The organism is Ruegeria sp. G2 (genome assembly GCF_056533505.1).
On record NZ_JBQFON010000004.1, the window covers coordinates 1 to 114036 of the forward strand.

The 114036-nt window shown below is 54.2% G+C and carries 106 protein-coding genes and 2 riboswitches (1 of these 108 only partly in view); of the genes, 52 read left to right on the plus strand and 54 right to left on the minus strand.

Annotated features, from left to right (window positions below):
• Positions 1-122: 122 nt before the first annotated feature.
• The 5 genes from ACR0DU_RS08970 to glyA form a co-directional block, all read right to left on the minus strand.
• On the minus strand, positions 123-545 hold the full coding sequence (locus ACR0DU_RS08970; protein ID WP_010441645.1) for a universal stress protein: 423 nt from the start codon (positions 543-545) through the stop codon (positions 123-125).
• 78 nt (positions 546-623) lie between these two features.
• Positions 624-1997, minus strand: coding sequence for an alanine/glycine:cation symporter family protein (locus tag ACR0DU_RS08975; protein ID WP_029621957.1), 1374 nt, complete (start codon positions 1995-1997; stop codon positions 624-626).
• Between the two features lie 25 nt (positions 1998-2022).
• On the minus strand, positions 2023-2967 hold the full coding sequence (gene lipA / locus ACR0DU_RS08980; RefSeq protein WP_480873788.1) for a lipoyl synthase: 945 nt from the start codon (positions 2965-2967) through the stop codon (positions 2023-2025).
• Between the two features lie 14 nt (positions 2968-2981).
• Complete coding sequence (lpdA, locus tag ACR0DU_RS08985) at positions 2982-4361, minus strand: dihydrolipoyl dehydrogenase (RefSeq protein WP_480873791.1); 1380 nt, start codon at positions 4359-4361, stop codon at positions 2982-2984.
• Positions 4362-4372: 11 nt separating this feature from the next.
• The gene (glyA, locus tag ACR0DU_RS08990; RefSeq protein ID WP_480873794.1) at positions 4373-5626 is read right to left on the minus strand and encodes a serine hydroxymethyltransferase; all 1254 of its coding nucleotides are present in this window, start codon (positions 5624-5626) and stop codon (positions 4373-4375) included.
• A gap of 146 nt (positions 5627-5772) precedes the next feature.
• Here glyA and ACR0DU_RS08995 point away from each other — a divergent pair, with 146 nt between their 5' ends.
• The 4 genes from ACR0DU_RS08995 to ACR0DU_RS09010 all read left to right on the plus strand — a co-directional run bounded on the left by ACR0DU_RS08995 (position 5773) and on the right by ACR0DU_RS09010 (position 8855).
• Positions 5773-6375 (plus strand): helix-turn-helix domain-containing protein, encoded by a 603-nt coding sequence (locus ACR0DU_RS08995; protein ID WP_170774483.1) that lies wholly within the window; start codon positions 5773-5775, stop codon positions 6373-6375.
• 91 nt (positions 6376-6466) lie between these two features.
• Positions 6467-7426 carry a dihydrodipicolinate synthase family protein gene (locus ACR0DU_RS09000; RefSeq protein WP_319544477.1) on the plus strand — a complete coding sequence of 320 codons (960 nt, stop codon included), beginning with the start codon at positions 6467-6469 and terminating at the stop codon, positions 7424-7426.
• Positions 7417-8358 carry a 4-hydroxyproline epimerase gene (locus ACR0DU_RS09005; RefSeq protein WP_480873797.1) on the plus strand — a complete coding sequence of 314 codons (942 nt, stop codon included), beginning with the start codon at positions 7417-7419 and terminating at the stop codon, positions 8356-8358. Before ACR0DU_RS09000 ends, ACR0DU_RS09005 begins: the two co-directional genes overlap by 10 nt.
• A gap of 17 nt (positions 8359-8375) precedes the next feature.
• The gene (locus ACR0DU_RS09010) at positions 8376-8855 is read left to right on the plus strand and encodes a putative molybdenum carrier protein (RefSeq protein ID WP_480873800.1); all 480 of its coding nucleotides are present in this window, start codon (positions 8376-8378) and stop codon (positions 8853-8855) included.
• On the opposite strand, the gene ACR0DU_RS09015 is transcribed toward ACR0DU_RS09010, so the two are convergent.
• Genes ACR0DU_RS09015 through thiB form a run of 3 tightly spaced genes read right to left on the minus strand, consistent with a single transcriptional unit; the run spans position 8843 to position 12025 of the window.
• Positions 8843-9535: an ATP-binding cassette domain-containing protein gene (locus ACR0DU_RS09015; RefSeq protein WP_170780539.1), complete on the minus strand. Its 693-nt coding sequence runs from the start codon at positions 9533-9535 to the stop codon at positions 8843-8845. The two genes, ACR0DU_RS09010 and ACR0DU_RS09015, sit on opposite strands and share 13 nt — an antisense overlap.
• Positions 9522-11069 (minus strand): ABC transporter permease family protein, encoded by a 1548-nt coding sequence (locus ACR0DU_RS09020; RefSeq protein ID WP_480873803.1) that lies wholly within the window; start codon positions 11067-11069, stop codon positions 9522-9524. The genes ACR0DU_RS09015 and ACR0DU_RS09020 overlap by 14 nt, the downstream gene beginning before the upstream one ends.
• Positions 11045-12025, minus strand: a complete 981-nt coding sequence (gene thiB, locus ACR0DU_RS09025; protein ID WP_480873806.1) for a thiamine ABC transporter substrate binding subunit — start codon at positions 12023-12025, stop codon at positions 11045-11047. Before thiB ends, ACR0DU_RS09020 begins: the two co-directional genes overlap by 25 nt.
• Before the next feature lie 32 nt (positions 12026-12057).
• A riboswitch (TPP riboswitch) is annotated at positions 12058-12163 on the minus strand.
• A 176-nt stretch (positions 12164-12339) separates the two neighbouring features.
• On the opposite strand from thiB, the gene ACR0DU_RS09030 reads away from it, so the two are divergent.
• Positions 12340-12570, plus strand: coding sequence for a type II toxin-antitoxin system CcdA family antitoxin (locus tag ACR0DU_RS09030; protein WP_170543922.1), 231 nt, complete (start codon positions 12340-12342; stop codon positions 12568-12570).
• Positions 12570-12869 (plus strand): CcdB family protein, encoded by a 300-nt coding sequence (locus tag ACR0DU_RS09035; protein ID WP_480873809.1) that lies wholly within the window; start codon positions 12570-12572, stop codon positions 12867-12869. Before ACR0DU_RS09030 ends, ACR0DU_RS09035 begins: the two co-directional genes overlap by 1 nt.
• A gap of 70 nt (positions 12870-12939) precedes the next feature.
• Here ACR0DU_RS09035 and ACR0DU_RS09040 read toward each other — a convergent pair whose 3' ends face one another.
• The 4 genes from ACR0DU_RS09040 to ACR0DU_RS09055 form a co-directional block, all read right to left on the minus strand.
• Positions 12940-13350 carry a universal stress protein gene (locus tag ACR0DU_RS09040; protein ID WP_480873812.1) on the minus strand — a complete coding sequence of 137 codons (411 nt, stop codon included), beginning with the start codon at positions 13348-13350 and terminating at the stop codon, positions 12940-12942.
• A gap of 13 nt (positions 13351-13363) precedes the next feature.
• Positions 13364-14671 (minus strand): TRAP transporter large permease, encoded by a 1308-nt coding sequence (locus ACR0DU_RS09045; protein WP_010441630.1) that lies wholly within the window; start codon positions 14669-14671, stop codon positions 13364-13366.
• 161 nt (positions 14672-14832) lie between these two features.
• Complete coding sequence (locus ACR0DU_RS09050; protein ID WP_010441629.1) at positions 14833-15882, minus strand: TRAP transporter substrate-binding protein; 1050 nt, start codon at positions 15880-15882, stop codon at positions 14833-14835.
• A 66-nt stretch (positions 15883-15948) separates the two neighbouring features.
• Positions 15949-16449, minus strand: coding sequence for a TRAP transporter small permease subunit (locus tag ACR0DU_RS09055; RefSeq protein WP_170543928.1), 501 nt, complete (start codon positions 16447-16449; stop codon positions 15949-15951).
• Positions 16450-17080: 631 nt separating this feature from the next.
• On the opposite strand from ACR0DU_RS09055, the gene ACR0DU_RS09060 reads away from it, so the two are divergent.
• Entirely contained in the window at positions 17081-18556 is a 1476-nt protein-coding gene (locus ACR0DU_RS09060; RefSeq protein WP_480873817.1) for an aminotransferase-like domain-containing protein, read from the plus strand.
• Between the two features lie 314 nt (positions 18557-18870).
• On the opposite strand, the gene ACR0DU_RS09065 is transcribed toward ACR0DU_RS09060, so the two are convergent.
• From ACR0DU_RS09065 to ACR0DU_RS09075, 3 genes are all read right to left on the minus strand, one after another.
• Positions 18871-20148: a hypothetical protein gene (locus ACR0DU_RS09065; protein WP_480873819.1), complete on the minus strand. Its 1278-nt coding sequence runs from the start codon at positions 20146-20148 to the stop codon at positions 18871-18873.
• Between the two features lie 32 nt (positions 20149-20180).
• Entirely contained in the window at positions 20181-20423 is a 243-nt protein-coding gene (locus ACR0DU_RS09070) for a hypothetical protein (RefSeq protein ID WP_170780535.1), read from the minus strand.
• 143 nt (positions 20424-20566) lie between these two features.
• Positions 20567-21796 carry an AGE family epimerase/isomerase gene (locus ACR0DU_RS09075; protein ID WP_480873822.1) on the minus strand — a complete coding sequence of 410 codons (1230 nt, stop codon included), beginning with the start codon at positions 21794-21796 and terminating at the stop codon, positions 20567-20569.
• 430 nt (positions 21797-22226) lie between these two features.
• Between ACR0DU_RS09075 and ACR0DU_RS09080 the strand changes: the two genes are divergently transcribed.
• Entirely contained in the window at positions 22227-25229 is a 3003-nt protein-coding gene (locus ACR0DU_RS09080; RefSeq protein ID WP_480873825.1) for an ATP-binding protein, read from the plus strand.
• On the opposite strand, the gene ACR0DU_RS09085 is transcribed toward ACR0DU_RS09080, so the two are convergent.
• Positions 25226-26878, minus strand: a complete 1653-nt coding sequence (locus ACR0DU_RS09085; protein ID WP_480873828.1) for a peroxidase family protein — start codon at positions 26876-26878, stop codon at positions 25226-25228. The genes ACR0DU_RS09080 and ACR0DU_RS09085 overlap by 4 nt on opposite strands.
• An 18-nt stretch (positions 26879-26896) precedes the next feature.
• Positions 26897-27928 (minus strand): catalase family protein, encoded by a 1032-nt coding sequence (locus ACR0DU_RS09090; RefSeq protein ID WP_480873830.1) that lies wholly within the window; start codon positions 27926-27928, stop codon positions 26897-26899.
• A gap of 367 nt (positions 27929-28295) precedes the next feature.
• A riboswitch (cobalamin riboswitch) is annotated at positions 28296-28503 on the plus strand.
• Positions 28504-28535: 32 nt separating this feature from the next.
• Here ACR0DU_RS09090 and ACR0DU_RS09095 point away from each other — a divergent pair.
• Genes ACR0DU_RS09095 through ACR0DU_RS09115 form a run of 5 tightly spaced genes read left to right on the plus strand, consistent with a single transcriptional unit; the run spans position 28536 to position 31859 of the window.
• Positions 28536-28745 carry a hypothetical protein gene (locus ACR0DU_RS09095; protein WP_170780530.1) on the plus strand — a complete coding sequence of 70 codons (210 nt, stop codon included), beginning with the start codon at positions 28536-28538 and terminating at the stop codon, positions 28743-28745.
• The gene (locus ACR0DU_RS09100) at positions 28742-29098 is read left to right on the plus strand and encodes a DUF1636 domain-containing protein (protein WP_170780529.1); all 357 of its coding nucleotides are present in this window, start codon (positions 28742-28744) and stop codon (positions 29096-29098) included. Before ACR0DU_RS09095 ends, ACR0DU_RS09100 begins: the two co-directional genes overlap by 4 nt.
• Positions 29095-29880, plus strand: coding sequence for an ABC transporter ATP-binding protein (locus ACR0DU_RS09105; RefSeq protein WP_170780528.1), 786 nt, complete (start codon positions 29095-29097; stop codon positions 29878-29880). Before ACR0DU_RS09100 ends, ACR0DU_RS09105 begins: the two co-directional genes overlap by 4 nt.
• A gap of 16 nt (positions 29881-29896) precedes the next feature.
• A complete protein-coding gene (locus tag ACR0DU_RS09110) occupies positions 29897-30844 on the plus strand; it encodes an ABC transporter substrate-binding protein (RefSeq protein WP_480873834.1) in 948 nt (315 codons plus the stop codon).
• 1 nt (position 30845) lies between these two features.
• Positions 30846-31859, plus strand: a complete 1014-nt coding sequence (locus ACR0DU_RS09115; protein WP_010441617.1) for a FecCD family ABC transporter permease — start codon at positions 30846-30848, stop codon at positions 31857-31859.
• A gap of 151 nt (positions 31860-32010) precedes the next feature.
• On the opposite strand, the gene ACR0DU_RS09120 is transcribed toward ACR0DU_RS09115, so the two are convergent.
• Positions 32011-32934 (minus strand): hypothetical protein, encoded by a 924-nt coding sequence (locus ACR0DU_RS09120; protein WP_480873837.1) that lies wholly within the window; start codon positions 32932-32934, stop codon positions 32011-32013.
• Positions 32931-33083 carry a hypothetical protein gene (locus ACR0DU_RS09125; protein WP_480873840.1) on the minus strand — a complete coding sequence of 51 codons (153 nt, stop codon included), beginning with the start codon at positions 33081-33083 and terminating at the stop codon, positions 32931-32933. Before ACR0DU_RS09125 ends, ACR0DU_RS09120 begins: the two co-directional genes overlap by 4 nt.
• Before the next feature lie 237 nt (positions 33084-33320).
• On the opposite strand from ACR0DU_RS09125, the gene ACR0DU_RS09130 reads away from it, so the two are divergent.
• From ACR0DU_RS09130 to ACR0DU_RS09170, 9 genes are all read left to right on the plus strand, one after another.
• Positions 33321-33476 carry a hypothetical protein gene (locus ACR0DU_RS09130; RefSeq protein WP_480873842.1) on the plus strand — a complete coding sequence of 52 codons (156 nt, stop codon included), beginning with the start codon at positions 33321-33323 and terminating at the stop codon, positions 33474-33476.
• A gap of 124 nt (positions 33477-33600) precedes the next feature.
• A complete protein-coding gene (locus tag ACR0DU_RS09135) occupies positions 33601-34053 on the plus strand; it encodes an Lrp/AsnC family transcriptional regulator (protein WP_480873845.1) in 453 nt (150 codons plus the stop codon).
• A gap of 227 nt (positions 34054-34280) precedes the next feature.
• The gene (gene dctP / locus ACR0DU_RS09140; protein WP_480873848.1) at positions 34281-35291 is read left to right on the plus strand and encodes a TRAP transporter substrate-binding protein DctP; all 1011 of its coding nucleotides are present in this window, start codon (positions 34281-34283) and stop codon (positions 35289-35291) included.
• Between the two features lie 7 nt (positions 35292-35298).
• Positions 35299-35841 (plus strand): TRAP transporter small permease, encoded by a 543-nt coding sequence (locus ACR0DU_RS09145; protein WP_480455466.1) that lies wholly within the window; start codon positions 35299-35301, stop codon positions 35839-35841.
• On the plus strand, positions 35841-37133 hold the full coding sequence (locus ACR0DU_RS09150) for a TRAP transporter large permease (RefSeq protein WP_480873850.1): 1293 nt from the start codon (positions 35841-35843) through the stop codon (positions 37131-37133). The genes ACR0DU_RS09145 and ACR0DU_RS09150 overlap by 1 nt, the downstream gene beginning before the upstream one ends.
• A gap of 17 nt (positions 37134-37150) precedes the next feature.
• Complete coding sequence (locus tag ACR0DU_RS09155) at positions 37151-37555, plus strand: OsmC family protein (RefSeq protein ID WP_010441609.1); 405 nt, start codon at positions 37151-37153, stop codon at positions 37553-37555.
• A gap of 49 nt (positions 37556-37604) precedes the next feature.
• A complete protein-coding gene (locus ACR0DU_RS09160) occupies positions 37605-38801 on the plus strand; it encodes a cytochrome P450 (RefSeq protein ID WP_480873853.1) in 1197 nt (398 codons plus the stop codon).
• 190 nt (positions 38802-38991) lie between these two features.
• Entirely contained in the window at positions 38992-40428 is a 1437-nt protein-coding gene (locus ACR0DU_RS09165; RefSeq protein WP_480874342.1) for an aminotransferase class V-fold PLP-dependent enzyme, read from the plus strand.
• A gap of 447 nt (positions 40429-40875) precedes the next feature.
• A complete protein-coding gene (locus ACR0DU_RS09170) occupies positions 40876-42933 on the plus strand; it encodes an adenylate/guanylate cyclase domain-containing protein (protein ID WP_480873856.1) in 2058 nt (685 codons plus the stop codon).
• 266 nt (positions 42934-43199) lie between these two features.
• Here the strand turns inward: ACR0DU_RS09170 and pta are convergent, their stop codons facing one another.
• The 9 genes from pta to ACR0DU_RS09215 all read right to left on the minus strand — a co-directional run bounded on the left by pta (position 43200) and on the right by ACR0DU_RS09215 (position 51599).
• Positions 43200-44207, minus strand: a complete 1008-nt coding sequence (gene pta, locus ACR0DU_RS09175; RefSeq protein ID WP_010441605.1) for a phosphate acetyltransferase — start codon at positions 44205-44207, stop codon at positions 43200-43202.
• Between the two features lie 207 nt (positions 44208-44414).
• Positions 44415-45479 (minus strand): aldolase/citrate lyase family protein, encoded by a 1065-nt coding sequence (locus tag ACR0DU_RS09180; RefSeq protein ID WP_480873859.1) that lies wholly within the window; start codon positions 45477-45479, stop codon positions 44415-44417.
• Between the two features lie 13 nt (positions 45480-45492).
• Positions 45493-46293: a 2-oxo-hept-4-ene-1,7-dioate hydratase gene (hpaH, locus tag ACR0DU_RS09185; protein WP_010441603.1), complete on the minus strand. Its 801-nt coding sequence runs from the start codon at positions 46291-46293 to the stop codon at positions 45493-45495.
• Entirely contained in the window at positions 46290-47144 is an 855-nt protein-coding gene (locus ACR0DU_RS09190) for a fumarylacetoacetate hydrolase family protein (RefSeq protein ID WP_480873862.1), read from the minus strand. Before ACR0DU_RS09190 ends, hpaH begins: the two co-directional genes overlap by 4 nt.
• Positions 47145-47235: 91 nt before the next feature.
• Complete coding sequence (hpaD, locus tag ACR0DU_RS09195) at positions 47236-48087, minus strand: 3,4-dihydroxyphenylacetate 2,3-dioxygenase (protein ID WP_480873864.1); 852 nt, start codon at positions 48085-48087, stop codon at positions 47236-47238.
• Positions 48088-48129: 42 nt separating this feature from the next.
• Entirely contained in the window at positions 48130-49641 is a 1512-nt protein-coding gene (hpaE, locus tag ACR0DU_RS09200) for a 5-carboxymethyl-2-hydroxymuconate semialdehyde dehydrogenase (protein ID WP_480873866.1), read from the minus strand.
• 3 nt (positions 49642-49644) lie between these two features.
• On the minus strand, positions 49645-50043 hold the full coding sequence (locus tag ACR0DU_RS09205) for a 5-carboxymethyl-2-hydroxymuconate Delta-isomerase (protein WP_480873869.1): 399 nt from the start codon (positions 50041-50043) through the stop codon (positions 49645-49647).
• Positions 50044-50184: 141 nt separating this feature from the next.
• Positions 50185-50898 (minus strand): aspartate/glutamate racemase family protein, encoded by a 714-nt coding sequence (locus ACR0DU_RS09210; RefSeq protein WP_480873872.1) that lies wholly within the window; start codon positions 50896-50898, stop codon positions 50185-50187.
• Complete coding sequence (locus ACR0DU_RS09215) at positions 50895-51599, minus strand: GntR family transcriptional regulator (RefSeq protein WP_480873875.1); 705 nt, start codon at positions 51597-51599, stop codon at positions 50895-50897. The genes ACR0DU_RS09210 and ACR0DU_RS09215 overlap by 4 nt, the downstream gene beginning before the upstream one ends.
• A 103-nt stretch (positions 51600-51702) precedes the next feature.
• Here ACR0DU_RS09215 and ACR0DU_RS09220 point away from each other — a divergent pair, with 103 nt between their 5' ends.
• Positions 51703-53397 (plus strand): thiamine pyrophosphate-binding protein, encoded by a 1695-nt coding sequence (locus tag ACR0DU_RS09220; protein ID WP_480873878.1) that lies wholly within the window; start codon positions 51703-51705, stop codon positions 53395-53397.
• Here ACR0DU_RS09220 and ACR0DU_RS09225 read toward each other — a convergent pair.
• Positions 53358-54278 (minus strand): LysR family transcriptional regulator, encoded by a 921-nt coding sequence (locus ACR0DU_RS09225; protein ID WP_480873881.1) that lies wholly within the window; start codon positions 54276-54278, stop codon positions 53358-53360. The genes ACR0DU_RS09220 and ACR0DU_RS09225 overlap by 40 nt on opposite strands.
• Before the next feature lie 97 nt (positions 54279-54375).
• Between ACR0DU_RS09225 and ACR0DU_RS09230 the strand changes: the two genes are divergently transcribed.
• From ACR0DU_RS09230 to ACR0DU_RS09255, 6 genes are all read left to right on the plus strand, one after another.
• Positions 54376-55509: an enolase C-terminal domain-like protein gene (locus ACR0DU_RS09230; protein ID WP_480873882.1), complete on the plus strand. Its 1134-nt coding sequence runs from the start codon at positions 54376-54378 to the stop codon at positions 55507-55509.
• Positions 55506-56756 (plus strand): NAD(P)/FAD-dependent oxidoreductase, encoded by a 1251-nt coding sequence (locus tag ACR0DU_RS09235; RefSeq protein ID WP_480873884.1) that lies wholly within the window; start codon positions 55506-55508, stop codon positions 56754-56756. The genes ACR0DU_RS09230 and ACR0DU_RS09235 overlap by 4 nt, the downstream gene beginning before the upstream one ends.
• Before the next feature lie 52 nt (positions 56757-56808).
• Complete coding sequence (locus ACR0DU_RS09240; protein ID WP_170543997.1) at positions 56809-57783, plus strand: TRAP transporter substrate-binding protein; 975 nt, start codon at positions 56809-56811, stop codon at positions 57781-57783.
• Between the two features lie 68 nt (positions 57784-57851).
• Positions 57852-58385, plus strand: a complete 534-nt coding sequence (locus tag ACR0DU_RS09245) for a TRAP transporter small permease (protein ID WP_170406962.1) — start codon at positions 57852-57854, stop codon at positions 58383-58385.
• 4 nt (positions 58386-58389) lie between these two features.
• Positions 58390-59703, plus strand: coding sequence for a TRAP transporter large permease (locus ACR0DU_RS09250; RefSeq protein WP_010441588.1), 1314 nt, complete (start codon positions 58390-58392; stop codon positions 59701-59703).
• A gap of 6 nt (positions 59704-59709) precedes the next feature.
• Positions 59710-60642, plus strand: a complete 933-nt coding sequence (locus tag ACR0DU_RS09255; protein WP_480873888.1) for a hypothetical protein — start codon at positions 59710-59712, stop codon at positions 60640-60642.
• Between the two features lie 612 nt (positions 60643-61254).
• On the opposite strand, the gene ACR0DU_RS09260 is transcribed toward ACR0DU_RS09255, so the two are convergent.
• Together ACR0DU_RS09260 and ACR0DU_RS09265 are read right to left on the minus strand one after the other, a co-directional pair.
• Positions 61255-62577 carry a UDP-glucose dehydrogenase family protein gene (locus ACR0DU_RS09260; protein ID WP_480873891.1) on the minus strand — a complete coding sequence of 441 codons (1323 nt, stop codon included), beginning with the start codon at positions 62575-62577 and terminating at the stop codon, positions 61255-61257.
• A 348-nt stretch (positions 62578-62925) separates the two neighbouring features.
• Complete coding sequence (locus ACR0DU_RS09265) at positions 62926-63807, minus strand: LysR substrate-binding domain-containing protein (RefSeq protein WP_170774403.1); 882 nt, start codon at positions 63805-63807, stop codon at positions 62926-62928.
• Between the two features lie 189 nt (positions 63808-63996).
• Here ACR0DU_RS09265 and ACR0DU_RS09270 point away from each other — a divergent pair, with 189 nt between their 5' ends.
• The 4 genes from ACR0DU_RS09270 to ACR0DU_RS09285 are packed head-to-tail and all read left to right on the plus strand — an operon-like array spanning position 63997 to position 70310.
• The gene (locus ACR0DU_RS09270) at positions 63997-66450 is read left to right on the plus strand and encodes a GcvT family protein (RefSeq protein WP_480873893.1); all 2454 of its coding nucleotides are present in this window, start codon (positions 63997-63999) and stop codon (positions 66448-66450) included.
• A 15-nt stretch (positions 66451-66465) separates the two neighbouring features.
• Positions 66466-67986 (plus strand): trimethylamine methyltransferase family protein, encoded by a 1521-nt coding sequence (locus ACR0DU_RS09275; protein WP_480873895.1) that lies wholly within the window; start codon positions 66466-66468, stop codon positions 67984-67986.
• A 60-nt stretch (positions 67987-68046) separates the two neighbouring features.
• Positions 68047-69060: an Ldh family oxidoreductase gene (locus ACR0DU_RS09280; protein WP_480873898.1), complete on the plus strand. Its 1014-nt coding sequence runs from the start codon at positions 68047-68049 to the stop codon at positions 69058-69060.
• Positions 69061-69071: 11 nt separating this feature from the next.
• Positions 69072-70310 (plus strand): NAD(P)/FAD-dependent oxidoreductase, encoded by a 1239-nt coding sequence (locus tag ACR0DU_RS09285; protein WP_480873900.1) that lies wholly within the window; start codon positions 69072-69074, stop codon positions 70308-70310.
• Here ACR0DU_RS09285 and ACR0DU_RS09290 read toward each other — a convergent pair.
• From ACR0DU_RS09290 to ACR0DU_RS09300, 3 genes are read right to left on the minus strand one after another with little or no spacing between them, the layout of a single operon-like run.
• A complete protein-coding gene (locus ACR0DU_RS09290) occupies positions 70291-71679 on the minus strand; it encodes an MATE family efflux transporter (protein WP_480873903.1) in 1389 nt (462 codons plus the stop codon). The genes ACR0DU_RS09285 and ACR0DU_RS09290 overlap by 20 nt on opposite strands.
• A 12-nt stretch (positions 71680-71691) precedes the next feature.
• The gene (locus ACR0DU_RS09295) at positions 71692-72279 is read right to left on the minus strand and encodes a helix-turn-helix domain-containing protein (protein ID WP_010441577.1); all 588 of its coding nucleotides are present in this window, start codon (positions 72277-72279) and stop codon (positions 71692-71694) included.
• Positions 72280-72290: 11 nt separating this feature from the next.
• Entirely contained in the window at positions 72291-72869 is a 579-nt protein-coding gene (locus tag ACR0DU_RS09300; protein ID WP_170774393.1) for a peroxidase-related enzyme, read from the minus strand.
• Between the two features lie 317 nt (positions 72870-73186).
• On the opposite strand from ACR0DU_RS09300, the gene ACR0DU_RS09305 reads away from it, so the two are divergent.
• The 4 genes from ACR0DU_RS09305 to ACR0DU_RS09320 are packed head-to-tail and all read left to right on the plus strand — an operon-like array spanning position 73187 to position 76583.
• Entirely contained in the window at positions 73187-73933 is a 747-nt protein-coding gene (locus tag ACR0DU_RS09305; RefSeq protein ID WP_319544528.1) for an amino acid ABC transporter ATP-binding protein, read from the plus strand.
• Between the two features lies 1 nt (position 73934).
• Entirely contained in the window at positions 73935-74777 is an 843-nt protein-coding gene (locus tag ACR0DU_RS09310) for an amino acid ABC transporter permease (protein ID WP_480873906.1), read from the plus strand.
• Positions 74778-74813: 36 nt separating this feature from the next.
• Positions 74814-75647, plus strand: a complete 834-nt coding sequence (locus tag ACR0DU_RS09315) for a transporter substrate-binding domain-containing protein (RefSeq protein WP_480873909.1) — start codon at positions 74814-74816, stop codon at positions 75645-75647.
• Positions 75648-75701: 54 nt separating this feature from the next.
• Positions 75702-76583: an amino acid ABC transporter permease gene (locus ACR0DU_RS09320; protein ID WP_170475251.1), complete on the plus strand. Its 882-nt coding sequence runs from the start codon at positions 75702-75704 to the stop codon at positions 76581-76583.
• Positions 76584-76590: 7 nt separating this feature from the next.
• On the opposite strand, the gene ACR0DU_RS09325 is transcribed toward ACR0DU_RS09320, so the two are convergent.
• The 3 genes from ACR0DU_RS09325 to ACR0DU_RS09335 all read right to left on the minus strand — a co-directional run bounded on the left by ACR0DU_RS09325 (position 76591) and on the right by ACR0DU_RS09335 (position 79095).
• Entirely contained in the window at positions 76591-76908 is a 318-nt protein-coding gene (locus ACR0DU_RS09325) for a non-heme iron oxygenase ferredoxin subunit (protein WP_010441571.1), read from the minus strand.
• A gap of 3 nt (positions 76909-76911) precedes the next feature.
• The gene (locus tag ACR0DU_RS09330; RefSeq protein ID WP_010441570.1) at positions 76912-77856 is read right to left on the minus strand and encodes a fatty acid desaturase family protein; all 945 of its coding nucleotides are present in this window, start codon (positions 77854-77856) and stop codon (positions 76912-76914) included.
• A 153-nt stretch (positions 77857-78009) separates the two neighbouring features.
• Positions 78010-79095 (minus strand): hypothetical protein, encoded by a 1086-nt coding sequence (locus tag ACR0DU_RS09335; RefSeq protein ID WP_480873913.1) that lies wholly within the window; start codon positions 79093-79095, stop codon positions 78010-78012.
• Between the two features lie 95 nt (positions 79096-79190).
• Here ACR0DU_RS09335 and ACR0DU_RS09340 point away from each other — a divergent pair, with 95 nt between their 5' ends.
• Entirely contained in the window at positions 79191-80120 is a 930-nt protein-coding gene (locus ACR0DU_RS09340) for a LysR substrate-binding domain-containing protein (RefSeq protein ID WP_480608038.1), read from the plus strand.
• Positions 80121-80215: 95 nt separating this feature from the next.
• Positions 80216-81265 carry an aromatic ring-hydroxylating dioxygenase subunit alpha gene (locus ACR0DU_RS09345; RefSeq protein ID WP_480455431.1) on the plus strand — a complete coding sequence of 350 codons (1050 nt, stop codon included), beginning with the start codon at positions 80216-80218 and terminating at the stop codon, positions 81263-81265.
• A 35-nt stretch (positions 81266-81300) separates the two neighbouring features.
• On the opposite strand, the gene ACR0DU_RS09350 is transcribed toward ACR0DU_RS09345, so the two are convergent.
• Positions 81301-82089 carry a phytanoyl-CoA dioxygenase family protein gene (locus ACR0DU_RS09350; protein WP_480455430.1) on the minus strand — a complete coding sequence of 263 codons (789 nt, stop codon included), beginning with the start codon at positions 82087-82089 and terminating at the stop codon, positions 81301-81303.
• 285 nt (positions 82090-82374) lie between these two features.
• Here ACR0DU_RS09350 and ACR0DU_RS09355 point away from each other — a divergent pair, with 285 nt between their 5' ends.
• The 6 genes from ACR0DU_RS09355 to ACR0DU_RS09380 all read left to right on the plus strand — a co-directional run bounded on the left by ACR0DU_RS09355 (position 82375) and on the right by ACR0DU_RS09380 (position 88690).
• On the plus strand, positions 82375-83625 hold the full coding sequence (locus ACR0DU_RS09355) for an FAD-dependent oxidoreductase (RefSeq protein ID WP_480715809.1): 1251 nt from the start codon (positions 82375-82377) through the stop codon (positions 83623-83625).
• 13 nt (positions 83626-83638) lie between these two features.
• Entirely contained in the window at positions 83639-83896 is a 258-nt protein-coding gene (locus ACR0DU_RS09360) for a sarcosine oxidase subunit delta (protein ID WP_480873918.1), read from the plus strand.
• On the plus strand, positions 83883-86750 hold the full coding sequence (locus ACR0DU_RS09365; protein WP_480873921.1) for a 2Fe-2S iron-sulfur cluster-binding protein: 2868 nt from the start codon (positions 83883-83885) through the stop codon (positions 86748-86750). The genes ACR0DU_RS09360 and ACR0DU_RS09365 overlap by 14 nt, the downstream gene beginning before the upstream one ends.
• Before the next feature lies 1 nt (position 86751).
• Entirely contained in the window at positions 86752-87249 is a 498-nt protein-coding gene (locus ACR0DU_RS09370) for a sarcosine oxidase subunit gamma (RefSeq protein WP_480873924.1), read from the plus strand.
• 14 nt (positions 87250-87263) lie between these two features.
• Positions 87264-87677, plus strand: coding sequence for a RidA family protein (locus ACR0DU_RS09375; RefSeq protein WP_480873926.1), 414 nt, complete (start codon positions 87264-87266; stop codon positions 87675-87677).
• Between the two features lie 80 nt (positions 87678-87757).
• Positions 87758-88690 (plus strand): AEC family transporter, encoded by a 933-nt coding sequence (locus ACR0DU_RS09380; protein WP_480873928.1) that lies wholly within the window; start codon positions 87758-87760, stop codon positions 88688-88690.
• A gap of 14 nt (positions 88691-88704) precedes the next feature.
• On the opposite strand, the gene ACR0DU_RS09385 is transcribed toward ACR0DU_RS09380, so the two are convergent.
• The 7 genes from ACR0DU_RS09385 to ACR0DU_RS09415 all read right to left on the minus strand — a co-directional run bounded on the left by ACR0DU_RS09385 (position 88705) and on the right by ACR0DU_RS09415 (position 96545).
• Complete coding sequence (locus ACR0DU_RS09385; protein ID WP_480873930.1) at positions 88705-89994, minus strand: amidase; 1290 nt, start codon at positions 89992-89994, stop codon at positions 88705-88707.
• Positions 89991-91184: a YlbE family protein gene (locus ACR0DU_RS09390; RefSeq protein WP_480873931.1), complete on the minus strand. Its 1194-nt coding sequence runs from the start codon at positions 91182-91184 to the stop codon at positions 89991-89993. The genes ACR0DU_RS09385 and ACR0DU_RS09390 overlap by 4 nt, the downstream gene beginning before the upstream one ends.
• Complete coding sequence (locus ACR0DU_RS09395; RefSeq protein ID WP_480873934.1) at positions 91181-91807, minus strand: hypothetical protein; 627 nt, start codon at positions 91805-91807, stop codon at positions 91181-91183. Before ACR0DU_RS09395 ends, ACR0DU_RS09390 begins: the two co-directional genes overlap by 4 nt.
• Positions 91807-92439: a hypothetical protein gene (locus ACR0DU_RS09400; protein WP_480873937.1), complete on the minus strand. Its 633-nt coding sequence runs from the start codon at positions 92437-92439 to the stop codon at positions 91807-91809. The genes ACR0DU_RS09395 and ACR0DU_RS09400 overlap by 1 nt, the downstream gene beginning before the upstream one ends.
• A complete protein-coding gene (locus tag ACR0DU_RS09405) occupies positions 92436-93818 on the minus strand; it encodes a Rieske 2Fe-2S domain-containing protein (RefSeq protein WP_480873939.1) in 1383 nt (460 codons plus the stop codon). The genes ACR0DU_RS09400 and ACR0DU_RS09405 overlap by 4 nt, the downstream gene beginning before the upstream one ends.
• A gap of 243 nt (positions 93819-94061) precedes the next feature.
• A complete protein-coding gene (locus ACR0DU_RS09410) occupies positions 94062-95522 on the minus strand; it encodes an aldehyde dehydrogenase family protein (RefSeq protein ID WP_480873941.1) in 1461 nt (486 codons plus the stop codon).
• The gene (locus ACR0DU_RS09415) at positions 95523-96545 is read right to left on the minus strand and encodes a succinylglutamate desuccinylase/aspartoacylase family protein (protein ID WP_480873944.1); all 1023 of its coding nucleotides are present in this window, start codon (positions 96543-96545) and stop codon (positions 95523-95525) included. It abuts the gene before it with no gap.
• A gap of 124 nt (positions 96546-96669) precedes the next feature.
• Between ACR0DU_RS09415 and ACR0DU_RS09420 the strand changes: the two genes are divergently transcribed.
• Genes ACR0DU_RS09420 through ACR0DU_RS09430 form a run of 3 tightly spaced genes read left to right on the plus strand, consistent with a single transcriptional unit; the run spans position 96670 to position 98881 of the window.
• Positions 96670-97764 (plus strand): aminotransferase class I/II-fold pyridoxal phosphate-dependent enzyme, encoded by a 1095-nt coding sequence (locus ACR0DU_RS09420; RefSeq protein ID WP_170780474.1) that lies wholly within the window; start codon positions 96670-96672, stop codon positions 97762-97764.
• Entirely contained in the window at positions 97764-98312 is a 549-nt protein-coding gene (locus tag ACR0DU_RS09425; protein WP_480873946.1) for a decarboxylase, read from the plus strand. Before ACR0DU_RS09420 ends, ACR0DU_RS09425 begins: the two co-directional genes overlap by 1 nt.
• Positions 98309-98881, plus strand: a complete 573-nt coding sequence (locus ACR0DU_RS09430) for a thiamine pyrophosphate-dependent enzyme (protein WP_480873949.1) — start codon at positions 98309-98311, stop codon at positions 98879-98881. Before ACR0DU_RS09425 ends, ACR0DU_RS09430 begins: the two co-directional genes overlap by 4 nt.
• On the opposite strand, the gene ACR0DU_RS09435 is transcribed toward ACR0DU_RS09430, so the two are convergent.
• From ACR0DU_RS09435 to ACR0DU_RS09455, 5 genes are all read right to left on the minus strand, one after another.
• Positions 98868-99758 carry a LysR substrate-binding domain-containing protein gene (locus ACR0DU_RS09435; RefSeq protein WP_170780471.1) on the minus strand — a complete coding sequence of 297 codons (891 nt, stop codon included), beginning with the start codon at positions 99756-99758 and terminating at the stop codon, positions 98868-98870. The two genes, ACR0DU_RS09430 and ACR0DU_RS09435, sit on opposite strands and share 14 nt — an antisense overlap.
• Before the next feature lie 70 nt (positions 99759-99828).
• On the minus strand, positions 99829-100410 hold the full coding sequence (locus ACR0DU_RS09440; RefSeq protein WP_170780470.1) for an XRE family transcriptional regulator: 582 nt from the start codon (positions 100408-100410) through the stop codon (positions 99829-99831).
• 173 nt (positions 100411-100583) lie between these two features.
• Positions 100584-101363, minus strand: a complete 780-nt coding sequence (locus ACR0DU_RS09445; RefSeq protein WP_170780469.1) for a carnitinyl-CoA dehydratase — start codon at positions 101361-101363, stop codon at positions 100584-100586.
• 3 nt (positions 101364-101366) lie between these two features.
• Positions 101367-103382 (minus strand): acetate--CoA ligase family protein, encoded by a 2016-nt coding sequence (locus tag ACR0DU_RS09450; protein WP_480873952.1) that lies wholly within the window; start codon positions 103380-103382, stop codon positions 101367-101369.
• Positions 103383-103389: 7 nt separating this feature from the next.
• Positions 103390-104550 carry an acyl-CoA dehydrogenase family protein gene (locus ACR0DU_RS09455; protein WP_480715796.1) on the minus strand — a complete coding sequence of 387 codons (1161 nt, stop codon included), beginning with the start codon at positions 104548-104550 and terminating at the stop codon, positions 103390-103392.
• Positions 104551-104646: 96 nt separating this feature from the next.
• Here ACR0DU_RS09455 and ACR0DU_RS09460 point away from each other — a divergent pair, with 96 nt between their 5' ends.
• On the plus strand, positions 104647-105564 hold the full coding sequence (locus ACR0DU_RS09460; RefSeq protein ID WP_319544554.1) for a GlxA family transcriptional regulator: 918 nt from the start codon (positions 104647-104649) through the stop codon (positions 105562-105564).
• A gap of 8 nt (positions 105565-105572) precedes the next feature.
• Here the strand turns inward: ACR0DU_RS09460 and ACR0DU_RS09465 are convergent, their stop codons facing one another.
• The 3 genes from ACR0DU_RS09465 to ACR0DU_RS09475 form a co-directional block, all read right to left on the minus strand.
• Positions 105573-108008 (minus strand): GcvT family protein, encoded by a 2436-nt coding sequence (locus tag ACR0DU_RS09465; protein ID WP_480873957.1) that lies wholly within the window; start codon positions 108006-108008, stop codon positions 105573-105575.
• Positions 108005-108301, minus strand: coding sequence for a hypothetical protein (locus ACR0DU_RS09470; protein ID WP_480873960.1), 297 nt, complete (start codon positions 108299-108301; stop codon positions 108005-108007). Before ACR0DU_RS09470 ends, ACR0DU_RS09465 begins: the two co-directional genes overlap by 4 nt.
• 144 nt (positions 108302-108445) lie before the next feature.
• Positions 108446-109420 carry a LysR family transcriptional regulator gene (locus tag ACR0DU_RS09475; RefSeq protein ID WP_480873963.1) on the minus strand — a complete coding sequence of 325 codons (975 nt, stop codon included), beginning with the start codon at positions 109418-109420 and terminating at the stop codon, positions 108446-108448.
• A gap of 277 nt (positions 109421-109697) precedes the next feature.
• Between ACR0DU_RS09475 and ACR0DU_RS09480 the strand changes: the two genes are divergently transcribed.
• A complete protein-coding gene (locus ACR0DU_RS09480; RefSeq protein WP_260026933.1) occupies positions 109698-111386 on the plus strand; it encodes a Na/Pi cotransporter family protein in 1689 nt (562 codons plus the stop codon).
• Between the two features lie 72 nt (positions 111387-111458).
• On the opposite strand, the gene ACR0DU_RS09485 is transcribed toward ACR0DU_RS09480, so the two are convergent.
• Positions 111459-112433 (minus strand): LysR family transcriptional regulator, encoded by a 975-nt coding sequence (locus ACR0DU_RS09485; protein ID WP_319544559.1) that lies wholly within the window; start codon positions 112431-112433, stop codon positions 111459-111461.
• Between the two features lie 175 nt (positions 112434-112608).
• Here ACR0DU_RS09485 and ACR0DU_RS09490 point away from each other — a divergent pair, with 175 nt between their 5' ends.
• Positions 112609-113604, plus strand: a complete 996-nt coding sequence (locus ACR0DU_RS09490) for a taurine ABC transporter substrate-binding protein (protein WP_010441535.1) — start codon at positions 112609-112611, stop codon at positions 113602-113604.
• 98 nt (positions 113605-113702) lie between these two features.
• On the plus strand, positions 113703-114036 hold the start of the coding sequence (locus ACR0DU_RS09495; protein ID WP_010441534.1) for a taurine ABC transporter ATP-binding protein. The gene runs 473 nt beyond the window's last position; the window shows 334 of its 807 coding nt (coding positions 1-334); its start codon is at positions 113703-113705; its stop codon lies off the right edge, out of view.

A 114036-nucleotide genomic window follows, 5' to 3' on the forward strand; every position in this document is an offset into this window, starting at 1 on the left:
CCCCAATGGATACTGAACAGGCATCTCCCACCCAGCAAAATCAACCAACTTACCACCCAACTCAACATGCAAAGCGTGAAGAGGCGTGCGTTTAATCTCGCCCATAGCCAGAGCCTTTCTAATCAGCGGGATTGGTCACGAACGACTGTTACAGTGCAATGCGCGTTACGCACGACACGTGACAGATTCGGGCCAATCTCATAGTTTGGGAAATCGCCTTTGGTCGATGCCATGACGATCAGATCGAAGCCTTCCTTGTACGCAAGCTTCAGGATTTCGCGGTAGACGCTGCCTTCTTCGACATGTACCGGAACGTCACCGGCATTGCCGTGATCCAGAATGGCCTGAATCGCGTTGCGTACATGCTCTTTGGCACCCGCACCATAGTTGGCAGGCAGGTTAGGGAGTTGGATGATCTCGGGGATAACGGCCACTGCGTGCAATTCAGCACCATAGAATTTTGCCTGTTCCAGCGCGAGCGGCAAGGCGTTCTTCCATGAGCGGTCGTCGGTGTGATCAATTGGCAGCAGGATTTTCGTGGCCATCACGTCTCTCCTCGAGATATAGAAATCTGTTTCAAAGCCCGGGGGCCACTCTGGCCCCCGGGGTATGTTTATCCAGGTTTATTCGGCTGGTGTGCCACCTGGCTCTTCAGACTTGCCACCCGAAGCGAAGAACTCTTTCGTCAGCTTGATGACGATCGGGCTCAGCAGCGCCAGGGCGATCAGGTTTGGAATAGCCATCATGGCGTTCAGCGTATCGGCAAGCAGCCAGATGAAGCCTAGATCCGCGGTCGCTCCAAAATAGATCATGACGATCCACAGGACGCGGTAAGGCATCAGCGATTTGACGCCGAGCAGGAACTCGACACATTTTTCGCCGTAGAACGACCAGCCCAAGATGGTGGTGAAGGCAAAGATCGACAGAGCGATGGCGATCAGATATCCACCGATCCCCGGCAATGATAGCTCGAACGCGTGGCTGGTCAGAGCGGCACCGGATTCACCAGACGTCCATGCACCCGACGAGATGATCGCCAGACCGGTGATAGAGCAAACGATGATAGTGTCGATGAACGTCCCCAGCATCGCGATCAGGCCCTGGTTGACCGGACCTTTGGTCTCGGCTGCGGCGTGCGCGATCGGAGCGGAACCCAGACCCGCTTCGTTCGAGAAGACACCACGTGCCACACCAAAGCGGATCGCAGCCCAAACAGCGGCACCCGCGAAACCACCTTCGGCGGCCGAGGGGGTGAAGGCGTAGGTGAAGACCAGTGACAGCGCATGTCCGATGTTGCCGATGTTGATCAGCAGTACCAGCAAGCCCGCGATGATGTAAGCGATTGCCATGAACGGAACCAACTTACCGGCAACTGCACCGATCCGGGTGATGCCGCCCAAGATTACGGCTGCTGTCAGAACCATCAGAACAACACCGGTGACCGAGGTGTTGAAACCGAAATTCGCTTCCAGAACCTGGGCGACACCGTTGGCCTGTACACCGTTACCGATGCCAAAGGCTGCGACAGCTCCGAACAGAGCGAACGCAACGCCCAGCCAGGCCCATTTCGCACCCAGACCGTTTTTGATGTAGTACATCGGACCGCCGACATAGTTGCCCAGCTCGTCTTTCTCGCGGTATTTCACGGCGCAGACAGCTTCGGCATATTTGGTGGCCATGCCCACCAGGGCGGTCATCCACATCCAGAACAAGGCGCCCGGACCGCCCAGGAAGACAGCAGTGGCCACACCGGCGATGTTACCCGTACCGATTGTCGCCGACAGCGAGGTCATCAGCGCGTTGAACGGGCTGATCTGCCCTTCGCCCTGACCTTCACGGCCTTTGAACAGCAGGCTGAAGCCTGTGCCGATGCGCAGGATCGGCATGAACTTCAGTCCCACCTGCAGGAAGAAGCCAACGCCGAGGATGAGGACCAGCATCAGCGGCCCCCACACGACGCTATTAATAGCCCCTACGATTGAATTTAACGCTTCCATGGTTTCCCTCCCATTTGCGTCAGGTTTATGCCCTGTTTGCGATGGCCCGCTGGCGGGCTTGCTTAAGGGCGGCAAAGTCTTCGTCCGCGTGGAACGACGAACGGGTCAGCGGGGTTGCTGACACGTGCAAAAAGCCCTTGGAACGCGCGATTTGTTCCAGTTGGCCGAATTCTTCCGGAGTCCAGAATCGGTCGATCGGGTGATGTTTCGGCGTCGGCTGCAGGTATTGACCGACTGTCAAGAAATCGACGTTTGCGGCACGCAGATCATCCATGACTTGTCGGACATCATTCAGCGTTTCACCTAGTCCAACCATCAAACCGGATTTGGTGAAAACTTCGGCATTTGCGCGTTTGGCATCGTCCAGCAACCGTAGCGAAGTATAGTAACGCGCACCCGGGCGTACAGTTGGGTAGAGGTGCGGTACAGTCTCAAGATTGTGGTTGAACACATCCGGAGCAGCCTCGAACACCACTTCTGACGCTTCGCCCTTACCCAGAAAATCGGGGGTCAGAACCTCGATCGTCGTGGTAGGGTTCTGATGGCGGACCGCACGGATTGTCTGTGCAATATGCTCAGCCCCGCCATCGGTTAAGTCATCGCGATCAACAGATGTGATGACGACATGACGCAAGCCCAGTTTCTTCACTGCTGCGGCCACCCGGCCAGGTTCGAAAACATCCAGGGCATCGGGACGCCCGGTTGAGACATTGCAGAATGAACAGCCGCGCGTGCAGACTTCGCCCATAATCATCATGGTAGCGTGCCGCTTAGACCAGCATTCACCGATATTTGGGCAGGCTGCCTCTTCGCAGACCGTCACGAGATCGTGGTCCCGCATCAGGCGGCGGGTTTCATAAAACTCGGGGCCTTGTACCTTTTTCTTGCGAATCCACTTGGGTTTGCGTGGGATAACGCTATCTGCCTTTTTGGCTTTTTCCGGGTGACGGGGACGAAGCTGGATGGTCATCTGGCGGCTCCGGTTTAGGCGTGAATCGCGCGGCCTAGGGCGTCGAGGCAGGCTTCTTTGACAGCCTCACCCATCGCAGGGTGCGCATGGCAGGTTGCAGCAACTTCGGACACGGTTGCCTCCTTGGTCATCGCCAACACCAATTCTGCGATCAGATCGCCACCATGAGCGCCACAGATATGCGCGCCCAGAATCTTGCCGTTAGTGTCTGCCAGTACTTTCACCGCACCGTCTGTTTCTCCGGTCGAGCGCGCGCGCGAGTTCGCCATGAAGGCGAATTTGCCGACGGAATACTCGGCCCCGGCGTCTTTCAGCGCTTCTTCGGTCAATCCTACCGAGGCGACTTCGGGATCTGTGTACACAACGCCCGGCACGGTGTTGTAATCGACATGCCCGGCTTCGCCTGCCAGCATTTCAACGCAGGCAACACCGTCTTCTTCGGCTTTATGTGCCAACATTGGGCCGGGAATGCAGTCACCGATGGCGTAAATGCCTGGCACTGATGTCTGGAATGTACTGTCAACCTCTATGACGCCACGTTGGTTCACAACCACGCCCAGCCCCTCTAGGCCAAGCCCTCGGGTGACGGGGCGGCGACCGACAGCGATCAACACCTTGTCGGCCTCAATTACTTCTTCCTTGTCCTTGCCAACGCGATCCACGGTCAGGGTCAGACCTGCATCCGTTTTGTCGACCGATTTCAACGCCCGACCCAATTGGAACTTCAATCCACGTTTGGACAGGGCGCGCTGCGCCAGTTTGGCAATCTCACCGTCAATTCCGGGCAACACCCGATCCAGATATTCAACCACCGTGACCTTGGCGCCCAGACGTGCCCAGACCTGCCCCAGCTCCAGACCGATAACGCCTGCACCGATCACCACCAGATGTTCGGGAACCGTCTCCAATGCGATCGCACCTGTTGAGCTGAGGATGTCCTGCTCGTCTATCTCGATTCCCGGCAATGGTGTGGGTTCCGAGCCCGTGGCAATCAGGATGTTCTTGGCTGTGTGGACATCTTCTCCAACTTTAACTTGCCCGGCGGTGGGAATGCTGGCCCACCCCTCGATCAGATCGACGCCGTTTTTCTTGAACAGGAACGCGATGCCTTTGGTCAGGTCGCCTACGATCTTGTCCTTGCGGCCCATCATCGCTGGTACATCGATGCTGGCCCCCTCGACCGCAATACCGTGGGAGGAGAGATGTGCAAGTTCGGCATATTTGGCCGAGGAGGTCAGCAACGCTTTGGAGGGTATGCACCCCACATTCAAACAAGTCCCGCCAAGCGCACCACGGCCCTCAACGCACGCTACTTTCATGCCCAATTGAGCTGCGCGGATCGCGGCGACATAGCCGCCTGGTCCGCCCCCGATGACAATAAGATCGTAAGTCATTTGGTCTTCTCTCAGTAGATCGGGTGGCTTGCGCAAAGGGCGCGGACTTTTTCGCGGGTTTCCTTTTCGACGGCCTTATCCCCGTCCGGCGATTGGGCCAATGCGTCCAATACATTGCCGATCAGGTGACCGATCTGCTTGAACTCTTCCGGACCAAAACCCCGGCTGCAGCCAGCTGCGGTGCCCAAACGAATGCCGCTGGTGATCGTCGGTTTCTGGGGGTCACCCGGAACGCTGTTTTTGTTGCAAGTGAAGCCTGCACGCTCCAGCGCAGCTTCAGCGTCTTTTCCGGTTACGCCGATTGGGCGCAGGTCGACCAGCATCAGGTGGTTTTCGGTTCCACCAGAAACGATATCGCAGCCGCGCGCTATCATTACATTCGCCAATGCTGACGCGCTATCCACGACACGCTTCATATACTCTTTGAATTCGGGTTTCAGTGCTTCTCCAAATGCAACGGCTTTTCCTGCAATCACATGCATCAGAGGGCCGCCCTGCAAGCCGGGGAAAACGGCTGAGTTCATCTTTTTTGCTAACGCTTCGTCGTTGGTCAGAATAACCCCGCCACGCGGTCCACGCAGGGTTTTGTGTGTGGTTGATGTTATAACGTGGGCGTGGCCAACTGGCGAAGGATGCAGACCTGTCGCGACAAGCCCTGCTATGTGGGCCATGTCGGCCAGCAACCAAGCACCAACTTCATCCGCGATGGCGCGGAAGCGTGCAAAGTCAATTTTTTTCGAATAGGCCGATGCGCCTGCAATGATCAGTTGGGGTTTTTCGGCTTTGGCAAGTGCCTCAACCTGATCATAATCAATCAGCCCGGCTTCGGTCAGTCCGTACTGGACCGGACGGAACCACTTGCCGGATTGGGCAGGTTTTGCGCCGTGAGTCAGGTGGCCACCAGCATCCAGCGACATACCCAGGATGGTATCGCCAGGGCTAAGTAGCGCCAGTTTGACGGCCCCGTTGGCCTGTGCACCCGAATGGGGTTGGACGTTTGCATACTCGCAACCGAACAATTGTTTCAACCGTTCGATCGCTTCGGCCTCGACTTCATCCACATATTCGCATCCACCATAATAGCGGCGGCCAGGATAGCCTTCGGCATATTTGTTGGTCAGCACAGAACCCTGTGCATCGATCACAGCCTGAGAGACAATATTTTCAGAAGCGATCAGTTCGATCTGTTCAGCCTGACGTTTGCCTTCGCGCGCAATCGATGACGCGATGACCGGATCGGCTTCAATGAGCGACTTTTTGAACATTATCTCCTCCATCGACCATGATCCCCAAACAGGAAATTAAGTTTCCTATAGTGGAGAATGTACCTATAAGGCAACAAATATTTAGCAACAGGAAAGTTGTAGGATGTTGTGGAAACCTTTAACCTTCAGAAAAAGGGGAGAATTATATGGTTGAGGACCACCCAAATGATACTTCTGGACCGGATGAATTGGGCGATGGAGCTGTACTAGGACGCTCGATCCGTGATGCGCGTCGTGAAAAAGGCTGGACTTTGGAAGAGGCTGGTCGGGCAGCGGGAATCGGTCGATCCACGCTTTCGAAAATTGAAAACAATCAAACGCGACCTAGTTTTGACATCGTGCGAAGGCTGACACAGGCACTGGGTATGAGCACGCCTCAACTGTTCCTGCAGTCAGGACAGACCGGCATATCAGGGCGACGCGATTTCACCGCCAAGGGTGAGGGTGAAATCAAGAACACACCTACCTATTTACATGAGCTTCTGTGCACAGAGCTCACAAGCAAGCGGATGCTTCCCTATATCGCGACGATCAAAGCCAGAGATATTTCAGAGTATGATACTTGGATCAGACACAGTGGCGAAGAGTTCATGTATGTAATCAGCGGCGAGTTGACGTTTGTATCCGAACACTATCGACCATTGCCCATGAAAGCTGGGGATTCACTATATTACGACAGCAGTATGGGGCACGGATGCATCTCAACCAGCAAAGAAGATGCCCAGGTGTTGTGGGTATCGCTCGAGTGAAACCGATGTGACGGTTTGTTTTGATAACCGTGTTGTTGTTGGGACGGAATTAGAATTTGAGCACTCTCAATCCGAACAAAAGAAGAAGCACATGACACAGAATATCTTTGCCGGCACGATGCCTGCATTAATGACACCCTGCCTGCCTAATCGGGCTCCGGATTTCGATGCTTTGGTCAAAAAGGGCAAAGAGATGATCGACGCCGGCATGTCTGCCGTGGTGTATTGTGGATCGATGGGCGATTGGCCTTTGCTAACGGATGCGCAAAGGATGGAAGGCGTTGAAAGGCTGGTTGATGCTGGATTGCCTGTGGTTGTTGGCACAGGTGCCATTAACTCGAAATCAGCGGTCGCGCATGCAGCTCATGCGCAGAAAGTGGGCGCATCAGGTCTGATGGTTATTCCACGTGTTCTTTCGCGTGGCTCGTCGATCGCGGCACAAAAGAACCATTTCAAAGCCATCTTATCAGCAGCACCCGACGTTCCAGCGATTATCTATAACAGCCCAGTATACGGTTTTGCGACCCGCGCTGACTTGTTTTTCGCACTCCGGGCCGAACATCCAAATCTGGTCGGTTTCAAAGAATTCGGAGGCAAAGACGATCTGAGATATGCTGCCGAATTCATTACGTCTAAGGACGATCAGGTTACGTTAATGGTCGGTGTAGACACCGAGGTCTATCACGGTTTCGTAAATTGTGGAGCCACGGGGTCAATTACTGGGATCGGCACGGCGCTGCCGAAAGAGGCGCTGCTGCTGGCGGCACTGGCCAAGAAAGCCGCGACTGGTCACGCCGAAGCCCGCCTGCGCGCACGCGAATTGGATGAGGCGTTTGGCGTATTGGCAAGTTTTGACGAAGGTACGGACCTCGTTCTGTACTATAAACATCTTCTGGTCCTGAATGGTGAAGATGAATACCGTCTGCATTTCAACGAAACAGACGAGTTGTCTGACGCGCAGCGAAACTATTGCGAACAGCAGTATGAACTTTTCCGCGACTGGTTCAACGACTGGGTCCAACAGGGTGGGGTCATCGCTGAATGCATGTGATCGACAGCCATACCGGGGGAATGCCCACGCGTGTCATTCTGGATGGCGGTCCCGATCTGGGGTCGGGGTCGGGGTCGGTGGCAGAGCGGGCGGAACGATTGGCGATGCAGCACGAGCAGTTCTACAAATCCATTCTGCTAGAGCCGCGTGGCCAGCCCGGAATGGTTGGTGCACTTCTTGTGGAGCCCGTAAACCCGGCCTGTGCCGCGGGCGTTATCTATTTTGACGCTGATGCGGTGCTGGGGATGTGCGGGCATGGCACGATCGGTCTGGGTGTAACACTGGCTCATTTGGGTCGGATCGGAGTCGGTGTGCACCGGATCGAAACCCCTGCAGGAGAAGTGGTGATTGACCTGAAGGACCCAAACACCGTTGAGGTTACGAATATCGAAAGCCGCCGGGTGCGTCAGGCGGTTACTATTGATGTCGACGGCTACGGGTCAGTGACCGGAGACGTAGCTTATGGCGGCAATTGGTTTTTTATTGTCGACCCGAGCCCAATGTCTGTTGAACCTGCAAACATCCGTTCATTGACTGACTTTACCATTGCTATCCGCGAAGCCTGTATCTCCCATGGTGTTGGCGGTGAGAATGGCGAGCCTGTCGACCATGTTATTTTGCAAGGCAAGTCTCCGAATAAAGGGGTCCACAGCCGAAACTTTGTTCTATGCCCTGATAACGATTATGACCGCTCACCCTGCGGCACCGGCAGTTCGGCGCGTTTGGCTTGTCTGGCGGCCAGTGGGCAGCTGCGAGCCGGAGAAGAGATTGTGCAGGAGAGTGTTATCGGAAGCAGCTACCGGTTGTTCTATAAACCCGGGCAGGGTGGGGGTGTTGTTCCAAGTTTAACCGGGCAAGCATACGTGATGGCTGAAAGCACATTGATCTTTGCTGAGGGCGATCCGTTCCGAACCGGAATAATCAGACCGTAACCAGAGGGCAGAAATGAATGTCTGTTTCCAAAATCGTGGCGGGTGGGCAAACGGGCGTTGATTTGGCTGCATTGGATTTCGCACGAAAGCACCAAATCCTTTATGGTGGTTGGGTTCCAAAAGGCAGAACAAACGAGGCCGGTCTGATCCCTCATGATTATACCGGATTGGTCGAAACCCATTCAACGAAAGTGATCGAACGGACAAAGCTGAACGTTCAGTCCAGTGATGCAACGCTGATAATTGTGAATGGTTCAGACAGTCCTGGCACGCAACAAACAGTTGTTTTTGCAAGGGAGGCCGGAAAGCCTTACTTGGTGCTCGATGTCAGGCAGGGAACGGAGTTTTGTCAACAAAAACTGCGGGATTGGTTGCGCACAAATCCGGTTGAAGTCTTGAACATTGCCGGTCCGCGCGGGTCAGAGGCGCCCGGTCTGGATGTGCAGGTGCGAGATCTGCTTGAGGGTAGTCTCGATGAATTTGCCTACCCCAGATAATCACGCAGCGCAGGAGGTGGATTTTCAAATAGCTGCTTGGTTGCAACAGGTGCGTGTGCAACCTGATCCGTAATAAATACCGTTTGCTCGGTTATCCGAAGCGCATCCTGAGGATCATGACTGACCATAAGCAGCGTTGTTCCGGTCTCAGCCACCAGATCCGCCACCAGATCTAACATCTCGGCCTTTAGCGCAGGACCAAGGGCCGCAAAGGGTTCGTCCAGCAACAAGACATCTCGCTTTTGAACTAATATTCTAGCCAGCGCGACCCGGCTCTGTTGTCCTCCGGACAATTCGGCAGGTTTTCTGGTTCCCATTTCCGGTAGGCCAACGCGATGCAAGGCCGTCCTTACCATTTCCTTTTCTTCATCTGACAAGCGCCCATTCGGGCGGATGCCCAAGCCAACATTTTGGGCCGCGGTCAGATGCGGGAACAAATTTCCGTCCTGAAACAGCATCGCAAACGGTCTTTTTCCCGGAGACAGTGTGGTCAGACTTTGGTCATTCCAGTGCATCTGCCCGGCCTTCAAATCCCGAAATCCGGCAATGGTTTCCAGCAACGTAGATTTCCCTGCGCCAGATGGGCCAATGACCGCGACCTTGGCTCCGGTTTCGATTTCAAAATCGGCATTCAGCAGAAAGCTGCCGTTCGAGATGATGCATTCATCAAGCTTCAGCATGCCAACGCCCTCCACGATCCAGTATCCAAAACACGCCCATCGAAAGTAGAAGCAGCAACAACGCTCCGCCCGCAGCCGCTTGCATTTGGTAGGCCCCCATAAGGCGATAAATCTGCAATGGAAGGGTTGCGATCTGCGCATCAGCGAACAATGCGATTACGCCAAGGTCACCCATCGACAGGGCAGCAGCCAAGCCTGCAGCAAAACCGATTTGAGGGCGAAGACGCATCACTATGATGCGGGTGAAAAATGTGCGCTTGTTCATATCCAGAGACAGGGCCAAACGTCTGTGCCGCTTTATCGTGTCGCGCGCAGCGGGCACGAGTATTCGAAGCGCGAAAGGCAAGGCCATCACGGCGTTAACCAGTGCAGTGACGGGAAGGGCCAGCATAGCTGGATTGGCGACAGGGCGGATCAGAATAAATAGACCGGTGCCGATAACCAGTGGTGATGCAGCGAGGCCGAGAATGCCGCACAGTTCAACGATGCCATACCTTCCGGTCGCCGCAGAAACAGCCATAGGCACCGCGAGCAGCAACAACAGCATGGTGCTGATGGTGGCCACGAGGATCGAAGTGGCGGCTGCGCGAAACACTAGGGTGGGTAGTTCGAACAATCCCAACACGCCTGAAATCACCACAGATGCCAATGGCAAAAGTAAGAATGTTGCTGCGGCGATAATCCAAAACGCGTCCAACAGAGGCGTTCCACCATCCCAACGGCGGATTGCACGGTTGAGGCCCGCCCCAAAGCCGTCCCCTCTCGAAAACTTCAGGGCCGCCAGTGCGGCAGCCGCAGTCAGGGCCAGTTGCAACGCGGATAGCAGCGCTGCACGACCAAGGTCGAAATCATATGTAAACGCCTGATAAATCGCGAGTTCGATCGTGGTCGCGCGCGGGCCGCCGCCTAACGTTAGAGCAACGGCAAAGCTAGTCAGGCAGATGGCAAAGATAACGGCCAGAACGCCGGGCAAAACGCGCCGCAGCATAGGCAATTCGATCAATCGAAACATTGCCATCCCATCACATCCAAGCTGTGCGGCTAGACGAAATCGTTCTGCTGGAACCTCCTGCCATCCTTGCAAAATCAGCCGCGTTGCAAGAGGGAGATTGAAAAACACATGGGCCAGAACGACTCCGTGCAGCCCGTAAATCTGGATTGGTGGAAGGCCAAAAACGCCCAATACATCCGAGATCCATCCAGAGCGGCCAAAAACCTGCAGCAATCCCAATATCGCGACGATCACCGGTAGGATGAATGGCGCCCCCAAGAGCGCTATCAATACCCGTCGTCCACGAAACCGCCGCCGCGCCAATGCGCGTGCCACTGGGATGGCCAAAATAGAACTGAACGCTGCAGAGAGCGTTGCTTGCAAAAGCGTAAAGCGCAGCGCCGCCCAATCAGAGGGATTGAATCCGCCGCTGGTTTCGGCACGTAAACCAACTGTGGCCAAAGTTCCCAATATCAGCGCGGCGACAAGGACCGCTGCGCTGATACCTGGCCATGAGCTTACTGGCTGAGTGCGCCCAGCCATTCCGTCAATGCCTCATCTCTTTTGGTTGCAGCTTCGCTGGGATCAATAATCAGAGATTTCTGAGGAACGACCAGAGTGTCAAAACCTTCGGGCAGCCCCGAGGACGGGGTGACGGCTGGATACATCCAGTTGGTTGTCGGGATGATCTGCTGGAACGCGTCGGAAACCATGAAATTCAAAAACTGGTCGGCCAAATCTGAATGATCCGAGCCAGCCAATTTTGCCGCAACTTCGATCTGCATATAATGGCCTTCGTCAAAGGCTGCAGCTGCTTTGCTGGCATCTTCCTCGGCGATCAGATGATAGGCAGGAGATGTTGTGTAGCTCAACACCATGTCAGCCTCGCCATCGAGAAACAGCCCATAAGCTTCGGACCAGCCTTTGGTCACAGTCACGATGTTGTCGGAAAGATCAGCCCAGATTGCCGGGGCTTCATCACCATAAGCCGCCTTGACCCACAATAGCAGGCCCAGACCCGGCGTAGATGAGCGTGGGTCTTGAATGATGATTTTAGCCTCGCTGTCCGCCAGTTCCCGAAAATTGGCGGGCGCTGACGCATCAGCGTTGTGAACAAAGGCAAAGTAACCCCAATCAAAAGGAACGAAAGTATCGTCTGTCCATTGGATTGGCAGCGCGTAATCAGCGGTTACCGAATGAGGGGCAAACAAGCCGGTTTCCTTGGCGGCGGCAATCAGATTGGTATCTAGCCCCAGCACAACATCTGCATCGGTGTTCTCACCCTCAAGACGGATGCGTGACAACAGGGCGGCACCGTCTTCGACGCCCACAAGATTAAGGTCGCAGTCACATACTGCCTCAAATGCTTCTTCGACTATAGGGCCAGGGCCCCAGTCCGAGACGAAGCTGTCATATGTATAAACGGTCAACTGTGGTTTGTCGGCTGCAACAGCCGATGTCGCAGTCAGTATTCCCGCAGCAATTGCCAGATGTTTCATATCATCCTCCAATGCGGCGAGAGGGCAAGGATGGACAAAACCTGTACCTTTCCCTCCGCCGGTTCTAGCCGGTTCAGGTTCAACGGGTTTGCCAGTGGACATCTCAGCGCAGTATCGCGCGCACCCCGAGGTAGGGCTGTGATTAGGGTGACACGAGCGCAAATACAACCAAAATCCTGAGCTTCAAGCCTGCAGCAGGTCGATTTTTGCCGACTAATCGCTCAGTTTGATGTTGAAATTGATGCGCGCTTTTATACGCAAATTTGACGCGCATAATATATGGTGTTAAATTTGCTTATGAGGAGGTTGGTTATATGAATGTCCAAGCACGGAAACCGACCAATCTGTCGCTCGATCCCGCTTTGCTTACCGAGGCTCGAAAACTGAAAGTGAACCTTTCGCGGGCCGCGGAGGAGGGGGTTCGTGCAGCCGTGGCGGCAGCCAAGGCAGAGCAATGGCAAGCGGAGAACGCCGAAGCTCTGCAAAGCTCCAACTCTTATGTTGAAAAACATGGATTACCTCTGGAGCGGTTTCGTCAGTTCTGATGCCAAAATACGATGTGTTTCCGAACCCCTCTGGCGATGGCTTCTTGTTGGATGTCCAATCAGATCTTCTGAGCGATCTGAACACACGTGTGGTCGTACCCCTATTGCCGAAACCGCACGCGCCGAAACCTGCAACTCGTCTTAACCCAGAGTTCATGATCATGGATGAGCCGGTTGTCATGGTGACCCAGTTTATGGCGGCTGTTCCGACAGGGGTACTCAAATCGCCAGTAGGGAATCTCGTTGACGAGTTTGAAAAAATTACCGTTGCTGTCGATATGCTGATGCAAGGCTTCTGAAAAGGAATGGCTGGCCAAATAGGCCAGCCATCGTTAATCTGCAGAAGCGGCAGGTTATTGGTCTTCAGTTCTATTTTCCACGAAGCACAACAACACTGCATTGGGCATGCCGGACAACACGTGCAGCCGTTGAGCCGATCAGATAGTCCGAAAGACCCGGTTGATGCGACGCCACGATGATGCAATCCGCTTTGTGCTTTTCAGCCCAATCGAGGATCGAATTTGTGGGATGCCCAGTCACGACATGCGTACTGGTGTTCGAAGCCTCCACGGCTGTGCCCAGTCTTTCTTCAAACTCTGAAACGCTTTTCTGAACCTGTTCCGCAGGAAAGTACGAGCCGATATACGAAGGAAGTTCTTCGAGAACCGATAGCACCGATACGGTTCCTCCGTCTGCCAGCAGACGGCTTGCAGCATCCAGAGACAAGGAGCAGTCGTTGATGTGATCGGGTGCGACTGGAACGAGGATATGGTTATACATCGGAACCTCCGGGTTATTTCAGGATGCTTGGCAGCCAGGTTGCGATCTGCGGGAAGATGAAGATTAGTGTCAGACCAACAAACTGCAGCACAACAAACGGGCCAACCGAGTTGTAGACGTCGCCCATGCTGACATCTTTGGGTAGCACCCCTTTGATCCAGAACAGCACGAAACCAAACGGAGGTGTCAGATAGGCGATCTGGATGTTCACGATGAACAGTGCGCCAAACCACAGCTTGTCGATCCCCAACTCGTCAATGATTGGAATGAACAGCGGGGTACACAGCATGATGATAGCCCAATCGTCCATCACCATACCCAGAACGAGGATGATCAGCATCATCATCAGCAGGATGCCTGTGCTGCCGCCCGGCATGGAAAGTACCAGGTTGGTCAACAAATCCTGGCTGCCCAGAGTATTGAACACATTCAGATAGACAGTTGCACCGATCAGGATCCACAGACCCATGCCGCTGAGTTTTAAAGTGGAAACCAGCGATTCCTTCAAAACTTCCCAGGTCAGCTTTCCGTAGATCAGGTTGATGACAAATGCACCCGCCGCACCAAATGCCGCTGCTTCGGCAGGGGTTGCGATACCGCCCCAGATGACACCCAGAACGATGATGATCAGTAGTGCAAATGGCCAGATGCTGAGAACTGCGGTCAGTTTTTCGGCGCGGGTGAATTTCTGATCTGCAGGCAGCGCGGGGCCCAGTTCAGGCTGAATTTTGCAGCGTACGCCGATATAGATCGTATAGAATGTCGCCAGCATCAGGCCCGGCAAGAGGCCTGCCATGAACAGATCACCGATCGAAACCTTGGCCAGCAAACCATAAAAGATGAAGGGAACGCTGGGAGGGATCAGTGCGCCCAACGCACCGCCAGCCGCGATACAGCCAATCGCGATACGGCGATCATATTTATAGCGCATCATTGACGGGTAAGCGATTTGACCCATTGTGGTCGTTGCCGGAGGTGTGATGCCGGTGATGGCAGCAAACACCGTACAAACCTGTACCGTACCCATGGCGAGACCGCCGTGAATATGGCCAATCAGTTTGTACACGGCATCATAGGCCGTCTCGGCTATCCCAGAAAATCTTATTAGTGAACCCATAAACAGGAATAGGGGAACTGTGACCAAAACCGAGTTCCAAGGTGTTGAATAGAAGGCACTTGGTACCGAAAGCAGCGCGCGGGGTTCAAAAACCAAGGCAAACAGCACTGCCGTTCCACCCAAACCGAACGCAACCGGCAGGCCCATAAAAAGGATCCCAAACAGTATTAAGAAATACAGCGCTGTAATTAGTTCGAGGCTCATGATCCTTAGTTTCCTTACCTAGTGGCCGTTCGCGCGGTCTATGTCAGGTTGCTTGCCGGCAGTCTTTCGAACGCTGACATGCGCCTATCTAATCTGCTGGCCCAACAGTCGGGCCAGCAGAAGCGTTTTAAGCAATGCGTGAGCTTTCACGCGGCGCGGGATTATTGCGCGTTTGCCTTGTCTTCCAAGAACTTCTTGAAGATTTCGACGCCTTTGGCGTTGCCATCCGAAGCAGCTGCAACCTGCGGCCACACCTCGGCAATTGACTTTTCGCGCATACGAGCAACTTCTTCGTCGCTCAGCTCGATCACTTCACCACCGGCATCACGCAGGATCTGCAGCGCTTCTTCCACGCCTTCCGCATGCATGCGGCTGGTTTCGAAGTAGGTTTCTTCAAAGACGCCATCGATCTTTTCGCGCTGCCAGTCGGTCAGGGCATTCCAGCTTTGCAGGTTGATAAAGATTTCCTGATGCTGGGCAGGGTTCCAGCCGGGCATGATCGCATAATCGATCACTTCGTGGAACGACATGTCGTCGATGCCGCCAGTGTCCCAGTATGTGCCTTCGATCGTGCCCAGTTTGATGGCCGTATAGATTTCGCCACCATTCATCGAGACTGGCGCACCGCCCATGGTCGAGTGGAAGATGGCCTGAGGGCCACCGGCACGCATTTTGTGCCCTTCCAGATCTTCCATCTTTTCGACGCGGAACTTGGTGAACATCGCGTTCGGGCCCTGGTTGGTCCAACCAGCCCAATGCAGGTTACGGGCATGCGCCGCTTCCTGAACGATGTCGCCTACGCGATAATCAGGGTTGCCCCACATCACTTCCCAGGCTTCTTCGGTGTTGTTGGCGCCCATAGCCATACCAAACGCCAGCATGCCTTCGGGCATATCGCCACCATAGACAGAGCCCCATCCGGCATAGCCGTCGGTCAAACCAGCTGCGGCGGCGCCAAAGGCCTCTGCACCACTGACCAGTGCTCCGGCGGGCTCAACGCGGATTTTAACAGTGCCTTCGGTCGCTTTTTCAACAGCTTCAACCCAAGGGATCAGGCCGTTGTCCCAGCCAGCATCGGTCTGGTCAAATGCAGGCTGGAAAGTCCATTCAGTGACTTCATCCGGCGGCCCGTCCTGAGCGACGGCTATGCTTGCGGTCACCGCAAAGGCGCCCGCCCACATCGTGGTGTGCATAAACCTGTTTGGTTTCATGTTAGTTCCTCCTCGTTAGTGGATCAGTTTGTTTTCGTGAAATTATGTGTATCCGGGCAAACGGCCTTAGCCCCGCCCGAAGATCGTTTGCAGATCGCGGAGCAAGTGTTTCAAGACCACCAAAAGTACCATTACACCGCTAAGCGGAATGGCAAACTTGATTGGATAGATCGGGATCGGGATAGATGTCGGAGTTTTCTGGTTGAGCATCAATGACAATGACGCGGCCTCGTATCCCTTCCAGATCAAGGCGACCAGAAACAGAATAGCGATCGGCGCCGTCAGGACGTCCAAGATCGCTTTTGATCGCTTGCTTGCATTTGCGTAGAACAGGTCAAGTTTGACAAAGCTGTCATGCTGCAGCGCGTAAACACCTCCGGTACAGGCCAACAATACCATTGCTGCCTGCAAAGTGGTTCCAATCCACTGTGACGGTGCGTTGAGTACGTAGCGCATGAACACGTCCGACACACCAAATGCCATGCAATACAGGATCAGGAACCAACCGATACGGCCCATGACCTCTGAGATTGCGCTTGTCAGTTTTTCCAATCCGCGCATCAGCATTCCGACCTCACTGTGTTTTTCATGGATATGGTTCTCCCTCAAAAATTCCGAGTGTAACTTCGATGTTCTCTGTCTCTGGCGGCAAAGTTCAAAGGTAACTAACTCAGACGTATACCATACAGTCGTTGGCTGAAGCTCATCTCAGAGTGTTGACGCGTATTCCACTCATGCAAAACCATGCGAACGGTCTCCCTCCCTTATCGCATCGAACGATCCGAACTACTCCCAGTTTCAGTGTGGAGCCTTCCGGATCGCTACAGCAAACGCGATGGAGTACCGCTGAGAAAGATACAGTTGCTTGTAATAATGGGTACAGATTGTATCGCGCGAGGCGTTCGATGATCGCCATAATTTGTATCTGACCGCATACTGATGGCGGGTGAACATACCCACCTACCGGACACTTATTGAAGTTACGTTTTGGTAGAAGCGCTTTTATTACATGAAGTTGGTGGAAGTTTCTTTTTGAGTTATCATCAATCGACTCGTAATCAGATCACCTGTTTCCGACTGCAATTCCGGAGAGACGAATGGGCATAACTTGCCTTTTGCCTTTCGCAAGGAACACTTGAAAACAAGGATACAGTTTGCAAGTCGCGCGGCGGAAACGTTGACTGGGGCCCTGTAGGATATGACACAACGATTGAGTATTGATAAATCTCAGTCCAGCGGATTGCGCGACCAGATCGTCTCGCAGATATCGCGACTCATATTTGAAGGATTGATGCCTTCCGGGCTGAAACTTGCCTCGTGCCGCGTGCTGGCGCGGGATTTAGATGTTTCTATTAATACGGTTGTCGCAGCCTATCGTAAGCTTGAGGAAGAACAACTGATCGAGGCACGGCCTCGGTCTGGCTATTTTGTGTGTTCTGACCGCGGGATACGAACGGACAGTGATGCGATTGGCCGGTCGAATACCAGGCCCGCTACATCAATAAGCCACAAACTGAACAAACTGCGCCGTACTGAAGAGATTGAGACAATCCCGCGCCCAATAGACTGGTATAAATATGCCTATCCTTTTGTGTGTAATCAGATCGATGATGGTGTGTTTCCAGTTGCGGATTGGCGTGAGTGCACCCGGCTGGCAATGAACCGAAAAGACCTCAAGATCTGGTCTGCAGATGGACTTTATGATGACAGCCTAGAGCTTGTCGAACAGGTCAGGCAACGCATTTTGCCACGGCGGGGAATTTTCGAGCCCAGTGAATCGATACTGATTACATTGGGTTCACAGAATGGGCTTTTTATTACCAGCCTGCTCTTTGGCGGGCGTGAACGTACTGCGGTAATGGAAGATCCGGGTTATCCGGATGCTCGCAAGATTCTTCAGGCCAATTTCGGTAAGGTAAGCTTTCAACCCGTGGATGAGGAAGGTCTCATTGTTGACGAGCGCCTGCGCGGTGCGGATCTGGTGTTCATCACGCCGAACCGTCAACACCCAACCACAGTCACGTTGTCTGAACGTCGTCGGCGCGCACTGTTGCAAGCTGCTGAAGATTATGACTTTTACATCGTCGAAGATGACTACGAATGCGACGTGGACTATCGTCATTCACCGCTTCTGCCGCTGCGGAGCCTGGATGATACCGACCGCCTAATCTATCTGGGCAGCTTGTCCAAGGGGCTCTCGCCAGGTTTGCGACTGGGGTATCTGGCAGCCGCGCCTGAGTTTATCGATGCAGCGCGAGATTGCCGGGGCATGATGATGCGCCACCCACCCATGATACTGCAACATACTGCCGCCGCGTTCATCAGGTTAGGATATTACGACGGTTTGCTACGCCGGGTGCGGCAGAACTATGAACAACGCTGGCATTTGGCAGACTCGATGATTCGTGAGCGGTTACCCAGCTTTCTGAGAGCAGGTGAATTCGGTGGTACTGTTTTCGTTCTAGCCGATCCCGATGAAAAACTCGAGGCTAAGACAATTTGTGATGCAGCACTCAGACGGGGTGTTATCGTAGAGCCGATTGGACCGTGTTTCTCGAAGGCAGCGGAAGGGAAGCATCATTTCCGAGTTGGTGTCTCATCAATCCAACCGGGGTTGATCCCGCAAGGAATTGAACTGTTATCCAACGTCGTGACCGAGTTGCAGGGTACGTGATGGCTTGTTTGATATGAAGCCCAAGCTGATCCCGTGAAGTCTGTGTGTAGAAGTTCGGTAAGTTCAATCTCCGAGTGCGGAGTTTTCACCCGTGAAGACCCGCACAAGCAGGCTCGAGATCCAGCTTAGGGCGTACCATGTCAGTAAGAAACCAACACATTCCAAGGCAAATGAGCCCCATTTATAAAATAAGTCGGCTATGACGAATGCACTCAACAACCACGGTCCTTCCTGGCGCAAAAAAGACTTTAATCCTTGTGATTTCATCGCTGTATGCATGGTATGATCCAATCTTTTGAAACTAATCTAGTTGGTTAAACTATTGCAGGAGGATGACGTCGAGGCGCATCATAGCGCTGCTGTGAGAACCAAGTCATTGTTGGTTCGATGTCGCTTTGCGTGCTCCCACCTTGCAGCGTGTAGCCAGCGGCAAGCCAGGTAAACCCGTCATCTGCAATCTCGGCACAGTTCGTGTAGTCACCCCATTTGCCCAAGGACGGCGTATGCGTTCCTTGCCGCGCGAGGGACAATCGCCAAGCTCCATCTATATCGTCATAGGTACCAATGACATGACTTGGATGCAGATTGCCCCCACCGGCGAATATCGACAGCCCGACGTCGCCGAACCGATTTACGGCTGTCGAGGGATAGGAAAACGCGATCTGATCATTCCAGATGTCAGGCTCGTCGATCAGGGACATTGTGGCTTCGTCGATGCGCACGGTCCGGACAAATGGGTTTGGCCTGTTTGCTTGTTGGTTGGCTGTCCACATGAACCCCAGCGCGCCTCGCCCTAACCAACCGGCCATTATGCGTGGATCGGTCCTGGACATCCAGTCGCCGCCTCCAACTGTAGGCGCGGAATAGCTGCCCGCAAACCACGGGGTGACATCGATGTCGAATTCATCAACGTCCGGTGAGTTCTCTGGCCACCTGAATACACGGATTTGCGAGTTCGAATTGTGGCTGGCGAAGTACATCGAACCGCGCGCGCCCTGAACACAACGTAGTGAGAAATTATGCTGCGTTTCGAATATGTCAAAAGATAATCCAGCGGCAGCTGCAAGTTCGTCCAGCGATATACGCAATATGACGCACCTCCTAAAAAGGTTGCTGCTGGCCGAGAACACGTTGGTTCCCGCATACAGGTAGTTTTCTGAAAGAGAGACATGGTTGTAGTCAAACCATTCGCCGTTCCACGATGGGTCAATTCCCGCCGGTGTGAAATCCCAGAGGTTCCAGTTGTCATTTCCAAGTGTGCGGCCTTGCTTGACCGCAACACGTAATGTGTTGGTCCCGTTCTGTTCGATATATTGAAGCAGCCAGATCAATAAATCCCGGCTTGGGTCATATATGGTGGTCTGATCGCAGCAGAAACCTCCATCTGCTGGCGGAAACAAGGTGAAAGGGCTCATATGCGACCAGCTTTGGCCACCATCCAAAGACCGGCTGGCGTACCAGTTTCCAGTGGCCAGTATCTGATTTCCGTTGTTTGAGACCGTGGGCTCGCCGACTGTCGACGTTTGCCCGTTTGTATCAAAATCTGTTAGATTTACTGTGTTGAATATCCTTGGCTGATGGGTCGAGGGCATGGCAGCCTCCGTAATAGTAATGTCAAAATGTGTCAGTAATCCAATTCGGTTGGGTCCGCCTCGCTTGCAGAACTGTCAGAGTTGTCTTCCTCCAATGGCGGACCACCTTTTCGGCGAACCTTTGAAACCTTCTCGTCGCGTTCACTAAGAGTTTGGGGTGTCATCAGGCCCGATGCTTCTGCCCTTTCACCTAAAGCGGAATGGGCAGACGGTTGCGGTCGAACCTCGACACTTCCTTTGCGGGTACTGTGCTTTTTGCTAGCTTGATTTGCCATTCATCTCTCCTATCCGTTCGTTTGTAAACGTATCCGAATTGGCAGGTCGTCAGATGATGTTGAATATGGCTACACTACCAGATTTCCCCCGATTCTTCAATTAAAGGGCTTCTGCACGCTTTTGAATGACAGGGATTGGCAGGTCAAAACGGCAGCATTCTCGATAGGCGACCTGAACGCGGAAACAGGCAGGCCTGCAGGGAATGATAGATGTCTGGTTTCCCGTTAAAGATGGATGTTACGGCCTTGCCGTTTTCGTCCACCGCCGGAAACCAGCCGCCATTTTGATGGTCCACAAATCGTTCATTCGCATAACCCCAGAGAGTTCTGTACCAGTGCTCATCTTCTGCTTTTTTATCAATTCTGATCAATGCAGCAACGGCACTGATCGCTTCGGTTACAGGCCACCAGAACCGGTTCTCGTTTGAGACTTGTCCATCAAAGTCCAACGTATAAGCGATGCCTCCGCCGGGAAGCCAGGCATCACGCAGGGCCTGTTCAATCAACTGACGCGCAGAATGCGGTGCGTCGGTGTTCGGGCGACCCGACAGATCCCAATATTGCAGTTGCAACCGTCCCAATTCAAACGAATGTCCCGGAGTTGTACCGGCTGGCCTAAACATCGGATTGCCCACATATGCGCGATCAATCTGCCAGTCGCTCGTGTAATGTTCTGGCAATCGCCAGTTTTCTTTGGGTGCGACTCTGCCGACAAAGAAATCCAGAATGCGGCCTGCACGGGATAAATACACCTTGTCCCCTGTTGCTTCAAACGCGGTAAGCAGGGCTTCGACACCATGCATATTTGCATTCATCCCGCGATAGTCGGAGAACGGCGTCCAATCTCTGTTCCATTCGTCGCAAAACAGTCCCGCTTCTTCGTCCCAAAAATGTGTATCCAGAACCTTTCGAGCGTAAGTCATGAGCCTGTCCGCGCCCGGATGACCTGCCTGCTTTGCGCTCGCCGCCGCAAGAAGAACAAAGACGTGCCCGTAAGCCAGTTTGCGATCATCAACGACGCGGTCACCTTCCAGCGCCCAGAAAAATCCACCAAATTCCGCGTCTCGGTGAGAGCTCTCAAGAAATGCCATACCGTGGTCAACTATCTTTTCGGCACCCTTAAATCCGAAGAGATGACCCATTGCATAAGAATGGATCATTCTGGTGGTCGTGTGCAGTTCCTGCACCTCGCCAGGCAGGGGGGTGCCGTCATGATCAAGCAGAGAGAAACCAGGCCCATTTCGGCAGCTTGCACTGAAAAATTCAAGCTGATGACGAGCCTGTTCCATCAACCAGTTCTGGTGCTCTGGCGTGTCCAGCCAAAAACCTGTTTCAGAATCCAGCCCGACCGGAAGTAGCTTATCAGTTGTCATTCTTATCGTCCCACCTGCGTTAAACGACGGTGCACGCCGCGTCTCACAATACCGCCTTTGAGGTTTTCAATGCTGCAATCGCATCAATTCTTCCAGAATGGTAGATGCCTAATTTTGAGGAAACACTACCACCCCCGATTTGTTTGACCAGACCACGGGAGTTAAGGGCAATTTTTGTGTAGTGATTGGTGAAATTGGACCAATGAAGTTTCGCACGGGAAGGCAGTCTCCACCTGAGTAACGCTGGACATAGCCAGATAGCCTTGCATCATATAGGCTGTGTTCGCAGCTTACATGTCGCCACACTGCGATGGCGAGTGCAGGTTTATATGAGGCTTTGCGAGGGGGGCATGTTCTCATTGTTCAGTGTTAGTTCAATTGTGAGCAAACAATCGCATAGTCATGCGATGTCTGAAAACGGTGTGAGCTGATGGTACTACACCCGGCTGGTCCTAATACTGATCTTGGCGCGATGGAGCATCGCCATCTCACAGTCATGATGGTGGATCTTGTCGGATCAACTGTTCTCGCCCAGACCCTTGATCCCGAGGATTTGCTATCGACCACGCTGCGCTATCAGAAATTGGTCGAACATGCCACCAATGCCTTTGGAGGCAGCGTGCTGCAGATCGTCGGTGACGGAGTTTTGGTGGTCTTTGGGTGGCCTTCTTCCTGTGAAAACAATGCCGAAAGGGCCATGCGCTCGGCTTTGCGCATACATTCTGATCTGGCCGAATTGTCTGGCCCGACCGAATTGCAGTGCCGCATCGGAATCGCTTCTGGCGTCGTGCTGGTCGGGGATATTGCACTCGGGAGCAACATCCAGCCGGATGCGATCTTTGGCTCTACGCTAAATCTTGCTGCGCGGTTACAGGCCCTTGCTGAACCCGGTGGGACGCTGATATCCGCTGCGACCCGCGCACTGGGGGGCGAGCAGCTTGAGTTCGATGGCCTGGGTGCAAAGAGCCTTGCAGGATTTGATCGGCCCGTTCCAGTGTATCGCTTGGCAGGTGAGACCCGAATTCAGGTATTGGATAAAGACCGGATACCTTTGATCGGGCGGGACGCTGAGAGAGCACAACTTCATGCGGCTTGGTCTGACGTGGAAACTGGCAAAGGAAGGGTGGTTTATCTGCAGGGTGAAGCAGGAATCGGAAAGTCCCACTTGATCCGGGATCTGCGTTCGTCGGTGGGCCCCCAGGCCTGGGTGACGTATCATTGCAGTCCTTTTCATGTGAGCTCACCCTTTTTTCCATTCATTTCACAAATTGAACGCTGGTGCGGAATTCTCGACAGCGACGACATCGCGATCCGACGAAACCGAATGACGGAACATCTGGGTAATATTCTGGATGACAACCAGTTGGGCACCTTGTTTTTTGTTCTCGCGCCAGGACCCGGCGATCACGGACCCGCCAGCGAAGAGGCGCTGCGCACCGAAATCGTTACGATATTCCGTCGTGTCTTTGAGGGGTTAAGCCGCGAAGGGCCGGTGCTTGTTGTGGTCGAGGATATGCAATGGGCAGATCCGTCGACCCTTTCGGTTCTTCAAACTGTGGCAGAGCATCTTAGCAAATTACCTGTTCTGCTATTGTTGGCCGGGCGAAATCCTGTCACGCGGGCTATGGAAGAAAGCATCCCTTCGCTGCAGATAACTGCACTATCACCGCTGGATGATGACACCGCTGCGGTTTTGGCCGGTGCCGCATCAAATGCGCAGCTTAGTGATGAAACCATGGCGCAGATCGTGACCCGTGGGAACGGCATTCCTCTTTTCATCAAAGAATGCGCGACTGCTATGGCAGCTTCACCCGAACGTGGGCTGGGGGCCATTCCCGCGACACTTCACGACCTATTGGCGCAGCAAATAGACGAAGTGGGTGAATTGCGCCGTACAGCTGTCGAGGCGGCAGTCATAGGTAGTACATTTGGCGTACCTATGATGGCGCATATCAGCGGCATCTCAGAAGCCGAAGCTCATGAGGCAATACACCAGCTTGCCTCAACAGGTTTACTGCAACACCTGCCGGGTACAGGGAAAAATGCGAGCGGGGCCTGGCGGTTCAGGCACGAACTTGTCCGCGAAGCTGCCTATCAAAGCCTTGTACGGGACCGGCGTGCGCATTTACATCGACGCGCAGCCGAAGCCCTGAACGCACAGCCGGAGGCGGCCCGCAAACCGGAACAGATTGCACGTCACTGGGAGTTGGCAGGCGCGCCCGACAAAGCCGTAGCTGCCTGGATCGAAGCCGCTCGCATAAACTTGCGTCGTCATGCCAATCAAGAAGGTGCGCAGCACGTTAGAAACGGACTGCGGTTGCTGCAGAAACTACCTGCCGAACATCGTGAAGAGGCAGAACTTTCCTTGCAGTTTCTACTTGCAGCCGCCGAACGCGTCCGGATCGGATATGGCGCGGTTTCTGCAATTTCAGCCTTCGACCGTAGCTTTGAACTTTCCAAGAAACTCGGAGATCGCCGCACTTTGGTGCGCGCCGGCAGGGGTCTCTTTACCGCCGCGATGGTCAAAGGGGATTATCGCAAGGCCGAGCATTGGGGACAGGCGATGATCGATGCCCATGATGATCACCATACGTGCATGGTCGGCAATTACATACGTGGATCAGCGCTTGCACCGCGTGGACAGTTCATAGCTGCGGCGACTGCGCTGGAAAAAGCAGCTTTGCACGCCGAAGCACACGCTGCTGAGGCAGGAAACGATCCGGATGTCGCGGCGATGTTACAGATCGAGAGCATGGCTGCCTTGGTCGACAGTTTCCTGGGGAATACTGAACGTGCTTTGGCTCGCGCCAAAAGTGCGGTTGATGCTGCAGGGGCATTGGGGCAGTCGCTGACAGTGGCAAATGCGATGCATTGGCAGACCGAGATCTACATGCAGACCGATCATCCGGATTATCCGCATATGGCAAAGACTTTTGCAAAGATCGTGCGAGACAGTGTTGGCCCATATTACAACGCGGTTGCAACCGCGCATCTCGCGGGTTCGTCGATACGTTCGGGCGAACCGGCAAAGGGCGTCGCCTTGCTGCAATCGGCCTGGGAAAAAATGCATGCAACTGGAGCCAAGGCGGCAGGTGTTCTTGTCCATACTGAACTTGCGCGTGGCTTTCTCGCGCTTGGTCAAATCCCACAAGGTCTGGAAGCAGTTGATGCTGGTTTAAGATTTGCGGATCGAACCGGAGAGCGGAATTACGAAGCCGAGCTCAACCGGATCAGAGCTGCGCTGCTGGCAAAGCAGGAAGACGCTTCTGATGAGGCCGAGGCCGCGTGCCGAAGGGCGATACAGGTGGCCCGTGATCAGGGAGCTGCTCTTTATGAGAAACGAGCATTAGAAGATCTGGCCCGTCTGCGACCAGTTGACCCTGAGATTGCTGCACGTCTTGCCAAGCTGAATGATGCCGGGGTTTCGGCCTAGCGCCTTCGGCCCAATGCACAGTCATCCGGGGCAAGATTCAGACCAACAAATTCAGCGACCTGCGCAAATGAAGAGGTTTTTAGCAGCAGCCGATGACCCGTTTGCGAAAAGGTCTTGGCCGAGTACAGGTTCTTTGAGACCATTGGGTTGTTCATGAGTTGCGTGATCGCGTCATACCCCACCATTGACGTCATCAAGTCACCCATAATGACGGTCCCCTTGTGCTGCTCGGCGAACAAGCCCGGAAACAACTCGATCCGGTCAACATTGCAATACATTCTGCTCAGGTCGGCGATTAGCTCGTCGGCGAAGGGCTGATCCCCCACAAGATCCGCGATGCTCGAGTGTACTCGACGTTTAAAATGATGACGATAGGCGTTCAGCGAGGGAAGTCGTGCTTTGCGTGTAAGGGCAATCGTTGCTTCGACCGGTGAGGGCACACCTTTTGCAGGCCTTTCGAACAGAAAATCAGGTGTATTGCGCAGCGATATCCTGGCTGCGGGTTGGCGCGAGAGAGAGCGGATCATTTCCTCAAGTCCCGTTTGTTCGACGAGGCGAGGGTTGAACCGGAATCCAGTCGGCTCGACCTGAGCGCCGTCGATGATGAAACGCTCGGGGATCATTGAATGCCAACGGTACAGCAAATTGAATTCAATCGCGATTTGGTTTGAATGATGCCAACGCTGCCAGCGGTTGACGCCGACCGGCAGATGAAAAGGCATGTTTGCCACGTGGCTGATATAGTCCTCAATCACCAGCTTGATCAGCAGCGCGATCAGAGTGCATCGCGTGGTTTGGAACACGCGCTCTTTATCCCAACCGTCGGTGCCGCGTTTCTCGCGCCAGAGAAGATCGGCAAATGTATTGTGCGCGCGCATCATCAATGTGTTGATGGCACTATAGCCGATCGTGCCGTTGCCGTTGTCCAGGCCGGTTGCGTGAAAATCAAGCAGCCTTTGATCGACTTGTTGGCACGTCAGCTCGGGATGTGCGCGTTTCAAGGAGTTGCGCAGCTTGCACGGATCATGCAGGGGCCGCGCCGCATTATCACCCTCGGCGAGACTGCCATCAAATGGCGGGGCCAGCTTAACTCCACCGGATTGATCTTTCTGGAACAGCTTCGGCGGCCACATCTCGCCATTGTCGTCCATCCGAAACGCCAGTCGGTGGGTCATTTCGCCTGATTCAGGGTCTCTTTCGCGCAGCATATCAGTTTGAAAATCGTTCAATCCGTAGATCTGGCATAAATCGACTTCGTGGTTTGAATCAGTCTGATCAAACGGTCCGGTTGGCCCGAAGGTCCGCAGAAAGCTGTCGGTGAACCATTGCGCGACCGAGATGAAAAGAACGGTCGTGCCTTGCGGGCACAACAAGGTAAGCGGGCTGCCATCTATCTGAGTTCTGCGGCGAAACAAGTCGGCCACTTCACTTTCCGATGGCAGGATCGGTGAAGGATCTTCGGGCGGTGTGTGACGACCAATCCAGCGGTTGGAATAGACGCCCGGCCAGCTGGTATAGTCCGCACCCAATGTATAGGGCCGCGGCCGGTGCACCCGCGCTGCATTCGCAAGCCTCATGGCTGAGATATAGCTTGTCGTGCGTGGTGCGATCTTGAACCCAAGATTGATAAGATCATCAATATTCAGCATCTAAATGGCTCCAATTGATCATCGGTTTGGAAAACGGGCGCGGGCGAGGCTGAGATAAGTCTTAAGCCGGATTTCGTTGATCGGGCCCAGAGGTTTGTGCTCGGCGGTCACACGCCATGGCGAAAATGAAAAGGTATCACCATCGAGCGGATCAAATTCTGCATCTCTTTCGATGGTAATATCTGCGATGGGTGTAACCGTGCGATGAAACGGGTCAAGTGGTGCGTCCGGCTGTGGATCGCAGGCCCATCTGACGCGGTTATCGAGCGGATCGAAGTCGCTATCGTTTCGCGGTGGTTCGATTATACAGAACTCAAATCGATTGCCGTCACTGGCGACGTCCTGACGGAGTTTCAGGCTGATGCCGTCATGCTCGTCCACCGGTTTGGTTGCTACCTTATGTCGAACGCTGCGGGCGAGGTATCGTACTGTCAGGTCAACCCCCAGCCGATAGGGCGTCGTTGACCAGAAATGCGACTCGAATGGCGACTGCATGTAGTTCGAGGCAAAATCGCTCGCAGTCTGAAGATGTCGCCTGCCTTTTTGCGTGGCAAATGCGCGAAACAGGGCCACGAACCCTCGAGCAATCAGCTTCAATGACCAGCTGCGACGCTTATTTGCCGCGTGCTGGAGGGCTTGCAGCGTGGCGATCAGGCTGCTTAGCCGTTCATAATCGTCGGAAAGGTAGCTGGGAAAAGTGTCCCGATCGACAAGAACAAAGTCGAACTCATCGCTGATTTGCGAGATGTTGAGTTGTGAAAGTGCCTCGGCGTCGATCAGTTTGGTGCCCGGCACATCAAATAGTTTGACCGCCATTCCATGGGCATCGGTTTTACGATCGTCCAGATGCGCACCGTTGGAAAAGCGAACTGCTGCAGAATAACTTGCTGCCTTTTCGAAAAGGCCATGGCGCAACCTTTCCGGCAGATCGTCCCGGATTGTGAAAGTGGCTTTGACACATCCATGGCTGCGCCCATGTTGCGCTCTTAACCTTCGACCTTTCCACTTCGCGATCGCTTCAAAATTCTGATCGATGATATCGTCAACCACGTCTTCAGGTGAAGTGTTTGGCAAAGAATGTGTCAACGAACCCCCTTTCCCGAGCAAGCCCAGGCAATAATTAACCTCTACAAATATATCCGACAGCCAGCCCCTTCTAAATGCCCGCAGATTAACCCTTTTTGGTTTTTCTTTCAAACGAAGTGACTTATGGCAGCCTTATTGCCTCATTCCCTTCGATCTCAAACAGCCGTTTTCGCGTCAGAATGAAGTATACCGGTCAATAGTTGGTAGGGTGGGATCCATCGATTTACGACTTCAAAACGGACACGGTTGGCGCCGTATTCGCTAGTGTTGCGTTGGCTTACCTTCGAAGACTTAAGCTTGGAGAAAGTTATTGACGCATTTCTTGATCTCGGGCACTCAGGCAGCAGATGGTTCCCAACGATACGTCAGAGGGATGAAAAGGGAATACGGTGAGGAATGCCAAGCGGCGCCAATTCCGTAACTGCCCCCGCAACTGTAAGCGGTGAGCTATGCCAAATAGCCACTGACCCCAAGGGTCGGGAAGGTTGGCCAAGCGCAGACCCGCAAGTCAGGAGACCTGCCATCAATTGTTCAACCAACCCGGGGCGGGGCGTCCTGGAAGGAGGTATTGATGACACGTTTCACACGTGTGCACACGACTGGCAGCTTCCGTCTGCGCTTGGAAACAAGCGGAGTGAGAAATGTGAAAATCGCTGATCAATACATTGTCGACAACGTGAACCGCCGACGCGGGGTGCCTAAAGCGGTGTTCAGAATATTCAAAGCGTTACGATATAACATTGCAAGAACCTTAATTGCGCAATATACGGTGGCGAGATGACGAACAGTGTTGATCATATCCTTCTTGTCTGCGTGAGCTGCAGAAGTGGCGAAAGTGCAGACAAAGTACCCCAGGCGTTGAAGCATAGATTGCCGAGGGAATTTGTGATCCGCTCTGTGAATTGTATGGCGGGTTGTGAAAGGCCAATCACCATCGGCTTTCAGGCCCGTGGCAAAGCACAATATCTATTTGGTGACATTTCTACAGATGAAGATTTGGACGCGATCGTTGAATTTGCCCATCAGTATCTGCGCACTGGCGATGGTTGGACAAATGCCACTGATCGGCCAAGGGCATTGTTCACAAAAACTCTCTCACGCCTGCCGCGTATTGAGTTTGAGGAAGCGCTATGACCAAGCAAAGCTTTCTGATTGCCGAAAATCTGGAATATTACGCGCTTAACGGAGATATCTTGTTGCAAGGCGTGTCGTTCGCCTTGGGCGAGGGCGCTATTCTTGCGATCGCTGGTCCGAACGGGGCAGGTAAAACAACGCTTTTGAATCTACTCTGTGGTGCCGAGGCACTGGCATTGGGGGATGTGCGTATGAATGGACAAAGCCTCAAGCACCTATCCGCAAAAGAACGCGCCCGCATGATAGCCGTTGTCAGCCAGCAGGAATTTCCTGACGGGCGCCTGTCACTGCGTGATTATGTGGCATTGGGTCAGATCCCCATACGCGCAGATCGCTCGGCCGAAGATCATGCGCGCGAACTGAACCGGATATTAGACCTCACCCATTTAGGCATGTTGGCGGACAAGCGGATGGCTCAGCTTTCTGGGGGTGAGCGTCAGCGGGCTCATATTGCGCGCGCCTTGGCACAAAACCCCTCATTGCTGTTTCTCGATGAACCCACCAATCATCTGGACCCAGACGCAAAGGGGCGGATGCTATCGCTGGTCGCCGATCTTGGGGTCACAGTGGTAATGATCGTGCACGATCTGGTCATGATCCCTGAATTCGCCACACATGTTGCTTTGATGAAATCCACGCGCCTGACCGGATTTGGCACGGTCGCCGAAGTTCTGACGCCCGAACGGGTCCGTGAAACCTTTGGCGTGGATTATCTGTGCTTTCACCATGAGGGTCGCGTGATACCGGCTCTTGATATCCGAAGAACCACTGTTTCTACATAAACTCAGGAGAATATTGATGAAACACATCTGGTCCGTGGCTTTGGTCACTGCCATTGCAAGCAGCGCTGCAGCGCAGGAAGTCACCGTGGACAATTGCGGCGAACCTCTTGTGTTTGAGACGTTGCCGGAACGGTTGGTCGTGCATGACATGAACATGACGGATATGGCTTTTGCTTTGGGGCTACAGGATAAGATCGTCGGCCTCACCGGGATCACCGGCTGGTACAAGACCAGCCCGGAATTCGATACCTTGCGGGGTGACATTCCGGAGCTCGCGCCGAAATACCCCACTATTGAGAACCTAGTCGCAGCGGACCCAGATTTGTTTTTCGCGGGCTGGTATTATGGAATGAAACCGGGTGGGGATGTGACACCAGACACATTGGAACCCTTCGGGATCAAAACCATGATCCTGACCGAAAGCTGTGTGCATTTGGACAAGGATCGCCCCGAGTCCAGCATGGACCTGCTGTTTGACGATGTTCTGCGTCTTGGCAAGGTTATGCAGGTCGAGGACAAGGCCGAGGCGCTCGTGAGTGAATGGAAAGACGATTTGGCCGCGATCGAAGCGCAAACGACCGAGCTGCCGAAGCCTCGAGTTTTCTTGTTGGATGGTCCGGCGGATGCACCGTTCACTGCTGGGAAGTTTGCCATTCCCGATGCTATGATCGCTGCGGCGGGTGGTGAGAATGTCACCCATGACATGGATACAAGCTGGGGGCGTAGTTCCTGGGAAGCCGTGGCCGCATCTAACCCCGAGTTCCTGGTGCTGCTGGATTATCAGACCGGCAACGGCGCAGCAGATACCTTCAAATTCCTGCAAGAGCATCCGGTGATGTCGCAGACAGATGCCGTCAAGAATGAGCGTTGGATCGGCTTGCGGTACGAAGAATTGACACCTGGCCCCGCAAATATTGAGGCGATCTCGAAAATGGCTCAAGCGATGCATCCGGGCCTCAACTGATATGGGCCGATTTGGCTTAACACTTCTGCTGGGGGCGGCTATTTTGGCCGCCCTTGTGCTGGTTTCCACGATTTACGGAACTACCTCGATCCCGGTGTCTGAGACATTTACTGCTATTATGCGTGGCACGGGTATCGACGACGGCGAAATGTCTCCGATGCACCGGATCGTGTTTGATCTCAGGTTGCCCCGTGCATTGTTCGCCGCTGTGATAGGCGCCGGACTTGGTATCGTTGGCGTCGTCCTACAAACCACGACTCGCAACGATCTTGCCGACCCTTTTCTTTTTGGCTTGTCTTCGGGGGCCGCCGCAGGTGCGGTGTTTGTCATCACCGTAACCGGAGATGTGCTGGGTTTTTGGACACTGCCGCTCGCCGCCTTCTGCGGAGGGCTCGTCGCGTCGGGCGTTGTATTGGCGCTGGTTCACGGTTTGCGCACAAGTGCACCAGAGAAACTAATCCTGGCAGGATTGGCGGTTTCATTCCTGTTTTCAGCCATCACCAACTACTTGATATTTGCGGGTGACAACCGCGCTGCCCACTCGGTGATCTTCTGGATGTTAGGTGGATTGGGCCTGGCCCGCTGGGAGACGTTTCCGCTTGTTTGTGTTGGGCTGATCCTGATCCTAACGTATTCTCTGTATCGCAGTCGTTGGTTGGACGCGCTGCTTACGGGGGATTTAACCGCAGCAACTCTTGGGGTCCCTGTTCAGGGATTGAGATTCAGCATGTTTTTCACGGCAGCTTTGGCAACTGCAGTTTTTGTCTCGGTGGCGGGTGTGATCGGATTTGTTGGCCTAATGGTGCCACACATAGCCCGCGGAATTGCGGGACCTTTGCACAGCCACCTTGTACCGACTGCCGCGATTGTTGGCGCTGCGTTATTGACCGGCTCGGATATTCTCAGCAGGCTTTTGCTGGCGCCACAGGAGTTGCCAGTAGGGATTGTCACGACTTCCATAGGTTCTGTTTTTGTATTTTTGCTTTTGTTCAGAACAGCAAGAAACCAGCGGTGAATTTAAGTGACGAACAGCCGCAGCTATCGCTTTCCGGATTTAATCGCATCTCCGCTTCTTGATGGTCGCAATGAGCCTAATATTGCCAACTTCTCAATAGTTTACTCTATTTGAAAGGTGCAGTCGGGCTACAAGTTTGGCAATCAAATGATCATTCTACTCTTGGCGAGATACACCACAGAAAAGCGCCGCCGATAAAGAATGCCAGATCACCCAGTGATGTGACCACGCGAAACAACCCGATTGCAATCAGCGCTTCTGCCTCAGGTATGTAGGCCTGTAAGAAGATGAGCAGAACAAACTCACGGATTCCGATCCCTCCAGGCGCGCCAGGAGTGACATAGCCTAACAGCCATGACGTTACGGCAATGACTATGATGGCAGGGTCATAGTCACCGGAAACCAACCCTACCAATACCAACAGAGTAAAGCCCATGGCCAAGAAGAAGAAGGAAGCAAGCAACAATCCGTAGATAAGCCTTTGTCGCGACGGCGCGTTGGGGAGTGTTCGAAGTTTTCTTGTAATCAGTATGATCAGCAAAATGGCAATAACCATCGCTGTCGGTACAAGCCAATGAATAGGTATGACCTCAGATATTTCGAGTGAATGGGGAGCTGCACCAAATGTAAATCCAATTAGAGCGAAAAGCCCCGCGACCAGAATAAGAGTGCAAATTTCAAGAATATTTGCGAGCGCCAACCCACCCTGACTTGCTCCATGGTCAGCCATAACGATATGTCGGCCCAAATATTGAAACACGTTTCCCGGTAGATATTTCGCGATCTGCGTTTTGGAGTAGGTTGAAAACGTCAGTGCACGTGAAAATGTTTGGTCTTGCGTTCCCTGGACCAGCCCATGCCAAAGCTCGGCCAATAGCAGCAAAGCGGTTGCATAAAAAAATATTGCCGCAAATACGATTGCCCACGCCTGCCAGCCAGGAGACCAAGCCGCAATTTGGGACCAGTGCTGTGCAACCGCGACGGTAAAATAGTACAAAGTCACGGCAACAATGGCCCAGCCTATCACGCGTAGCGCGCGCCGCTGTCCACGCCCTAACTTATTTGGAAGTGTCATTTCTCTGCTACAGGGGTGGGTTGGATCAGTGTCGTTTGATCGGGGTAGGGCAGTGATGGAACGCGCCCCCGGTAGGTCTTGATCTGTGCCTCCACCGCTTCAATCGGGCTGCGATACTCCCGTCTGCCAGAGTTATCAAATACGATCATGCCACCAGGTGCAACGTGTGCTATCGCGTGCCTCAAACAAGCCACCCGTGCGCGTCCGTCTATGATGATGACGTCGAATGGACCTTCTGCGCCTTCGATTGCAGTGACATAATTTTCGAAGCTGTGCGAAGTATTGCCAGGTTTTTTTTATCCGTATTCTGGATTGTAGTTGGCATCGGGCTCAATCAGCCTCAATTCATCGTTGGAAAACGCGCTCAGCCGGTTAGATATTACAGGATGCCAATCGACATCATGTTCGACGCTGGTGACATGATGAGCGCGCCGCGCGGCCCAGATTGTGCTGGTACCGCTACCGTATTCAAAAACGCGTGGGGTGTCTCACTGGGCGAGAAAAGCGTCGATCTTGTCGATGGACGTCAGTCTGGCGGTTGATGGGGCTCGATTCATTTCGTGGGGTCAGAGAAATCGTGGTAGAATCAATACTATTGCGTTGTGTGTAAGAGTTTCCTGTGTTTTTTGTTGTTTTGTGGGTCAATTGAATGAATTGCGTGCGTAGATGGATGACAAAGACTTAAAAATCATTGAGGCATTGCAAAAGAACAGTTCTCTTTCGCAGCGAGAGCTTGCCGAAAAGGTCAACTTGTCTCAGAACGCCTGTTGGCGACGCTTGCAGCGGTTGAACGAGACCGGTGTAATCGTTGGTTCGACGGTGCGCGTTAACCGCGAGAAACTTGGCCTCGGCTTGGTAGTCTTCATGATGGTGAAAACGCGCCATCATTCGGCGGAATGGCTTGATGCATTCCGCCGCGCCGTATTGAAAATTCCCGATGTCGTAGATTTTTTCCGGATCGGGGGCGATTACGACTACATGATAAAGGTCATCACTGAGGATATGAACTCGTATGATCTGGTATATCAGCGCTTGATTTCAGAAGTAGAGCTTGACTCAGTTACCTCCTATTTCTCGATGGAAGCAATCGCTGAGCAGCGGCCATTAAAAATCTCTTGAACTTTGATCTTCACGTGAACAGCCCGATTTGGTTGGTCCAAACCAATTGTAAGTGCATGATTGGATTGTTTTCGATTGGGAAGAATCGCACTAGGGGCGATCGTAAACTTTAGGCGAAGTTTTCCCCATTCTTGTGGTCACATACACAGGATAATCTGAAATCGGTTGATATTTTGGTGATAATATTCACCAGGTCGCAGATATCATTTCCATCAGGAGGACACGATATGAATAAACTTATCCAAGCTGCCGCACTCGGTATTTCGGGTATAGGAGCAGCCATTTCGCCAGCGATGGCCGATGAGTGGCGCTTTAACAACTTTCTTCCGGAAACACGCCCGGAAACGGCTGAGCTGGAGCAATTCGTTGAAGATGTGAACGGCGCGCTCGCGGAAGGCTCTGAGATTACTCTCTACAGCGGCGGTTCGCTGGGTTTGCCCAACACGGATACCTTGCGTTTTTTGCCCAAAGGCGCAGTGGAAATGAGCCTGATGTGGGCCAACTATTTAGGGCGTGACGCTCCTGCGTTAAGCTCCGTAGTTGTTCAGGGCACCATCGGCTCGATCGAGGAGTTCGAAAAAGCAATCCCGACAGTCCGCGATATCTATGAAGAAGAGTTTGCTGACTGGGGGGTGTCCTCAGTGGGTTATGTCGCAATCCCGATGCTGTCGGTTTCAGTTTTTTGCCGGGATGAGCCCGTGCGCACCCTTGAGGATCTGAAATCAAAGAAGCTGCGTGTCTGGGCGCGTGATCAGGTCGAAACCTTCACCCGTCTGGGTGTAGCCGCGCAGATCATCCCGCAAGAAGAAATGTATGTGGCGCTCAAGACCGGGGTCGTTGACTGTGCCCTTTACCCGGCGCTCTATGCGCATACGGTCTCGTTGCAGGAAGTGGCCAAGTATGCGTCATTCCTTTATCCGATGGCATCCGGCCCATACGTAATCGGTGTGGCCACCGACAAGTGGGACGCGACGGATGAGGCGACCAAAGCGGCGATCACTGCAGCAGCAGATGATTTGTGGGACCGTACCAACCAGTATGAAGATGACTTCGAGCGTGAGCTTGCTGCCCGTGAAAAACTTGGTGAAGAGGGTGTGACCTGGGGTGAAGACTTCTCTGACGAAGACCGGGCCCTCTTTGTGTCCTCGGTAACCGAAACATGGAAAATGCTGGCGGAAGAAGCTGGTGGAAACGCACCGGCCTACCGCGAACGTGTTCTGACCGCTTTGGGCCGCTAATTCAAAGATGGCAACAAGTTTAAAACACTTTATCGCGCGGGGGCTGGATCGTCTGGCCCTTGCGTGTGCGGCGGCATCAGCACTGGGAATGATAGCCATTGTTGGCATTATCGTAACCAGTGTCCTGATGCGTAAGTTTGCCAACTCGCCTCTTCACATCACCGAGGAAGTGGTTGGACTGTTATTGAGTGTCTCGTTATTTTTGGGTTTGCCGATGGTCACCTTGCGGGCCAAACATGTGCGCGTTTCGCTGTTGGCCGACAGGCTAAAAGGCAAGATGCATGTCGTTGTGCAGATAGCCGCGCTGCTGGTTGGTATAGTCTTCTTTCTCTGGTTGATCGTCGAGACGATTCCTTGGTTCGAGTTTGCTTTCAAGCGCAATCTCAAGACGGAAACCACCCGGATTCTGCTCTATCCCTGGATGGCGTTAATGCCGATCTCTCTGACGCTAACCCTATCCATTTTTGTGGCCCGTCTGGTCGGTGTTCTAGACCGAGTGGATGACTCAGAAGCAGATATGGAACAAAGCTTTACCGACGAGGCCCGCTAATGTCATTTTGGCTTACTCTGATTGGGGTGCTGGTTGCCACCGCCGGTACTGGCGTCGCTTTGGGTGCCGCATTGGGCCTGACTGGGCTTATTATCCTTTACTTTTTCTCAAACGGCGCGACCTCGCTTGCAATCGACGCAATCTGGAGCGTTTTCAACTCGTTCACACTCAGCGCGGTGCCAATGTTCATCTTGCTTGGTGAGGTGTTACTGCGGAGCGGAATCAGCGAGAAAGCCTATTCCGCATTCTCGCCTCTATTTCGGCGAATTCCAGGTGGGTTGCTGCACACTAACATTGCGGTTTGCACATTGTTTGGAGCCGTCAGCGGTTCGAGCCTTTCGACAGCAGCCGCGGTCGGATCGGTTGCTTATCCTGAAATGTCCAAGCGCGGCTATGACAAAGACACCGTGGTTGGAAGTCTGGCTGGCGGAGGCACGCTGGGGCTGCTGATACCGCCGAGCCTATCTTTCCTGATTTACGGCGCATTGACGGAAACCTCGATCGGCCGCCTGTTTGCCGCAGGCATTATTCCGGGTTTCCTAGTGGGTCTGATGTTCATGGCCTATCTCTTCGTAAAATGCTCTCGCAACCCGTCGATCGCTCCACGTGACCAGGAACCGGTATCGTTGTGGCAAGCCTTAGCAGGCTTCAAACAGATTTGGCCACTTCTGGCCCTGATTTTCGCCGTGATCGGCAGCATTGTGGGTGGTTTGGCAACGCCAACCGAAGCCGCAGGTGTGGGCGTTGTGCTGGCAGTCATTATCTCTTCGATTTGGGGGGATTTGACCTGGAAGAAATTGGTTGAGGCGGTGTATCAGTCCGTTCTGTTGTTCGCTGCAGTTGGTTTTCTGGTGCTGGGCGCAACCATATTGGCAAAATCCACAAGTATCCTGGGTGTCCCTCAGCAAATTCTCGAGGTGGTCGCAGAAAGCGGCATGGGAACCTACATTGTGCTGTTAATCGTCGTTCTGATCTATCTGATTCTGGGATGTTTCTTCGACGGATTGTCCCTGATGATCATGACGTTGCCGGTCGTATTTCCGCTTTTGACGGGCTTGGGATTTGATCCGATCTGGATCGGAGTAATCATCACCATCGTGATCGAGATTGGACAGGTCACACCCCCGGTGGGACTTAATCTTTCTGTCCTGACGGCGCTGACCAATAATGAAGTCAGTTTGGGACGCGTCGCGGTGGCAACAGTGCCTTACTGGTTGATCCATCTGTGCGCCATTCTGGTACTGACGATGTTCCCTGCATTGGCGCTTTTCCTGCCAAATCTGCTATTCTGATAAAGGAGCTCAGCCCTGTGGTTCTGAAAGTGAGGCCCAAAAGTTTCGGACCGGTCTTTGTGTTCTTCGATGGAAGTGCACAACTCAGCTATGCCTATGGGGATACTGACGACATTATTTCTCATCCGCCGCATGAAACTCCGGTGGACACAATGATTGCGTCGCTTGGTTCATGTATCATACGTTCAGTCGAGTGGGCGGCTGCGCAACGTAAATCGCAGTTGAATCCTTTCACGGTCAAAATTGTAGGCACCAAGTCTCCTGAATTGCCCGGTCGGTTGGAGAAGGCCGAGATCACGATCATCGGCGATGTGGTGGATGATGGGGTGATGGCCACCCGCATCTTGAAGCAGGCTAAAGCTATTTGCACTGTCAGCAACTCATTGAACACCGAAGTCGAGATCAACATTCAGGCGGCCTGATCGCCTGAATGCCGCTGCCAGCCAATTTCTCGGTACAAGGAGCAGAGCCATGACCGAACCCTCTGCTGCGAGGCACGAAGTTCCCGTAGATTCCGACACGACCCTTGAAATGCTCGACAGAGATCCAGCCTCTGTCTATCGGCGTTTGCGGCGCGAAGCGCCTGTGGTCCGGATAGAGGCGATCGGCCGGATTGTTTTGACTAAGGCAGACGACACCTATCTGGCCAAAACGGATACACAGCATTTTCATTCCTCCGATTCCAGGACGGCAATGGAACGAGCGTTTGGTGGCAACACGTTGATGCGTAAAGATGGTCCGGCGCATCTGGACGAGCGAAATGCAATGGTGGAAACCTTTCATGCTCGCCACTTTTGCGATACTTGGAGTGCTAGGTTCCAAACAGTCGCTGAAGCGGCTGTATCCGCTTTGCGCGATCAGACCAGAACGGACCTTCGCCAGACCTTGGCAGCTCCGTTATCGGCGCTCTACCTGCAACACGTTTTAGGCATCCAGCCTGACGATCAGGATCAACTTTTCAGTTGGGCGAATGCCTTGATCACCGGGGCTATGAACTCGGGTTTTGACCCGGCCGTATTTGCGCTCAGCGATCGTGCCAACGATGAAATGAACTGGTGTTTTGACAGGATGGTCGATTTTCATCGCGAAAACCCCAATCCTTCCGTTTTGTCAGTAATGGTCAATGCGCCTAATCCACTTTCACTAAGTCAAATACGCACAAATCTAAAAATCTGTATCGGGGGCGCTGTGGTCGAAAGCCGCGATGCGATTTCAACCACGATCCACGGGCTTCTACGCAATCCGGATCAGCTAAATCACTGCATAGAATCCGATCGTTGGGACTTGGCATGTGAGGAAGGGCTGCGCTGGGTTGCCCCTATTCAGGCCAGCCCACGTATAGTTGCCAGTGAAATTGCCCTACGCGGAGTGACGTTGCCTAAAGGTGAAACAATCATGGTTGTGCAGGGCTCGGCCAATCATGATGAAGACTACTGGCAGGACCCTCATCTGTTCAATATTCATCGCCCGCTTATTGCAAACCAGACCTTTGGGTTGGGTCCGCATCGGTGTATGGGGGGCGATCTGTATCGTCGTCTGGTAAGCGATGCGCTGCTGCCGTATTTGTTCCGGTGTTTTCCAAATATGCATGCCGATCACTCGCGGGAAGTAGAGTTCAGAGGTTTTGCTTTTCGTGGCCCGACTTCACTACCGGTTTTTCTCCGTTGAGTTTGACAAATGCGAAGGCGGCGCTAAACGCGCGCCTCGATAACGGTGTGGCGGAAACTTAGAGCAGGCGATATGACCCAAAAACTATCATACTATTCGTTCATAATCATCAAATAATATGCTAATAGTGATAATTTTGGGTCATATTTTCCTATCATTACATATAAAATACTCATCAAGGAGTATTCTCATGTCGCTTGCAGATTTTCGTAGTTCTCTAAAATCCGATAACCTTGTTCGCAACTTGCGCGAAGGGGTAATTGGTGACGGGGCAAGCATCCCGGGTCTGTTTGGCGATGTATCACTCGTTTACGCAGATTATGTTGCCTCCGGACGGGCTCTTGCTCAGGTTGAGGACTATATCCGAGATTCCGTGCTGCCCTATTATGCCAACAGCCATACCGAAGCATCGTTCTGCGGTTCCTTTATGACCCGTCTGCGCGCCGAAGCCCGGGCAGAAATCTCGCGTCTTACCAATGCTGCAGGGTGCAGCACGATATTTACCGGTTCTGGTGCTACTGCAGGCCTTAACCGGCTTGTCGCGCTATTTGGTATCAACGACGCTGCCAAGGCTGTTGTTTTTATTGGTCCTTACGAGCACCATTCCAATCTGCTGCCATGGCGTGAATCAAAAGCTGAAGTAGTGGAAATCCCCGAGGCCGCAGAAGGTGGCCCTGATCTGGCGCTGCTTGAAGCAGCATTGAAGGATCATGCTAACGCTGACGTCAAAATCGGCAGCTTTTCAGCAGCGTCCAATGTCACGGGTATTGTCACTCCGACCGATGAGGTCACGCGCTTGCTCAAGTCACATGGTGCATTGTCGGTCTGGGACTACGCAGGAGCTGGTCCTTATTTGCCGATTGATATGAACCCCGCCGATGATTGCCAAAAAGACGCAGTCGTTGTTTCACCTCACAAGTTTCCGGGGGGGCCTGGAGGCAGCGGGGTATTGATAGTGCGCGATGATACTGTTTGTCTGGATATCCCATCGTGGCCGGGAGGAGGGACAGTAACCTTCGTGTCGCCGTGGGATCATCGGTACTCGTCCGATATCGCAGCCCGCGAAGAGGCAGGCACCCCCAATGTTATTGGTGATATTCGCGCCGCACTGGCCTTTATCGTCAAAGACGAAATTGGTCAGGCCTTCATCTCTGCACGCGAAGCAGAGATGAACGAAATGGCATTGAAGGCTTGGTCCAAAAACCCGCAACTGACCCTGTTGGGCGTTGATCATCCGCATCGATTGCCAATCTTTTCATTTCGGGTGAGCCGTGCTGATGGAGCGCGTTTCCACCACCAGCTTTTTACCCGAATGCTAAGCGACGTTTATGGTATTCAGGTACGAGGTGGATGTGCCTGCGCAGGTCCGTATGCGCATCGGCTCTTGGAAATAGGACAACCTGAATCCGAACAACTTTTCAGCGATCTGCGGGATGGAAAAGAGTTGCTTAAACCGGGTTGGGTACGTCTGAATTTCAGTTACCTGATGGATGACGCGAAAGTTCAGTACATCATCGATTGTGTGAACGAATTGACCGGTCGTCTCGACGAGTTGGAAGTGCTTTACATGTCCGATCCAGCAACCGCTCGTTTCGCCATCAATTCCGACGCGCTTGAAGTGGCGTAGTAGGCGATATCCAGAACTCACGGTGGTTGGACCTCCCTCTGTGGGGCTGGCCAATTTTATTACTGCCTGATTGTAACGACTGCCGGGAACGGGTCGTTTTGCAACGATTGAAATCTCGAAGATCAGTTTCTGTCACACGCGGGGCTTGAACATTGAATCTGGGACTAGCGCAACTGATTTTCATTTGTTCCCTAGCCGGATAGAAGTCGTTGGCCCTTCGAATTCTAAAGCGCAAGTTCGTTCAATGTGAATTGATTACGCTGCTACCAGTTTGTGTGCGATCATTCACCGAGAAAGAGGCCATGTGGCACGGCGCGTCAAATGGTCAGACTATTTAGTGGTCAATCTGGGTAGATTGGCCATGTTGGGCAGGGGCATGAGGAATCATATGGTCGATTCGCGCAGTGAAATTGCATTTTCCCGACGATGTATTGTGTTGGAGCAGACATGCGCATCAGTGTAGGGATCGCGGTGACTCTGCTGGTTGCGTTGTCGATTGGCGTGTCAACTTTTTTGGTGCATTCGCTTTGGTGGACGACTGCACGCGAGAACAGCCGAATGCTGGCGGCTGAGATCAATAGTCAGATCGCAAATACTGTTCGGATCGAAGTTGGCCTGACGCTGAGATCTGCCGAGGCAGCCTGGGCAGCCGTGCGAACCATCTTTGTTCAGGACGTCATCGCCACGCGACAGGCCGACAAACGCGAGTTTGTCTTTCTGTCGCAACTGCAGGCGCAACCAAACATTTCGTGGATCATGTTTGGTTGGCCGGACGGGAATTACTTCGCCGCTCATCGCTTGGGGGATGGTGGGCTTGAGATGATCGAGATAGACAGCGAAATCCGAGATGGAATGCTGCGGACTGACCGATACATTTTTATCCCGGGCGATATTCAGTTCGAAGAACGGGCTTTCTCGGCGACAACCTTTGATCCGCGTGATCACGCTTGGTATCGGAATTTCATAGACCGGGGCACTGCCGACTGGATCGAAGCCCGCGATCTGCCCGGTGGTCATAAGACGGTCTATGCGTTTGCAGGCCCCGTCGACGTAAATCGCAAGCGTCAGGGTGTGCTGGCTGTTGTCATCGAAACTGACAGGCTGTCGCGTTTTCTGGGCACGCTGCGACCTGGTGAATTTGGCGCTGCATTTATTCTTGACGCTGACGGGAAGGTGATCGCAGTTCCTGATCCCGAGGCGGATGAGATCACACCTGCCCGGATGGGTGAAGGGCAGCTTTACGAAGTTGCCAAGAAGTCCGGGCAGCAACTGCTGGGGAATTCGATTTCACGCGCGTCCATGAACTCCACAACTAGGATTGTGAACGATGGTGTGCCCTATGCAGTGGCTCTGACCCCGTTGGGTTTTTATGGGTGGCGCGTGGCGACAGTTATTCCCGAGTCTGCTTTCTTGTCCGGAATCAATCAGACACTGGTGAACTTGCTCTATATTCTGGTCGGAGTTGTCGTCGTCGCAACGGCGCTGGCAATTTGGCTTGTCCGAACGGTTGTCGCAAATCCTTTGGCACGCATCGTCGAAGATCTGAGCCGCGTTGAAAAGTTTGATACCGAAAAGATCACCCGCAGACCCTCAAAGCTTCGCGAACTTTCGAATCTTTCAGCGGCAACCGCGAATATGGCGGCAGGCCTATCGGCCTTTCGCAAATATGTACCAACTGATCTTGTCCGGATGCTGGTTGCAGAGGGGATCAAAACGCAGCCTGGGGGAGACCTAAAGCGAATTTCAGTTCTGTTTTGTGATGTGGCTGGTTTTACAGGGCTTTCGGAAAAGCTGGGCCCCGAAATTGTTCAGTTGATGGCGCCGTTCTTCAGCGCTGCATCGTCTGCTATCGCCCGGCATGATGGGACGATTGATAAGTTCATGGGTGATGCTGTCATGGCCTTCTGGGGTGCCCCGCGTGCCGACGCCGATCACGCCGAACATGCCTGCAGGGCGGCTTTGGATCTTGTCGAATCCGTTGCCGCAACAGATATCAAAGATGATGAGGGGCGCCCCCTGAGCATACGTGTGGGTTTAAATACAGGCGATGCGCTGGTCGGGAATATCGGTTCAGAAGAGCGGTTGAATTATACAGCGATAGGCGACGCTGTTAATATTGCCAGCCGCCTGGAAGGTGCCAACAAGATTTATAGAACTTCGATTCTGATCGGCCCGGAAACGCGCCGTGCTGCAGGCGATTCAATTGTGGTACGCGAGCTCGACACATTGGCAGTTTATGGTCGAACAGGTGGTCTGGTGATTTATGAGTTAATCGAAATGGCGGACAGTTCTGCGGGATCGCATTCATGGATAAAAGCTTACGAAGAAGGACTTGAGCACTACCGAAACCTCCGTTTCGAAGCGGCGATCCGGGCGTTCGAAGCTGCAGAACGAGGCCGGGGCGGTGATCAGGCTTCAGCTATTATGATAGAGCGCTCAAACACCTATCTGGTGTCGCCGCCACCGGTAGACTGGAACGGGGTTGCTATAGCGGACTCCAAGTGAATTGACCGGCTTGGGCGATCATCAAGAAACGATGCTTACACCGCAGTCTCCAGCGCCGCCGAACTATACACCACGGTGCTGACCCCAAGGTTTCAGATGCAACAGATATCCAGCGTGCAAAATGCGACACGAAGGAGATCGTCTCCCGATGTTTCATTTTCAGGTAGGTGAGGGAGAGACGCATTGGCGGAGACCATTCAGACAGGTCCTTCAAGTGTCTTGAATAGGTCGCTAGCCTGTCAAAACTGAAGGCCAGGTGCCTGATTTTAGGATTCAAGCGCCTGAAGGATGGTCACAGCGATAATCTGTGTCACATCCTCTGCACTACAGCCCCGCGAGAGGTCGTTGGCTGGTTTGGCTAGGCCCTGAAGAACCGGTCCAATTGCCAGATAACCGCCTAACCGCTGGGTCATCTTATAGCCAATATTCCCGGCATCCAGATTTGGGAAAATCTTGATGTTCGCCTGTCCGGCTACTGTCGATCCGGGTGATTTGCGTTCGCCGATCGATGGAACAAATGCGGCGTCAAATTGCAGTTCTCCATCAACGTTCAATTCCGGGTGTTTCGCGCGGAGTATTTCTGTGGCGTTGACTACCTTGTCGACCGACGGGTGGCGAGCGCTGCCCTTGGTTGAAAAACTCAGCATCGCGATTTTTGGCTCTTCCCGTAACAAGGCACGCGCGGAAACCGCCGACGCAGCAGCAATACTCGCCAATTCTTCCGAATTCGGGTCGATTACCAATCCGCAGTCAGAATACAGCATCGCACGTGCACCGGGTTGTGCGTTCTCGGGCGGGTACATCAGAAAAAAGGATGACACCATTCCAGCGCCAGGTTTCATGCCAATGACCTGAATTGCGGTTCTGACAACATCGCCAGTTGTATGTACCGCTCCTCCCACTGTGCCTGTTGCGTGTCCGAGTCTCACCAGCATCGCCGCATAGACCAATGGCGTTTCCGCCGCCTGCCGCGCCTTGGCTTCGTCAACACCCTTGTGTTTTCGCAGGTTATAATACTCGGCTGCAAAAGCCTCAGTCAGGGAAGATTGGGCCGGGTCGTGGATCGAGATACCGTCGCCAGCTGACGCGCCCTCGGCGTGCAATGCGGCTTCAACCTCTGTTTTTGGTCCGACCAGAATGATATCGGCGACACCCGCACTATGAGCCGCCAGCGCCCCTGCTACTATCCGCGGGTCTGCTCCTTCGCTCAGCGCCACAACAGGGCGGGTTGTCGGCGCATTCGCCTTCAGCAGCTCGATTGGCGTCAAGGTCATCGGTACCCGTCCTTCTCCACTAGAATTGGCAGCAACGCTCGGTTGAGGACATTGGAGTACACCAATTGGCTTGCCCGTAGCTGCACTGCGCCGGTTCGTCTCACAAACAATGGTTTTGTTCAATGCGTCAAACGGCGCGCCGCTGCCGATAAGCGACCAGAAGTGGGCCAGTTGTTGGCTCGTCGCTGTCAAATCTGCGTGAACGGATCAGGAAGAACTCTGATCCCAGATCGGCGTGCAGTCTTCGCGGAAGGCGAAGCGTAAGAGGTGTTGTTCAATAATCTGTTTCCAATGTTCCAGATCACCGCGCGCGCGCGTTGTAGCGACAATCGACAGATAGTCTTGGGTCGCCGACATCTCGACAGATTTGCCATCCGAAAAGTTGATCCGGCCGTGCGTCTCGTTGAATTCAACCTCGGCCTTGTGCGACCAGTGCTTGCAGAGTTGTTGCAGATATTTGCTGCTGTTGGCCGAGGTCATCCGTCCCGATGCTGTCTGGTCAGGAAGCAGGCTCAACGCTTTTTGCGCGCTCGTGCGAATAGCGCCGGCAAACCGGGTTACATCAATGTCGGTGGCTACAAAGGTTGCACCCAGATCAAGACATTGGCGCTGCATCTCGGGGTCCGTAGTCAGAATACCTGCCGCCTTGCCAGCGGCCACTGTGCGTTTTATGGCATCAAGCACGGCGGTTTTGACCTCTGGGTGTCCTGCCTGGCCGATATGGCCCATATCAGCAGCCAGATCTGCTGGTCCAATAAAGACCCCGTCAACCTCGGTCTCCAGAATTCCATCAAGTGCCGCCATACCGGCACGGTTTTCAACCTGAACGATCAGACATATCTGGTCATCTGCAGTGGTGAGATAGTCGTCGATTGCGGCGAACATCGACGCCCTAGCTAAAGATGAACCGACACCGCGTGACCCAATAGGCGGATACCGAACCGCCCGAACCAGTTCTTCTGCCTGATCCTTAGTTTCAACCATTGGTACAAGGAGACTTTGAATACCCGCATCCAGATATTGCTTGATCAACCATGTTTCGCCGATCGGCAAGCGGGCGAGTGGTATGCTGTCGGAGGCTTCTATCACGCGCACCTGTTCCAGTATCGAGCGCAGATCATTCGGGGCATGTTCGCCATCTACCAGCAGCCAATCAAATCCGGCGGTTGCCGAGATTTCGGCGGCGTATGGACTTGCCAAGCCAATCCAGCAGCCCATTTGGGGGCGTTTTTCTTTTAGCGCGATCTTAAAGCGGTTTGTTGGGGCAGGCATGGCGAACTCTCTTTTAAGCGAAGCGAATGTCAACGGACCCAAACGCGCCGAAGTCAGCATGGATTTCGGTCCCGGAAGGGCATTCGACCGGTCGGATAAAACTACCGGACAGGATAATCTGGCCGGGCTCAATACTTTGGCCATATGTAGCCATGCGGCGCGCCAGCCAAACAACGCTTTCGATTGGGTCGTTCAGCACACCCGCTCCCAGTCCGGTTTCTTCGATTTCACCGTTGCGGAATGTCAGAGCTCCGACCCATCGCAGATCAGCAGCATCGATCTTATGACGCGCGGCACCCAAAACAATGCCAGCATTGGCCGCATTGTCACTGATGGTATCGAACACGGTTCGGGTCTTGCCGGTCTCGGGGTCTACACGCTGGATCCGTGTATCGAGAATTTCGATGGCAGGTGCGACATAGTCAGTGGCTGCAATCACATCTTCTCGGCTCACGTTGTCTCCACCCAACGGAGATTTGGTGACAAAGGCGATCTCAGCTTCGATGCGGGGCTGAATGAATCGGTCGGCAGGCACGGTTGCGCCATTGTCAAAGATCATGTCGTCAAACAGGATACCGCTGTCAGGTATATCGATGTTTAGCGCGTATTGCATCGCTTTCGAGGTCAGGCCTATCTTCCAACCAACCACGCTGCGACCCTCGGCCAACTTGGCGCGATAGATTGCGTTTTGTACCTCATAAGCATCATCCATCCCCATCTCGGGATGACGCAAAGACAGAAGGCCGATCTGATTGCCGCTGCGTTCGGCGTCAAGCAAGTCTGCAGCAGCTTTTGCGTGCTCGGCAGGTGTCATACAATTTCGTCCTCGATGCCATTGCGCAAAGTCCCAATGCCTTCGACTTCGATTTCGACCACGTCGCCTGGCCTGAGGTATTTAGGCGGATCAAACCGCGCACCCGCGCCTGTGGGCGTGCCGGTAACGATTATATCTCCAGGCTGCAGGGTCATGAAGGTCGAGATATATTCGATCTCGCGTCGGATCGGAAACATCATGCGGTTCAGCGTATCGTCCTGACGTACCTCTCCGTTGACGCGGGTGACGATACGGGCGTCATCCAGCTGAGAGGCGTTGGTAAATGGCACCAGCCACGGCCCGATGGACCCAGAACGATCCCAGTTCTTGCCTTGCGTGACGTTGAACTTCGCGTGCCGGACCCAATCGCGGATCGTGCCTTCGTTGCACAGTGTCAGAGCTGCGATATGGTCATAGGCCTGATCCTTGGGGATACGTCGCCCTGTTTTGCCAATGACAATCGCAACTTCACCTTCGTAGTCCAATGTATGGTTTTCGGGGGGGCGAACGAGGTTTTGTTCATGGCCCGTAAATCCACTGGCGAAACGTGGAAACAGCGACATGTATTTCGGTTGCGCGCTGCCATCTTTGTATTCGGCATTCCGATCCGGGAAATTTACTCCAACGCACAGGATGCGCCGCGCATTGGGCATGACCATTTCATAGGTGAACTCGGTGTGTGTCGCAGGTTTGTTATTAGCGACCGTCTCTAGCTGGTCCAATGCACCTGCAGCTATAACATCATACAGAGATGGCCAGTGGGGAAAATCCGGCGAAAGGGCGATCATGCCCTTATCGGTAACAGCCCCGTAGAATAGTTCTTCATTGGCTGTGTAAGTTGCGTAGCGCATTGATTTTTGTCCTCGTCAGCGGGGTCCGGTCTCATACTGAATTTCAACTATTAGCCGCCACACTCAGGTTCTGATTTAGCAATTCGAGGGTTCAAACGGGGAAGATGACATTGGTCTGTCCGGTGCCCGAGCTGGGGAAGTACTCAGTCACGACCTCGCACTTCTTGTCATAGGCATCCCATCCCAGTGCGCCATACAGCATCGCCGTGTCGTGCATCGAACCTTCACCACAGCAGAAATTGGCATAGTCGCCCAGCATCTTGAGGAATGTGGCGTGGTCGCCGTTCTTCCACATTTCAAGAACGTGCAAGTCCATCTGGCGGTTGAATTCCGAGCTGATGGTAAATGTGCCGTTATTGGCAGCGTAATCCTTGTTGGCCCAGATCTTGTGCGACAGGGAACCGGATGCGACCAGCAGCACCTTCTCATCGCTGGCCTCGACCGCCTCACGAATGGCTTCACCGATGATCCGACTTTCGTCATGATCGTGAACCGTGGCCCAAGCAGCGACGGAGACGACCTTCATGTCATGCTCGCGGCTCATGAACCGCATCGGGACCAAAGTGCCATATTCCAGTTCAAGACTGTCCAGATGATGCGCAAGCGTATAGGTGCCCTTATCCGATGCGATTTTGGCAATCGCATCCCCCATTTCCGGGTTGCCCCGATACGAGTAAGGCAGGTTCTGAATGAACTGAGGGAATTCGTTTGAGGTGAACAGCCCCTCGAACTTCTCGTTCGCGTTGATGTGGAACCCGGCATTGATAACCCAATGGGTGTCGCAAATAATCACAGTGGTCGCACCCAGCTCTTTCGCACGACGTGCGATTTCGCAGTGGCCGTCAATGGCTGGCTGACGTTTACCTTTTATCGGCCCTTCCTGCTCGGACATAAGCAGCGTGGGTACGTGGGTCATCTTTGCAGCAAGAACGATTTCGCCCATGATCTCCTCCTGAATTTTTAGTCTTTCGAGCGGGTTGGCCTACTATAGCTTACCCAATTGCATGATTTTGTGTTGCCCTGTGGCAAAACCGATATGCTTTTGTTCCATATAGAACTCAAAGCTCCAATCGCCGCCATCGCGACCTATGCCGGATGCCTTTACCCCGCCAAACGGTGTGGGTAGGTGTCGAACATTCTCCGAGTTTACCCAAATCATCCCAGCCTCGAGCTTGTCGGTAAAGCGTAGGGCACGGGTCAGATCGTTGGTCCAGACATAGCCGGTCAGGCCATAGTCTGTGTCGTTCGCAATAGTCAGCGCCTCTTCCTCGGTCGAGAAGGGGATTGAGGTCAGAACGGGCCCAAATATTTCCTCGCGCGCAATCCGCATCTGGTTATTGGAGTTAGTGAACAGGGTGGGGCGGACAAAATAGCCTTCGTCGCCGACCTTTTCGCCGCCTGCAGCGATTGTGGCACCGTCAGCCTTAGCGATGTCAAAGTAGCTGGTGACTTTGTTGTAGTGTTCTTCGGTTACAATCGGGCCAATCTCGGTTGCTGGGTCCAGCGGATGCCCGACCTTGATGTTGTTGACACGTTCAATCAAGCGGGTTTCGAATTCCTCTTTGATCGTATCTTGAACCAGCAAACGCGACGACGAAGTACAGCGCTCACCGTTGATCGAATAAATCATGAAGATTACCGCATCCAGCGCACGATCCAGATCGGCGTCATCAAACACGATCACTGGATTTTTTCCGCCTAGTTCAAGATGCATCCGCTTCAGTGTATCTGCCCCTTGCTTGGTGATGATACTTCCGGTGCGGCTTTCACCCACAAAAGCAATTGCTTTGATCGCAGGATGCTCAGTCAGACGTTTACCCGCATCATGACCAAAACCGTTTACTGTGTTCAGAACACCTGGCGGAAGCCCGGCCTCTTCAGCGATTTCTACCAGCAGTCTTGCGGTTAGCGGGCTATCTTCGGCCGGTTTGTGAACCACGGTGCAGCCCGCAGCCAACGCAGGAGCAATCTTCCATGTGCTCAGCATGAACGGAGTGTTCCATGGCGTGATCACACCCACAGGGCCGATCGGTACGCGGGTGGTAACATTCATCAAGGTTGGTGATTTCAACTGCTGGCCATCGCGGGCCTGCACCACTTGATCAGCAAAATAGCGAAAGTTCTCGGCCCCGCGCAAAGCCGCCTTGGACATAAACCGCCATGTCTGTCCCGTGTCCCAGCATTCGCATAGGGCAATCTCTTCGGCGCGCGCCTCGATTGCGTCAGCAATGTTGATCAGAATTTTCTTTCGTTCCGTTGCGGGCATGTCCCGCCACGCTGGAAAAGCGTCCTTTGCGGCTTGGGCCGCCGCATCTACATCAGCTTCGGTGCTGCGGGCCACATCACAGATGGTGCTTTTGTCAACTGGTGTCGTGGATTGAAACACACCAGCAGAGCCATTGCGGTCTTTCCCATTGATCCGGTTTCTGATTCCAGTTTCCTTGAAACGGGTCAGATAGCCAGCCAGTTTTTCGATATTGCTGTCCAGTGCGCTCATGTATCAGGTCTCCTGACGGGCCGCGCCCATATGGTCGCGGATCGTGCTGGTTTTTGGGGAAAGCTCAGGGTCTAGGTCACGCATTTCCAGCGACAATGCTATTGAATGGCGGGCCATGGCCGGGGCCAGATAAGTATTGGCTGCCTCAAAGATGCGCCGAGTGGCATCTTGTTTCACATCTTCACTGCGACCTGCGCGCAGGCGGATCGAGATATCGATAAACCCGTGGGCCGGGTTTCCATCGGCGATGGCAAAGTGATCGACCCGCACCGCGCGAATGCGAATTCCGGGCGTTGGGAAGGTATCAATATCCGCCGCTGCCGCGCGGAGGCATTCGCACAGACCGCTCATGTCCACGATATTTTCGAGGTTTCCCGAGTAGTCGACGTGAAAATGCGGCATAGCCCCTCTCTCTACGATTATTTGATAAACATGTTAAGTAATATGCTCGCTGAGGTCAAGCGCTTTCCTTAACATATTAACCGTAGGGAAGGTAATATGGGCTTCCTAAGTGTGTAGGGGGAGTTCCTATGTTCTGGGACTTTACAGGTACTCAGGCGGGGTTAGTCCGGCATGAAACCAGTTTATGAAAGACACGATGGAAAAGACGGGCAGGCCCGTCGCTTTTTGAATATCCGGCGCGTAGGGGCACATATTGGTGCATTCCAATACAATGGCGCCAAGGTCAGGATTGTCGGACTGAAGGGCAAGCGCCGCTTTGACATTGTCGGTGCGGGCTTTGTCCACATCCAATGTCAGTTTGTTTTCAAGGATCGCCGAGGTAAATTCGATGCCTCCTTCGGTTGTGCCGATTGGTGTGCCCTCGGGAACACGAGCTTTTCTTAGGTGTTCTTTGCTCAGCGTCGATTCGGAAATGGTCAGTACTCCGGCATGTTTTCCCATAGGCAAAACGCGATTGACCATCTCAACCTGCATCAAAGAGGAGGTTGCTACAGGGACAGACACCGCTTCGGCCAGTTCTTCCTGAAACAGCGAGAGAAAGCCGCAATTGGTGGTGATCCCGTCCACCCCATCTTTGACAAGGTCTCTTGCAGCGTCGATGAACGCGTCCAGCAGCCCTTCTGCCCGTTGCCGGACCACAAGATCAGGTGAAGCGTTGCGAACAATGCGATACAACACCGGGAACGACCATGTCTGCGCATTCCCCATATCGCCGGGAACCCGCGGAAACTGGGCGTCCAGCATGAGAATCCCGACGGATGCACCATAGATAGATTTGCCGCCCTTCGCGATCATGACTGCGCCTCCTGAATGATGCGGGTCGAGATATCTTTGGACCCTTCCATGTAGATACTGGATATCCCATGGCGCACCGCATCCTGCACCTGATCCATCCGCTTGTTGATGTGGGTGCCCAAAACCCGTGCAGCTTCATCGGCATCTCGGTCCATCAGTGCCTGCATGACACGTTTATGCTCGTCTTTCGATCGCTGAACCCGGTCAAGGCTCATGGAAATCCAGCGAATATAGCGAATGCGCTCGTTGATCCGTGTCAGCGTCTGCAGCAACTCTTTGTTTCCGGATAGTTTGGCTATTCCTAGATGGAATGCCTCGTCCCGGGTCACCGCTTCTTCTACCGTCAATCCGGTGATATCGATACCGGTTGCATACAGCTCATCATGGAGCGCCTGCAATTGTTCTGAAGAGGCTTTAGTACACGCCGCTCGAACTGCGGCGGTTTCGATGATTTGGCGCAACTCGAACAAGTCAAAAATGCTTTGGGCATCCAGAGGGCGGCAAAAGAAACCCTGTCCCGGGCGAAAGTCGAACAATCTCTCTGCGACCAACCGGTTCAAAGCCTCACGCAATGGGGTCCGGCTGACGCCCAATTCTTTCGATAGTGCGACTTCGTTCAATCGATCGCCGGGACGCAGGCGGAATGAGACCGCCATCGCCTTCACCTGATCGTAGATGCCATCAACGCGTGGACCCGCCATAAGCATTTCTCCTTGATCTACAGGTGCCACACGCCGTTCTTGAAATCAATATACAAAACTGTGTACAGTACTGTGTGCAGGAAGAATCGAAAGGGTATCTACCATGACGGGAACGAATTATCTGACCGGAGCCGAAGCAATGGTACGTATGCTGGAAGCGCATGGTGTGAAGCACATGTTTGGCTTGTGTGGTGATACAACCCTGCCGTTCTATGACGCGCTGGCCCGCATGGATCATGGTATTCAGCACATTCTGACCCGGGACGAGCGTCATGCAGCCTATATGGCAGATGGTTACGCACGGGTGACTGGTAAGCCAGGTGTATGCGAAGGCCCTTCTGGGGGTGGGGCGACCTACATTCTACCCGGTGTGGTCGAGGCCAATGAAAGCTCGGTTCCTATATTGGCAATTACCTCTGATGTGGCAACGTCCAGTCGGGGGAAGTATCCGCTCACCGAGTTGGACCAGCCCGCGTTGTTCAAACCGCTGGCTAAGTGGAACACATCACTGGATGATGCCACGCGACTGCCAGCCATGGTGCGTGCTGCATTTCGCGCAATGACAACTGGAACTCCCGGGGCCACACATCTTGCTCTGCCCTTTGACACTCAGAAAGCGCCGGTCGATGAGGCCGAGATATGGGCTGATGCCCGGCATCGCAGTTATCCAGCCGAGCGCGCAGGGCCTGATCCGGACGCGATCGAGGCGGCAGCAGAAATACTCGCAGGATCGAAATCCGCAGTGGCGGTCTGCGGTGGAGGACCTGTTTTGTCCGGAGCCACAGACGCCCTGCGCCGTGTAGCGGCGCTGTTGGATATGCCCGTTGCCACGACAGTATCCGGGCAGGGTTCCATCGCCGAAACAGAATCTCTTGCCTTGGGTGTCGTCGGGTCGAATGGCGGGGTTCCAGCCACCCGTGCAGTGGTGGACGCGGCCGATGTCGTTCTTTTCATCGGCTGTCGTGCCGGATCAGTTACGACTGAACGCTGGAGAAGCCCCGCGCGCTATGCCACTATCATTCATATCGACAGTGACCCGATGGTGATCGGGGCCAATTATCCGACCGAGGTTGCAATTTGTGCCGACGCCCGATTGGCGCTTGAGGCTTTGGCACAGGCGCTGGAAGAAAAGAGTGATCTGCCAAAGCTTGGTGGTGCTGCCAAAGCCAGCGCCGCATGGGCGGCCAAGATGGCAGCCTTCAACTCACTCGCTGCTAGCCACGAAACACCGATCCGTCCCGAAGCGGTTATGGCTTCGCTGATGGATATTTTGGATGACGATGCGATTGTGGTCGCTGATCCAGGCACGCCATGTCCTTATTTCAGTGCACATTACCGCTGGCGGAAACCCGGGCGGCATTTCATTACCAATCGAGCCCATGGGGCGCTGGGGTATTCTTTGGGTGCCGCTATGGGCGCACATGTCGGGCGGCCTTCGGTCAAGACGTTATCCGTAATGGGGGACGGCTCTTTTGGATTTACCTGTGGTGAGTTCGAAACCATGGTGCGGCACAACATGCCGATCACATCGATCGTGTTTTCGAATTCAGTCTTTGGCTGGATCAAAGCGGGACAGAACGCGGGGTTTAGCCAGCGCTACTACAACGTCGATTTCAACCGCACCGACCACGCCGCCGTCGCAAGCGCCTTTGGTGTAAAATCTTGGACGGTCAAAGACCCTGAAGATCTACCAAAAGTTCTGAAACAGGCTATTGAGCATGATGGACCCACACTGGTCGATATCCATTCCCAACAACTTCACGAGGCGGCAGCACCGGTCTCAGAGTGGGTCGCGTAAGAGGCGATCGAAGTGGTCAGTTGGGCCAGAAAATCTTGAGCAATCGTTGAAAGAGGGCGTCCTTTGGCGGTGATGATTGCCAGATCCAACATCACGGCGGGTCGGAAGGGGCGGGTTTGATACCCCCTCTCGCCATCAAAGGTAACAGTAAAGGGGTCGATCATCGCAACCCCCATACCTTGCTTAACGAAGCTCAGCAGATTTTCGGACAGATGCGTGTGGATCTGAGTCCGCCAGGTGCGCCCCGCGGATTGGAAGATGTCCCTGGTCCGCCTGTGTGTTTGATGTTCAGGACCCATCACGATGAACGGTTCGTTTTCGAGTATCTCGGGTGTGAGCACATCATGGACAGCCAAAGGGCTTTCTTCTGGGAACGTTGCCAGCGTTTCAAACTGAAAGACTTGGTAGTTTAGCGTGTCATGCAGAATGGGCATCTCGACAACGCCGATTTCAAACAAGCCTGAGATTACCCACTCTTGAATTTTCGAGGAATATTGCGACTGAAAACTGACCGATAGGTTCGGGCGGCTTTTGGCGAAGCGAGCAATCTCACGCGGCATGAAGCCGAAGGATAAAAGATGCGGTGCGGCGATCTGCAATTGACCGGGGTGCTTGTTCTGCAGATCCGTGACGGCCTGCGCCACGTGGTCTAGGCCTCGAACAACCGTATCAACCTCGCGATACAGCAATTCCGCTTCTGGCGTAGGCAGAAGACGCCCTTTGTTACGCTCAAATAGAGGGAGCCGCGCTTCTCGTTCGAGTTGGGCCAGAAGGTTACTGATACCCGGCTGTGAAATTCCAAGCACCGAAGCCGCGCCTGTCACGGTTCCGGTCTCCATTATTGCATGAAAGGCTTGCAGCTGACGAAAACGTAGTGACATCTCTCTAAGTATCACTTTTTCTGATGATCTCTAGATAATATAGTATTTGAAATGATAGTCCGGTCAAGGCAGGCTCTCGCCATAGGCTGGGGGCGCAATGGGCAATCTGTCACAGAAAATTATCGGCTATGATCTTTGGCACCTTGAGTTGCCGGTTACCTCGCGCCGAGATCACGGTATTGGGTCCGTAGAAGGCGTCTGCGAAGTCGTTGTTCTGTGTCTCAAGTCCGAAGACGGTAACGAAGGGTTTGGTGAAGCTTCCCCTTGGTCCGTTTTCACAGGCACACCCGAAGCCACCTACGCAGCCCTGGATCGCTATCTGCGCCCACTCGTGGTCGGAGAGGTGGTCGCAAATCGGGCAGCGATCATGGCGCGGGCGGCTTATGCGGTCGCGCATTGTACCGAAGCGAAGGCCGCATTGGAGACTGCGTTGCTTGATCTTGCAGGCAGGATCAGCAGAGTTCCGGTTTGGTCCCTTATGGGAGGGCGGTGTCGCGAGACCATTCCGCTCAGTTGTTCAATTGCAAATCCAGATTTTGCGCAGGATATTGACCTCTTGGCTCGGTTGCAGGCGGATGGTGTTCGCCTTGTGAAGCTCAAAACCGGGTTCAAGGATCACGCCTTTGATATCATGCGACTAGAGTATCTCGCTCAGAATTATCCGGAGCTTTCGGTTCGCGTGGACTATAATCAGGGTCTTAGTATTGAGGACGCTCCCGCTCAGGTACGCGATGTTGCGCAATTCGCTCCGGATTTCATCGAGCAACCTGTCCGTGCCCACCATTTCGGCATGATGGGCAAGTTGCGACAAATGATCGACGTACCGCTGTTGGCCGATGAGAGTGTCTTTGGCCCCGAAGACATGGAACGGGCAGCGCGCGATGGTATCTGTGACGGGGTATCGGTAAAAATCATGAAATCCGGGGGCCTGACGCGGGGCCAGACCGTGGCACGTATTGCTGCAGCACATGGTCTGATGGCCTATGGTGGAGATATGTTTGAGGCTGGACTGGCACATCTGGCAGGAACGCACATGATTGCGGCAACGCCCGAAATCACGTTGGGCTGTGAGTTCTATCAAGCCTCCTATTTCCTGAAAGAAGACATTCTGGAAAGCCCCTTCCAAGTCAGCGGCGGCGAGGTGGTCGTCCCTGACGCTCCTGGTCTCGGCAATAGGCCAGATATAGCCAAACTTGACCATTATGCAGTGGCAAAGGCGGTGGCGGCGTGAGCGAGAAGAAGACCATAGCGATCATCGGTGCCGGGATCGTCGGCGTGTCTGCTGCGGTATGGCTGCAGAGGGAAGGGCATAAGGTAATCCTGATCGACAAGGCGGGACCGGGGGAGGGGACCTCCCACGGCAATGGGGGCGTGCTGGCGTCCTGCTCGATTGTGCCAGTGACTGTTCCGGGACTTCTCAGAAAAGCGCCCAAAATGCTGCTCAGCCCGTCGCAGCCATTGTTTTTGAAATGGGGGTACCTGCCAAAGCTGGTTCCATGGCTGACCCGCTATTTGAACCATGCGAATGCATCAGATGTGGAACGTATCGCTGCAGCTCTGACACCAATTGTTGGTGATAGCCTGAACGACCACAAAGCGCTGGCCGAGGGCACAGGCGCTGAAAAGTGGATCGCGCCATCCGACTACCTGTTCCTCTACAAAGACCGGGCGCATTACAAGGAAGACGCATTTGGGTGGGACATTCGTCGTCGGAACGGTTTCATATGGGACGAGTTGGAAGGCCCAGCCTTCCACGCCTATGACCCGGTCTATAGTGAAGACATCGGTTTTGCTGCGAAGCTCTCGGACCACGGCCATATCACTGACCCGGGTCGCTATGTCAAAGATCTGGCGGCGTATGTGGAAGCAAATGGAGGGACGATCCTTCGTGCCGCGGTTGATGATGTGGTTCAGGAAAATGGAAAGGTAACCGGCGTTCGTACGGGTGGGGAAACCATCCCGTGCGACACTGCGATCGTAACCGCAGGCGTTTGGTCAGGACCTTTAGCCAAGCGTCTGGGCATTTCTGTTCCCCTTGAGAGCGAACGCGGCTATCATCTTGAATTGGTGGAGCCTTCTGCCATGCCGCGCAGTCCGGTCATGGTGGTTTCTGGCAAATTTGTTGCCACACCGATGGATGGGCGCATTCGTTTGGCTGGCATTGTGGAGTTTGGCGGGCTTGATGCGCCACCCTCGCGCGCGCCGTTTGAATTGATGCGCAAGAATGCCCGGATGGCTTTCCCGGGTTTGACATGGAAGGAGGAAGTGGAATGGATGGGGCACCGCCCTGCACCAACTGACTCGATCCCAATTATTGGTGAGGCTCCGGGGATCAGCGGTGCGTATATGGGCTTTGGGCACCATCACATAGGCCTGACAGGCGGGCCGAAAACGGGGCGACTTCTGGCCCAGATGATTTCGGGCAGAACCCCGAACACAGACATGGGCGTCTACGCACCCTCGCGTTTCGCAACATAGAAATGACTGGCGAATAACGCCGGCGTCTCAAAACTTAACAGGGAGAAACATGATGAAAAAACTGACAAGCCTTCTGGCGGCAACCGCTCTGACAGCTGCCGCAGCCGCACCGGCAATGGCCGAGAAATGGGATATGCCGATGGCCTATTCGGCATCGAATTTTCATTCAGCCACGGGCGCGGAATTTGCCAAATGCGTGACCACCGGCACGGGTGGCGAGATTGAGATTGTCACGCACCCTTCTGGCTCGCTGTTTAAAGGTGCCGACATCAAGCGTGCGATCCAGACCGGGCAAGCCCCAATTGGTGAGCGTCTGCTCTCTGGTCACCAGAACGAAAACGCTCTGTTCGGGTTTGACTCGATCCCGTTCCTGGCAACGTCATTTGATGACAGCGCCAAGCTTTGGGACGCTGCTAAACCTTCGATTGAAAAGCTGCTGGCCGAGCAGAATCTGACCCTGCTTTATGCCGTGCCATGGCCACCGCAAGGTCTGTACTTCAAGAACGAAGTGAACTCGGTTGCGGATATGGAAGGGATCAAGTTCCGGTCCTACAACAATGCCACTTCACGGCTGGCCGAGTTGACCGGGATGCTGCCCGTCACTATCGAGGCGGCTGAGATCAGCCAGGCCTTTGCAACCGGTGTGGCGGATTCCATGGTGTCGTCCGGCTCAACTGGATATGACCGCAAGGTCTGGGAAAGCCTGAACTACTTCTATGAGGTGGATGCCTGGCTGCCGCGCAACTATGTGATGGTCAACTCAGAGGTGTGGTCTGGTGTTTCGGACGCCAATAAGAATGTGATCAAAGGCTGTGCGGAACTGGCCGAGTATGCCGGTAACTGGCGCGCCAAGGAATATACCGGCTTTACGCTTCAGGGTCTGCGCGATGGCGGTATGACCGTTGGTCCTGCGTCCGAGCAGATGACGAATGAGCTGAAAGAAATCGGCGTCACCATGACGAACGAATGGCTTGAGGCCGCTGGTGACGAAGGCAAAGCCATCGTCGACGCGTTCAACTCTCAGTAACCACTCCAATGCGGGCGGCGGTCCAACCTGCCGCCTGCTCCCAATCTACAAAACACAGCGGGGACAGCATGGCGGCAATGCGAGGGCTCAGGTCCGTACTGGATTTCATCTATCTGGCAGCAGGGGTTCTGGCGGCGCTCAGCCTAATTGCCATTCTGGTGTTGATTGTGGTGCAAATGCTGGCCCGTTGGACCGGCGAAGTTTTTCCCGGCGCTCCGGATTATGCAGGATACGCGATGGCTGCTGCGTCGTTTCTGGCCTTCGCCAACGCCCTAAACCGGGGCAGCCATATTCGGGTTTCCATCCTTTTGAATGCGGTTCCCGATGGCTTTCGCAGAATTCTCGAAATCTGGTGCTTTGCCATCGGCTCTGCCGTCATGTGGTATTTCTGCTGGTACGCCTATCGATTTGTGTACTGGAGTTGGAAGTTCAACGACATAAGCCAGGGGCAGGACAAAACCGCCCTTTGGATACCTCAATCAACCATGCTGATCGGAGCCGTTATTCTCGCCATCGCGCTCACCGATCACCTGTTCCACGTCCTGTTCAAGGGTGATCACCGCATCACCCGTGATCTGGCCGATCAGAGCCACGGAGAGTAAGAGCATGGAGAATATATCCGTCATTATCCTCTTCCTCTTTGTCCTCTTCACCTTGCTGGGCACCGGTGTCTGGGTCGGTCTGGCCCTTATGGGCGTCGCATGGGTCGGGATGGAACTATTCACAACACGCCCTGTGGGCGATGTGATGATCACGACTATCTGGTCAGCGTCGTCATCCTGGACGCTGACCGCCTTGCCGATGTTCATCTGGATGGGCGAAATCCTCTACCGCACGCGATTATCCGAAGACATGTTCAAAGGGCTCTCACCGTGGATGGCACCTTTGCCTGGCGGGTTAGTGCATACGAATATCGTAGGTTGTACTGTGTTTGCTGCGGTCTCGGGGTCTTCTGCGGCCACGCTGACTACGGTTGGCAAGATGTCTATCCCGGAACTGCGAAAGCGCAACTACCCCGAACGCATGGTCATCGGCACACTAACCGGAGCGGCAACGCTTGGGCTAATGATCCCACCGTCGCTGACGTTGATCGTCTACGGGGTGACGATCAATGAATCGATTACCAAGCTGTTCTTTGCGGGTATTCTGCCTGGCCTTGTGCTGGCTGCGATGTTCATGGGCTACGTCGCCATCTATTCCAAAGTTGGCAAAGACTGGAACCCCAACGACGAGGGGAAGTTGACCTTTTCCGAAAAGGTCAAGAACTCTCGTTTCCTATTACCGGTGATCTTGCTGATTATGGTGGTAATCGGGTCCATGTATCTGGGATATGCCACCGCGACCGAGGCGGCCGCATTTGGCGTGATCGGAGGTCTGTTGTTGGCCGCCGGGCAGGGGTCTCTGAATTGGAAGACCTTCACTGAAAGCCTGATGGGCGCGACCCGCACCAGCGCAATGATTGCCCTGATCCTTGCGGGCGCTGCATTCCTGTCTCTGTCGATGGGCTTTACCGGCCTACCGCGTGGGCTGGCGGACCTAATCGCGGGGTGGGAGTTGACACGGTTCGAACTGCTGATGGTCCTGCTGGTTTTCTATGTCATTTTGGGTTGTTTTCTCGATGGGATTTCTTCGGTCGTGCTGACCATGGCCGTTGTCGAACCGATGATCCGTGACGCCGGGATTGATCTCATCTGGTTCGGGATTTTCATCGTGGTCGTCGTCGAGATGGCGCAGATCACACCGCCCATCGGGTTCAACCTGTTTGTGATGCAAGGGATGACCAACCACGAGATGAGCTATATCGCGCGTGCTGCTATCCCTATGTTCCTGATCATGGTGCTCATGGTTTTTGTTCTGATCTGGTTCCCTGAACTGGCCACCTGGTTGCCTGAAAACCTGCGCCAAAGTCCGGGCGGGTAGAACGCCTTGAACACGCTTCACCTCGCGGCACGTCACGGCCCATATGTCTTGGTGTCGGGGCTTGTCGCAGGCCTTTTGTTACCAGGACTGGCCGAACCAATGCGGCCGTTCCTGCCACCCTTGGTCATGGTGTTGCTTTTTCTAACGCTGCTGCGGATGAAACCAGGTGCCATTTTGGGTTCGCTGGTTGATCTGAAGCAGGTTGCCGTAACAATCGTTGCCTTTCAGCTGGCCATGCCGCTGTTGGTGGCGGGAGTAGGTATTGTTTGTGGCTGGACTGATACTCCGGTCTTTCTGTCTTTGCTAATCATGGCAGCGGCTCCATCTATTTCGGGCAGCCCCAATATGTGCCTGATGATGGGATATCCCGCAGAATACGCGATGCGGCTGGTCGTGGCGGGGACTGCCGTGCTGCCAATTACCGCCTTACCAATTTTTTGGCTGATGCCTGAATTGGGTGATATGCAAGCTGTGCTGATGACCACCCTTCGATTGTTTCTTACGATCGTGGTCGCTATCCTCTCTGCCATTGTGTTGCGGAGGACGGTTCTTCGCGCGCCGTCAGACGCCACGCTTCTGAATATGGAAGGCGCGGCAACGATCACGCTTGCCGTATTTGTGGTCGGCCTGATGCCATCATTGAGTGCGGTGGCCATAGTTAACCCAGGTGTGGCGATATTTTGGATTGTGTTTGCTTGTGTTATCAATTTTGGCGCTCAGGTGGTCTCGTTCCGATTGACGCGCACTAGTCTCCCTCCCGCAAAGGCAACAGCGGTTTCCTTGATAGCTGGAAACCGGAACATTGCTATCTTCTTCGTCGCGCTACCCCCCGAAGTGACTCTGCCCATCATGGTATTTATCGGGGCCTATCAGATCCCGATGTATCTTACGCCACTGATCATGGGTCGGTTGTATCGGCAGGCAGATTCAGTGGCTTGACTTTCTAAGTTACGGATGCGGCCAGCAAACTCGTCAGAACGCTTATTCAACAATCAATGAAACGAATGTCTAATTCCAACTAAAAAATGTTGCCCATATAGCGACCAGATTTCAACGCATGCCTGATGCGCGCGGTACTTGAAGTGTGGAAGCAAATCGGAAATTTAAGTCGGGCTATTTGGGAGCCGAATATTAGGGTGTTGTTGCCGGCTTGATCGTTGGACCAACCGATGCACTCGTGATTTTTTTGACAGCCCATTTAGATAGATGGCTGCGCTGCTGACACCGACCTGGTGGATTGTCCCTGGATAACCCAGCTTTATGCAAACTTGAATGGCCTCCAATTGAGCTAGGTGGAATTCATAGTATCCTCTTTTGTGCCGATGCTCGGCGCTCTGATTTCGTAGGCTGGCTCTCTGGGGAATGGCTCTGTGACCTCAGGCGGTCACTGCAACGGGCTTCCCGTTCGCGATTGTTCTGGCGCTGGCTTGCGTGTCGATCTTCATCGGCCTGGCGAATGAACGAAGCCGTCGCTAGGGTGTAACAAATAATTGCCCGGCTAAATGCCGGGCAGTTTTCATTGTTAGGTATGAAATTACACCTCGTGGCTGGTCACATCTGTGTGTGATCGCCAACTCCGACGCCGACATAGGTCTCAAACCCTGAGCCTAACACCAACGCGGAAGAGTAGATGTTGCGCAGATCAACCATGCGGGCCGATTTCATAGTTTCGGCCAGTTCATTCAGATTCAAGGCACGGAATTCGTTCCACTCTGTCAGCAAAACAACAGCATCAGCTTCTGCGGCCGCGGCATAAGGATCATCCAACCATTCGACACCCGGCAGCAGCGCCTCGCCTTCAGCACGACCTTGCGGATCAACCACGCGCACACGGGCACCGCCGCCAATCAGGGCCGGAACGATCGTCAGAGACGGTGCATCGCGCATGTCGTCGGTGTTGGGTTTGAAGGTCACACCCAGCACCGCAACCGTTTTGCCATTGAAGTTGTCGTCGCAGGCTTCCCGGATCTTTTCGATCATCCGCTTCTTGACCTCGTCATTGACGCGGATGACGGTTTCGGTGATCTGCATTGGATGCGCGTGATCCTGCCCGATCCGTGCAAGTGCAGCGGTATCTTTCGGGAAACAAGAGCCACCATAGCCGGGCCCGGCGTGCAGGAATTTGTTGCCAATCCGTCCATCAAGACCGATGCCACGTGCGACCTCCTTAACATCGCCACCGGCACGTTCACACAGCCCCGCAATTTCGTTGATGAAGGTGATTTTTGTCGCCAGAAATGCGTTTGCGGCGTATTTGATCATCTCGGCACTTTCCAGATCGGTGGTCAGGATCGGGAAATCCCGCAGATAGAGTGGGCGATAAATTTCCGCCATAACCTCTGCAGCGCGTTCGCTTTCGACGCCTACAACAACACGGTCAGGGCGCATAAAATCATCGATTGCTGCACCTTCGCGCAAGAATTCTGGGTTCGAAGCTACATCGAAACTCGCCTTGGGATTGGCAGCTGATACGACTGCATGAACCTTGCGATTGGTACCAACCGGGACAGTCGATTTGGTGACTACGACCGTATATTCAGTGATAGCCTGCGCGATCTCTTCGGCGGCAGCCATCACATAAGTCAGGTCAGCATGTCCATCGCCGCGCCGAGTTGGCGTTCCGACTGCGATGAACACAGCGTCTGCTCCATCGACCGCTGACGCTAAGTCAGTGGTGAATGCCAGGCGGCCTGCAGACACATTCTTGGCCATAAGTATATCGAGGCCCGGTTCATAAATCGGCACCTCACCGGCCTGAAGCATTTCGATCTTGCGCTCAGATTTATCAACGCAAACAACGTCGTGCCCGAAATCTGAAAAGCAAACTCCGGACACGAGGCCGACATATCCGGTACCAATCATAGCAATACGCATTAATCAAATTCCTTCTTTTTCCCGCCAGCGGTGCGCTTCCGGTTGGAACCACACACTTAACCATTGCTCAGCACATGGGCGCAGTACCGATATTGGTGTCCGGAACATTTCACCGGGATGCAACTCTTTGCGACGGAATATGCCTTTTAGGGGGGAATGTTCAAGTGAGTTTGTTTACTCTGACGGTCGCGCCTAAACCATTGAATAAGAGCATTGGTTGTTTGTCCGGTGAAGAATGACTGATAAGTGACAATAGGGTTTTTGCTGCTGCCAATATAAGGTTAGGGTGACCGACAACGATACGTGATCGCTCAAAACAATCAGGGCATCGCTCGGATCGCGGTGTTCTTAAATCGCCTCACCCAACCATTTGAATACGAGCTTTGCGCGGTCGGATGAGGTGTTGTGCAGTTTAACGTAAAAATCCAGTTGTGATGAAATGGTCTGCGGCAACATCTTAACGAGTTTGCCGGATGCGATTAGCTCCGAGGTCAAGCCCTCCCATCCCAAAACCGCCCCCATATCATCTTGAGCGGCCTGAAGCGCAATCGTGTAATTGTTGACGCGATGGGCGGAGTTCAAAGGGCCCTCATACCCCAGTTTTTGTGTCCACGCGCGCCAGTCAGTCCATCCGGTATCCGGGGCATCGAGATGAATGAGTGGAAGCCCCGCGATTTCGTCGACTCGCTCAATCGGGTTTTGTTCTGCAAACCGGGGGCTGCACAAGGCCATGATGTTGTCATGAAACAGTGTCTTGAAAATACCTGTTTCACGGCTGGAATCTCCGTAGTGGATGCTCAAATCACACTTCGAAGAGTCGACGCCCAGATCTGTTACAACCTGTGTAACGGAAACATGTCCGTGTTGTTTCCAGAATTGGGCAAGGCGTGGCGTGAGCCAGAGTGAGCTTACCGCTGTTGTCGAGCGGATCGTCACTCCTTTTTTGTCGTATTGGCGCCGCAATTGCCCAAGGGCCTCGCTGATCCCTTCTAGGCTGCGTTGCAGTGAGACAAGTAGGTATGCCCCACTTTCAGTCAGTTCAACACCGCGATGATGGCGCACAAACAACCCGCATTGCAGTTCGTTCTCGAGCGCTTTGACCTGATGGCTGATCGCGGCCGGGGTGACGTTGAGTTCTTCAGCCGCCGTCTTGAAGCTGACATGCCGGGCGGCTGCTTCGAAGCTGATCAATGAACTAAGAGGTGGTAGATCGTAGGGACGGTTGGGCAAGATGTTTTGACCTGTGGTGGATCGACTGCCTGATAAATTAAAGGAGATAGTCTGGCTATTGATTTAACTGATCTAATGCAGAGTGAATCTTTTTGCAATTGTCGGCCAACAGTTCCCGATGAAAATGCTCCCCAACCGGTTTGCAATGCGATCCCTTGTTGGTCGTGCACAGTTTGAAGGAGTTGCGGAATGCAGTCACATGCAAAAGTCGTGGTTGTCGGAGGAGGTTGCGTAGGGGCGTCGATCCTTTACGGGCTGACCGAACATGGCTGCACAGATGCGGTCATGCTGGAACGTACAACACTAACCTCCGGCTCGACCTGGCATGCAGCGGGTCTGTTGGTGACCTTCGTGCGGTCGCACAATGTGTCGAAGATGACGATGGAAACCATCCGCATCTATACTGAGGTTGAAGAAAAGATGGGCAGCTCGGTCGGGTTGCGGAAGGTTGGTCAGCTGCGAGTCGCCAATACTGAAAAGCGCTGGGACGAGTTCCAGTCTTATATCTCGATTGCCGAGGCGGCTGGCGTACCTTGCAAGCTGCTGACCCCTGAAGAGATTGCCGAAGTCCATCCGTTGCTAAACCAGAGCCCGGACATTCGGGGTGGTATCCTGCACACCGAAGACGGGTACGTGAACCCGGCCGATATCACCATGGCGCTCGCCAAGCTGGCACGCGATGCAGGTGCCAAGGTTTACCAGAACACCGAGGCTCAGGCCTATGAAAAGCTGGATAACGGCCATTGGAAAGTGACCACCAACCAGGGTGAGATCACATGTGAGCATCTGATCTTCGCGACCGGCAACTATGCCCGCGAAAACGCACGCCGCGTGGGGTTGGATCTGCCCTGTATTCCGATCGTTCACCAGTATTGGACCACCGAGACCGTACCGCTGCTAAAAGAGCGCCGGGCGGAGGGCCTGCCAGAATTCCCGATCCTGCGGGATGAAGATTACGGCGCTTATCTGCGCGAAGATGTGGGCGGCATCCAGTTCGGGCCTTATGAATTCACCAAAGACCTCAAGCTATTTGCCGAAAACCGCGTGCCACCGGAATTTGGTGCTGATCTACTGCCCGAGGATTTCGACGCCGTGGAAACTCAGTGGGAGCGCGCGATCGAACGGGTGCCCACACTGGGCGAGGTTGGGATCAAAGCCAACACCCGCGGTCCATTTCAGATGACACCGGACGAGCTGCCTTTGGCCGGTCCGGCGCCGGGACATGAAAACCTCTGGCTGGCCGAAGGCATGCCCGGTGGCATTCTGTGGGGCGGGACGGTTGGCAACCGTCTGGCCAAGTGGATCGTCGATGGCGATCCCGGCATGGATATGTCGGAACTCGATCCGCGCAGGTTCTCGGATTATGCCTCCAAGCGCTGGACCATGGATAAGGTGCGCGAGACATGGGGCACCCATATGGATGCGCATGTGCCGGGCGAGGACTTCCCCGATGCGCGTCCTATGAAGACAGTCGGGTCATATGATCTGCTGACCGCACAAGGAGCAGTCTGGACCAGCTTCAATGGCTACGAATTCCCGCGCTGGTTCGCCAAATCACCCGAAGAAGCGATCCCCGAACACAGCTTCCGTCGCACCAATCATATGGAGCGGGTTCAGGAAGAGGTGCGAACTACACGTGAAGAAGCTGGTTTCATCGAAATGTCTCCGATGACCAAATTCACCGTTCGCGGACCGGGGGCTGCACAGTGGTTAGACAGCATCATGGCCAACAAACTGCCAAAAGTGGGCCGCATGACCCTGTCGCTGATGCTGAACGACAAGGGCGGCATGGATGCGGAATACACCATCGTGCGCTATGCCGACGACGATTTCTACCTGATCTCAACACCGAACTGGCGGGCCTATAACTGGGACCAACTACAGCGCGCGCTGCCGCGCGACGGGTCTGTCGTGATCGAGGATATCTCAGAGCAGCTGGGCGTGATCGCGCTAGCCGGGCCCAAGGCACGCGAAATCTTACAGCCGCTGACGGACAATGATCTGTCAAATGAAGCCTTCCCGTGGCTCTCGGCGCAGAAGGGTGAGGTGGGCTATGCCAAAGGTGTGCACCTGCTGCGTGTCTCGTATACCGGAGAGCTTGGATGGGAACTGCATCACCCGGTTGGGTACAATCGCCACCTCGTTGATCTGCTGCTGAAGACCGGCGTGAAACCCTTCGGTCTTGAGGCGCTGGAATCGATGCGACTTGAGAAATCCTATCGCGCCATCAATCGCGAGATTTGCAAGGACCTGACACCCTATGAGGCCGATCTGGGCCGTTTCGTGGCGATGACAGAAAAGATCGGCGGGCAGGTGGCCGAACGTGACTTCATCGGCAAAGCCGCGCTGCAGAAGCAGCAGGCCGATGGTGGATACAACACGCTGGTCACACTGAAGCTGCCGTTCTGCGATACCTCGGTGATGTTCGACGAAGGCGTCTATGCCGATGGTAAGTTGATCGGGCGGGTCACCTCGGGCGGGTTCTCGTATTACTGCAACCACGACATTGCGATGGCACTGGTGCCACAGGACATGACGGCACCCGGCACCAAAATGCAGGTGCTTATCCACAATGAAATGCGCGAGGCCGAAGTGATCGACACCTGCGCCGTTGATCCCACCAGCGCCCGCGCCCGCGCCTGATCCGGAGGAATTGAGATGGCAGAAGTCAAAGCACGCTCGGGCCGTGGCGGCGGACGTGCCGCGCGGGTAAAGGCTCGCACCAACCCGCCCCCCGTCTACTTGTCGACGCTCAACCGCAAGGTGGGACCAATTGATCTGCTTGGCCCCGAAGGCGTTGAGAAAATCCATAACGCCGCAATGACGATCCTTGAGACAACAGGCATTGAATTCCGTGACCCCGTCGCCTTAGCCGACTGGAAGAAATACGGTGCGGATGTGCAGGGTGAACGGGTGCGTATCGGGCGCGAGATGCTGATGGACCTGATCTCGGCCGTTCCCCCAGAGTGGGGCTATGCCGCGCGCAACCCGGAACGCTCGCTTCGGGTGGGCAATCAGCATTCGGTCTTTGCCAACGCTTATGGTGCGCCGTTTGTCTACGGTCTGGATGGCGTGCGCCGCCCTTCGATGCTTGAGGATGCACATAATTTCTTCAAGCTCAGCCAAATGAGCCAGTCGATGATGGTGCCGGGTATTTTGCCGGTTGAGCCACAGGATGTGCCCGTCCCGCAACGCCATCTAGAGTTGGTTCATGCCGCACTGACCTTGACGGACAAACCGATCAAAGGTTCGGTGCTGTCGGAACAGGCGGCACGGGATTCGGTTGAGATGACTCGCATCGTGTTTGGTGAGGAATTTGTCGACAACAATGTGGTGATGGCCGCCTTGCTGAACTGCAACACACCGCTGGTCTGGGATGAGACCATGTTGCAGAGCTTGCGCGTCTATGCCGCTGCCAACCAGCCCTGCCTGCTTTCGCCCTTTGTCCTTGCCGGGGCAAGCACACCTGCCAGCCCGCAGGGCGGTGTGGCGCTGCTGATCGCCGAATCGCTGGCGGGAATGGCTTACAGCCAGATCATCCGGCGCGGAGCACCGATGGTATTGGGCGTCGCAATCATGGGCGTTTCGATGAAGACAGGCGCACCGATGATGGGGTCCCCGGAGCCCGGTTTGATGAACCTTTTGGTGGGTCAGATGGCGCGGTTCTACGGTGTGCCGTGGCGGACCTGCACGATGTGGACCGGTTCGAAATCCCCCGATATGCAGGCTGCGTTCGACACCGCAAACACCATGTGGCCGGTGCTGTTGGGCGGGGCGAACTACATTGTCCATTCGGCGGGTTTTCTTGAGGGTGCATTGGGGGTCAGCTATTCCAAATGGGTGCAAGATGCGCTGCAGCTCGAAAATTTCCATCGCTTCTTCAGTGGCCTGCAAGAGGAAAACCTGGGCGCTTTGCTGGGCGACATCGAAAACATCGGACCTGGCGGACATTTCCTAGGCACAGACCACACGCGTGAGAACCCGATGCACATGAACCACTTGCAAAACAATGATAGTTTTGAACAGTGGGAAGCAGAGGGCTCGAAAACCGCCGAAGTCGTTGGTACGGAAGAGGCGCAGCGTATGCTAAACACCTATGTGCGGCCGCCAATGCCGGATGATCAGCGCGGTGCGTTGGATGAGTTCGTCGCCAAAAAGCGGTTGGAATACAGCGCTTGATTAATCTGGAAAGCGGACGCTAACGTGCCCGGTTCATAACCCAAGGACAGGATCACGCACATGACCGATGACTCGACGACAACGCTCTCACTCGACGAGGTAAGGGGCTTGGCCAGGTCTGTCTTTGTGGCTGCGGGAGTGGATGAGCACGGTAGCGCAGTATTGGCCGATCTTGTTCGAATGAGCGAACGAGACGGGCCACGAAGCCATGGCCTACGAATGTTACCTGTTTATGCGCAGAGCTTTGCTTCGGGCTACGCCAACCCCGCCGCCAACCCGAGTGTTGAACGTATCGCTCCGGGTGTTTTGCGGGGGGATGGCGACAATGGTTATTACCAGATCGTGGCCGCCAAAGCGCGGAACGAGCTTATTGAGATGGCGCGCGAGAACGGGATTGCGGCATTCAGTTGTGCCAATTGCCACCATCTGGGGGCGTTACGGTTCGATACCGGTCCGTTAGCTGAGGCTGGACTGGTCGCGCTAGGTGTCGTGAACTCGCTTTCCATGGTGGTGCCACAAGGGGGCGTTCGCCCGGTTTTTGGCACCAATCCGATGTCTTTTGCCTGCCCTCGACCTGGGGGTGAGCCGGTCGTCTGGGATCAGGCATCGTCCATGGTGGCACTTATGGATATTCGCATGGCAGCTGCGGAAGGGCATGATTTACCACGTCCTGCAGGGCTTGATCCAGAGGGACAGCCGACACGTGACCCCAACGCCATACTGGAAACCCGCAGTTTGTTGCCATTTGGTGAACACAAGGGAGCAGCGATTGCATTCCTGATCGAGGTCCTCGGTGCAGCACTGGCTGGCGGAACCTTGTCCGTCGACAACGCCAAGCGCGAAGCGCACGGGGCGTTAAATATCAAAGGCGGCAACACGCTGATCGCAATTGATCCGGCGCGGTTTGGCAACGAAGCGTTTGGAGAATATGTCCAGCGCATTTGCGGCGAGATTGAAGGTAATGGCGATGCACGCGTCCCCGGAGATGGAAGGTTGAAGAATCGCGCTGCTGCCGAAGCGGATGGAGTTCGTGTCACTGCCGAATTGATGGCACAACTGCGCGAACTTCAGTAGAGGCCGCACGAATGTCTCGGGTCGTTGTAATCGGTGGCGGTGTTGTTGGAATTTCCTGTGCTTTAAAACTGCAGTCGCAGGGGCACTCTGTCACGGTCGTTGAACCCGGACCGGTGGGTGAGGGGGCAAGCTGGGCCTCCTGCGGCTGTATCGCAGTTGGCGAGATCGTGCCTTTGTCACAGCCGGGGATGCTGATGAAAGTGCCGGGTTGGTTGCTGGATTCCGAGGCCCCGCTTTCTTTGCGGCCAGCCTCGGCATTGAAGCTGATGCCTTGGTTTGCGCGGTTCACAGCCAATGCGCGGCGTTCGAAGATGCGGGCGATTACCGCCGATCTGGCACGTCTCACCTTTGCTGCCACTGATGATTTCAAAGCGCAGCTCGCGGATGTTGGTCACCCAGAGCTTTTGGTTGAGCGACCTGTGATCAAGCTGTTTGATGATGACAATGACCTTGCGACCATGCGCGGTGCCTTTCATCTTGCGCGTGAGTTCGGGTGCACCATCGACCAGGTATCAGGCCATGAAGCGCATGAGATGGACCCCGCTATTGCGCCCGATTTCAAATATGCAGCGTTGTTACGGGATTGGAGTTTTGTGACGGATCCAAAACTGTTGGTCGAAATTCTGATGCAGAGCTTCACCCAACGGGGCGGGGAGATTGTCTCGAATGCAGCGATCGACTTTACGCGTGATGGTCAACATATCCAAAGCGTGCATTCCGGCGACGGGCGCACGCTGAGCGCGGACGAGTTTGTAGTTGCCGCAGGCACGCATTCGCGCGTTTTGGCTAAGAAGTTGAATATTCCACTGCGCATGGAGGGTGTCATCGGATACTCAACTGCATTGCACGACAGTGGAATCGATCTGCGCCACACGGTGTTTTACGCAAAGGGCGGGTTTGGCATCACCCCTTATGAGGATGCGCTGGCCGTGGCAGGCACCGCAGAGTTTGCGGACTTGAATGCGCAGCCCGATTGGAACCGGGCCGATGTACTGGTCAAACGTGCGCACCGTGTATTGCCGGGGTTGCGGACTGAGAAATTTGAGCGCCGCATGGGTCGTCGCCCTTTTACGCCTGATACACGCCCGATCATTGGCCGCAGCAGGCGTCTGACCAATGTCACTTTTGCTACGGGCCACGGGCAACTGGGTCTGACATTGGGAGCGACGACGGCGCGACTTGTTGCAGATGTAATCGCTGGCAGGGTACCGAGCATCGATATACAGGCCTTCAGCCCGGATCGGTTCTAAAACTAAGCCATAGCCCGCCCAATTCCTTATGGGCGACGTAAGATGCCACCAATAGCCCGATCATCCATCCAGTGATCACGGCACAGGCGGTTCCAAACCAGACACCGATTTCGTTGAAGCCGAGAAAGCCGATAAAAATCCAGACAAAAAAGGCTACGCCAAATCCCTGACGATAGAGGCTTATCCATACTGTCCAGATTGGGCGTTTTAGCGCCTGCAGCAGCGAGTTGATTGAAAACAGCATCATATAGAATGGAAGGATCAGACTATCGACACGTAGATAGCTGAGCCCCACGCGAATAACTTCGGGATCTTCAGTAAAGAGACCCAGCAGAGACCGGCCAAATATCCACAGGATTGGGGCCGCAATAGCGGTCATGACCAGCCCGACTTTCCAGCAATAAAACAGGGCTTCGCGCACCCTTTCATAGTCCCGTGCCCCGAAATTCTGAGACGCGATGGGTAGCAGCGCACCAGTGACCCCGAGCACAGGCAATAGTAGAATCTGCTCCAACCTAATAGCGACGCCGAAGCCCGCTATCGCATGCTCGCCGAAGATTTTCAACGCGAACTGCACGACGAAACCTGATAGGAGCATCACGATGAACGATGTGGCCGTTGGAAGGACTTGAACTGAGATTTCCTTGAACTTTTGCAGGCGCGGAATGAAATTTCTTGCCCGCATGCGCCTCATTCTCCGGCGTCTGAGCACCTGACGGATCATGAACACCATCACACCGGTTTGGCTGATTACCGTAGAAATGGCGAGGCCATCGAACCCGATGCCGGGGATCAGGCCCGGGATGCCAAAAATCAACAACGGATTGAGACCAATATTGGCAAAAAACGCAACGATAAGAGCGCGTTGCATCGAAACCGCGTCCCCATGCGCTTGAAGAATTCCGTTGCATCCAAAGGCCAAAAGGAACCCGGGCAGGGCCAGTAATAGCCAGTAGAAATAGCGTAATCCCGCTTCGCGATATGGTCCCGGTTCCGAAACCAATTGAATAAGTGCCGGGCCGTACCAGAGCCCTGCCAATGCCAAAACTCCGGCTGCGATGAAACCGTAGATCATCCCTTGAGCTGCAAACCGCCGTGCCGCGCGATTATCACCGGCACCCAAGGCATTACCGACGAGCGCGCTCATTGCTGCGCCCAATCCAACCCCGACTGAGATTGCGATGAAGAATGCCTGAAAACCCAATGCCAGGCCTGCTTGCGCACTGGTCGAGAGGAGCCCGGCAAAGAACATATCTACGACGTTGTAGAGCGTGTTGAACAGCATCCCAATTGCCGCTGGGATGGCTAAGGTTCGAAAATGGGCTGAGATCGGCCCGCGTGTCAGATCAATATCGGTTGGGGCAGCCATCTCAGTAAGCCCCTAAGGGCGCTCGGCTTGAACGGTGAGGAAGACGAACTCGGGTGTCAGAACCTCTTCAAAGCCGTGGTTCAATTCCGCATCAACACTAATACTATCCCCGGCTGAAAGCGTGAATCTTGCTTCGCCATAGCGATAGACTGCCTGTCCTTCGAGGACCTGAACAAACACAACGCCGTGCCCGACATAGGTGGGCGGTTGTCCCTCATCCCGCAACAGCGTTACGCGACGAGCCTGGAAACGCAGGTCTTTCCGAGAGTGCAATGCGAGGTTGACATATTCATGCGAATGTCCACCGGCTAAGCGAGTGGACTTCAACCCTTCGCCATGGCGCACGAGGGTATAGTCGGTGTGATCAGTTCTTGCTTCGCGAAACAGTGAAACGATGGGGACTTCTAGTGCTTCCGCCAATGCCGCAAGAGTGTCAATCGAAGGTGATACCAGCCCATTTTCGATACGGCTGACCATCGCAGCCGAAATACCCGATTGTTCGGCAAGCCGGCGGGCGGATTGCTTCCGGCTTTGACGCAGCTCCCTCAGAGAGGCGCCAATGGCACGGTCAATCTGTCTTCCCGGCGTGTCAACTTGCATGAAACGTCCCGTCAATCTTCGCCGTAATAGCCTACGACGTCTCCTTTTGTTGTGACACCCAGACCATTTAGCAACCGATTGGCATAATTGAAATATCCCACGATTTGATTGATTTCGAGGATCTCACCGTCTTCCCAGCCAGCATCTTTCAAGGCGTCTACATCCGATTCTTCCATGGTGCCCGGCGACAGCGTCAGCTTCTCAGCATAGCTCAACGCGGCCAGATGTGCGCCCTCGAACGCATCCTGAGGGCGATGCGCCGTAAGCGCAGCCTCAATTGAGTCGGCGCGTGCGTCGTCACCGATCAGATGACGGGCGTTTGCCCAGTGGTTGGCATAGGAGTAAGGGCACGTGTTCAGCGTGGAAACGTAGGAGCTTATGACTTCCTGAAACCACATAGGCACTGAATTGGCGTCATCATGAAGGCAGGCGCGATACAAAATGACGTGCCCTTTCATGGTGTTGGGACGTAGCGAATGGACACGCATCACGTTGTCCACTGTCCCATGCGGTGTACGCGCTAAATCAAGGGTATTCTTCAAATGTTCGTCGGCATCTTCGTCAGATATCATCCGAATCCAGGCAGACATTCATTCGTCCTTCTATAGTTTATTTTCGTATTTCGAGGTGGCGACAGAGCGCCCGGTGAGTTTTTTTATTGACGAATATTGCACATTAAGCAACCATATTGATTAGCGCGCAACAGATTTGAGGATTCTGAAGCTTTGCCAGATCGCTCCGCTTTGCCAAATTCAAAGCTGCAGATGTCTTGTGCCAACAGGCATGACGAGGGATCGCGGTTGATCAAATGCGCGCAAAGTCGAAATGCGCCTGGTTTGTTGACGGGCTATACTCGCAACCTCAAAGGTCAGCTATTGCGTCTGACCCGGATATCGACAGGTTCGGCATGACTCAGCCCTCCCCCATGATAGAAGTGACCAATCTTGATAAGTATTATGGCACTTTCCATGCACTCAAGAATATCGATCTGACTGTTCATCAGGGTGAAAAGGTTGTGATCTGCGGCCCGTCTGGATCGGGAAAATCCACGCTGATCCGTTGTTTCAACGGGTTGGAATGGCATAACTCTGGACGTCTCGTGATTGATGGCATCGAAGTTTACAAAGACGCAAAAGAAATACGTGAGTTGCGGCAAGAAGTCGGAATGGTGTTTCAGCAGTTTAACCTGTTTCCGCATTTGACCGTGCTTGAAAACCTGATGATCGGGCCGATGAAGGTGCGAAAGATTACCAAAGCTCAGGCCGAGGAAACCGCACGCAATTATCTTGATCGAGTTCACATTCCCGAGCAGGCCGACAAGTATCCGGCGCAATTGTCGGGTGGGCAACAACAGCGCGTTGCCATCGCGCGGTCCTTGTGCATGGAAACCCGGATCATGCTGTTTGATGAGCCGACCTCTGCGCTTGATCCAGAGATGATAAATGAAGTGCTGGATGTGATGGTGGAACTTGCCGATACCGGTATGACCATGGTTGTTGTCACCCATGAGATGGGCTTTGCCCGTAAGGTCGCTGACACGATGGTCTTTATGGAGGCCGGGCAGATCGTGGAAATTTCACCCCCAGAACAGTTCTTTACCAACCCGTCCAGCGAACGCTGTCGCCTGTTCCTGAACCAGATATTGGAGCACTGACGTGACCGATCTGAGCATATCACGGGGAAAAGGACAGTCGTTGCCGAAACCGCCATTCTACAAGCGGTTCTTTGGCTCGGTGTTTGTCTCGGTCACGATTTATGCAATCATCGTGGGACTGATCGCCTATGGCTCGTATGTTGGTGCTCAGGGAATGGGGTATAACTGGCAATGGTACCGGGTGCCCCAGTTCCTCTACCGCAACACAGAAATCGGCTTTGAGTGGGGTGAGATACCCATAGGGTTGGTCGCCACGATCAAATTGTCTGTCATTTCTTTCCTGTTGGCCACTGCTATTGGACTGCTGGTCGCGTTGCTGCGTCTATCCGGCCTGGTAATTGGTACGGCTGTAGCAGTTGGCTTCCTTGAACTTATCCGAAACATTCCTCTACTGGTCCTGCTTTATCTGTTCTACTACGTGCTGGGCCCGATTTTTGGATTTGACCGGTATACCGCCAGTATTTTGACCTTGGCGGTGTTTCATTCGGCGCTGATATCCGAAATTCTGCGGGCTGGGATTAATGCCATCCCAACTGGTCAGTGGGAGGCGGCTAAATCCATCGGGATGACCCCCTATCAGACCTATCGTTACATCATCCTTCCGCAATCTGTTCGGTTTATGTTGCCGCCGATGACGGGCGAGGTTGTTCACCTAATCAAATCCTCGGCCATTGTCAGCGTTATTGCCGTCGCCGAGCTGACCACCTTCGGACGCAACATCATATCCGACACTTACATGAGTTTTGAAATCTGGTTCACCATCGCACTGGTCTATCTGGTGGTGACCCTGATCCTGTCGATCGGCGTAAGTTATCTGGAGAAGAAATATGCCGTCGACCAATAACCACAAGAATTTAACCGGACAACAAGGAGAACCAAGATGAAGCTATCTCGCAGAATGCTCGGGGTTGCCCTGGGCGCGGTCGTGGCAACTGGCATGGCGACCTCAAGCTGGGCGCAAAGCGCAACTCAGGAACTGTCCAGCGAAAGTGTAATTGAAACGATCAAACAGGATGGGGTGATCCGGATTGGCCTATCGCTGTTTGTACCTTGGTCGATGCGTGACAAGAACGGCGATTTGATCGGGTTCGAACTGGATGTTGGCCGAAAATTGGCCGAAGACATGGGCGTTGAGGTCGAATTTGTTCCAACTGCCTGGGATGGCATTATCCCGGCCCTTGTGTCTGGTAATTTCGACGTGATCATCTCGGGCATGTCGGTGACTGCACAGCGGAACCTGACGATCAACTTCACCGACCCATATGCCTATTCTGGCTTGGCCATTCTGGCCAACAAAGAGTTGACTGCAGGCATGGCGCGTGAGGACTTGAACTCGTCTGACGTTACCTTTGCTGCGCGTCGTGGCGCAACGCCGGCAACCGTGATTGCCAAGGCATTCCCTGAGGCTAATCTGCTGTTGTTTGATGAAGATGGCGCATCGACTCAGGAAGTGCTGAATGGCAACGCCCACGCCACAATGGCATCGCAGCCAACGCCCAACCGCGAGGCGGGGCGCAATCCGGAAACACTGGTTGTGCTTGAAGGTGAGCTGTTTGATCCACGTGGTGAGGCGTTTGGGATGCGCAAAGGAGATCCCGACGCGATGAACTTCTTTAACAACTGGATTGCACAGAATTGGCGGTCCGGCTGGCTGGAAGAGCGCCACAATTACTGGTTTGCCACTGAAGAGTGGGCCGGCCAGGTCGCCCAATAACCACTCTGACTGGGGGCGGACCCACCGCCCCTGGTCCTTATGCGGAGCGCTTTGGTGCAGGAATTCCTTAGAAAACTCAGATGGCCTGACTATGTGATCGTGGCAGTTTTGATAACCTTCTTTGGGTATATCTGGCTGTCGATCGAAGGTACGCTGAATTACAAATGGCGTTGGGAACTGATCCCAAGCTATATTGTTGGCTGGCATTCCGGGCGCGAAGAGTATTTTGCAAATCTGCTGCTGCAGGGTTTAGCAGCGACGGTTCGCATCAGCATCTATTCGGGTATTCTAGCGCTCATTCTTGGTACAATACTGGGAATTGCACGCTGTTCGGCCAATCTGACCATACGCATGCTGGCGCGTACCTATCTCGAGTTTTTGCGCAATGTGCCGCCTGTCGTCGTTGTTTTCATCTTCTTCTTTTTCCTATCACAACAACTGATCGATGCGCTGAACCTTGAACGTTGGGCGCGCGGTATTGCTCGGCAGGAAAACAACCAGATCTGGACCTTCTTCTTCGGCGAAATGCGTCGCTTTCCTTCGCTTGTTTCAGGGGTGATCGTTCTGGCCCTGTTTGAAAGTGCGTTTGTCGGTGAAATCGTGCGTGCCGGAATTCAGTCGATCCCGAAGGGTCAGCGCGAGGCGGCACGCTCGATCGGGATGAGCCGTATGCAAGAGCTGCGCTACGTTGTGCTGCCGCAGGCGATGAAAAAGGTTGTGCCCCCGCTAGCCAACCAGTTCATTTCATTGATCAAGGACAGCTCGATCCTGTCGCTGATCTCGGTGCAGGAACTGACCTACAAAACCGTCGAACTGGTCGCCTCGTCCCGGATGATCTTCGAGGCGTGGATTACAACAGCGGCGTTCTATTTTGTTGTCTGCTTTGGTCTCAGCCGCATCTTTGCGCGGCTCGAGAAGCGATCTGAAAAGCGTTAGGTTCAGGTCACATTCGGACCTGAACCATCCCGTCTTGCACCCGTGTTTCGAATACGCGCATCGCGCGGGTTGCCGGTGCTGAAACGGGCTTGCCGTCCCGGACATCGAATGCGCCCTGATGTAAAGGGCATTCGATCACGTGACCGTCAAAATAACCATCGCACAAATCGGCCCCACCGTGGTTACACAATGCCAGCGACGCGTAGACACCGCTGGGTGTATCGTACACCGCAATCATACGCGGCCCGATTTCCACGCGCGTGACCCAATTCTCTTCCAGTTTTGATACTTCGATCACATCGCGCCAGGGTTTTTCTGCTTTCATCACTCAAGCCCTCGTCTTGCGTCGCATGATCTGACGCAGAATGTCGCGATGTGCAGCCAGATAGCCGCCTTTTTCGACAAATATGTGATCTTTCAACTTCTCGTGCAGACGGGGCAGGGCGTGGAAAGGGACCGAGGCGACATAGTGATGCTCGGCGTGATAGTTCATGTTCCAGCACAAAAAGGACATAGGTTTTGACACCAGATTGGTGCGGGTGTTTTCTGACATCTGCGCCACGGTGGGCCGCCCAACATGTTCAGTCATGCGCACAAAGCGCATCACTGGCTCACCCAGAAACAGTGGTATGATCCAGTACCAGATCAAGCCCCACCAACCGGTGACCGCCATGGCCAGCAATATCGTTGCGTAGATGGCCAACATCCGGCGCGCGTCCCAATAGACCGATTGATGTTCTTCTTTGGGAATAAATCGCAGTTCAACGTCGCTGAGTTTGCCAAAGGCATGCCGGAACAGTTCAGTGAATTTGCCGCGCCAGTAGGGTAGGGCAGATAAATACAGAAAATACTGACCAAGTGTTTTCGGAAGCGGGATCAATTCGGGATCTTCTCCGGTCAGTTGGGTATAGGTGTGATGGTCACAATGCTCGTACCGAAAGAACCGGTGTGGCAGGATGATAATCAGGCCGCAAATCTGCCCGACCAGATCGTTCAGCCAGCGGGTACGAAACACCGTGTAGTGGACACACTCATGTTGTAGTGAGAAATGGTGAACCAGGACGACGCCCTGCAGAAACATCGCGGGCCAGATCAGCCAACTGTTCCAAGCCAGGGTGATCAGAGTTGTGGTGCAGGTCAGTACCAAAATCCAAAGTGCAAGATGACGCAATCCAGGCGCGTTCGAGCGTTGCATGAATCCTTTGAGTTCTTCGCGCGTCAGTTTTCCTTCGGCCAGTGCCTGAGTCAGCGGCGTGACGATAGCTTTTGACATGTGATTTCCATGAGTTTGCCGGAGCGGGGGTCTTGCCCTCTACGCATATACCGGCACCGGAGACGGGAGTGCTCCGCACCATAGGACCAACTCGATCAGGTCCTATTAACAAGATTATTTCGACAGGTGATGATTCGATCAAGCCGCGAATGATCAGCTCGCGACCCTTAATCCGATATCAGGGTCGGGATATTCAAACAGGCTTGCGGCACAAGGGTATTGATCCAGAATGGTTTGCCCGTTGGGCAACCGATCCGCATGAAAAACGCCGTTGTTCCAGTAGGTCACGCCGTCAATCTCGATTGTCGGGTCGATGACATTCCAGCTGATTTCACCGGGCGCGTAGGCCCCGCAGGTGTGGAAGTGCAGGATGCGCGGGTTGCCAAAGGCAGACCCGCCCCAGCGTTCGTAGTTGTCGCGCATGTCCCAAGGATAACCACAGCCTGGGTGAATGCCTGCATGCCAGGAATGAACGAAGCTACGGTCGATACCTAAATCTCCTGCGACCCGGTCATAATGTGCTTCGGCCTTGGACGCATTGGCAGGATCGCCTTCGAACCGCAGCAACCGCCCGTTCTCCATTATCGCAAAGACCGGGCGGTCGAATTCAATCGTATAGTCGTCATAGTATTTCGAACCTGTTCCCGTCAGAAAACTGATAGCTACGCGACCTGAGAAACTGTAAGCCGGAACAGGAGTAAAGACGGACATTGGAAAGCGCAGGATCGAGGTGTCACCTGTTGGTTTCAGGTTCATAATCGGTCTGCCACGAACATCAGTGCCCAGCGGGCAGGTCAGGCGTACCTCAGTCGATGAGTCCAACACCGCGTTGATATCGGCCTTAAGCTCCATGAACGCATCGTGGTGGCCATTAGAAAAGCCCGAGCCCAGCATCTCTTTGGACAATGCAAAGCTGACGATAATCTTTTTGCCCTGCGGCATATCCGAAAACCGCAACTGATCCCCAAGCCGGGCAAGGAACAGAATAATGTCTGCTTCTTCGAACCGGGCCATAAGATCAGGTGTCAGATGCGGATTGTCGGGGTTAAAGCCGACATCGACGGTATCGACGGTCATTCCCAGCTTATGGGCTACTCGGCTCACGACATCTACGCATTCGGCATCGAAGTACCCAAACTCGGGCGGTTCATATGCAATCAACAACTTGTCGCCCGTAGATGCGCGGGCGCAGTTGATCAGCAGATTTAGAGCACCCCGCTCCGGCGTCATATCAGACATCGACACATCCTGATTGCTTAGTATCTCAAATTTACGATCCGATGCGGGAGCTAATCCATTTGAAAGTATTAATGGCTCACATTAGGGTCACTAATATGATCCTGAACCTGCCCTATTCTGCATTGCGCGCCTTTGAGGCGGTCGTGCGCCATTCTGGATTTTCTCCTGCTGCCGACGAGTTAGGGGTCAGTCAGAGCGCGGTTAGTCAGCATGTCAGGACACTGGAAGAGTGGTTGGGCAGGGATTTACTCGTGCGAGGTGCGCGGCAATCGCGTCCAACCCGGGAAGGCGAACAACTAGCGCTGGCTATTGCAGAAGGATTGGGACGCATATCAGAAGTGTGCGCCCAATTGCGGGACCGCACCCGCTCGGATCGAACAATAGTCATCTCATGCCTGCCTGGATTTGCTTTTAACTGGTTGTTTCCAAGGCTACTGCACTTCGATCTGGCGCATCCTGACCTTTCAATATCAATTGCGACTGACACCGGTTACCACCCGTTCTCCGGAGCGGATTCAGATATCGGCATCCGATACGGGCTTGGAGAATATCCGGGGTTGGAAGTTGATTTGCTGATGCGGGAAAGGCTGTTTCCGGTTTGCGCCCCTTCACTTGCCTCATCGCTGACAAGCATACAGGATTTGGCGCAACACACGTTGCTTGTTGATGAAAACCTCCATCACGGCACATCCAGCCCTACTTGGGAATTCTGGGCACGGCAGAGTGGCTTGACCATGCCTTCATCGCCGCGGACACGCCGATTGGGGCAGTCAAACATGGTCATTCAGGCCGCTATCGAAGGGTTGGGCGTAGCGTTAGGCCGCGAGCCATTGGTCATTGATGCACTATGTGATGGCAGGCTGGTTCGTCCGTTTTCGGAAATGACCTTGTCGCCTTTATCATATTGGCTTGTGCGACGCCCAGAGACAAAGGATAGCCAGAAGGTCAACGAGTTTCTGAACTGGATAAAAGCCGAAGCAGCAGCCCAGCCAGACTTGCCACCGCTTGCGCCAAATTTGAATTAGCCCACCTTATATCTTTTATTACCAATCCGGCATGGCGTATTGCCAATCGAATGCCATAATGCCCCTAGCTACCGGATCGATAAGGAGAGCAGCCCATGTATCTCAGGAATTGTTGGTATGTCGCCGCCTGGAGCAAGGATATCGGCCGTGAGCTGAAAGCGGAAACCTATCTGGGTGAAAATGTTGTGCTTTATCGACAGCAAGATGGCACTCCGGTCGCGTTGGAAGATGCTTGCCCACACCGTAAGCTGCCATTGTCGAAAGGGAATCTGATAGGAGACACCGTAGAATGCGGCTATCACGGGTTGACCTTCGATTGCTCGGGGAAATGCACGGATAGCCCGACACAGCGCGGGATGACGCCCCGTCGCGCGGTCGTGAAATCCTATCCGGTTGTTGATCGCTATCGCCTGCTTTGGATTTGGATGGGCGATCCCGAGTTGGCCAACCCTGATCTGATTTTCCCTATCGAGAACTTTGACAACCCAACCTGGGGCATGACCGATGGCGGCGTGATGGACATCGATTGCCACTACCTTTGGGTCTGTGACAACCTGCTTGATCCCAGCCACGTGGCCTGGGTTCACGTCTCTTCATTTGCAGGGGCCGGAACGGATGAAGAGCCCCTGAATGTTGAAAAAACCGATCGAGGCGTGATCGTTTCTCGCTGGATCGAGAATAAGCCGCCGTCGCCTTACTACTCCAAGCTGGTCGCATTTGAAGGCGAATGTGATCGCCTGCAGCATTATGAGATGTGCCTCCCGGCGATCGGATTGAACAAATCCATCTATACGCCGGTCGGCACCGGCGGCTATGACAAAGATCCGGTCGAGCAGACCTTTATCAATATTTCGTACAATTTCATGACACCGATAAACGAAGATGAAACCAGATATTTCTGGTTCCAGCATCGTAATTCTGACCCTGACAATGCAGAGGTTTCGAAATTCATGAACGATGGTGCCCGGATGGCATTTATTGAGGATAAAGAAGTATTGGAAGAGGTGCACAAGGGCATGAAGAACGCAATGACGCCTCATATCGATCTGGGCCTGGATGCCGGAGCAAAGATTTATCGGCGCGTTTTGGATCGGGCGATTGAAGCTGAAACAACGGTAACCGAAAGCGCGCTAAAGCAAGCTTGATTTCTGGTTCGGGGCCGGATCGCCGGCCCCGTATCTTAGGCAGTTTCATAGATGATTGGATACCGGCCCCCTGCAAAGGGTGCGCCGGGTTTCAAACTATCGTCATGTAGCCATTCTGTAACCGAATCCCGAGGTTCATAGGTCGCACCTTCGACAGCAAATCGAATTGCGTATCCGCGCCTGCGACGTGTCGAAGTCCGATTGCCCATAGCCGAATGTACGGTCATTCCGTCAAAGGCGAGTGCGTCGCCTGGTTTCATGTTTTCAAAGTGGAAGATGTCATATTGGGCACGGTCGGCCTCAAAATCCGGCATGTCTATGTAATCCGGATTATCTTCTTCCAGATAGTGCAGGAAACCGCCTTGCTGATCGGTTTTGAAAGGCCGGTATTTTGCGCCCCATGCATGTGATCCACGCACAAATTCCAGTGCTCCATTGTCGGGGTCAACCGGGTCAAGTGCGATCCACATTGTCATGATCGGTCCTGCCACGGGCCAATAGGGCTGATCCGTGTGCCATCCGGTTTGAGTCCGCGTTCCCGGCTCTTTTACGAAAATCTGGTCATAGATTAACGATGTCCACGGACTGCCTGATACCTCAGCTACGCGTTGTCCGATATCCGATGTCAGGCAATAGTCCTGAAAAGTGCCGGGGTTTTCGCGCATATTTTTATACGCAAAGTAACGGTCTCCTTTTGTGACTTCGGTATCAACTGCATCCTGTAATTTGCTTAGCCAGTCGTCTGACAGGATGTTCTTTAACAATACGACGCCGTCGCGCGCGTAGGATTCCTGCACGTCCTTAATTTCATTTGGCTTGGTCATCTGATCCATCCACTTAGTTTCCACCCGTTTCCGGGCGGGTTCGTAAATTGGCGCGAAGCGCCGCGATCCACGTGGTGTCAGTAAGATGGAGAACTGCGGCAATTGATGATGAAACAAGGCCAACGCGACCGGGCAGACCATTTGCCAGCGAGGTTCCGGTGAAACTGTTTAATGCGGAAGTTCATGACTCACCGTACAACAATTTGGTTAAACGGCCAATAGTTTTGCGTGATGGTAAAATATTTTATTGACCGTACATTGCTTGTGGTCAATATTGGGATCACCATGCAAAAATATTCTGTGTTCTCGCTCGCCCGGAATGCACTTTCAGGGCACCGAAACTGGTCGCGGGCTTGGCGTTCCCCCCCGCTCAAAGACCAGTATGAGGTTGTTGTGATCGGTGCTGGGGGGCACGGTCTTGCGACCGCCTATTATCTCGCCAAAGAATTCGACATTACAGACGTCGCTGTGGTTGAAAAAGGTTGGCTAGGTGGTGGCAATATCGCTCGTAATACGGTGACCATCCGATCCAATTACATGCGGGACGAGTCGATCCCCTTCTACGTCAAATCCGTCGCCATGTATGAGGGTCTGACGCACGAACTGAACTTCAACATGATGCATTCGAAGCGCACCATGGTGGATGTTGTGCAAACTTGGCCCAAGTTGCGCGAGCTCAGGCGACGGCAACTGGCGATGGATATTTATGGATCGACTTACGAACAGATATCGGAGATCGAACTGCGTAGAAGAATACCCGCGCTGACCGGGGGCGGCCCGGATGCGCGTTTGCCTGTAATTTGCGGCATGGTGCATACGGATGCTGGCGTGAACAGACATGATGCAGTGGCGTGGGGATATGCGCGCGCGGCTGATGCGCTTGGGGTCGAGATACACCAGCAAACCGCAGTTCAATCTCTGATCCGCGGGGCTGATGGCCATATCAGCGGTGTCGAAACCAATCGCGGTAGGATTCGTGCCAAAAAAGTTGTTGTCGCCGTCTCAGGCCATACCACAACGTTGACCGAAACCGTCGGGCTGAAGCTACCTTTGCGCACGATGAACCTGACGGCATTTGTGTCCGAGCCGGTGAAACCATTAGTGGACGTCATAGTGAACTGCCCTGACAGCGGGTTCTATTTCAGCCAATCCGACAAGGGAGAAATGGTGATCGGTGGTGCACCGGATATGGGTCAGAGTTTCCGACGCGATATTAAGCAGAACGTGTTTGAAGACACGGTAACCGCGATGCTTTCCCTGTTCCCGTCGTTCAAGAAACTCAAACTTATGCGTCAATGGGGCGGGCATCTGGACATTGCTCACGATGCCTCACCCATTATGGATCAGACAGACTTGCCGGGTTTGTTTGTAACAGCCGGTTGGTGGGGTGGATACAAGGCCATCCCCGCAGGTGGGTTGACGCTTGCCCATCTGGTGGCCAAGGGCGAGCCTCATCCACTGATGTCTTCGTTTACGCTCAACCGGTTTCGCCATCTGGATTTTGTGATGGAAGCCGGGACAACCACGGCGCGTTAGGAGGGTAAGGTTCATGATGCTAATTCCCTGCCCATTCTGCGGCAAACGTAATGAACGCGAATTTATCTTTGGAGGCGCGGTCGGTGCAGACCGCCCCGACCCGAACAGCGTTAGCGACGCCGAATGGGTCGAGTATCTGACCGTGGTGCCTAACCCATTGGGCCCGGTTCAGGAACGGTGGTGGCATGCGCGAGGTTGTGGCGAGTGGGTCACGATTTGGCGCGATACCCGGACCCATGACATCGTGGAGGCCGCAGATGACTCAGAATAACCGCTGTGCATCGGGTGGGCGAATTGATCGAAATCGGCCTCTGCGATTTACCTTCAATGGCAAATCCTATGAGGGGTTTGAAGGCGATACTCTGGCCTCGGCCTTATTGGCCAACGGTGTTCGTGTTACGGCGCGAAGTTTTAAGTATCACCGCCCTCGTGGCATTGTTGGTCATGGTCCCGAAGAACCCGCGACACTGGTGGAGCTGGATGGTGAGGATGCCTCGGGAAACCGCCCGGCAACCACCGTCCCTTTGCGCGACGGGCTAAGCGCGCGTTCGGTGAATTGCTGGCCATCGCCCGAGTTTGATATTGGCGGTGTAAATCAACTGCTCAGCCGTTTCATACCGGCCGGTTTTTATTACAAGACGTTCAAATGGCCCAATTGGCATCTTTTTGAGCCTTCAATTCGCAAAGCTGCCGGGTTGGCTGCTGCACCAGCTCAGCCGCCATCCTCGGGGCATTTCGAAGCGCGCCACGCCCATGCTGATGTCTTGATCGCAGGCGCAGGCCCGGCCGGACTGATGGCAGCGCTTGAGGCGGGACGGACGGGTAAGCGCGTAATCCTTGCCGACGAAGGCTCTGAGGCAGGTGGCAGCCTGTTGAACCGCAATCTTTCCATCGACGGGCAACCTGCAATGGGTTGGGTGGAGGATGCCGTTCAGGAGCTGCGGGGGAGGGCCAATGTGACCCATTTGCAGAATGCGACCGTCTGGGCATATCGCGAACACAATTTGCTGATTGTGAATGAGCGTAATCCTGTACAGGGAAGCATCATTGAGCGTTCTTGGCGCGTGAGGGCAGGCGAAGTGGTTATCGCCACAGGCGCAACCGAACGTGCCATGGTCTTCAGCAATAACGACCGGCCCGGGGTTATGTTAGCATCCTCGGTACAGGCCTATTTCAACCGATGGGGGGTTGTTCCCGGAAAAAGAGTAGTCCTGTTTACCAACAACAACAGTGTATATGCGGTCGCCTCTGATCTGATCGCGGCAGGGGTGCGGGTTGAGGCTATCCTCGACAGTCGCTCAAGCGTACCTCAGGCCGCACTGGAATTGGTGCCCGAAATCACTGTGCAATCTTCAACCGTTGTTGGAGGTGTGCGCGGTCATAAAGGGGTCAAAGCAGTAAAAGCCGTTTCCACATCGGGTTCTGTAAATTGGATTGAATGCGATTTGCTTGCGCATTCAGGGGGATGGAACCCGACTGTACATTTGTGGTCTCAATCTCGCAGCACGCTAAGGTTTGACGAAGATTTGGCTGCCTTTCTTCCTTATCAACCAGTGCAGAACTGCACAGCGGTTGGCGCTGCGGCTGGGCAACTGACACTTGATCAGATTATCGATGGGGGTGAGGAGCTTCCATATGAGATCGAGCCGCTTTGGCGGGTAGATCTGCCTGACCAGCGCGGAAAGGCGTTTCTGGATATTCAGAATGACGTGTCTGTCAGTGACGTGCATCTGGCTCTGCGTGAGGGCTATGACAATGTCGAACATGTCAAACGCTATACCACCGGCGGCATGGGTATTGATCAGGGTAAGACCGGGAACATCAACATCATCGGCACTGTTGCGATGCAAAAAGGTGTGCCGTTGCAAGAGGTCGGAACAACCACTTTCCGCTCGCCCTACACACCTGTGTCCTTCGGTGCGATCGGCGGGCTACGCGAGGATTCGGTTCTGTTCCCCTATCGGCACACGCCAGTTACCCAGTGGAACAAAGACAATGGCGCGGTCATGTATGAGGCCGGTGCGCGTTGGCGGCGCCCGGGTTATTTCCCTCAACAGGGTGAAGGCCTACAAGACGCCGTGAACCGTGAATGCCGTGCCGTTCGGGAGGGCGTTGGCGTCTATGATGGCTCACCGTTAGGGACATTCGAGTTGAAAGGCCGCGATGTCCCTCAATTCCTGGATTTTATCTATGCGAACGTGATGTCTTCGCTGACGCCTGGCAATGGTCGTTACGGGCTGATGCTATCGGATGATGGGCTGATCCTGGATGATGGCGTGGTGTTCCGGCTTGATGAACACAGATGGCTTGTTTCCACCTCTACCGGTCATGCGGATGCAATAAATCAGCATATGGAAAAGCTGCTTCAGACAGAATTCCCGGATTGGCAGGTGATGATCACGACAGTGACAAGCCAATGGAACAACGCCACGATTTGCGGCCCGCGCGCGCGCGATGTGATGCAGGCTCTTAGCACAGATGTCGACCTCTCGCCCGAGGCGTTTCCATTCATGTCTTTCAGGGATGGGACCGTCGCAGGTTTTCCCGCGCGCATCGTTCGCGTCAGTTTCACGGGTGAACTTTCCTTTGAAGTCAATGTTGCCCCACGCCACATGGCGGCGTTATGGGCCAAGGTGATGGAAGCAGGTGCCCCCTTTGGGATCCTCCCGGTGGGCTCGGAATCGAGCCACGTGCTGCGTGTCGAAAAGGGTTTCCTGTCGCTGGGACACGAAGTCGACGGCACAGTGGATGCCTATGACCTTGGGATGGGTTGGGCAATGTCGAAGAAAAAGACAGACTATCTTGGCAAACGCTCGATACAGCTGCGTCGCGAAGGAAAAGCAATTCGGCGGGAGTTGGTGGGCATTCTACCCGAAGATCACAACAGGCAAGTGCCAGAAGGCGCGCCGCTAACCCCCGGAGGTCGTAAAGAGGCCACCGAAGGCCTCGTAACTGCCTGCGTCTGGAGTGTTGTGAACGATCGCTGGGTCGGGTTGGCATTGCTGAAGAATGGTCATAGCCGACACGGGGAGACTGCTCATGTCCGCCTGAAAGATGAAGTGATCCCAGTCAAAATCACCAAACCGGTGTTCCACGATCCCGATGGCAAACTCTTGAGGTCCTGAGATGACTTATGACGCGGCAATTGCGCGCCAACCCCTAAACGCGCTGTTTGATCTAAAAGGGAGTTCGGCTGCCATTCAAAACTGGGCAGCTGATGTTCTGTCGACACTGCCAGAGCGGCCAAACTCGCGGTCAGGTCAAGCTTTAGTCGAATTGTATCATGTCGGGCGAAACCACTGGATCGCGCGCGCTCCGCTGGAGCAGGAAGCCGAACTGGAGAAACACCTCAGCCCAACCAATTGCCCGGCGGAAATCAGCATCGTGCGGGTTTCGGATATGCTGACATTCTTTCGAGTGGTCGGTCCGCAAGCTGACGAAGTGATGTCCGTTGCGTGTCCGTTGGATATACATGAAACTGAGTTCGGCGAAGAAACCGTGACATATACTGAATTGTTTGGCCTCAAAGCACTATTTATGCGGTGTGAAGATGGTTTTGAATTTGCCGTAGAGCAGAGCTTTGGCGATATGGTCGAGGATTATCTTTCCCGTGCCGTCGCCTAGAGGGAAAAAAGCGAATGGCACGAACACATATTCACAAATATCAAACCCGCTATCACGCTCAGGCGACCTATTCCAAGGCGATCCGGGCGCGAGGCGATTTTGTCTTCATGCAGGGCCAAGTTGGAACTATGCTGGATGGGACACTCATCGGCGAGGGCGACCCCGGTGTCCAGGCGGATCAGGCTTGCCGCAATATTCAACGCTGGATGGAAGAGGCCGGAGGCAGCCTTGCCGATGTTTGCAAGCTGACAGTCTATGTCACTGATATTTCCTACCGGCCTGCCGTATATGAGGCAATCAACCGCTGGTTTGAAGGCGTGCATCACTGTTCGACCGGGGTTGTCGTGCAAGGTTTGGCCGACCCTTCACTGTTGGTTGAAATTGATGCAATGGCTGTGATCGACGAAGACACGGACGAAAGCGCTTGAATGGGTGGCGGTCGAGTTGTCTAGAATATCACTGTATGACAGTATGTCGAAGTGCAGCCCAGATTTATTATTAATTTGAGATGCTTACTATTCTGACTTCAATATTACCGATCTTTTTGATTATCGCGTTGGGTCTGGCACTTCGTAAAGGTGGAATTCCCAGCACCGATTTCTGGAACCTGAATGACAAGCTGGTTTATTGGGTTTTGATGCCCTGCCTGTTATTCACGAAGATCTCGTTATCGCCGTTAGATAAATCTGCGCTTGGCCTTTATTCGATGACCATATTGGGTGGGTTTTTGGCGGCGCTGGTATTTGCAGTCATCAGTGCCCGTCTGATGGGATATGCGGCACCGCAGGCGACGTCGATCTTGCAGGGAAGTGCGCGACATAACTCATTCATAGGCCTTGCGCTTGCAGCCAATCTTTACGGTCCAGTGGGGTTTGACATCGCCATTCTGGCGACAGCCATATTGGTGCCTATCACCAACATCGTCATGGTGGTCATGATGGTGGGGGCATTGAAACAGGATACTGCGACCCGATTGCCGATCGCTATCCTGCGTGAGCTTGGGCGAAATCCCTATGTCATCTCGATCCTATTGGCGATTGGGGCCAACCAGATGATCGGTGACCGCATTCCTGTTGTCCACGAGGTGGCTGACATTCTTGGGGCGGGCGCATTGCCCATTACTCTGCTGGCTGTTGGCGCAAACCTGCGTGTCCGGGCGATGGCGGCGAGTGCGCTGCCTCTAATGCTGGCTATTGTCGGCAAGATGATGGTTTTTCCGGTTGCTGCGCTATGTATCGGAATATTTGTCGGGTTACCTCAGGATGTTTTGCAGATTGCAGTGGTCTATTCCGTGGTGCCTACGGGGGCTTCATCGTACACTTTGTCCAAGCAACTAGGCGGGGACGCGCCTTTGATGGCCGCAATCGTCACGCTTCAGACCTTGATAGCAGCCGTTAGTATACCAATTTCGTTGGCGATATTGTTGCCGTTAATCGGTTAGACGAACCGAAAAATTCAACCCAATGGGTTTAGGATGTTACTGACCCATTGCGCAATATCCAGTAGCCGGGCGTCATAGCCCTTTGGCGCGACAAGCTGTATCCCTAGTGGCAATCCATTTTGGTCGGTCCCAAAAGGGATGGCGATCGAAGGAACCTGCAAAAGGTTCCACATGCGCGAGAACAAGGGATCTCCGGTCGCTTCCAGGCCCACCGGGGCCGTACCTGGCGCAGACGGCACAAGAAGGGTATCGGTATCCCCAAAAATCTGTTCCAATACTAATCCAGCACGATCACGGAGGATCAGAGCATGCTGGTAATCCACCTCGCTGATCTTTAACCCGGCTTCGATCAGCGCGTGAAATTGAGGACTGATCGCTGGCAATCCTTTTTCAAATTCATCGCGGCGTAATCGTGCGGTCTCATATGCCATTACAGTGTGATGTGCCGAGGTGAGTTCAGAAAAAATAGCAGGGTGGGCAATTTCGCCAGATTCCGATCCTGCGGCTGCAATGGCGGACATAGCACGGGTGCAGGTGTCACGCATCTCAATCGAGCCATCCATCCAGTGTGGTCCGCGCATCAGGCTGACCCGCGGCAAACTGTCCTCAAAACGCGCTCGTTGAGGCTGCTCGATGCCGCGTAGAACCGCATCGGTAAGTGCAAGATCATATGGATGACGGGCGAGTACCCCAAGCGTATCAAGGCTTGGTGACAACCCCATCACACCGGAAAGCGGGTAGCCATGGATCGTAGGGCGAAATCCATAAACTCCGCAATATGCAGCCGGTCGGATCAATGATGCCGCCGTCTGCGATCCAAAGGCCAGCGGAGCCATGAAATCAGCGACCGCTGCAGCGGAACCCGATGATGAGCCGCCCGGAGTATGGCCTGGATTGTGCGGGTTCGCAGTTTTGCCGGGCCGGAAATAGGCGAACTCGGTCGTAACTGTTTTGCCGATAGGAATGGCGCCCACATCGAGAAGCATTTGAACGCAGGCCGCGTTCATTACCGGTTGTCGATTAGAATACAGGTCACTGCCCCAACTGGTCGGCATGTCATCGGTATCGACGATATCCTTGATTACGAATGGGACACCATGGAGCGGCCCGTCAGATTGCCGATTATCGGCAGCCAGTGCCCGATCCATGGCGCGATCTGCATCAAGGTGCTGAAATGCCCCAAGCACAGGTTCGCGAAGTGCGATCCGTTCGAGATGTGCCTGCATGACCTCCGATGGCTTGACTTCTCTTATCCGGATCAGTCGGGCCAGTTCGTGCGCGCTGCGGCGACATAAATCACTCATGCCTTGAGTGCTTTCACCGCAGCTGAAAATGGATCGACCGGCATGTCATAGATGCCACCACCCAACCGACCAGCCTGACCCAACCTATCAAGTATGCCAAGCCCAACTGCTGGACCAGAACCTTGCGCCACCGCTCCGCGCGCAGTTGAGCCAAGCCGAATATCCAGAGAACGAAAATAGGGATGAGAACCTGCTGACAGACCTGTCACCCGTGCGTTGGAATTGTCAGGTAGATAAGCGCCGAGAACCTTTTTCTGCTCGGGGCTAAGTTCGATGGCCATGGCACCAAGGCCAAAGGCCTCGACCACGGCGCTGTCTCCGATGGCACCCAGGGCGCGGTCTTCGGGTAAGTCGGTATCGAGGCGACCCTTGGGCGGTGCTGCGGGAACAGTAAACCACCGTCCCGGCAGGCCCGAGATCTGAATGCCAACCTCTCGCCCATTACCACCTGCTGCCGTCACAAAACTGGAGCCTTCGACACCTTCGGCAAGCTTCATCATCAGCTTGGTCGCCGCCATCCAGAGATTCAGGAACAGCGAAGGAGAGTTCGCCATGAACTCCAAAACATCTTCGTCGTTGATGCCATCGGATGTGCGATCCTTAAGTTCATCAACCAACGCTTCTGTTGCGACGGGTGTGCGCCCATGGCAATCATCGCCACCTACCAACCCCGTAACCGCCAATGGAACCAACGCAATCCCTTCGGCCAGACCGTTTTGCAGCACATCCAGAAAGCGCGTGTTCAGCCAGCGGATGTGTTCGAGAACAGCGTCCGAGCGCAGACCCAATCGCAGCGACGGGCGTGCTCCACCATTGATCGGGGAAAAAACCCTCGTCTGACCGCGCCATGCGTCGTAGACCGAATGCAACGGCATGGAGGCGGACACCACGGCTGCCAGCGGTGTGACGACGTCGTGCTCCTGTGCCGGGCGTAACGCGATCTCACCTGCCATGATCATCGCTTCGGCCTGATCAAAGTCACGGGACAGACCTTCCCAGACTGCAGCAACACAAGCTGAATTGAGGATCGGAGCGGTGATATCCGCGGGGCGCGAAAAGGCTGGACCTGCGTGCAACAGTACATTTTCTGGCAGGTCAAGCGCGTCAGCTGCGGTATTGAATCGATTCCAGACCGGCTGTGTGACCATCGCCCGATCAAAGGCCAACTGGTCTGACGGGTGTAGGGTCATGATCCCTCCGGAGGAATGATCCAAGTTTCCGAGAAGTAGAGAAATGCGGTCGTGGTCTCATACCCGGCCTGCACGCGCGTACCCAACTTACCCGGCAGCGTGTGGCCATTGACGATGATCTGGGCCGCATGGGCAGGAACCAGTAGCGAGAACATGTTTTGCTCACCCGAGGCGACCTCATGTGGGGACAGTTCCAATGCACGAGGTGCTTCGAATCCTTCCCAAACCAGTTCAACCGTCAAGGGGCCGCCTGCAATTGTTTCGGTATACCGATGGCTCATCGGGTCGCCCGAACTGCGCACGGCATGTGCCCCAATTTCAGGCAGGGTTGCGAACGAAGGCGTATTGGCAAAGGCAGCCAGTTTACTGATAAAGTTCTTTTTAAGGAACGCGGTTAGTTCGGGATTGTCGCTGAGGATGACATTTGGGGCATTCGGTGGACCCTCAACCTGATCAGGCGATCCCAGAAGCAACAGCACCTGCCCCTGACCGACCGGAGACCAAGCCACCCGAAAGAATAGCGCCAAGGCGCTAAAATTGCCATTCTCGTCTTTAAGCAGGATGCCCGGGTTTTCGCCTGTCCAGTCAACAACGCCGGGGGTGATGGGCTCGTTCAGGGGCATCAGGTGTCCTCCGCAGGGGTAACCCAAGTTTCCGAGAAGGCCAGAAAGGCCGTGCTCATCGTGCGTCCAAAGAATTGGCGATCTGCCACCTGACCGCGCAGGGCGGTGCCGTTGATCCTGACCTGAGCCTGTTTGGCCTCAAGAAATACGGAATACATCTCGTGTTCTTTGGTCGCCGAGTTTTCGCGTGTGACTTCCACCGGCAGCGGTGGCCCCATATCCTGCCAGATCATGTCCAATGTCACACCCGAACCACGCAGGGTCTCGGAATAGCGTGTCTTGAGGTCACCGGGCCGCTTTTCAACGCTGTCACAATCCAGCCAGGTCATGGCCTGCAAGCCCGGTTTGCCAACAAATGTTGGCATCTTGGATACCCAGCCTTCAACGATCCAACGCATCATACGCTGGTTGTCGGTCATGATCAGGTTTGGGACTTTCGGCCAGCCGCTGGCCTCGTCCGGAGCGCCCAATACAATTGCTGCATGACCACGCCCATATGGCGACAGAACCACGCGAAAGAACAACGCCAGCGTATCGTAAAGGGCCTGATCGGGCTGCTGTTTCAGATAGATGCCCGGGTTCTCGCCCGACCAATCAACCCGCCCCGGGTTGTGAGGGATTCGCATGCTCATGACCAGCTTGCCTCGTATTCTTTCAAAGCATTTTCGATGAAAACGCGGCGCTCAAACCCCTGCAGATGATCGCCGGACCTCAGAATATCAGCAACCTTGAACGAGACTTCTTTCTGCAGGGCGCCATCATCGCGACCTTCCTGCAACGGGATTTTCAACACGGTATCCCCGGCATAAGTCGGGATTATACCCTTGAAATTGTCAGTTGGCTGTGCAGGTGGAGTTCCATTTGCCAGGGCCCGGATCGCGTTGCGCAACATCCGGCGCGCCTTGGCCACACCACGATCTGTGAATGACAGGTTCTCACGGGCATGAATGTTGATTGGGCCCTGGCTGACCCAAGCATCATAATCACCCGGATCGCGTTGCCGCATTTCATAGGTGCGATCAGGACCCTGGCCGTAGAAATCGGTTTTGCCAAAGCCCACTTCGTCCCGATTGGTCATGCCGCGCGGGTCGTCGTTGAACCGCTCTTCCCGAAAGTGACGCCAGGCGATGACCATGGTGTTGGTGTCATCAATTGGAGTGATCCATCGTGACAGCCCACCGCGTCCAAAGTACCTTGATCGATCCGGAATTGGGAAATGCCCGCCATTCTGAGTGAACGATGGCAACATGTGGTCATGTACTCGCACCCAGATGAAATCACCATCCCGACGCACATTGGTATAGAAATCGCCGGTCTGACTATCGTGAAACTCAATCATCGGCATATGCGCGAATGCTTCGTGGAACTGCACCCGCGCAGCCTTGGTGTGCAGATAGACCACATGAAACGGGTCCCACGCGTTCTCCATCACCTGTAGCCAGTTGCAGGGTGACTTGATGAGATACGGTACCAGTTCATCACCTTCATCATCGAAGGTATCCATAACCGGGAAAGGCGGGGTCCTATCTGCCGGACCCATATAGGCAAAAGCCAACCCTTTGTATTCGATGATTGGGTACGCCCCGAGACAGGCCTTTTTCTTTACCTGAGACGCAGGGGGTTCGCATGGTGTTTCCAGAACTGTCCCATCCAAGCCATACTTCCAGCCATGGTAAGAGCAGCGAATGCCGCCTTCTTCCACGATGCCGAATTCCAGGCTCATGTTTCGGTGGCAGCAATGCAGATGGGTGCATCCCAGCCTGCCATTTTTCTTTTCGCGAAACAGGATCAAATCCTCGCCCAGAATTCGGAGGCGATAAGGAAGATCTCCAATTTGATCAGTCATGGCGACGGGCATCCAAAACCGGCGCAGATACTCGCCGCAGGGTGTTCCAGGACCAACCTCGGTCAATTCCGTGTCGTAGTTTTCTGACCAGACACCTTGCTGATCGTGACCGCGAAAATTCCCTTTTGGAACCGTGAATGGGCTGTTGTCAGATGGGGTGTTCATTTTTGACCTTCCAGTCGTCGTGGCTTACGCATCCAGCGATTGGCTTCTGCATGTCTCGAGCTTCCACTCGGGAATGACCTGCCGATGTCTCATGCCGGATATGGCTGGACGCTGCAGTGCGCGAATGCTCTACAAATCTAGCGCTCTCTAATACATTATATTTTTTTATTGATAGTACCATCCATATGTCAATTAGTTATTTCTTCGCAATTCTGCGCCCTGCCAATTTGTCGGCCAACGCAATTAAAGGAACGGGTTGGATACAGGTGTGGTTCCGGTCCAGATTGACTTGACCTGCAGAAAATCCATGATTGCGTCTGGTCCCAGTTCCCGCCCATATCCCGATAGTTTGACGCCACCGATCGGGCTGCCTGGGTCCACGCTGCGGTAGTGGTTGATGTAAACGGTGCCCGCACATATCGCTTCGGCAACTCGGGCGGCTTTCGCTGCATCCGTGGTCCAAACCCCGGCGGACAGTCCATAGTCGCTGTCATTAGCGAGCGCGATGGCTTCGTCCTCAGATTCAAAGGTGGTGATTGAAAGCACGGGGCCAAAAACCTCTTCTCGCCAGATCTGCATGTCCGGAGAGACCTGATCAAAGATCGTTGGTCCGACATAGTAGCCGCCAATCCCTTTAACTGTTTGGGTGCCGTCCAGCAGGCAATTGGCGCCGTCTGCCTTTGCTTGTTCGATCATCGCAGTTACCTTTCTCAGATGCGGCTCATTGGCGAGCGGTGCAATCTGAGTGTTCGGGTCAAATGGGTCGCCAGGTATCAGTGAACGGGATCGTTCCAGCAGTCGCGAGATCATTGCGTCTTTGATCCGGGCTTCGACAACTAGCCTAGAACCTGCGACACAAGTCTGGCCATTTGACAGGAAAATGCCGGACATAACCCCGTTGATCGCCGAATCCAGATCACAATCGGCGAACACAACCTGAGGCGACTTGCCGCCCAGTTCGAGCGTTGTGGGCACGACTTGACCCGCGGCAGCCTGAGCGACCTTGCGGCCACCGATATCTGAGCCGGTGAAACTTACTTTGCGTGTCAACGCATGCCGAACAAGTGCCTCGCCAACTTCGTGGCCCCATCCCGTCACCACGTTCAACACACCCGGTGGAAGACCCGCCTCGCAAACAAGTCGGGCGAATTCCAGGGTTGAGGCTGACGCCATTTCCGAAGGTTTAACCACAACCGTGTTTCCTGCGGCCAGAGCCGGAGCCAGCTTCCATGCCAGGATCATCAGGGGCGAGTTCCATGGTGTAATTGCGACCACCACACCGTAGGGCGACCAGTGTCCTTCGCTTGTGACCCCAGGCGTGGAATTGCTCTGTGGAACAGGGGCTAGTTTGCGCGCTTCGGCAGCAAAATGGCGATACCAGCAATGCAATCCAGAAAGCTGACCACGTACCTCGGTAATGCGCTTGCCATTATCCAGAATCTCCGGTTCAACAAGTTTTTCCCAACGCTCCTCAAGCATATCAGCCATAGCATCAAGCATGTCGGCGCGCCCTGAAGGATCAAGCTGAGCCCACGGCCCTGCGCGAAAGGCGAGGTCCGCATCTCGTATCGCTACATCTGCCTCGGATGTGTCGCACCTGGCGATATGGCTCCAGACCAGTCCAGTTGCAGGGTTGATACTGGGTATGGTGTCCCCTTGCCAATCTATGAACTTGCCTGAAATGAATGGAGTGTAGGATCGCATTCAGTCTCCTTTCGATGCGTTCTGAGCTACCAGCGCCAGCAGGTCGCCCCGACACACCATCCCGCGATTGCCATGCGCGAGCACAAATCCGCTGTTGGGAAAATTTAGTTTCAGAGCGGGTCGGCCAGGATTATCGGGAAAACGCAGATGCCCCGCCAAATCGCCCGCCTGAACCTCTTGCCCAGCACAGACATATCGGTCGAATAAGCCATTTTCGGGGGCATAGAGTGAGTCATGCGGGGATGCGATCTCAACCTGCCGCGGGAGTGTTCCAATACCAGAGCTGCCTTCTAGAAGCCCGAGTTCGGTTAGGCAGCGCATCAAACCTGTTTCTGCGGCATCTACAATTTCGGGTGTGATATTGCCGCCACCGCCTAGCTCGGTTGCGATCATAGGAACACCTGCGCGCTCGGCTGCTGCGTTGACTGAACGATTGTCATTATGTGCGCCCAATACCCACATCAGCGGCAATCCGAATGCGTTGGACAGATCAAAGTTCGCTTTGGTCAGCTTGGGGTCAGCACAGCGCGACGCCAGTGCGCAAGGTGCAAAGACCGATGCCTTGCCGCCGGAATGCAGATCAATCACTGCATCAACACGTGGCAGTAATACTGTTTCCACATAGTGCGCCAACATCGCCGTCGGCCCGCCGTCGGGGTCACCGGGAAAGGCGCGGTTAAGATTCTGCCCGTCCAGCGGAGATACTCGAGAGGAGCTGGCGACCGCCGGAGCGTTAAGGGCTGGTATCATGATGATCTGTCCGGCAATCTGTGAGGGATCCAGCCGCTCGGCTAGCCGCAATATTGCAGCGGGGCCTTCGAATTCATCACCATGAGTTCCACCTAGCAGCAGAACCGTCGGGCCGTCAGATCCGCGAAGACTGACGATCGCAATGGGGTGATATCCCAGTGGCACGGTGTTGTCTGACCACTTCAGCATTAAATCCCCGGTCTGTTTGCCCGGAGAATCTAGATTGATGGTTGCATGCACTCTGCTGGGTTGCGTTTGTTTCGCCTCTGCCATGGCAGGTCCTTTGTTCAATATGCCCCCATATACCATAATATTTTTGCAAGTGAATTGGCATATGAATAAATATGTGTGATATATTTTGTTGAGCAGCGTGATTGATCCGTTTCGAGGAAGCAATATGACCATAGTTCTGGCAAAATCTGGAATCGAAAACATCAAGCCACATATGGTGGGTGCGCCGATAGAAGCCGGGCAACCTGCGACCGTGCTATTGAATTCCAACGAAAGTGTTTTTGGACCCAGTCCCAATGCGCGTGCGGCGGCGCGCGCCGCCATGAGCGATATTGAGCGCTATCTAGAGAACCCTGATCGTGTTCTTGCACCCGCTATCGCGCGGCATTTCGATCTGGACGAATCTTGGATAACAACGGGACAAGGTTCGGATGATTTGCTGGCCCGATTGGCCAGAGCCTATTTGGGGCCGGGCACCGAGCTGATCCGAAGCGCAAACGGATATCTAAAGGTTCCAAACTACGTTTATGCAAATGATGCCGATGTAATTTCAGTCGCTGATGACGGCTTCAAGCCCTCGGTTGATCGAATGATTGATGCCGTGACCAATCGAACGCGGATTGTTTATCTTGCGAACCCGGAAAACCCCGCTGGAACCTATTTGAACGGATCTGAGGTGAGGCGGCTACACGCAGCGTTGCCTAAGGACGTGTTACTGGTGATTGATGCGGCATACGAAGAATATGTCGACGCTGAAGACTATGAGCCAACGCACAAGTTGGTGGAAGAGGCCGGCAACGTCGTTATGTGCCGGACATTTTCTAAGATCTACGGCTTGGCCGGAGCGCGGGTAGGATGGGTGTTTGGTCCTCCGGATATCCTGGATAGTATTCGGCGTATTGCCTTGACCTTTCCCGTTGCTTCACCTTCGGCGGTCGCTGCGATTGCAGCGCTTGAAGATCGGGCGCACACACGCTTTGTGTTTGATGCCAATCAGCGTGGGCGCAAGTGGCTTTCGTCGGAAATGCAATCGCTGGGTTTGACGATAGTCCCAAGTCAGACCAATTTTCTTTTGGTCCATTTTCCTGATCCAGTGAAATCTGCAGAAGGGGTCGACCTCTTCTTACGCCGGAATGGTATTGCAGTAAGGCGTTTGGCATCGGCTGCCTACAAGGATTATATTCGCATAACCATTGGGCGGCCCCATGAACTGCAAGCTGTGCGAGATGGTATTGCTGAATTTTTGAATGGGGCGGGCTAATGGGCGGATCACTTCAACCTGCCGCAAGTGCTCGGGATATTGCCTTTCCGTCGGGTGCTGACATCATCGCCTGCATAAAGCAATCGGGTATTCGGGAAATTGTTGCCCTGCCGGATATCGTCACAAGTGACGGCCTTCTTTGGCCGATTTCGAAAGATCCCGATTTTCGCCTGACCCGCATCTGTAAAGAAGATGAGGGAGTTAGCATCTGTGGGGCTATGTCCTACAATGGTACTCGGGCGCTATTGATGATGCAGCAAACCGGGTTGATGGATTCTCTGAACGCCATTCGGGCAATTGGCATGGACTATGAGTTGCCCATCGTGATGATGGTCGGATTGCAGGGAAAAGAGCCCGATGTGCAACCCGACCAATCAGCTTCATACGGGGTGCGGATTATCCAACCGGTGCTGGATGCGATGGAAATATCGCACTCGCTGATCGAAGAGCCTGAAGATATTGATCATATTCCGCAAGCCGTCGATGCGGCATACAACGCGTCGTGCCCTCATGTATTCCTGATTGGACGGAGCCCGGAGGCAACATGATCATTGACCGTGATGATGCGCTTGCTGCGTTGATACCCCATGTGAATGAACGGGATATCGTTGTGGCCGTATATCAAAGCTGCTTTGATTGGCTGCAACTCAATCCTCGTGACCTGAACTATGTAGCGGTCGGAGCAATGGGTCAGGCCAGTTCACACGGTTTAGGTTTGGCGTTAGCCAATCCAGACAGGCGCGTGATTGTTTTGGATGGGGATGGCAGTCTGTTGATGAATCTGGGTTCTCTGGTCACGATAGCAAACTCAGGCGTAACTAATTTGTATCACTTCGTGGCGGTCAACCGGGTGTATGAGGTGAATGGCGCGCATCCGCTGCCCGGCGCTGATCGGGTAGATTTCGTTGGGTTTGCGCGTTCAGCCGGATATGCCGGGTCGCAAGGTTTTCGCGAGCTGAAACTGTTTGCAGACGCGTTACCATATATTCTGAATACGCCGGGCCCTCAGTTTGTTTCGATGGAGATTCAGCCGGGCAAATCCTATCCACGCGACTATGACTATATTCACAGTGCAAAGGCGCGACAAAGCTTTCGATATGCGCTCAATCGGAGCTAAGCGTGTCCTTCGCTATTTCGAGAAAGATATTTGCAGCAGCGGATAGTGGTCTGTTGTTGGACCAGAAAAGCACTGTTTGAAAATTTAGCGGTGCAGCAAACGGCAGCACAGCGCATCCTGGAACGGTTTCGGAACGGCCTTTGGACATTCCGACAATCGACACTCCAAGCCCTCGCGCGACAAGACGACAGACTCCATCCGTAGTTCGAGTTTCATATTTTAGGCTACGCGAAATCGATTTGGCATCGAAAAAGCGGTCGACCTCGAACCGGAAGCGGGATGAACCCATGTAGGATATAAAACTCTCATCCGCCAAATCTCGCGCGTGAATGACGGATTTGTCTTCTAGCCGGTGGCCCTTGGGCAAGACGCAGTATACATCATCATCCGATAGCATCAGGCTGTTAAAAGATGGGTTAGACGGGACGCTGGATGTAATCCCAAAATCAAAACTCTGCGATACCAGCCATTCTACTGAATCGTCATTGGCCTCAAATTCCAACCGCGCCATAGCCTCGGGGCAGGCCAATGCGAATGAGCTGATCAGATCGGGGGCCAGTTGCGTCGCGAAGGCTGGGGTAGTTACCAGGCTTAGTCGCGCGTGTCCAAAACTCCCGATCGCTGTTGCCGCCTGCTTGATATGTTCCATACCGCTGACGGCTTGGCGCACTTCCTGTACAAGCAGCCGCGCTTCGTCTGTAGGAATCAGAACCCTTCCTGAGCGTTGAAACAGAGCAAATCCGACTTCAGCCTCAAGATCGGCGATTAGCCGACTAACTGCAGGTTGCGAAATGCCCAGCATTGTCGCGGCTTCTGTTACAGATCCGGTAGATACCACGGATCGAAACGCATCGACCTGTCGAAAGGTAATTTTCATTCTCTAGGTCTTTTCACTCCCAGGTCGCTGAGGCAAGGGTTTCAGGCACGGTGCCGCCAGCAGATGGTCACTACTGTGGCCGGGTTGAAACGGTAATGAACTCGATCTCGTCCGATAGGATTTCGTGTACTCCGTGTGGTAGTTTGGCGTCAAAGCTAAGCGTGTCGCCCGTCGCCATCAGAAATTCTTCGGCACCGCACAGATACCGGGCACGCCCTTCGATCATATAAATGAATACGTGTCCCTCGTGTTGGTATTTGGGCAAGGTGTTTTGGTCTTGCTTAGAAATACGGATGCGTGCGGATTGAAAGGACCCGCCCGGCCCGCTGTGCTTACCCAGTGTCAGGTAGTCATGTGCGTGGTCATGCGTAATCCGCCGCGACGGCAACCCTGTGCCTGCGGGAACATGGTGAACGTCTGCCGTGTGCTCGGAATGGCTGAACAACGCCATCAGAGATACTGACAAGGCATCGGCCAAAGCCTGCAGTGTGCCAAGAGAAGGCGAAACGTGGCCGTTCTCGATTCTGCTGATCATCGCCGTCGACAGGTTTGCCTGAGATGCCAGTTCTGTGACGGTCAGGTTTCGCTCTTGCCGCAGTCTTTGCAGAGTGCGCCCAATCTCCAGTTCAGTCTCAGGTTTTTTGTCCTGCATCAGGTCACGTTGATCCCAAATATATGCATAAAGCAATTTGTGACCTGATTTTCAGGCGTGTAAAGTATGATCTACTCAAAAATTGAGCTGACTTTGATGAACTAGCTCGACCTGTGTGATCAAGGGCTGTTCTTCTCGGATTCATTTACTTAGTTTGAAAACGAATGGGTTTGTTATTTCCCTTTCCAGACCGGGTCGCGCTTCTCAGCGAAGGCCCTTGCGCCTTCAAGCTGATCTTCACTGGAGTAAAGTACATCTACCGTACGCAACTGCCGTTTGGTGATGCGGTTCATCGCATCCTGAAACTTGCTGTCTTCGGCTTCGCGCACAACTTCTTTGATCGCTGCATAGACAAGTGGTGGTCCTGAGGCGAGCAGGCGCGCAAGCTCCCAAGCGCGATCCATGAGCTGATCGGAAGGCAAAATCTCATTGACCAATCCCCAGCGGTGGCCTTCTTTGGCATCGAACCAGCGACCTGTCAGAAGCAATTCCATTGCGATGTGATAGGGGATGCGTTTAGGCAGTTTGACGCTGGCGGCATCCGCGACGGTGCCAGACCTGATTTCAGGCAAGGCAAAGGTAGCGTGTTCTGCGGCCAGAATCATGTCAGCTGAAATCGCAAGTTCCAACCCACCCCCGCATGCAATTCCATTGACGGCGGCGATGACTGGCTTGTTGAGGTCGCGCAGTTCCTGAAGCCCTCCGAAACCACCCACACCATAATCCCCATCCACCGCGTCGCCGTCGGCGGCGGCTTTCAGGTCCCAGCCGGGGCAAAAAAACTTTTCTCCTGCACCAGTCAGAATGGCGACGCGCAATTCGGGGTCATCGCGAAACTCAGCAAAGACCTGCCCCATGACGCGGCTGGTGGCCAGATCGATGGCGTTGGCCTTAGGGCGGTCCAGAGTAACCTCAAGGATTGCGCCCTCGCGGCGGGTCTTGATCGGGTCCATATCTCAGGCCTTTCTGATTAGGGCATCCACTGCAACCGCGCGGGTCGGTGTGCAAAGAAGCGGGTTGATTTCGACCTCGCTAAGCGTATCGGCATTGTGCACGACATAGTTCTGAACAGCCAGAACAGCGGCAATGATCTCATCTATATCAGCCGCTGGTTGGCCGCGATAGCCAGCCAGAAGCGGAGCGATTTTTAGCGCGCCGAGCGCACCACGAATTTCATCTGGCGTCGTCGGTATCAGCAGCGAAGTGGTATCACGCAAGATCTCGGTCAGGACACCACCCGCGCCGAGGGTCAGAACAAACCCATGGGCGGGGTCGCGCACGACGCCGACCAGCAGTTCGGCCACGGTTCCCGAGATCATTTCTTCGATCAGGATCTCGTCAGTTCCGATTTCTGTGGCAACTTTCGGCACGTCAGAGGCCTGAACTCCCAATCGCACGGCGGCGTGTTCGGACTTATGGGCAAGTCCGACGCCCTTGACGGCGAAAGGCGCGTTCATCTCGTGTGTCGCGCATTGGGCTTCTTCTGCACTCCGAACCGAACGGTTCTGGGGCACACGCAGACCATGTTCTGCCAGTGCCTGTTTGGCGTCCGCTTCGGTCAAGATTCGTTTGGCTTCAAGGTCGCCTGGTAAGCAGATTGGTTCGTGCGATGGCGCACAGATCTGACCCGCGGCCCGAGTAGCAGCGAGAGTTTCACTTAAACCCATGAACGGAACCACTTCACCCGCCATCAAGGTTTGCGCGACATCCTCTGGCAGAAGTTCGGGCAAGGTCGCCGCCACAGCAAATCGTGCGCCGGTTTCTTCTCGTACTTTGAGTGCCGCGTTCGTTGCACAAGCCCAATCCGTCAAGTCGGTGGTGGGATAGTCGACGATCGAGATGGTCAGATCGATATCGTCCCCGGTCATCCCGGCCCAGGCCCTCGCCATTGCTGCCTCGTCGCGCCAGACATACGTGTGATAGTCGAGCGGATTGTTCAGCGCGACCATCGGACCAAGCGCATCGCGCAATCGGGTTTCTTTGTCTTGGCTCAGTTTGGGAAAGCTGAGGCCTGTGCCAACTGCCATATCCGCGATCAGGCTTGCCTCGCCTCCGGAACAGCTGATCGATGCAATGTTGGCTCCTGTTAACGGTCCGTAGCAGTGCAGCAATTTCAGCGTTTCTAGAAACTCTGGGAGAGACTTTAGTCGCGGTATGCCAAGTCGGTTCAGCAAAGCCTGCGCGCCCGCGTCGCTGCCTGCCAGTGAAGCGGTATGTGACACAGTCGCTGCCTGCGCCTGTTCAGACGCACCAACCTTCAGCGCGATCAGGGGAACGCCTTTCTCAAAAGCTTTGACGGCAAGGACTTCCCATTCGCGAATATCCTTAAAGCCTTCGATATGCAGACCTACTGCAGTGACCCGCGGGTCATCGATTAGCGCTTCAGCGATCTCTGCCTGGCTGGTCTGCGCCATGTTCCCGCAAGTCACCATATATGCAATCGGCAGGGCACGTCGCTGCATCGTCAGGTTGATCGAGATGTTTGAGCTTTGGGTCAGAATGGCGACGCCGCGCTCAACGGGAACTGCTCCATGTTGGTCAGGCCATAACAGCGCCCCGTCCAACGCGTTGATAAAGCCATAACAGTTTGGCCCCAGAATGGGCATGGAACCTGCCGCTTTGATCAACTCTGATTGCAAGTCTCCACCCGTATCATCCTCGGCCACAGCTTCCGAGAATCCGGATGCAAAGCAAACTGCACCACCGCTGCCTATTTCGGACAAAATCTGTACCGCCTCAATCGTGGCGTGTCGATTGATGCCGACAAAAGCGGCATCCGGGGCGGAGGGCAGGTCCTCAAGCCGCGCGTAGGCTTTGTGCCCCGCGAGTTCAGCCGCCTTGGGGTGAACGGGCCAGATGTCCCCGGCATACCCCATGAGTTGGGATTGCTGGATAACCTGCTGACACCACGCACCACCTCCGATGACCGCTATGGATTTCGGACGCAGAAGGCGAGAGATATCCTTGCTCATCTACGCCTCAGGCACCCAGAGGCCGCAGCAGATCACGGCTGATGATGTGGCGTTGAATTTCGCTCGTGCCGTCCCAGATTCGTTCGACCCGCGCATCCCTCCAGAACCGTTCGATCGGGAAATCGTCCATCAGCCCCATCCCGCCATAGATCTGCAGCGTGGTATCCGTCACCCGCGCCAGCATCTCCGAAGAGTAGACTTTGGCCGACGCAATCTCGCGGTTTGAGGGCAAGTCCTGATCCAGTCGCCATGCGGCTGAGAGTGTCAGCCAATCGGCGGCGTCGATCTCGGTGATCATGTCGGCGATCTGGAAGCTAACACCCTGAAACTTGCCGATTGGTTGGCCAAACTGCTTGCGTTCAGCGGCGTAATTCAGCGCGTAATCAAAACAGCGCCGCGCCCGCCCGACTGAGAAGGCAGCGACCGTCAGGCGCGTCGCGTAAAGCCATTCGTTCATCACGGCGAAACCGCCATCGACCTCGCCCAAAACCTGTGCGTCTGGCAGGCGGCAATTGTCGAAGTACAGGATGTAATTCTTGTAGCCCTTGTGGCTTACCGAATTGTACCCCTCGCGCACCTCAAAACCCGGCGTACCCCGATCCACAAGGAAGGTGGTGATACGCTTTTTTGGGCCTTTCGGGGTTTCATCCACACCTGTTGCGATGAACACGATGAAGAAATCAGCATGTTCTGCGCCTGATATGAAGTGTTTCGAACCGTTTACGACCCAATCGTCGCCATCGCGAACCGCCTGGCATTTCATGCCTCGGACGTCCGAACCCGCGTCGGGTTCGGTCATCGCCAGCGCGTCCATTTTTTCACCGCGTACAGCGGGCAACAGATAGCGTTCACGCTGCTCGTCATTACACGCCATCAGAATGTTCTGCGGGCGACCGAAGAAATGGGTCAATGCCATGGACCCGCGACCCAGTTCGCGCTCAACCAGAGTGAAGTCGAGATGCGACAGACCTGCACCGCCCACTTCTTCAGGGAAGTTGCAGGCATAAAATCCCAGATCGATGCACTTCTGCTTGATCTGTTCGCCCAATTCGGGCGGGACTTGGCCGGTCCGTTCGACCTCGGCCTCATGCGGATAGATCTCATTCTCGACAAAACTGCGCACGGTCGAGACGATCATGTCCTGTTCTTCGGATAAGCCAAATTGCATAACGCGGTTCCCCTGATGCCTGATAGAGAATGAAACGGCATTGTCAGAACCCATGACATGCACTAATCGTAGATAATCATGCCGAGTTAGAAAAAATTGACTGAGACCTACAACTTTTTGCTGTTCGATGGTTTCTCGAACCTGTGCCTTGCCAACATGGTTGAGCCGCTGCGCGCCGCGAACACTTTGGCGGGGCAGCACCTCTATGCCTGGCAATTCTATTCGCCAGACGGTGCACCTGTGGAAAGTTCCAGTGGGTTGCAGGTGGCACCTCACGGTGCCATCGGGGCTGCAGTGGGCGATGCTCTGATCGTCATGCCGTCATATGGATATCTGGAGCATTCCGTTTCAGAAACGTTGCGCGCTTTGCACCGTGCGTCAAGTCGACATTCTCGGCTGGCTGGCCTGGATACCGGAAGTTGGTTGCTTGCTGATGCAGGTTTGTTGAACGGGTATCGCGCAACCATTCACTGGGATGAATTATCGCGGTTCGAAGAGGCATTTCCAGACGTTGATGCCCTGCAAGAGCGCTTTGTGATCGACCGCAACCGGATCACCTGTTCCGGCGCTATGGCGGCTTATGATCTGGCCACGGCGCTGATCCTTGCGGACCATGGACCATTGCTGTCGATGGAGGTCGCGCATCTTCTGATGAACCGCGGTGAACCAAGCGCTGCTTCGCCACAGATGAAATCCGAAGACAGGCTTGTGAATAGGGTGCTGGGCGTCATGCAAGGCACATTGGATGCGCCGGTATTGATAAAGGATATCGCCCGCCAACTCGGGTGTTCTCAAAAGAAGATCGAAATCCGTGTTTTGGCCGAACTGGGTGTAACACCGCAGGCGCTCTATCGTCGCTTGCGTCTGAATCTGGCGCGCAAACTTGCGGTCGAGACCCAACAATCCGTGGCCGAAATCGCCAGCCGCTGCGGGTATGAAAACCCCAGTGCCATGACGCGTGCGTTCCGGGCTCAATTCGGGCAGACACCGACTGCCTATCGGAACGGCGGGTAGCTTCCGGATCAGCTACGCACGCGTGAGAGGTCTGGGTCATAGGGGGAAGGTGCAATCACCTCGGCACCGATCATTTCTCCGCACAGGTCAAGCTGCATTCGGCTGCCGGGTTCAGAAAATTCTGGATTCAAAAAGCCGTAAGCAAGGTTTAACCCTGTTCGGTGGCCCCAGTCACCTGACGTGATGGTACCAACAACCACGCCGTCCAACATCAGCGAGGCTCCACCATGGGCAGGTGCTTTGGTTGTATCGATTTTCAGGCTTACCAGTTTCTTCTGCGGACCGCTCTCAAGACATTTCTGCAACGCGTTTCGGCCAATGAAATCGCCTTTGGTCAGTTTCACGAACCGATCCAAACCGGTCTCAAACGGATCGAACTCTGTGAGCAGGTCGGCTTTCCAGTGCAAGAACCCTTTCTCCATCCGCATGGACTCGACGGCGCGGGCTCCAAAGAGTTTCATGCCATGTGTCTCGCCTGCTTTTCGAAGCGCCAGATAGGCCGCATAAAGCGAGGCGTTTGGGACATGTATCTCGTAGGCCAGTTCCCCTGAGAAGCTGATATTCAACACAGTTGCCGGCGCGAACCCGACAAAGCACTCGCGAACAGACAGCCAGGGGAAGGCGTCTCGTGACCAATCTCCTCGTGCACAAGCGGACAATACGTCGCGCGATTTGGGTCCGGCCAGCACCAGTATGGACTGATCATTTGTGAGCGAGCGGATTTGCACATCCTCGCCGTCATGCAGATGCGCCTGCAGCCAATCCATATCATGGTATTCGCTGGCGGCGGCGGACCCATACCAAACCCGCGCCGGGCCGCGATCGCTGGCGGGCAAGTTGGCGATTGTGGCCTCGGCTTTGACCATCCCCTGATGGTTCAGCAGATAGCCAAGGCCGACCCGCCCGTCGCGTTTTGTCACCGCGCCGCACATTAACCGGTCCAGAAACTCATGCCGGTCGGCTCCGCTAATTTCCAGCCGGTTGAAGCCGTTAACTTCGGCCAGTCCGACATTTTCTTGAAGGTTTCTGATTTCTGCTGCGACGACGTCAAAGGTTTCGTCAAAACTGAAATTCAGCGTTGGGTGAAAGTCAGGCGCGGGTTTGATGTAGTCAACCCGCTCCCAGCCGTTGACCACTGTAAATTCGGCCCCTTCTGCTGCGAGGATCGGGGTCAGCGGTGTGGTTTTGGCCGGGCGACCGGCAGGCCGGTGTTCGTGCGGGAAATGAAAGCGGAATTCATTCTGGTAGTCCTCGATTGCTTTCAGCGCGGTCAGCTCCACATTGGTGTGTCCGGTAAACCGACGCGGATCAAGGCACCACGTGTCATAGCAGGCTTCGCCATGAACGATCTGTTGGGCCAGCAGCCAGCCATGGCCACCCCCTTCGCCCAGACCTGCGCGCAGGCCGATGATGCAGAAAGCGTTGCGTTTGCCGGGAATCGGCCCGACCAAAGGTGCGCCGTCAATCGTATAGGTGATCGGACCATTCACGACGGTGTGGATGCCGACCTCCATCAGTGCGGGCATCCGGGCAAACGCACCTTCCAGCACATCCGTCACGCGGTCCAGATCGTCAGGGCACAACGCGTTGACAAAATTCGGATCGATCCAGTCCATGCCCCAGGTTTTGCAATCCTGCTCATAGAAGCCGACCAGCAAACCGTTCTTTTCCTGACGGCAATAATAGTCACTGATCGGACAGCGGAGCAAGGGCATGCGATGATCTGCGTCGCGGATTGCCGCGATCTCTTCGGTCAGGAAATACTGATGCTCCATCGAGGCAACGGGGTGGTGTACATCCATCATCGCGCCCACTTCGTTGACCCGATAACCGCAAGCGTTAACCACTATTTCGCAATCAATATCGCCGTGTTCGGTGTGCACCGTCCACGTATCGTCCTTGTGCTGCGTCAGCCCGGTGACCGGAGTGTTGCGATAAACCTCGGCCCCGGCTTTGCGCGCACGGCGTGCCAGAGCTTGGCACAGCTGTGCCGGATCGATGTCACCATCAAGCGGATCCCACAGCCCACCCAATAGGTTATCAGTCGAGATCAGCGGGTGGCGGCGGGCGCACTCTTCAGCATCTATGACCTCAAAATGCACATCCATTCCGCGCGCCATGGAAGCAAAGTGGCGATACCCCTGCATCTGCTCCGGCGTGTTGGCGAGCCTGATACCGCCGTCGCCATGATGGTAGTTAATCGGGTAATCTGGATCCTCGGCCAATTCCTTGTACAGATTGATCGAGTGCGTTTTCAGTCCAACCATAGTCTGATTCATGCCAAAATTGGTCACCTGCGCAGCCGAATGCCAGGTTGTGCCGCTGGTTAGCTCGTTGCGTTCTACCAGTACTACGTCGGTCCAACCCTCTTGGGTCAGATGATAGAGTGTCGAACACCCAGCGATACCGCCGCCAATGACAACAACCTTGGTACGCGATTTCATGGCATCACCCTCCGGCTCGTTTTTTTGGGATTAGCGCGATCTGCGGTGTGGATCACAAGCGCTGCGACCTTTTTGATCACAAAATCAGAAATAAATAAGCAAAATATCGAAATAAAGTGCATGTGATCAACATAAGTGGCCAGCATTTTGTTGAATTGCTCAACCTCCTGCACCCCGAGGATCACATGGGCTTTTCCACTAACGATATGGTGCAGGGCACGAAGCGCATTTCCACCGCCAAGGAGCGAGATAACCTCTTTCGTTCGCTCGCAGACCCGGGCGATCCAAGGCATGGGCAGAGCGTGGAGCATTAAAGGCCCGAACGCGGGCACCCGGGGCGTAAGAGATTTGCAGGCCATTCTCACCGCTTGCTTATCCGTCGATCAGGATGGGCATATCCGGGAACAACCTGATACTCTGAAGAGCGTGGACCGGTTTTATTCAATCAATTTGAAACTGTCTGCCAGCCAAGGGATCTCTGCGCACAGCGGAGCGATGATACGGTTGCTGATCAGTGATCGTGTTTTATCCTCCACCAATTCAACAACGGATCTGGAGCAATCTGGCGTCGTGACCAGCGCCAGAGTGCGCGCAAAGCTTTTACCTGGAAACGGGTGCATACGCAGGTCGGCTTGAAACCGTTTCGCCCGCGAATACAGCAGTGGGGTTGTAATGGTCCAACCAGCACCAGCTGACACCATCGACATCAGCGTCTGGTTATTGCTGCATTCAAATCTGTGAGAGGCTGATATCCCTATCCGCCGTAGTTGAGCTTCTATCTGACGCGCGATGTAAAGGTTGCTGGAAAATCTCAGGAACGGAAGTTTAGTGCGGCCTTTGACAATATCGCTCAAAGGCGCCTCGTTGGCCTTGGGCAATATGATGACAAATGGATCACTTAGAAGCGAACGATCTTGCAGGTCACGTAATCTTTCGCTGGGTGTGGTGGATATTCCCAGGTCCAACTGTCGATCGCGCAACATCTCGATAATCGAATGGCTGGAATCTGTGTGATACATGAAATTGCAGGCAGGCATGCTCGATGACAGGTAAACGGCCAGTTCCGGTATAATGTCGCTGTCAAAATCTTCGATGGTCCCCAATCGAAGATTGCTGGCTTCGGATACGCTTCCTGCCGACGCCTCAGCCTTTGCTATCCGGATCAACTGTAATGCATCGTCAATGTTTCGTAGAAAAGCCTTTCCTTTTGGGGTCAGAACCATTGGTCTGCGCGAGTGATTGAACAGTTCAACCCCCAGATGGTCTTCGAGATTACGCAGATGGTGCGACACTGTGCTGACAGTAAGACCTGTTTCTTTCGCCGCTGCTTGCATCGATCCTTTTTGAGCGCAAATCTGAAACAGTTCCAACCATTTGAAACTAAGATCTTTGGGGGCAGATTGGCGCGGCATTCTAGATCCTATGGATTCAGGCATACCTGCGTATAATTAAGCGCCTCATGCGAACATTGATATCAATTTATCAAAATCCGGCACCCGTTTCTCAAATACCAAACGCTGATTTGAAAATCTGCAATGCGACTTGCAATTGGTCTGCCCTGCCAAATACATTTGTACTTCGACGCCAGTCGCTAGATGTCGTATCGCCACCATTGTTTGCCTCGTTTGTGCTTGAATTTCATAGAATTTGGACGTTAAACAGGCCGATGCAGCAGAAAGACCGCACCGCATGGCAATACTAGTATTTCTTACTCAACTGGCCGGAGCCACAATGCTCTTGCTGTTTGCGGTTCGAATGGTCCGAACAGGGATCGAGCGGAGTTACGGCGCCTCGTTCCAGCGTGTGCTGACACGAAACAACAGCATGATGGGTTCCAGCCTGACGGGGATGCTTTTGGCAGTTGTTCTACAGAGCTCGGCTGCTGTGGCGCTGTTGGCCTCAGGGTTCGCGGCGGGCGGATATCTGGCTTTTCCGGCGGGTCTGGCAATTGTTTTGGGGGGTGACCTTGGTTCCGCCCTTGTGATTCAGATACTGTCATTCCGTCTTGACTGGCTCGTGCCGCTACTATTGGCCATCGGTGGTTGGTTATTTGTCAAAACCGAACGAAAGCGGCCACGTCAGATCGGTCGAATTCTGATGGGTGTCGCCTTTATTTTGATTTCTCTGCGGTTTTTGCGTGAAGCCATGGACCCGATCCGGGACAGCGCGTTCCTGCCCGCAATCGCTGACTATCTCGTACGCGATTATGTGACTGCATTCATTGTCGGAGGTGCGCTGGCCTTTGTCATGCACAGTTCAGTTGCGGCCATTTTGATGTGCGTCACGCTGGTCCAGATAGGTGCATTGCCGTTCTCTGCCGGATTGTCATTGGTGCTAGGCGCAAATTTGGGCAGCGCGCTCATTCCAGTTTGGTTAACGCGTGGGATGGACATACGTGCCCGGCGCATTCCTTACGCAAATCTCGCGCTTCGCGGGGTCTGGGCCGTGCTATGCCTGTTTGCCGCGAACTTGGCTTTGCGCGCTGGGATGATCGGCAGCGATTATCAGGGGCAGATGCTGGTCAATGCGCATTTGGCGTTCAATGCTTCACTCCTGATCTTGTCTTTACCCTTCTGCGGAATGTTGCAGGCTCCGTTCATGCGGCTGCTACCGGATGAAAAACCAGTCGTAGAGGCCAACCCGCTCGCTCGGCCCGCAAGCGCCCTTGATCCACAAGTGGCGGGGTCTCCAACCCTTGCGATCTCGGCCCTCAAACGCGAGCTGGTTCGAATGGCTGATCTTGTGCAGCTGATGTTCAGCCCCTTGCTGGGGCTCTACCGATCTGGTGAACCCGAACAGATCAAAGCAATTCAGGCTATAGATCAGGATGTTAACCAATGCTTGACAGATATCCGGGCATTTGTCGCAGCATTGCCTGCGGATAAGATGGATTCGAAAAATTCTGATGCAGCCCGCGATATGCTGGAATATGCAGTCCGGTTGGAAACGGCAGGCGACGTGGTGGCAAAGCGCCTGACGGTGCTGGCTGGTGAATTGCGGGAAACAGGAAAACAGTTTTCGCCAGAGGGATGGTCGGAAGTGCAACAGATGCACGAGAAAATACTGGCCAATCTGAAACTGGCGACAAACGTCATTATTTCGGAAGATCTGGAAAGTGCACGGCTTCTGAACTTGGAAAAGACTGAGATCAAGCGTGCCGAACGTGACAGCAGAAAACGTCATTTCCGCCGTCTGCAGAATGGCATGGCAGAAAGCTTCGAAACCAGCGATGTGCATCTCGAGACCCTACGGGCGCTTCGTGAATTCAATAGTCATATCGCCGCTATTTCGACGCCGATCCTCTACTCCAGCGGTCAGTTGCTTGAGACACGGTTGATCGAAGAATTGCCCCCCCGTGAGCAAGAGGCTGAAACCTAGCGGGCGAATGAGGGCTGCAACTTTTGCCATGTTGAAACATCCGTCTGCTAAGCTCGTATGACGAGGCGTTTACTATTCAGCCGGAGCGGGGATTGTTCGGAAATCATCTTCCAGCCACGGGAACCGCGATATCATAGGTTCGGTGACATGTTGACGGATCAGCTTTTGCAATACGTTGTGGATCAACCGGGTCGTCGATGAGGGATATACATCCGTTGTAAATAACGACACGGTGCGGGCAAAACTTTTGCCGGGGAAAGGCATCGCCCGCGTGTTTTTGTGGAAGCGACGTGCACGATAGTAGCTGGCGGCGGTTGTGATGGTCCAACCACTGCCTCCTGCGACCAGCCCGATAATGGATTGATTGCACTCAAGTTCGAAGCGGTTGGGCAAATTTATCTTGCTGCGCGTAAGCTGCATCTCAATAAGCTTGCCGATGGCGAGATCCCGCGAGTATCGCAGAAACGGCAAGTTGCTATCGGGGTTTGCAAGGTCTTCAACCGGACCGTCGAAGGCTGGTGGAATTATTACGATGAAGGGATCACGAAGTAGGGGGAACTCTTTGAGCCCCTCGACATGGTAGGAAGGTCGGGTTGCGACACCAGCATCCAAACCCTGCGATTGAAGCTTGTCGATGATCTCGTGGCTTTGGCGCGTAAAGTGGCGAAAGCTGCATCGCGGCAGCCGAGCCGAAAGAAGAGTAAACAAATCGGGCGCAACACGGCTGTCGAAATCATCTATCAAACCCAAACGCAAATCTGTTGCATGCTGCCAACTGCCCGAGCGCAGCTCAGCCTCACCACGTTTCAGAGCCATCAGGCCTTCGTGGACATGACGGGAGAACACTGTGCCAGCAGGCGTTAAGCCCATCGGTCGGCGGCTGTGATCCACCAGTTCCACGTCCAGAGCCCGTTCAAGGCTGCGCAGATGATTTGAAACCGTGCTGATTGACAAACCGGTTTCAACAGACACCTTTTGGATCGACCCCAATTTCGAGACCAGTTGAAAGATTTCAAGCCATCTGAGGCTAAGTGATTTTTTGGTCACTGCAGGCCCTTCCAAAAAACTATTTACGAAAAGCGAAACAAAGTTACGGTTTTTTCGCAACATGTTTTTTGATTTACGAAATTGACCCTTACCGACTATGGTTTCTCTTACTGATCCGTAGTCGACCATCGGAAATGGTCGAACTGACGGAACCAGCAGGGAGAAAATAATCGAAATGATCAAAAAATATCTGCTTACAACGGCCTATGCCGGGATTGCCGCTGTGACCGCCTCACAAGCCGCAGCGCTTGATGAAATAACGGTTGCGTACTTTTTGGAATGGCCGATGCCGTTCCAGTATGCGAAGGCAAACGGGACCTATGAAGACGAGATGGGGGTCAAGATCAATTGGGTGTCCTTCGACACGGGCACTGCAATGTCTGCCGCCATGGCTTCAGGCGACGTTCAGATCGCGGTCAGCCAGGGTGTACCGCCTTTTGTCGTAGCCACGTCTGCCGGTCAGGATCTGCAGGCCGTGGATGTCGCGGTAAGCTATTCGGACAATGACAATTGTGTCGTCGCTGAAGCGCTTGAAATCGACAAGACAAATGCAGGTGAGCTGAATGGCAAGAAGGTTGGCGTTCCGATTGGGACCGCCGCGCATTATGGCTTCTTGTCACAGATGGACCATTTTGGCGTCGATCTAAGCTCGCTGGAAATTGTCGATATGGCTCCTGCCGATGGGGCAGCCGCCTTTGCGCAAGGCAACCTGGACATGGTGTGCGGCTGGGGTGGTGCGCTGCGGCGCATGACCGAGCACGGCAATATCTTGCTGACTGGTGCTGAGAAGGAAGAGCTTGGCATTCTTGTTTTCGATGTGACCAGTGCTCCGTCTTCCTTCATCGAAGAAGAACCGGAACTGCTCTCGAAGTTTCTCAAAGTGACCGCAGACGCCAATGCGCAATGGGCCGCTGGGGACAACAAGGATGATATGTTGGCAGTCATCGCCAAGGATGCAGGTATGGATCCAAGCGATGCTGCAGCAACGATCGCTACATTCAGTTTCCCGACAGCCGAAGAGCAATTGTCGGACAAATGGCTAGGTGGTGGTGCCCAAGACTTTATGAAGGGCGTCGCAAACGTCTTTGTATCAGCGGGTAGCATCGATTCCGCGCTGGATTCCTATGAAGGTGCTGTGAATGCAGATCCGCTGAGCTCAGCCTCAAACTGAGATCGGGACGAACATTCGACAACTAAAATAATGCAGATCGCTGGGGACTGGTCCGGTTGCGGGCCGGTCCCCAGATGCAACAGCAGGAAGGAAACAGAATGCCTGAATTGGACATCGTAGACCTGTCCATGCGTTTTGACTTGCCTAACGGTACTTCAGTGCAGGCGCTCCAGGACGTATCGCTTAGTCTGAAAGAAGGTGAACTGGTCTCGGTTCTTGGCCCATCAGGATGCGGCAAGACAACTTTGCTGAACATTGTTGCGGGCTTTCTTGCGCCGACCTCAGGGCGCATTGAGCTGAATGGGCATTTGGTCAAAGGTCCGGATGCGGAACGCGGAATGGTGTTTCAAAAAGGCGCCCTATTCGAGTGGATGAACGTGCGCGAGAATGTGGATTTTGGGCCACGTATGAAGGGCATGCCCAAAGCTGAAC

Bases quoted from the DNA above. Each gene is read 5' to 3' on its own strand.
- ACR0DU_RS09135 (WP_480873845.1), top strand. From the start codon at position 33,601: ATGGATGACAAAGACTTAAAAATCATTGAGGCATTGCAAAAGAACAGT.
- ACR0DU_RS09440 (WP_170780470.1), bottom strand. From the start codon at position 100,410: ATGCAGGACAAAAAACCTGAGACTGAACTGGAGATTGGGCGCACTCTG.
- ACR0DU_RS09445 (WP_170780469.1), bottom strand. From the start codon at position 101,363: ATGGACCCGATCAAGACCCGCCGCGAGGGCGCAATCCTTGAGGTTACT.
- ACR0DU_RS08975 (WP_029621957.1), bottom strand. From the start codon at position 1,997: ATGGAAGCGTTAAATTCAATCGTAGGGGCTATTAATAGCGTCGTGTGG.
- ACR0DU_RS09375 (WP_480873926.1), top strand. From the start codon at position 87,264: ATGGCACGAACACATATTCACAAATATCAAACCCGCTATCACGCTCAG.
- ACR0DU_RS08995 (WP_170774483.1), top strand. From the start codon at position 5,773: ATGGTTGAGGACCACCCAAATGATACTTCTGGACCGGATGAATTGGGC.
- ACR0DU_RS09180 (WP_480873859.1), bottom strand. From the start codon at position 45,479: ATGCCTGCCCCAACAAACCGCTTTAAGATCGCGCTAAAAGAAAAACGC.
- lipA (WP_480873788.1), bottom strand. From the start codon at position 2,967: ATGACCATCCAGCTTCGTCCCCGTCACCCGGAAAAAGCCAAAAAGGCA.
- ACR0DU_RS09115 (WP_010441617.1), top strand. From the start codon at position 30,846: ATGGGCCGATTTGGCTTAACACTTCTGCTGGGGGCGGCTATTTTGGCC.
- ACR0DU_RS09315 (WP_480873909.1), top strand. From the start codon at position 74,814: ATGAAGCTATCTCGCAGAATGCTCGGGGTTGCCCTGGGCGCGGTCGTG.
- ACR0DU_RS09055 (WP_170543928.1), bottom strand. From the start codon at position 16,449: ATGCTGATGCGCGGATTGGAAAAACTGACAAGCGCAATCTCAGAGGTC.
- ACR0DU_RS09280 (WP_480873898.1), top strand. From the start codon at position 68,047: ATGACCGATGACTCGACGACAACGCTCTCACTCGACGAGGTAAGGGGC.
- ACR0DU_RS09350 (WP_480455430.1), bottom strand. From the start codon at position 82,089: ATGACCAAGCCAAATGAAATTAAGGACGTGCAGGAATCCTACGCGCGC.
- ACR0DU_RS09030 (WP_170543922.1), top strand. From the start codon at position 12,340: ATGAATGTCCAAGCACGGAAACCGACCAATCTGTCGCTCGATCCCGCT.
- ACR0DU_RS09465 (WP_480873957.1), bottom strand. From the start codon at position 108,008: ATGAAATCGCGTACCAAGGTTGTTGTCATTGGCGGCGGTATCGCTGGG.
- ACR0DU_RS09035 (WP_480873809.1), top strand. From the start codon at position 12,570: ATGCCAAAATACGATGTGTTTCCGAACCCCTCTGGCGATGGCTTCTTG.
- ACR0DU_RS09120 (WP_480873837.1), bottom strand. From the start codon at position 32,934: ATGACACTTCCAAATAAGTTAGGGCGTGGACAGCGGCGCGCGCTACGC.
- ACR0DU_RS09150 (WP_480873850.1), top strand. From the start codon at position 35,841: ATGTCATTTTGGCTTACTCTGATTGGGGTGCTGGTTGCCACCGCCGGT.
- ACR0DU_RS09205 (WP_480873869.1), bottom strand. From the start codon at position 50,043: ATGCCGCATTTTCACGTCGACTACTCGGGAAACCTCGAAAATATCGTG.
- ACR0DU_RS09230 (WP_480873882.1), top strand. From the start codon at position 54,376: ATGGGCAATCTGTCACAGAAAATTATCGGCTATGATCTTTGGCACCTT.
- ACR0DU_RS09245 (WP_170406962.1), top strand. From the start codon at position 57,852: ATGGCGGCAATGCGAGGGCTCAGGTCCGTACTGGATTTCATCTATCTG.
- ACR0DU_RS09335 (WP_480873913.1), bottom strand. From the start codon at position 79,095: ATGTCTGATATGACGCCGGAGCGGGGTGCTCTAAATCTGCTGATCAAC.
- ACR0DU_RS09385 (WP_480873930.1), bottom strand. From the start codon at position 89,994: ATGAGTGATTTATGTCGCCGCAGCGCGCACGAACTGGCCCGACTGATC.
- ACR0DU_RS09045 (WP_010441630.1), bottom strand. From the start codon at position 14,671: ATGAGCCTCGAACTAATTACAGCGCTGTATTTCTTAATACTGTTTGGG.
- ACR0DU_RS09075 (WP_480873822.1), bottom strand. From the start codon at position 21,796: ATGACAACTGATAAGCTACTTCCGGTCGGGCTGGATTCTGAAACAGGT.
- ACR0DU_RS09270 (WP_480873893.1), top strand. From the start codon at position 63,997: ATGCAGTCACATGCAAAAGTCGTGGTTGTCGGAGGAGGTTGCGTAGGG.
- ACR0DU_RS09250 (WP_010441588.1), top strand. From the start codon at position 58,390: ATGGAGAATATATCCGTCATTATCCTCTTCCTCTTTGTCCTCTTCACC.
- ACR0DU_RS09100 (WP_170780529.1), top strand. From the start codon at position 28,742: ATGACGAACAGTGTTGATCATATCCTTCTTGTCTGCGTGAGCTGCAGA.
- ACR0DU_RS09105 (WP_170780528.1), top strand. From the start codon at position 29,095: ATGACCAAGCAAAGCTTTCTGATTGCCGAAAATCTGGAATATTACGCG.
- ACR0DU_RS09190 (WP_480873862.1), bottom strand. From the start codon at position 47,144: ATGCGCTACGCAACTTACACAGCCAATGAAGAACTATTCTACGGGGCT.
- ACR0DU_RS09145 (WP_480455466.1), top strand. From the start codon at position 35,299: ATGGCAACAAGTTTAAAACACTTTATCGCGCGGGGGCTGGATCGTCTG.
- thiB (WP_480873806.1), bottom strand. From the start codon at position 12,025: ATGAAACATCTGGCAATTGCTGCGGGAATACTGACTGCGACATCGGCT.
- ACR0DU_RS09360 (WP_480873918.1), top strand. From the start codon at position 83,639: ATGATGCTAATTCCCTGCCCATTCTGCGGCAAACGTAATGAACGCGAA.
- ACR0DU_RS09480 (WP_260026933.1), top strand. From the start codon at position 109,698: ATGGCAATACTAGTATTTCTTACTCAACTGGCCGGAGCCACAATGCTC.
- ACR0DU_RS09000 (WP_319544477.1), top strand. From the start codon at position 6,467: ATGACACAGAATATCTTTGCCGGCACGATGCCTGCATTAATGACACCC.
- ACR0DU_RS09015 (WP_170780539.1), bottom strand. From the start codon at position 9,535: ATGCTGAAGCTTGATGAATGCATCATCTCGAACGGCAGCTTTCTGCTG.
- ACR0DU_RS09340 (WP_480608038.1), top strand. From the start codon at position 79,191: ATGATCCTGAACCTGCCCTATTCTGCATTGCGCGCCTTTGAGGCGGTC.
- ACR0DU_RS09020 (WP_480873803.1), bottom strand. From the start codon at position 11,069: ATGGCTGGGCGCACTCAGCCAGTAAGCTCATGGCCAGGTATCAGCGCA.
- ACR0DU_RS09455 (WP_480715796.1), bottom strand. From the start codon at position 104,550: ATGCAATTTGGCTTATCCGAAGAACAGGACATGATCGTCTCGACCGTG.
- ACR0DU_RS09275 (WP_480873895.1), top strand. From the start codon at position 66,466: ATGGCAGAAGTCAAAGCACGCTCGGGCCGTGGCGGCGGACGTGCCGCG.
- ACR0DU_RS09355 (WP_480715809.1), top strand. From the start codon at position 82,375: ATGCAAAAATATTCTGTGTTCTCGCTCGCCCGGAATGCACTTTCAGGG.
- ACR0DU_RS09410 (WP_480873941.1), bottom strand. From the start codon at position 95,522: ATGCGATCCTACACTCCATTCATTTCAGGCAAGTTCATAGATTGGCAA.
- ACR0DU_RS09240 (WP_170543997.1), top strand. From the start codon at position 56,809: ATGAAAAAACTGACAAGCCTTCTGGCGGCAACCGCTCTGACAGCTGCC.
- ACR0DU_RS09095 (WP_170780530.1), top strand. From the start codon at position 28,536: ATGACACGTTTCACACGTGTGCACACGACTGGCAGCTTCCGTCTGCGC.
- ACR0DU_RS09390 (WP_480873931.1), bottom strand. From the start codon at position 91,184: ATGACCCTACACCCGTCAGACCAGTTGGCCTTTGATCGGGCGATGGTC.
- ACR0DU_RS09170 (WP_480873856.1), top strand. From the start codon at position 40,876: ATGCGCATCAGTGTAGGGATCGCGGTGACTCTGCTGGTTGCGTTGTCG.
- hpaH (WP_010441603.1), bottom strand. From the start codon at position 46,293: ATGACACCTGCCGAGCACGCAAAAGCTGCTGCAGACTTGCTTGACGCC.
- ACR0DU_RS09080 (WP_480873825.1), top strand. From the start codon at position 22,227: ATGGTACTACACCCGGCTGGTCCTAATACTGATCTTGGCGCGATGGAG.
- ACR0DU_RS09380 (WP_480873928.1), top strand. From the start codon at position 87,758: ATGCTTACTATTCTGACTTCAATATTACCGATCTTTTTGATTATCGCG.
- hpaD (WP_480873864.1), bottom strand. From the start codon at position 48,087: ATGGGCGAAATCGTTCTTGCTGCAAAGATGACCCACGTACCCACGCTG.
- ACR0DU_RS09475 (WP_480873963.1), bottom strand. From the start codon at position 109,420: ATGCCGCGCCAATCTGCCCCCAAAGATCTTAGTTTCAAATGGTTGGAA.
- ACR0DU_RS09405 (WP_480873939.1), bottom strand. From the start codon at position 93,818: ATGAACACCCCATCTGACAACAGCCCATTCACGGTTCCAAAAGGGAAT.
- ACR0DU_RS09285 (WP_480873900.1), top strand. From the start codon at position 69,072: ATGTCTCGGGTCGTTGTAATCGGTGGCGGTGTTGTTGGAATTTCCTGT.
- ACR0DU_RS09165 (WP_480874342.1), top strand. From the start codon at position 38,992: ATGTCGCTTGCAGATTTTCGTAGTTCTCTAAAATCCGATAACCTTGTT.
- ACR0DU_RS09415 (WP_480873944.1), bottom strand. From the start codon at position 96,545: ATGGCAGAGGCGAAACAAACGCAACCCAGCAGAGTGCATGCAACCATC.
- ACR0DU_RS08970 (WP_010441645.1), bottom strand. From the start codon at position 545: ATGGCCACGAAAATCCTGCTGCCAATTGATCACACCGACGACCGCTCA.
- ACR0DU_RS09210 (WP_480873872.1), bottom strand. From the start codon at position 50,898: ATGATCGCGAAGGGCGGCAAATCTATCTATGGTGCATCCGTCGGGATT.
- ACR0DU_RS09345 (WP_480455431.1), top strand. From the start codon at position 80,216: ATGTATCTCAGGAATTGTTGGTATGTCGCCGCCTGGAGCAAGGATATC.
- ACR0DU_RS09065 (WP_480873819.1), bottom strand. From the start codon at position 20,148: ATGCCCTCGACCCATCAGCCAAGGATATTCAACACAGTAAATCTAACA.
- ACR0DU_RS09325 (WP_010441571.1), bottom strand. From the start codon at position 76,908: ATGAAAGCAGAAAAACCCTGGCGCGATGTGATCGAAGTATCAAAACTG.
- ACR0DU_RS09470 (WP_480873960.1), bottom strand. From the start codon at position 108,301: ATGCCTTGGATCGCCCGGGTCTGCGAGCGAACGAAAGAGGTTATCTCG.
- ACR0DU_RS09220 (WP_480873878.1), top strand. From the start codon at position 51,703: ATGACGGGAACGAATTATCTGACCGGAGCCGAAGCAATGGTACGTATG.
- ACR0DU_RS09295 (WP_010441577.1), bottom strand. From the start codon at position 72,279: ATGCAAGTTGACACGCCGGGAAGACAGATTGACCGTGCCATTGGCGCC.
- ACR0DU_RS09435 (WP_170780471.1), bottom strand. From the start codon at position 99,758: ATGAAAATTACCTTTCGACAGGTCGATGCGTTTCGATCCGTGGTATCT.
- ACR0DU_RS09450 (WP_480873952.1), bottom strand. From the start codon at position 103,382: ATGAGCAAGGATATCTCTCGCCTTCTGCGTCCGAAATCCATAGCGGTC.
- ACR0DU_RS09010 (WP_480873800.1), top strand. From the start codon at position 8,376: ATGTCTGTTTCCAAAATCGTGGCGGGTGGGCAAACGGGCGTTGATTTG.
- pta (WP_010441605.1), bottom strand. From the start codon at position 44,207: ATGACCTTGACGCCAATCGAGCTGCTGAAGGCGAATGCGCCGACAACC.
- ACR0DU_RS09300 (WP_170774393.1), bottom strand. From the start codon at position 72,869: ATGTCTGCCTGGATTCGGATGATATCTGACGAAGATGCCGACGAACAT.
- ACR0DU_RS09430 (WP_480873949.1), top strand. From the start codon at position 98,309: ATGATCATTGACCGTGATGATGCGCTTGCTGCGTTGATACCCCATGTG.
- ACR0DU_RS09160 (WP_480873853.1), top strand. From the start codon at position 37,605: ATGACCGAACCCTCTGCTGCGAGGCACGAAGTTCCCGTAGATTCCGAC.
- ACR0DU_RS09490 (WP_010441535.1), top strand. From the start codon at position 112,609: ATGATCAAAAAATATCTGCTTACAACGGCCTATGCCGGGATTGCCGCT.
- ACR0DU_RS09330 (WP_010441570.1), bottom strand. From the start codon at position 77,856: ATGTCAAAAGCTATCGTCACGCCGCTGACTCAGGCACTGGCCGAAGGA.
- ACR0DU_RS09070 (WP_170780535.1), bottom strand. From the start codon at position 20,423: ATGGCAAATCAAGCTAGCAAAAAGCACAGTACCCGCAAAGGAAGTGTC.
- ACR0DU_RS09395 (WP_480873934.1), bottom strand. From the start codon at position 91,807: ATGCCCCTGAACGAGCCCATCACCCCCGGCGTTGTTGACTGGACAGGC.
- ACR0DU_RS09110 (WP_480873834.1), top strand. From the start codon at position 29,897: ATGAAACACATCTGGTCCGTGGCTTTGGTCACTGCCATTGCAAGCAGC.
- glyA (WP_480873794.1), bottom strand. From the start codon at position 5,626: ATGTTCAAAAAGTCGCTCATTGAAGCCGATCCGGTCATCGCGTCATCG.
- ACR0DU_RS09040 (WP_480873812.1), bottom strand. From the start codon at position 13,350: ATGTATAACCATATCCTCGTTCCAGTCGCACCCGATCACATCAACGAC.
- ACR0DU_RS09425 (WP_480873946.1), top strand. From the start codon at position 97,764: ATGGGCGGATCACTTCAACCTGCCGCAAGTGCTCGGGATATTGCCTTT.
- ACR0DU_RS09050 (WP_010441629.1), bottom strand. From the start codon at position 15,882: ATGAAACCAAACAGGTTTATGCACACCACGATGTGGGCGGGCGCCTTT.
- ACR0DU_RS09400 (WP_480873937.1), bottom strand. From the start codon at position 92,439: ATGAGCATGCGAATCCCTCACAACCCGGGGCGGGTTGATTGGTCGGGC.
- ACR0DU_RS09215 (WP_480873875.1), bottom strand. From the start codon at position 51,599: ATGGCGGGTCCACGCGTTGATGGCATCTACGATCAGGTGAAGGCGATG.
- ACR0DU_RS09125 (WP_480873840.1), bottom strand. From the start codon at position 33,083: ATGATCGTATTTGATAACTCTGGCAGACGGGAGTATCGCAGCCCGATT.
- ACR0DU_RS09305 (WP_319544528.1), top strand. From the start codon at position 73,187: ATGACTCAGCCCTCCCCCATGATAGAAGTGACCAATCTTGATAAGTAT.
- ACR0DU_RS09005 (WP_480873797.1), top strand. From the start codon at position 7,417: ATGCATGTGATCGACAGCCATACCGGGGGAATGCCCACGCGTGTCATT.
- ACR0DU_RS09225 (WP_480873881.1), bottom strand. From the start codon at position 54,278: ATGTCACTACGTTTTCGTCAGCTGCAAGCCTTTCATGCAATAATGGAG.
- ACR0DU_RS09260 (WP_480873891.1), bottom strand. From the start codon at position 62,577: ATGCGTATTGCTATGATTGGTACCGGATATGTCGGCCTCGTGTCCGGA.
- lpdA (WP_480873791.1), bottom strand. From the start codon at position 4,361: ATGACTTACGATCTTATTGTCATCGGGGGCGGACCAGGCGGCTATGTC.
- ACR0DU_RS09420 (WP_170780474.1), top strand. From the start codon at position 96,670: ATGACCATAGTTCTGGCAAAATCTGGAATCGAAAACATCAAGCCACAT.
- ACR0DU_RS09085 (WP_480873828.1), bottom strand. From the start codon at position 26,878: ATGCTGAATATTGATGATCTTATCAATCTTGGGTTCAAGATCGCACCA.
- dctP (WP_480873848.1), top strand. From the start codon at position 34,281: ATGAATAAACTTATCCAAGCTGCCGCACTCGGTATTTCGGGTATAGGA.
- ACR0DU_RS09130 (WP_480873842.1), top strand. From the start codon at position 33,321: ATGCCAATCGACATCATGTTCGACGCTGGTGACATGATGAGCGCGCCG.
- ACR0DU_RS09290 (WP_480873903.1), bottom strand. From the start codon at position 71,679: ATGGCTGCCCCAACCGATATTGATCTGACACGCGGGCCGATCTCAGCC.
- ACR0DU_RS09370 (WP_480873924.1), top strand. From the start codon at position 86,752: ATGACTTATGACGCGGCAATTGCGCGCCAACCCCTAAACGCGCTGTTT.
- ACR0DU_RS09365 (WP_480873921.1), top strand. From the start codon at position 83,883: ATGACTCAGAATAACCGCTGTGCATCGGGTGGGCGAATTGATCGAAAT.
- hpaE (WP_480873866.1), bottom strand. From the start codon at position 49,641: ATGAGCGCACTGGACAGCAATATCGAAAAACTGGCTGGCTATCTGACC.
- ACR0DU_RS09060 (WP_480873817.1), top strand. From the start codon at position 17,081: ATGACACAACGATTGAGTATTGATAAATCTCAGTCCAGCGGATTGCGC.